General features: G+C 43.0%; 92 protein-coding genes, 23 tRNA genes, 3 rRNA genes, 11 pseudogenes and 1 riboswitch (2 of these 130 cut by a window edge). Of the genes and pseudogenes, 85 read left to right on the top strand and 44 right to left on the bottom strand.

Going from position 1 to position 115343, the window contains the following annotated elements; translation table 11 throughout:
* The 6 genes from NXM86_RS15980 to NXM86_RS15955 all read right to left on the bottom strand — a co-directional run.
* Positions 1-1281: the 5' portion of a nitrite/sulfite reductase gene (locus NXM86_RS15980; protein ID WP_498958278.1), read on the bottom strand. It extends 345 nt beyond the left edge of the window; only the first 1281 of its 1626 coding nucleotides appear in the window; it begins with the start codon at positions 1279-1281; its stop codon lies off the left edge, out of view.
* On the bottom strand, positions 1282-1887 hold the full coding sequence (cysC, locus tag NXM86_RS15975; protein WP_498958277.1) for an adenylyl-sulfate kinase: 606 nt from the start codon (positions 1885-1887) through the stop codon (positions 1282-1284).
* A gap of 13 nt (positions 1888-1900) precedes the next feature.
* A complete protein-coding gene (sat, locus tag NXM86_RS15970; RefSeq protein ID WP_498958276.1) occupies positions 1901-3061 on the bottom strand; it encodes a sulfate adenylyltransferase in 1161 nt (386 codons plus the stop codon).
* A 143-nt stretch (positions 3062-3204) separates the two neighbouring features.
* On the bottom strand, positions 3205-3912 hold the full coding sequence (locus NXM86_RS15965) for a phosphoadenylyl-sulfate reductase (RefSeq protein ID WP_012749146.1): 708 nt from the start codon (positions 3910-3912) through the stop codon (positions 3205-3207).
* Between the two features lie 126 nt (positions 3913-4038).
* Positions 4039-4149: riboswitch (SAM riboswitch) on the bottom strand.
* 152 nt (positions 4150-4301) lie between these two features.
* Complete coding sequence (locus NXM86_RS15960) at positions 4302-6047, bottom strand: PAS domain-containing sensor histidine kinase (protein ID WP_062754861.1); 1746 nt, start codon at positions 6045-6047, stop codon at positions 4302-4304.
* Between the two features lie 198 nt (positions 6048-6245).
* On the bottom strand, positions 6246-6470 hold the full coding sequence (locus NXM86_RS15955) for a DUF1128 domain-containing protein (RefSeq protein ID WP_012749148.1): 225 nt from the start codon (positions 6468-6470) through the stop codon (positions 6246-6248).
* A gap of 104 nt (positions 6471-6574) precedes the next feature.
* On the opposite strand from NXM86_RS15955, the gene NXM86_RS15950 reads away from it, so the two are divergent.
* From NXM86_RS15950 to NXM86_RS15940, 3 genes are read left to right on the top strand one after another with little or no spacing between them, the layout of a single operon-like run.
* The gene (locus NXM86_RS15950) at positions 6575-7045 is read left to right on the top strand and encodes a low molecular weight protein-tyrosine-phosphatase (protein ID WP_062754859.1); all 471 of its coding nucleotides are present in this window, start codon (positions 6575-6577) and stop codon (positions 7043-7045) included.
* Between the two features lie 16 nt (positions 7046-7061).
* A complete protein-coding gene (locus NXM86_RS15945) occupies positions 7062-7331 on the top strand; it encodes a YtxH domain-containing protein (RefSeq protein WP_498958275.1) in 270 nt (89 codons plus the stop codon).
* A gap of 17 nt (positions 7332-7348) precedes the next feature.
* Positions 7349-8182 carry a YihY/virulence factor BrkB family protein gene (locus tag NXM86_RS15940; protein ID WP_081188328.1) on the top strand — a complete coding sequence of 278 codons (834 nt, stop codon included), beginning with the start codon at positions 7349-7351 and terminating at the stop codon, positions 8180-8182.
* A 551-nt stretch (positions 8183-8733) separates the two neighbouring features.
* Here NXM86_RS15940 and NXM86_RS15935 read toward each other — a convergent pair.
* Both NXM86_RS15935 and NXM86_RS15930 read right to left on the bottom strand, forming a co-directional pair.
* On the bottom strand, positions 8734-8880 hold the full coding sequence (locus NXM86_RS15935) for a BH0509 family protein (RefSeq protein ID WP_062754855.1): 147 nt from the start codon (positions 8878-8880) through the stop codon (positions 8734-8736).
* 122 nt (positions 8881-9002) lie between these two features.
* Positions 9003-10148 carry an MFS transporter gene (locus NXM86_RS15930; protein ID WP_498958274.1) on the bottom strand — a complete coding sequence of 382 codons (1146 nt, stop codon included), beginning with the start codon at positions 10146-10148 and terminating at the stop codon, positions 9003-9005.
* 265 nt (positions 10149-10413) lie between these two features.
* Here NXM86_RS15930 and cax point away from each other — a divergent pair, with 265 nt between their 5' ends.
* Together cax and NXM86_RS15920 are read left to right on the top strand one after the other, a co-directional pair.
* Positions 10414-11466: a calcium/proton exchanger gene (cax, locus tag NXM86_RS15925; RefSeq protein WP_062754853.1), complete on the top strand. Its 1053-nt coding sequence runs from the start codon at positions 10414-10416 to the stop codon at positions 11464-11466.
* A 144-nt stretch (positions 11467-11610) separates the two neighbouring features.
* Entirely contained in the window at positions 11611-12399 is a 789-nt protein-coding gene (locus NXM86_RS15920) for a YfkD famly protein (RefSeq protein ID WP_062677529.1), read from the top strand.
* A 26-nt stretch (positions 12400-12425) separates the two neighbouring features.
* On the opposite strand, the gene yfkAB is transcribed toward NXM86_RS15920, so the two are convergent.
* The gene (gene yfkAB, locus NXM86_RS15915; RefSeq protein WP_309218766.1) at positions 12426-13550 is read right to left on the bottom strand and encodes a radical SAM/CxCxxxxC motif protein YfkAB; all 1125 of its coding nucleotides are present in this window, start codon (positions 13548-13550) and stop codon (positions 12426-12428) included.
* A gap of 344 nt (positions 13551-13894) precedes the next feature.
* Between yfkAB and NXM86_RS15910 the strand changes: the two genes are divergently transcribed.
* The 5 genes from NXM86_RS15910 (at position 13895) to NXM86_RS15890 (ending at position 19921) form a co-directional block, all read left to right on the top strand.
* A complete protein-coding gene (locus NXM86_RS15910; protein ID WP_041269570.1) occupies positions 13895-15442 on the top strand; it encodes a fumarate hydratase in 1548 nt (515 codons plus the stop codon).
* 117 nt (positions 15443-15559) lie between these two features.
* Positions 15560-16363, top strand: a complete 804-nt coding sequence (gene pdaA / locus NXM86_RS15905) for a delta-lactam-biosynthetic de-N-acetylase (protein ID WP_498958272.1) — start codon at positions 15560-15562, stop codon at positions 16361-16363.
* 67 nt (positions 16364-16430) lie between these two features.
* Complete coding sequence (locus NXM86_RS15900) at positions 16431-17297, top strand: DNA-3-methyladenine glycosylase family protein (RefSeq protein WP_062677531.1); 867 nt, start codon at positions 16431-16433, stop codon at positions 17295-17297.
* A 13-nt stretch (positions 17298-17310) separates the two neighbouring features.
* On the top strand, positions 17311-18693 hold the full coding sequence (gene rlmD / locus NXM86_RS15895; RefSeq protein WP_012749161.1) for a 23S rRNA (uracil(1939)-C(5))-methyltransferase RlmD: 1383 nt from the start codon (positions 17311-17313) through the stop codon (positions 18691-18693).
* 145 nt (positions 18694-18838) lie between these two features.
* Entirely contained in the window at positions 18839-19921 is a 1083-nt protein-coding gene (locus tag NXM86_RS15890) for an RNA-guided endonuclease InsQ/TnpB family protein (protein WP_015863580.1), read from the top strand.
* Between the two features lie 243 nt (positions 19922-20164).
* Here the strand turns inward: NXM86_RS15890 and NXM86_RS15885 are convergent, their stop codons facing one another.
* The 4 genes and pseudogenes from NXM86_RS15885 to NXM86_RS15870 form a co-directional block, all read right to left on the bottom strand.
* Complete coding sequence (locus NXM86_RS15885; protein ID WP_089096834.1) at positions 20165-20818, bottom strand: potassium channel family protein; 654 nt, start codon at positions 20816-20818, stop codon at positions 20165-20167.
* Between the two features lie 31 nt (positions 20819-20849).
* Positions 20850-22190, bottom strand: coding sequence for a TrkH family potassium uptake protein (locus NXM86_RS15880; RefSeq protein WP_012749163.1), 1341 nt, complete (start codon positions 22188-22190; stop codon positions 20850-20852).
* A 240-nt stretch (positions 22191-22430) separates the two neighbouring features.
* Positions 22431-22964: a rhomboid family intramembrane serine protease gene (locus tag NXM86_RS15875; RefSeq protein WP_133066513.1), complete on the bottom strand. Its 534-nt coding sequence runs from the start codon at positions 22962-22964 to the stop codon at positions 22431-22433.
* Between the two features lie 512 nt (positions 22965-23476).
* Positions 23477-23857: pseudogene (locus NXM86_RS15870) on the bottom strand (cation:dicarboxylate symporter family transporter); the annotation flags it as partial.
* Between NXM86_RS15870 and NXM86_RS15865 the strand changes: the two are divergent.
* Together NXM86_RS15865 and NXM86_RS15860 are read left to right on the top strand one after the other, a co-directional pair.
* Positions 23854-24261, top strand: a complete 408-nt coding sequence (locus NXM86_RS15865; RefSeq protein WP_498958271.1) for an RNA polymerase sigma factor — start codon at positions 23854-23856, stop codon at positions 24259-24261. The pseudogene NXM86_RS15870 and the gene NXM86_RS15865 sit on opposite strands and share 4 nt — an antisense overlap.
* Before the next feature lie 176 nt (positions 24262-24437).
* Positions 24438-24626 (top strand): hypothetical protein, encoded by a 189-nt coding sequence (locus NXM86_RS15860; protein ID WP_498958269.1) that lies wholly within the window; start codon positions 24438-24440, stop codon positions 24624-24626.
* Positions 24627-24690: 64 nt separating this feature from the next.
* Here the strand turns inward: NXM86_RS15860 and scpC are convergent, their stop codons facing one another.
* The gene (scpC, locus tag NXM86_RS15855; RefSeq protein WP_498958268.1) at positions 24691-26214 is read right to left on the bottom strand and encodes a succinyl-CoA:acetate CoA-transferase ScpC; all 1524 of its coding nucleotides are present in this window, start codon (positions 26212-26214) and stop codon (positions 24691-24693) included.
* Between the two features lie 306 nt (positions 26215-26520).
* A pseudogene (locus NXM86_RS15850) lies at positions 26521-27167 on the bottom strand (LytTR family DNA-binding domain-containing protein).
* 313 nt (positions 27168-27480) lie between these two features.
* On the opposite strand from NXM86_RS15850, the gene NXM86_RS15845 reads away from it, so the two are divergent.
* The gene (locus tag NXM86_RS15845) at positions 27481-27798 is read left to right on the top strand and encodes a DUF3870 domain-containing protein (RefSeq protein WP_012749167.1); all 318 of its coding nucleotides are present in this window, start codon (positions 27481-27483) and stop codon (positions 27796-27798) included.
* Positions 27799-27830: 32 nt separating this feature from the next.
* Here the strand turns inward: NXM86_RS15845 and NXM86_RS15840 are convergent, their stop codons facing one another.
* The 3 genes and pseudogenes from NXM86_RS15840 to NXM86_RS15830 form a co-directional block, all read right to left on the bottom strand.
* Positions 27831-29036, bottom strand: a complete 1206-nt coding sequence (locus NXM86_RS15840) for an acyl-CoA dehydrogenase family protein (protein ID WP_012749168.1) — start codon at positions 29034-29036, stop codon at positions 27831-27833.
* A pseudogene (locus tag NXM86_RS15835) lies at positions 29036-30198 on the bottom strand (CaiB/BaiF CoA transferase family protein). The gene NXM86_RS15840 and the pseudogene NXM86_RS15835 overlap by 1 nt, the downstream one beginning before the upstream one ends.
* A 299-nt stretch (positions 30199-30497) precedes the next feature.
* Entirely contained in the window at positions 30498-32525 is a 2028-nt protein-coding gene (locus NXM86_RS15830; RefSeq protein ID WP_498958266.1) for a penicillin-binding transpeptidase domain-containing protein, read from the bottom strand.
* 553 nt (positions 32526-33078) lie between these two features.
* On the opposite strand from NXM86_RS15830, the gene NXM86_RS15825 reads away from it, so the two are divergent.
* The 4 genes from NXM86_RS15825 to ahpF all read left to right on the top strand — a co-directional run bounded on the left by NXM86_RS15825 (position 33079) and on the right by ahpF (position 37526).
* Positions 33079-34515, top strand: a complete 1437-nt coding sequence (locus NXM86_RS15825; protein WP_012749171.1) for an NADP-dependent isocitrate dehydrogenase — start codon at positions 33079-33081, stop codon at positions 34513-34515.
* A gap of 209 nt (positions 34516-34724) precedes the next feature.
* Positions 34725-35225, top strand: coding sequence for a glycosyltransferase family 8 protein (locus NXM86_RS15820; RefSeq protein WP_211278791.1), 501 nt, complete (start codon positions 34725-34727; stop codon positions 35223-35225).
* A 195-nt stretch (positions 35226-35420) separates the two neighbouring features.
* Positions 35421-35984, top strand: a complete 564-nt coding sequence (gene ahpC, locus NXM86_RS15815) for an alkyl hydroperoxide reductase subunit C (protein ID WP_012749173.1) — start codon at positions 35421-35423, stop codon at positions 35982-35984.
* Positions 35985-35996: 12 nt separating this feature from the next.
* Positions 35997-37526, top strand: coding sequence for an alkyl hydroperoxide reductase subunit F (ahpF, locus tag NXM86_RS15810; RefSeq protein WP_062677542.1), 1530 nt, complete (start codon positions 35997-35999; stop codon positions 37524-37526).
* Positions 37527-37921: 395 nt separating this feature from the next.
* Here the strand turns inward: ahpF and NXM86_RS15805 are convergent.
* Positions 37922-38329: pseudogene (locus NXM86_RS15805) on the bottom strand (UPF0236 family transposase-like protein); the annotation flags it as partial.
* A gap of 486 nt (positions 38330-38815) precedes the next feature.
* Here NXM86_RS15805 and NXM86_RS15800 point away from each other — a divergent pair.
* A complete protein-coding gene (locus NXM86_RS15800) occupies positions 38816-39643 on the top strand; it encodes a glycosyltransferase family 8 protein (protein ID WP_012749175.1) in 828 nt (275 codons plus the stop codon).
* Between the two features lie 29 nt (positions 39644-39672).
* Here the strand turns inward: NXM86_RS15800 and NXM86_RS15795 are convergent, their stop codons facing one another.
* From NXM86_RS15795 to NXM86_RS15780, 4 genes are all read right to left on the bottom strand, one after another.
* Positions 39673-39861: a YfhD family protein gene (locus tag NXM86_RS15795; protein ID WP_498959054.1), complete on the bottom strand. Its 189-nt coding sequence runs from the start codon at positions 39859-39861 to the stop codon at positions 39673-39675.
* 88 nt (positions 39862-39949) lie between these two features.
* Positions 39950-40078: a YfhE family protein gene (locus NXM86_RS15790; RefSeq protein WP_012749177.1), complete on the bottom strand. Its 129-nt coding sequence runs from the start codon at positions 40076-40078 to the stop codon at positions 39950-39952.
* A 100-nt stretch (positions 40079-40178) separates the two neighbouring features.
* Positions 40179-40730 carry a GNAT family N-acetyltransferase gene (locus tag NXM86_RS15785; protein ID WP_012749178.1) on the bottom strand — a complete coding sequence of 184 codons (552 nt, stop codon included), beginning with the start codon at positions 40728-40730 and terminating at the stop codon, positions 40179-40181.
* A 281-nt stretch (positions 40731-41011) separates the two neighbouring features.
* Complete coding sequence (locus NXM86_RS15780) at positions 41012-41914, bottom strand: TIGR01777 family oxidoreductase (RefSeq protein WP_498958264.1); 903 nt, start codon at positions 41912-41914, stop codon at positions 41012-41014.
* A 91-nt stretch (positions 41915-42005) separates the two neighbouring features.
* On the opposite strand from NXM86_RS15780, the gene recX reads away from it, so the two are divergent.
* Positions 42006-42821 carry a recombination regulator RecX gene (gene recX / locus NXM86_RS15775; protein WP_062754827.1) on the top strand — a complete coding sequence of 272 codons (816 nt, stop codon included), beginning with the start codon at positions 42006-42008 and terminating at the stop codon, positions 42819-42821.
* On the opposite strand, the gene NXM86_RS15770 is transcribed toward recX, so the two are convergent.
* A complete protein-coding gene (locus NXM86_RS15770; protein ID WP_062754825.1) occupies positions 42818-43486 on the bottom strand; it encodes an SDR family NAD(P)-dependent oxidoreductase in 669 nt (222 codons plus the stop codon). The genes recX and NXM86_RS15770 overlap by 4 nt on opposite strands.
* 67 nt (positions 43487-43553) lie before the next feature.
* Here NXM86_RS15770 and NXM86_RS15765 point away from each other — a divergent pair, with 67 nt between their 5' ends.
* Positions 43554-43883, top strand: coding sequence for a YfhH family protein (locus NXM86_RS15765; RefSeq protein WP_498958263.1), 330 nt, complete (start codon positions 43554-43556; stop codon positions 43881-43883).
* 45 nt (positions 43884-43928) lie between these two features.
* Here NXM86_RS15765 and NXM86_RS15760 read toward each other — a convergent pair whose 3' ends face one another.
* Together NXM86_RS15760 and NXM86_RS15755 are read right to left on the bottom strand one after the other, a co-directional pair.
* Entirely contained in the window at positions 43929-44090 is a 162-nt protein-coding gene (locus tag NXM86_RS15760; RefSeq protein ID WP_012749182.1) for a YpzG family protein, read from the bottom strand.
* Between the two features lie 32 nt (positions 44091-44122).
* Positions 44123-44284 (bottom strand): small, acid-soluble spore protein K, encoded by a 162-nt coding sequence (locus NXM86_RS15755; RefSeq protein WP_012749183.1) that lies wholly within the window; start codon positions 44282-44284, stop codon positions 44123-44125.
* Positions 44285-44401: 117 nt separating this feature from the next.
* Here NXM86_RS15755 and NXM86_RS15750 point away from each other — a divergent pair, with 117 nt between their 5' ends.
* Positions 44402-44671, top strand: a complete 270-nt coding sequence (locus NXM86_RS15750; protein ID WP_041269804.1) for a YfhJ family protein — start codon at positions 44402-44404, stop codon at positions 44669-44671.
* A 37-nt stretch (positions 44672-44708) separates the two neighbouring features.
* On the opposite strand, the gene NXM86_RS15745 is transcribed toward NXM86_RS15750, so the two are convergent.
* The 3 genes from NXM86_RS15745 to fdhF all read right to left on the bottom strand — a co-directional run bounded on the left by NXM86_RS15745 (position 44709) and on the right by fdhF (position 49324).
* A complete protein-coding gene (locus NXM86_RS15745; protein ID WP_498958261.1) occupies positions 44709-45689 on the bottom strand; it encodes a metal-dependent hydrolase in 981 nt (326 codons plus the stop codon).
* Between the two features lie 187 nt (positions 45690-45876).
* Complete coding sequence (locus NXM86_RS15740) at positions 45877-46368, bottom strand: helical membrane plugin domain-containing protein (protein WP_309218774.1); 492 nt, start codon at positions 46366-46368, stop codon at positions 45877-45879.
* On the bottom strand, positions 46361-49324 hold the full coding sequence (fdhF, locus tag NXM86_RS15735) for a formate dehydrogenase subunit alpha (protein ID WP_498958260.1): 2964 nt from the start codon (positions 49322-49324) through the stop codon (positions 46361-46363). The genes NXM86_RS15740 and fdhF overlap by 8 nt, the downstream gene beginning before the upstream one ends.
* A gap of 274 nt (positions 49325-49598) precedes the next feature.
* On the opposite strand from fdhF, the gene NXM86_RS15730 reads away from it, so the two are divergent.
* From NXM86_RS15730 to mutY, 4 genes are all read left to right on the top strand, one after another.
* Positions 49599-49946, top strand: a complete 348-nt coding sequence (locus tag NXM86_RS15730; RefSeq protein ID WP_012749188.1) for a Na-translocating system protein MpsC family protein — start codon at positions 49599-49601, stop codon at positions 49944-49946.
* Between the two features lie 279 nt (positions 49947-50225).
* Positions 50226-51014, top strand: coding sequence for a formate dehydrogenase accessory sulfurtransferase FdhD (fdhD, locus tag NXM86_RS15725; protein WP_498958258.1), 789 nt, complete (start codon positions 50226-50228; stop codon positions 51012-51014).
* 16 nt (positions 51015-51030) lie between these two features.
* The gene (locus NXM86_RS15720) at positions 51031-52305 is read left to right on the top strand and encodes an L-lactate MFS transporter (RefSeq protein ID WP_328268847.1); all 1275 of its coding nucleotides are present in this window, start codon (positions 51031-51033) and stop codon (positions 52303-52305) included.
* A 144-nt stretch (positions 52306-52449) separates the two neighbouring features.
* Positions 52450-53550 (top strand): A/G-specific adenine glycosylase, encoded by a 1101-nt coding sequence (mutY, locus tag NXM86_RS15715; protein ID WP_498958257.1) that lies wholly within the window; start codon positions 52450-52452, stop codon positions 53548-53550.
* A 10-nt stretch (positions 53551-53560) separates the two neighbouring features.
* Here mutY and yfhS read toward each other — a convergent pair whose 3' ends face one another.
* The gene (gene yfhS / locus NXM86_RS15710; protein WP_012749192.1) at positions 53561-53785 is read right to left on the bottom strand and encodes a mother cell protein YfhS; all 225 of its coding nucleotides are present in this window, start codon (positions 53783-53785) and stop codon (positions 53561-53563) included.
* A 68-nt stretch (positions 53786-53853) separates the two neighbouring features.
* Between yfhS and fabL the strand changes: the two genes are divergently transcribed.
* The 10 genes and pseudogenes from fabL to nikC all read left to right on the top strand — a co-directional run bounded on the left by fabL (position 53854) and on the right by nikC (position 63865).
* Positions 53854-54603, top strand: a complete 750-nt coding sequence (fabL, locus tag NXM86_RS15705; RefSeq protein ID WP_062678461.1) for an enoyl-[acyl-carrier-protein] reductase FabL — start codon at positions 53854-53856, stop codon at positions 54601-54603.
* Between the two features lie 58 nt (positions 54604-54661).
* The gene (locus NXM86_RS15700) at positions 54662-54847 is read left to right on the top strand and encodes a gamma-type small acid-soluble spore protein (protein ID WP_012749194.1); all 186 of its coding nucleotides are present in this window, start codon (positions 54662-54664) and stop codon (positions 54845-54847) included.
* Between the two features lie 384 nt (positions 54848-55231).
* Positions 55232-55504: a YgaB family protein gene (locus tag NXM86_RS15695; protein ID WP_062678460.1), complete on the top strand. Its 273-nt coding sequence runs from the start codon at positions 55232-55234 to the stop codon at positions 55502-55504.
* Positions 55505-55585: 81 nt separating this feature from the next.
* A complete protein-coding gene (gene ntdP / locus NXM86_RS15690; protein WP_062678470.1) occupies positions 55586-56119 on the top strand; it encodes a nucleoside tri-diphosphate phosphatase in 534 nt (177 codons plus the stop codon).
* 72 nt (positions 56120-56191) lie between these two features.
* A complete protein-coding gene (locus NXM86_RS15685; RefSeq protein ID WP_081188289.1) occupies positions 56192-57946 on the top strand; it encodes an ABC transporter ATP-binding protein in 1755 nt (584 codons plus the stop codon).
* A gap of 316 nt (positions 57947-58262) precedes the next feature.
* The gene (locus NXM86_RS15680; RefSeq protein WP_498958256.1) at positions 58263-59288 is read left to right on the top strand and encodes an ABC transporter ATP-binding protein; all 1026 of its coding nucleotides are present in this window, start codon (positions 58263-58265) and stop codon (positions 59286-59288) included.
* On the top strand, positions 59254-60219 hold the full coding sequence (locus tag NXM86_RS15675) for an ABC transporter ATP-binding protein (protein ID WP_081188286.1): 966 nt from the start codon (positions 59254-59256) through the stop codon (positions 60217-60219). Before NXM86_RS15680 ends, NXM86_RS15675 begins: the two co-directional genes overlap by 35 nt.
* Before the next feature lie 49 nt (positions 60220-60268).
* Positions 60269-61876, top strand: coding sequence for an ABC transporter substrate-binding protein (locus NXM86_RS15670; protein ID WP_373467256.1), 1608 nt, complete (start codon positions 60269-60271; stop codon positions 61874-61876).
* 67 nt (positions 61877-61943) lie between these two features.
* Positions 61944-62947: pseudogene (locus tag NXM86_RS15665) on the top strand (ABC transporter permease).
* Positions 62948-62966: 19 nt separating this feature from the next.
* Positions 62967-63865, top strand: a pseudogene (gene nikC, locus NXM86_RS15660) (nickel transporter permease).
* Between the two features lie 38 nt (positions 63866-63903).
* On the opposite strand, the gene NXM86_RS15655 reads toward nikC, so the two are convergent.
* The 3 genes and pseudogenes from NXM86_RS15655 to NXM86_RS15645 form a co-directional block, all read right to left on the bottom strand.
* Positions 63904-64965, bottom strand: coding sequence for an FUSC family protein (locus NXM86_RS15655; RefSeq protein WP_498958255.1), 1062 nt, complete (start codon positions 64963-64965; stop codon positions 63904-63906).
* Between the two features lie 368 nt (positions 64966-65333).
* Positions 65334-69803 carry a glutamate synthase-related protein gene (locus NXM86_RS15650; protein ID WP_498959053.1) on the bottom strand — a complete coding sequence of 1490 codons (4470 nt, stop codon included), beginning with the start codon at positions 69801-69803 and terminating at the stop codon, positions 65334-65336.
* A gap of 252 nt (positions 69804-70055) precedes the next feature.
* Positions 70056-71350 (bottom strand): annotated as a pseudogene (locus NXM86_RS15645) (glutamate-1-semialdehyde 2,1-aminomutase).
* Between the two features lie 112 nt (positions 71351-71462).
* Between NXM86_RS15645 and NXM86_RS15640 the strand changes: the two are divergent.
* The 5 genes and pseudogenes from NXM86_RS15640 (at position 71463) to NXM86_RS15620 (ending at position 76939) form a co-directional block, all read left to right on the top strand.
* Complete coding sequence (locus tag NXM86_RS15640; protein ID WP_062754803.1) at positions 71463-72467, top strand: ABC transporter ATP-binding protein; 1005 nt, start codon at positions 71463-71465, stop codon at positions 72465-72467.
* Positions 72460-73251 carry an ABC transporter permease gene (locus tag NXM86_RS15635; protein ID WP_081188281.1) on the top strand — a complete coding sequence of 264 codons (792 nt, stop codon included), beginning with the start codon at positions 72460-72462 and terminating at the stop codon, positions 73249-73251. Before NXM86_RS15640 ends, NXM86_RS15635 begins: the two co-directional genes overlap by 8 nt.
* Positions 73252-73254: 3 nt before the next feature.
* On the top strand, positions 73255-74040 hold the full coding sequence (locus tag NXM86_RS15630; RefSeq protein ID WP_498958254.1) for an ABC transporter permease: 786 nt from the start codon (positions 73255-73257) through the stop codon (positions 74038-74040).
* Positions 74041-74317: 277 nt separating this feature from the next.
* Positions 74318-75277 (top strand): L-lactate dehydrogenase, encoded by a 960-nt coding sequence (locus NXM86_RS15625; protein WP_498958253.1) that lies wholly within the window; start codon positions 74318-74320, stop codon positions 75275-75277.
* A 37-nt stretch (positions 75278-75314) separates the two neighbouring features.
* Positions 75315-76939 (top strand): annotated as a pseudogene (locus tag NXM86_RS15620) (L-lactate permease).
* 103 nt (positions 76940-77042) lie between these two features.
* Here NXM86_RS15620 and NXM86_RS15615 read toward each other — a convergent pair.
* The 4 genes and pseudogenes from NXM86_RS15615 to NXM86_RS15600 all read right to left on the bottom strand — a co-directional run bounded on the left by NXM86_RS15615 (position 77043) and on the right by NXM86_RS15600 (position 81526).
* Positions 77043-78962, bottom strand: coding sequence for an FtsX-like permease family protein (locus tag NXM86_RS15615; protein ID WP_089096851.1), 1920 nt, complete (start codon positions 78960-78962; stop codon positions 77043-77045).
* Complete coding sequence (locus NXM86_RS15610; RefSeq protein WP_012749214.1) at positions 78934-79713, bottom strand: ABC transporter ATP-binding protein; 780 nt, start codon at positions 79711-79713, stop codon at positions 78934-78936. Before NXM86_RS15610 ends, NXM86_RS15615 begins: the two co-directional genes overlap by 29 nt.
* 94 nt (positions 79714-79807) lie before the next feature.
* Entirely contained in the window at positions 79808-80104 is a 297-nt protein-coding gene (locus NXM86_RS15605; RefSeq protein WP_498959052.1) for an ATP-binding protein, read from the bottom strand.
* Between the two features lie 724 nt (positions 80105-80828).
* Positions 80829-81526: pseudogene (locus tag NXM86_RS15600) on the bottom strand (response regulator transcription factor).
* A 125-nt stretch (positions 81527-81651) separates the two neighbouring features.
* On the opposite strand from NXM86_RS15600, the gene NXM86_RS15595 reads away from it, so the two are divergent.
* The 3 genes from NXM86_RS15595 (at position 81652) to perR (ending at position 83296) form a co-directional block, all read left to right on the top strand.
* Positions 81652-82056 (top strand): potassium channel family protein, encoded by a 405-nt coding sequence (locus NXM86_RS15595; protein ID WP_121910034.1) that lies wholly within the window; start codon positions 81652-81654, stop codon positions 82054-82056.
* 66 nt (positions 82057-82122) lie between these two features.
* Positions 82123-82593 carry a thioredoxin-dependent thiol peroxidase gene (bcp, locus tag NXM86_RS15590; RefSeq protein WP_012749218.1) on the top strand — a complete coding sequence of 157 codons (471 nt, stop codon included), beginning with the start codon at positions 82123-82125 and terminating at the stop codon, positions 82591-82593.
* Between the two features lie 250 nt (positions 82594-82843).
* Positions 82844-83296, top strand: a complete 453-nt coding sequence (perR, locus tag NXM86_RS15585) for a peroxide-responsive transcriptional repressor PerR (RefSeq protein ID WP_012749219.1) — start codon at positions 82844-82846, stop codon at positions 83294-83296.
* 27 nt (positions 83297-83323) lie between these two features.
* Here the strand turns inward: perR and NXM86_RS15580 are convergent, their stop codons facing one another.
* The gene (locus tag NXM86_RS15580) at positions 83324-83680 is read right to left on the bottom strand and encodes a YgzB family protein (protein ID WP_012749220.1); all 357 of its coding nucleotides are present in this window, start codon (positions 83678-83680) and stop codon (positions 83324-83326) included.
* A gap of 145 nt (positions 83681-83825) precedes the next feature.
* On the opposite strand from NXM86_RS15580, the pseudogene NXM86_RS15575 reads away from it, so the two are divergent.
* The 27 genes and pseudogenes from NXM86_RS15575 to NXM86_RS15445 all read left to right on the top strand — a co-directional run bounded on the left by NXM86_RS15575 (position 83826) and on the right by NXM86_RS15445 (position 94192).
* Positions 83826-84705, top strand: a pseudogene (locus NXM86_RS15575) (nucleotidyltransferase-like protein).
* Between the two features lie 641 nt (positions 84706-85346).
* Positions 85347-86904: ribosomal RNA gene (locus NXM86_RS15570) — 16S ribosomal RNA — on the top strand.
* A gap of 759 nt (positions 86905-87663) precedes the next feature.
* Positions 87664-90598 (top strand): 23S ribosomal RNA (locus NXM86_RS15565).
* Positions 90599-90879: 281 nt separating this feature from the next.
* A 5S ribosomal RNA gene (gene rrf, locus NXM86_RS15560) occupies positions 90880-90996 on the top strand.
* The 16S, 23S and 5S rRNA genes sit together here with 23 tRNA genes alongside, the layout of an rRNA operon.
* Positions 90997-91005: 9 nt before the next feature.
* A tRNA-Val gene (locus tag NXM86_RS15555) sits at positions 91006-91080 on the top strand.
* 182 nt (positions 91081-91262) lie between these two features.
* Positions 91263-91335: transfer RNA gene (locus tag NXM86_RS15550), tRNA-Thr, on the top strand.
* Positions 91336-91487: 152 nt separating this feature from the next.
* Positions 91488-91560: transfer RNA gene (locus tag NXM86_RS15545), tRNA-Lys, on the top strand.
* A 5-nt stretch (positions 91561-91565) separates the two neighbouring features.
* Positions 91566-91647 (top strand) — tRNA-Leu (locus tag NXM86_RS15540).
* Positions 91648-91659: 12 nt separating this feature from the next.
* Positions 91660-91734, top strand: a tRNA-Gly gene (locus NXM86_RS15535).
* A gap of 8 nt (positions 91735-91742) precedes the next feature.
* Positions 91743-91828: transfer RNA gene (locus NXM86_RS15530), tRNA-Leu, on the top strand.
* 3 nt (positions 91829-91831) lie between these two features.
* Positions 91832-91905 (top strand) — tRNA-Arg (locus NXM86_RS15525).
* Between the two features lie 27 nt (positions 91906-91932).
* Positions 91933-92006 (top strand) — tRNA-Pro (locus NXM86_RS15520).
* 12 nt (positions 92007-92018) lie between these two features.
* Positions 92019-92094, top strand: a tRNA-Ala gene (locus NXM86_RS15515).
* A 17-nt stretch (positions 92095-92111) separates the two neighbouring features.
* Positions 92112-92185 (top strand) — tRNA-Met (locus NXM86_RS15510).
* A gap of 7 nt (positions 92186-92192) precedes the next feature.
* Positions 92193-92269 (top strand) — tRNA-Ile (locus NXM86_RS15505).
* A gap of 16 nt (positions 92270-92285) precedes the next feature.
* A tRNA-Ser gene (locus NXM86_RS15500) sits at positions 92286-92378 on the top strand.
* 31 nt (positions 92379-92409) lie between these two features.
* Positions 92410-92486 (top strand) — tRNA-Met (locus tag NXM86_RS15495).
* Between the two features lie 5 nt (positions 92487-92491).
* Positions 92492-92567: transfer RNA gene (locus tag NXM86_RS15490), tRNA-Asp, on the top strand.
* A gap of 140 nt (positions 92568-92707) precedes the next feature.
* A tRNA-Phe gene (locus NXM86_RS15485) sits at positions 92708-92783 on the top strand.
* Positions 92784-92946: 163 nt separating this feature from the next.
* Positions 92947-93019 (top strand) — tRNA-Thr (locus tag NXM86_RS15480).
* A gap of 10 nt (positions 93020-93029) precedes the next feature.
* A tRNA-His gene (locus tag NXM86_RS15475) sits at positions 93030-93105 on the top strand.
* A gap of 6 nt (positions 93106-93111) precedes the next feature.
* A tRNA-Gly gene (locus NXM86_RS15470) sits at positions 93112-93182 on the top strand.
* 4 nt (positions 93183-93186) lie between these two features.
* Positions 93187-93263 (top strand) — tRNA-Ile (locus tag NXM86_RS15465).
* 272 nt (positions 93264-93535) lie between these two features.
* A tRNA-Asn gene (locus tag NXM86_RS15460) sits at positions 93536-93610 on the top strand.
* Between the two features lie 3 nt (positions 93611-93613).
* Positions 93614-93706 (top strand) — tRNA-Ser (locus NXM86_RS15455).
* Positions 93707-93714: 8 nt separating this feature from the next.
* Positions 93715-93786, top strand: a tRNA-Glu gene (locus tag NXM86_RS15450).
* Positions 93787-94118: 332 nt separating this feature from the next.
* Positions 94119-94192: transfer RNA gene (locus tag NXM86_RS15445), tRNA-Gly, on the top strand.
* Between the two features lie 85 nt (positions 94193-94277).
* Here NXM86_RS15445 and NXM86_RS15440 read toward each other — a convergent pair.
* Entirely contained in the window at positions 94278-94940 is a 663-nt protein-coding gene (locus NXM86_RS15440) for a B3/B4 domain-containing protein (protein ID WP_089096858.1), read from the bottom strand.
* Between the two features lie 70 nt (positions 94941-95010).
* Here NXM86_RS15440 and queG point away from each other — a divergent pair, with 70 nt between their 5' ends.
* The 7 genes from queG (at position 95011) to NXM86_RS15405 (ending at position 101893) form a co-directional block, all read left to right on the top strand.
* Entirely contained in the window at positions 95011-96180 is a 1170-nt protein-coding gene (queG, locus tag NXM86_RS15435; protein ID WP_062756312.1) for a tRNA epoxyqueuosine(34) reductase QueG, read from the top strand.
* 31 nt (positions 96181-96211) lie between these two features.
* Entirely contained in the window at positions 96212-97075 is an 864-nt protein-coding gene (locus NXM86_RS15430) for an amidase domain-containing protein (protein ID WP_498958252.1), read from the top strand.
* Positions 97076-97098: 23 nt separating this feature from the next.
* Positions 97099-97572, top strand: coding sequence for a tRNA (uridine(34)/cytosine(34)/5-carboxymethylaminomethyluridine(34)-2'-O)-methyltransferase TrmL (trmL, locus tag NXM86_RS15425; protein ID WP_012749226.1), 474 nt, complete (start codon positions 97099-97101; stop codon positions 97570-97572).
* A gap of 321 nt (positions 97573-97893) precedes the next feature.
* Positions 97894-99789, top strand: coding sequence for a PrkA family serine protein kinase (locus NXM86_RS15420; RefSeq protein ID WP_062756314.1), 1896 nt, complete (start codon positions 97894-97896; stop codon positions 99787-99789).
* A gap of 275 nt (positions 99790-100064) precedes the next feature.
* A complete protein-coding gene (gene yhbH, locus NXM86_RS15415; protein WP_012749229.1) occupies positions 100065-101222 on the top strand; it encodes a sporulation protein YhbH in 1158 nt (385 codons plus the stop codon).
* Between the two features lie 168 nt (positions 101223-101390).
* Positions 101391-101558: a hypothetical protein gene (locus NXM86_RS15410; RefSeq protein ID WP_156482456.1), complete on the top strand. Its 168-nt coding sequence runs from the start codon at positions 101391-101393 to the stop codon at positions 101556-101558.
* Complete coding sequence (locus tag NXM86_RS15405) at positions 101555-101893, top strand: TOBE domain-containing protein (protein ID WP_318281957.1); 339 nt, start codon at positions 101555-101557, stop codon at positions 101891-101893. Before NXM86_RS15410 ends, NXM86_RS15405 begins: the two co-directional genes overlap by 4 nt.
* 336 nt (positions 101894-102229) lie before the next feature.
* On the opposite strand, the gene NXM86_RS15400 is transcribed toward NXM86_RS15405, so the two are convergent.
* A complete protein-coding gene (locus NXM86_RS15400; protein WP_081189050.1) occupies positions 102230-103045 on the bottom strand; it encodes a DUF8580 domain-containing lipoprotein in 816 nt (271 codons plus the stop codon).
* A gap of 452 nt (positions 103046-103497) precedes the next feature.
* On the opposite strand from NXM86_RS15400, the gene NXM86_RS15395 reads away from it, so the two are divergent.
* Positions 103498-104475, top strand: coding sequence for a LacI family DNA-binding transcriptional regulator (locus NXM86_RS15395; protein ID WP_062756319.1), 978 nt, complete (start codon positions 103498-103500; stop codon positions 104473-104475).
* Positions 104476-104485: 10 nt separating this feature from the next.
* Here the strand turns inward: NXM86_RS15395 and NXM86_RS15390 are convergent, their stop codons facing one another.
* Together NXM86_RS15390 and NXM86_RS15385 are read right to left on the bottom strand one after the other, a co-directional pair.
* A complete protein-coding gene (locus NXM86_RS15390) occupies positions 104486-105169 on the bottom strand; it encodes a response regulator (RefSeq protein ID WP_309218790.1) in 684 nt (227 codons plus the stop codon).
* 11 nt (positions 105170-105180) lie between these two features.
* Entirely contained in the window at positions 105181-106758 is a 1578-nt protein-coding gene (locus NXM86_RS15385) for an ATP-binding protein (protein WP_062756322.1), read from the bottom strand.
* Between the two features lie 112 nt (positions 106759-106870).
* Here NXM86_RS15385 and NXM86_RS15380 point away from each other — a divergent pair, with 112 nt between their 5' ends.
* From NXM86_RS15380 to NXM86_RS15355, 6 genes are all read left to right on the top strand, one after another.
* A complete protein-coding gene (locus NXM86_RS15380; protein ID WP_062756324.1) occupies positions 106871-107902 on the top strand; it encodes a TRAP transporter substrate-binding protein in 1032 nt (343 codons plus the stop codon).
* A 157-nt stretch (positions 107903-108059) separates the two neighbouring features.
* A complete protein-coding gene (locus NXM86_RS15375) occupies positions 108060-109325 on the top strand; it encodes a dicarboxylate/amino acid:cation symporter (RefSeq protein WP_012749236.1) in 1266 nt (421 codons plus the stop codon).
* Between the two features lie 300 nt (positions 109326-109625).
* Complete coding sequence (wrbA, locus tag NXM86_RS15370) at positions 109626-110240, top strand: NAD(P)H:quinone oxidoreductase (RefSeq protein WP_062756327.1); 615 nt, start codon at positions 109626-109628, stop codon at positions 110238-110240.
* Positions 110241-110347: 107 nt separating this feature from the next.
* Positions 110348-111175: an aldo/keto reductase gene (locus NXM86_RS15365; protein ID WP_089096860.1), complete on the top strand. Its 828-nt coding sequence runs from the start codon at positions 110348-110350 to the stop codon at positions 111173-111175.
* A 194-nt stretch (positions 111176-111369) separates the two neighbouring features.
* Entirely contained in the window at positions 111370-112056 is a 687-nt protein-coding gene (locus NXM86_RS15360; protein ID WP_081189047.1) for a zinc metallopeptidase, read from the top strand.
* Between the two features lie 60 nt (positions 112057-112116).
* A complete protein-coding gene (locus tag NXM86_RS15355) occupies positions 112117-113463 on the top strand; it encodes a hemolysin family protein (protein ID WP_081189046.1) in 1347 nt (448 codons plus the stop codon).
* Between the two features lie 27 nt (positions 113464-113490).
* Here the strand turns inward: NXM86_RS15355 and NXM86_RS15350 are convergent, their stop codons facing one another.
* Positions 113491-114405, bottom strand: coding sequence for an RluA family pseudouridine synthase (locus NXM86_RS15350; protein WP_081189045.1), 915 nt, complete (start codon positions 114403-114405; stop codon positions 113491-113493).
* Positions 114406-114536: 131 nt separating this feature from the next.
* Here NXM86_RS15350 and NXM86_RS15345 point away from each other — a divergent pair, with 131 nt between their 5' ends.
* Positions 114537-114935 carry a YhcU family protein gene (locus NXM86_RS15345; protein ID WP_498958251.1) on the top strand — a complete coding sequence of 133 codons (399 nt, stop codon included), beginning with the start codon at positions 114537-114539 and terminating at the stop codon, positions 114933-114935.
* A gap of 31 nt (positions 114936-114966) precedes the next feature.
* On the opposite strand, the pseudogene NXM86_RS15340 reads toward NXM86_RS15345, so the two are convergent.
* Positions 114967-115343: pseudogene (locus NXM86_RS15340) on the bottom strand (thioredoxin family protein); it runs 99 nt beyond the window's last position.

The raw sequence follows: 115343 nt of genomic DNA, 5'->3' as shown, positions 1-115343 counted from the left end.
AACGTCCAGTTCTAAATGCTGATCTAAATATTCAGCGACGCGCCGCATCCGTTCTTTCGTCTCGACGAGCGCCAAATTGCAAAATTCAGTGCCAGTACAAGAAACAGAATAGCCGGTGAATGTGTTCGGACGGATAGAAATCCGCTCGAACACTTTTTCTTGTAATACAGCGTCAACGTATTTATCTGGAATATTTGGAATAATTATGTTTTGCGAATTGCATGTGCGGACTTCGCCGTTGCCGTATTGGCGGGCTATGCGCGCGATTTCGAATACTTCATCCGCGCTCAAGCGGCCAACTGGCACATTAAAGCCGATGAAATTTAATCCTTCTTGTTTTTGGCGATGGACACCATAGAAGTAACCAGGATTCCAGCCTTTTTGCACATCTTCCCCTTTGGATGGGAGAGGCCCCGTGAGCTCAATTAATTTTTCTTTAAATTTATCAACGCCCCAGTCAGCGACAAGGAATTTGAGACGGGCGCGATGGCGTTTTTCGCGATAACCGTAATCGCGGAAAATCGTTGTGACAGCAACAGCAACGTCTTTCACGCGATCTGGCGTTACGAACACATCTAACGTTTGGGCAAGATATGGAGCAGACGATAAACCGCCGCCGACTTTCACATGGAATCCAAGCACTTCTTTGCCGTCGATCACTTTTTTCGCCGGTGTAAACGACAAGCAATGGATTTCCGCGTTAACCGTGTTATAGACGTTGGCGCTGATTGAAATTTTATATTTGCGCGGCAAGTTGGAGAAATCTTCATTGTGTTGGAAAAATTCATATACTTCGCGGACGATTTCTCTCGTGTCGAACAGTTCGTCCGGATCGATGCCGGCAAGCGGATTGCCGACGATGTTGCGAGTGATATCGCCGCAGGCGCCGGCGGTAGATAACCCAACTCGTTTTAAACGATCAAAAATATCAGGAATTTGTTCGATTTGCAGCCAGTGGAATTGAACCGATTGGCGGGTTGTAATGTCAAACAAACCGCGTCCGTAATCACGGGCGATGCCTGCTAGCGTTTCGAGCTGCTCGTTATTCAAAATCCCGGAAGGAATGCAAACACGCATCATAAAATAGCCGTCTTCTTTAGGGCGCTGCAGGTAAAGCCCCGCCCATTTGAAAAGATCCCATTCTTCTTGCGGAATCGAAGAGAATCCATGCTTTGCGTAATAAGGAATATCTTCAAAAATTTTTAGTCCATCTTTTCTGAGTTTTTTTAATTCCGTTTTGTTTAAATTCGGGTTATTTGCCCATACTTTTTCATATGCCATTTAAAATTCCCCCTTGATAAAATTTCGATTGCGCAAGTAAGCAAGCACTTGATTGGCGCATTCATCGATCGTGTAACGATCTGTTTCAAGTATTAATTCCGGAGAAACAGGCGCTTCATACGGAGAGTCAATGCCGGTAAAATCACGAATTTCTCCATTTCTTGCTTTTTTATACAGTCCTTTTGGATCGCGTCTCTCACACTCTTCTAGCGGGCATTTCACATAAATTTCGATAAACTCATCTTTTTCTACTAAATTGCGGACAAGCTGACGATCTTGCGCGAAAGGAGAAATAAATGCCGTTAAGACGAATTGGCCGCTGTCAACAAACAGCTTGGCAACTTCACCGATGCGGCGAATATTTTCGATGCGATCTTCTACGGAGAAGCCAAGATCTTTATTTAGCCCGTGGCGAATGTTATCGCCGTCTAATACATAATTTTGAATGCCAAGGTCAAATAACTTTTTCGACACGGCATTGGCGATCGTGGATTTACCGGAGCCGGAAAGTCCGGTAAACCATAAAATCGCGCTGTGATGCCCGTTGCGCTTGCGGCGGTCTTTTTTTGTAATTGACGTTTGGTGCCAAACGATGTTCGTGCTCAAGCTTTCTCCTCCTTTAACGTGTAGATGAGGTGACAGCCTCGCGCTGCTGCAATCCTTTAATTAATACTGCCGCGACTTCCGGACGGCTGAACGTGCTTGGCGGCACTTGGCCATTGCGCAGCATTTCCCGTACTTTTGTGCCGGATAATACAACATGGTATTTCGGATCATGCGGGCATGTTTTCGTCGACGCCATTCCTTCGCATTTCGTGCAATAAAAGCTATGTTCGAAAAACAGCGGCGTAATGCCAAGTTCTTCCGGCGTAAAATTCAAGAAGATTTTTTGCGCATCATATGTGCCATAGTAATCACCGACGCCGGCATGGTCGCGGCCGACAATGAAGTGGGTGCAGCCGAAGTTTTTGCGCACCATCGCATGGAAAATCGCTTCCCGTGGCCCGGCGTAGCGCATCGCTGCCTGGAATACTCCTAAAAACACGCGGTCTTTCGGATAATAGTTTTCTAACAATACTTGATAGCTTTCCATGCGGATGTCCGCCGGGATGTCATCCGCTTTTGTTTCGCCGACGAGCGGGTTTAAAAAGAGGCCGTCGACAATTTCGAGCGCGCATTTTTGGATGTATTCATGGGCGCGATGGACAGGATTTCGCGTTTGAAAGCCGACCACCGTGTTCCAGCCAAGCTCGGCAAAACGCTTACGTGTTTCGGCCGGATCGAAGTAGAATGGAGCAAAACGCCCTTTATCAGTGCGTTTTACTAATGTAATCGGGCCGCCTACATATACATTTGGCTTTTCAAATAGTTTCCGTACGCCTGGATGTTTGAGTTCCTCTGTTTTGTAAACGAGAAGTGCTTCTTTTGTTTTATCAGGTTGATAGATTTCTTGAATATCAATGACTCCATAGACTTCTCCGTTGTAAACGAGTTTGGCCGTTTCGCCGACAGAAAGCTCTTTTGTCTTTTCTTCGGTTACAGCAAGGGTAATCGGAATGCTCCATACTGTACCGTTGGTTAAGCGCATCGTTTCAACGACAGAGTCATAATCCTCTTTTGTTAAAAATCCGGTAAGCGGGCTGTAAGCGCCTGTTCCGATCAATTCTAAATCACTTAACTCGGCATTTGTCAGCTCAATTTCTTTTGTCAGTGTATCCAATGGATAGCTAGGATTCCATCGATCGATTAATGTGCCTCCGTGTGGAATGCTTAAACTCATTGTTCATAACCTCCTAGAATCAATATTTCATATAGGAAAACTATGATTTATTGCGAAACGTCACCGCTGTTTTTGTATAATGATCGTTTTTCTTCGGCTATTGTTTTTTCAAGCTAATAATGCCAAAGGTGACAAGCCAAACCTTATGAGATGTGAAGACCGCATTCTGTTTTTCCGTGGCCGACCCATCTGCCGGAACGTAAATCATTTGGATCGAGTGCAGGGGACGTACAAGGTTCACAGCCAATGCTTGGATAGCCGCGATCGTGAAGGACATTGTACGGAAGACGACGTTTGTATACATAATTCCATACATCTTTCCATGTCCAATGAATAAGAGGGCATATTTTTATGGATTTAAATTTGTCATCTTTATTTATATATTCTACATGGCTTCGTGTTGGCGATTGTTCGCGGCGCAGTCCAGAAATCCAAGCGGTTATTCCTGTTAATGCTTCGCGAAGCGGAATGACTTTTCGCAGTTCACAACATTTATTTGGGTTGTGTTTCCATAATTCATCTCCCAACTGTTGCGCTTGTTCTTCTAGCGATAAACTTGGTTTTTTCATGACGATGCGGAGAGAAGGATATTTTTCTTTTACTTTTTCGATTGTTTTGTACGTTTCGCGAAAATGGAGCCCGGTATCGAGAAATACGATTTCCGCATCTGGCTTTACTTGCGAAATCAAATCGATTAACACGATTCCTTCAACGCCGAAGCTACAGGCGTACACAATATCGTCCTTATATTGGCGGAATGCCCAAGTGAGGACATCAAGCGCCCCTTTTGTTTCATTATCGTGAGGGAATGAAGGTTTTTCTTCGGCTTCCCATGTTTGATAAGTGAGCATCTTTCTCCCTCCTTAAAAATCAAAGAAAATAAAGTGGATTAGTCGGTTATATAGGAATAGAAAGAGAACGAACGCTTATAAAAAACGCTCTCCCATTTTGGAAAGAGCGAAGAGGCCGCATATTTCACCTTATCTTCCAAAATGGCACCCATTTTGTTGGAATTAGCACCTTACTTTTTCATGAAGCAGGTTGCCGGAGTTCATCGGGCCAGTTCCCTCCCTCACTCTCGATAAGTTTGATGTAATTGATTAAAATTTTAACATAATTCACACAAAAGTCAATCCTAGTTTTTCGATAGGAATTAATTTTTTGCTGATATAACACAGTAGAGGAATAAAGAAATCAGGAAAGAAAAGGGCGGTTTGTTGTCCGACCTTTTCCATGCATGTCAACCGGATAATAGGGAATTATGCAAAACAGAGGATGCAGAAACGCGGATCGGCAATGTTACTTCGACGGTTGTTCCTTTATTCTCTTCACTCATAATCGACATCGTTCCACCGTGGTCTTCGATAATTTTTTTACTGATCATTATTCCGAGGCCAGTACCTTTTTCTTTTGTTGTAAAGAACGGTTTTCCTATTTTTTCTAGCTGTTCTTTTGGAATTCCGCAGCCTTCGTCGATAAAGCGGATAAGAACGGAATATTCATCCTTTTTTTGTGCCTCAATAAAAATATGTCCACCGCTTTTCATCGCTTCCATTGCATTTTTTAAGAAATTAATAAATACTTGCTTTAATCCGTTTTCGTCACATTCAATGAGAGGAAGAGATGGATCAATTTTTGTAATAATTTGGATGTTATGCAAAATACCTTGTGTTTCTAATAAAGTGGTGACATGTTGAAGCAAAACACCAATATCACTTTTTGTAAATTTGGTTGCTTGTGGTTTTGCCAACACTAATAGTTCGCCTAAAATAAGTTCAATGCGCTGAATTTCTGATTCAATAATGTGAAGGTAAGGTTTTTTCTCGTCAAGTTCGAATTGCAATAGTTGTATAAATCCTTTTATGGCTGTAAGCGGATTGCGAATTTCATGGGCGATCCCAGCCGCTAGCTGGCCGGCAACTGAGAGCTTTTCCGATGTTCGAATGAATTCTTCTGTTTTTTTCAGTTCGGTAATATCGGTGAATGTCAATACCGCATCAACGACGGCTCCATTTTCCAAAACAGGCGTTACCGTATAGGAAACGGGGAAATGGGTACCATCTTTTTTCCAAAAAATATCTTCACTAATATGATATGTTTTCCCATCTTGAATGGCGAGATCAATTGGGCATTCATCAATAGAGTAAGGAGTTCCATCTTTTTTCGTATGGTGAATGATATCATGCGATGCTTTTCCAATGGCTTCTTCCGCTTTATATCCCGTCATTCGTTCTGCAGCTGGATTCCAGAAAACGATATTCCCATGTTTATCAATCCCACAAACTCCTTCAGCAATAGAATTTAATATGAGTGTATGTTTATGATATAAGTTTTCCAGCTCTTTTCGGTAGCGATTGAGTTCCGTCATATTTTGACCAATCACATAAATTCCTTTCAAGCGATTTCCATGAATTATTGGAATGGTTTTAAAATGCATGTCAATAATTTTTCCATTTTTATGCTTTACTTGTAAATCATATTCACAACTTTCTCCTTTTAATGTTCGTTCAAATTTTTTTTTTGCTTTTTCAATTTGGTCTGGGGCGATAAACTGAGTAAAATGTTTGCCAATATATTCGCTTGGTTTGTATCCAAGCATTTTTCTTACTTCAGGGTTGCCGGATATAAGTAGCCCATTTATGTCTAGCAGAAGAATCACATCAGGGTATTCGAAAAAAAGACATTTATGACATTGTTTATTTTCTTTTAATAAGCGGCTAATGATAAATGCGGACGCTGCCAAACAAAAGGCGCTGAGCACAGCAACGATGGAGCTGAACAAAAATCGAGTGAAAGAATCCGCCATATGGGGAAAATGTATTGACCAAACCACAAGGCTGATGATGCATATGATTGCTGCTGCAGAGAGCATGTAAATAGGAAATGTGTGGGCGAATAGTATTTTCAATAATATGTAAGAAACGATTACGGTAATGAAGAATAATAGAATGATAAATAACACGTAATGAATACCGCCAGAGATCATTTTTATTCTCCTCTCCCGCCTTAAAACATTAGAACTTAGACATAATTATACGAAAATAAAGATAATTTGAGTAGAACCAATAAAAAACGCTGCCCAAAGCGAAAAGGACAGCGATAGACGTTTCCGCCTTACATGGATACGTAAGTATGGCATTGTACATAATGAATCATTGAAAAACGACGTTTCCTTCAGCATTTTTTACTTTTTGCGTAAGTTTCCTAACTCCTCGGCGATGGCCTGCATCTCGCTTGGGCTAAACGTATTTTTTCTCATCACCATTTCATAAATGTCTTTTAGCTCATCATACCATTCCTCGGAGAAGTGGGATGGTTTAATCGCATCAAAATTTAATACTTTTAGCTTTTCTTTTATTTTTTCTACCATGTACGCTACGTTTTCTGCCGACTTTTTGGATAAATCCATTTTTTTGCTCCTTCCTTGTAAAGGTTACATGTATTTTAACATACAAGGGAATACATTGCGCTAATATTTTTGTATATAATGGGGTCGAAAGGAGATGTGAAACAATGGTAAAAGTATTATTTGTTTGCTTAGGGAATATTTGTCGCTCGCCGATGGCGGAAGCGATTTTTCGACATTTAGTAAAAGAGAGAGGATTGGAAGGAAAAATCATCGTTGATTCAGCGGGAACAGGGAATTGGCATGTCGGAGAACCGCCGCATGAAGGTACACAGACGATATTAAAGAAAAATAAGATCGATTTTTCAGGAATTTGCGCTCGGCAAATTTGTAAAGAAGATTTGCAGGAGTTTGATTATATTATTGCCATGGATGCGGAAAATGTTGGGAATCTGCGACGATTAGCCGGATACAATAAAACAGGATTTATCGGCCGGCTTCTTGATTTTGTTCCAAATAGCGAAATTGCTGATGTGCCAGATCCGTATTACACAGGAAACTTTTCAGAAGTATATGAGCTTATCCGAAAAGGGTGTGAACATTTATTAGAAGCAATTATAAAAGAGAAAAAACTTTAAAAAGGGGGAAAAATAAGTGAAGAAGAGAAATGTATGGAAAGGTGTGATGATCGGGGCAGCAGTAGGAGCCGCATTTTCCTTGCTGATCAAAAGGGAAGAAAAGCAAGACCGTCTTTCATTGCCGATGAAGCTGAAACAATGGCGCCAATCTGTAGAAGAGATGGCAGAAGACATGGCGTTTATTATGGAAAAAATAAAAGATATTGCAGAAAAAACACCGGAAGTTATCGAATTTATAAAAGAAGCATATAGCTGGAAAGAGGATGATTGTCCCCGAATAAAATAATGAAGGGGGAACGAGAAATGATGATTAATTTAACGTTTATTCGTGAAATGGTGCGGCGTTTTCAAAAGGATGAAATTCCCCGTCTGTCGGCGGAATTAGCTTATTATTTCCTTCTTTCCCTGTTCCCATTTCTTATTTTTTTATTTACGTTACTTGCTTATTTGCCAATTCCACATGAAGATATTCTTTCCATAATACGTCAATATGCTCCAAAAGAAGCGCTTCATTTAGTCGAGGAAAACATTCGTCGGGTGATGGACGACCAAAACTGGAAATTGTTATCGTTTAGTATTATCGTTGCGATTTGGTCAGCTTCAAATGGAATGAATGCGATTGTCCGGGCGTTTAACCGCGCTTATGATGTCGAGGAAAATCGCCCCTTTTTTATCGCTCGTGGAATGTCGGTATTGCTTACAATCGGAATGATTTTTGTGATCATCGTTGCATTGTTTTTGCCTGTATTCGGGAAAACGATTGGGCTATTTTTATTTTCTGCATTTGGTTTTTCCCAAACATTTTTAATGACTTGGAACGCGTTGCGTTGGGTCATTAGTTCATTAATTTTGTTTGTTGTGTTTACCGCATTATATTATTTCGCGCCAAATAAGAAGCTGCGTTGTGCGAATATTGTCAGCGGCGCAATCTTTGCGACGGTTGGATGGATTCTCATGTCGCTTGCTTTTTCTTACTATGTCAACAATTTTGCGAATTATACCGCCATGTACGGAAGCCTCGGTGGAATGATTATTTTAATGGTGTGGTTTTATTTATCAGGGATGATTATTGTTTTAGGAGGAGAAATGAACGCGATTTTTGATTGTGAACGGGAAGGAAGAAAACGCACGCGTTAATATGCACAAACTTCCTTTCATAAACAACAAATTCAGGGAAATAGTAACGACTGTAAGAGGTTTGTTGAAGATGAGAGGGGATTATGATGACGAAACATACGAAAAAAGACGGCGGTACAAAGCAAAAAGGAAAAAACAAACCAAAACATAAAACAAGCGGAAGCGCCAACGGCCAAAACGGATATCATTAGAAAAGCGGAGGCGGCGCGAACAGCTCTCGAAGCGAAATGTTCTTCGACTGCTGAAGTGCTTGCACTTCAAGGGAGAAGGTTATTTCGCACAAGAGAGCTAGCCGCCGAACTAGACAATAAGAAAAGCGTAAGGCCCCAATTTCGCTAAAAGCTGCCGCGTCCTGCGGGCAACGCGAAATGTCGCCATCTGGCTCCGCGACACCGCTGGAGGTACCGCGAGGATAATGCTCCAAAAACAAAAGAAAAGCCTGCAGGGATCTACGCGAAGACAATAAGCCTCTGCAGCGCCTCAACAAAGTGTTTTTATCGGTGGCGCAAAGAGATTATAAAAAAGAAAAGGACTGTCCTATGGCGGTCCTTTTATTCTGCGATTTCTTCATGATTGTAATAGTACAACTCATAAATATATTCGATTTCTGCGTCTGTCATATAAGCAAGTTGGTCTCTTGTAATTCCCCTTACTTTTTCGATAAATTCAATCATATTTTTTCGTTCTGCTCTAAGCATTTATTATCGCTCCCCTCCAGGTCGTTCTGTTTTAAAACAGAATATCGATTTCTTGCCATTATTATATAACAGAACAAAAAGAAAGGTCAACAATTTTTTGAAAATAAACACAAAAAAGAAGGTCATCCATGAGTGACCTTCTTTGTTTTATTCCATAACAGCAGCACAAAGACAAGGAAGAGAAGTGCGCTTATCGTAAAGAAAAAGTTGTGATTCGCCCCGAATTGAATCATTAAGCCGGTCATAAACGGACCGATCATGCTGCCGATGCTGTATAGCATACCACATAGTAAGTTTCCGGCTGGGAAGAGCTGTTTTGGCAGCAAATCTGCCATATACGTAATCCCGAGTGAAAACAAAGAACCGACAAACATACCGGCAATAAAGAAACAAACGGCAAGCCCGACAAGGGAGTGATGGAATAAATAAGCACTAAAAAAGCTGGCACTTCCGATCAATAAAGCAACGGAAATGACTCGTTTTCGCTGAAAACGATCACTTAATACTCCAAGAGGCAATTGAAAAATGATACCTCCAAGTGAAAAGGCTGGTAAAATAAATGCTACATGTTCTATACCAATATGTTCCCGCAAAGCGTAAACAGGGAAAATGGCATGAATCGATGCTTCCAAAAAGCCGTAAGTAAACGGAAGCAATAAAGCAACCCACGCGTATTTCCATGCATGAACGAAGCGTTGAAATGTGTGTGCCGAACCAGATTGTTCGCTTTCCTGCGGCCGTTCGTTTGGCAAGAAAAAGACGCTACACCAGCCTATAAGGCTAAGTAGCGATGATAAGAAAAACGGCAACGATTCATGGAATTGAATGAGTGACGCTAACAGCGGACCAGCTGAAAAACCGATGCCGAAAAATAGCCCGTATAGCGACAAGTTACGTCCTCGCCGTTGTGCGGGAGAAAAATCGGTAATCCATGTTTGTGTTGCGAAATGGAGCATATGGTCACCAATTCCGATGCAAAGGCGCAAGAAAAACCAAATCAAAAATGAATGAAAAGCTGAAAATAAGGCGAGCGATAATATTACAATAAAACCACCAAGGATAATCATAGGCCGGTATCCATATTTACGCAGCGGTTTTTCTAAAAATGGAGAGATCAATAGGACACCGATATACAACGCTGTGGCATGTATGCCATTTGCAGAAGAGGAAAATCCATGTTTTTCAAGCAATATAGAAAGAAGCGGCAGAAGCATCCCTTGTGATAAACCAGAAATAGCGACAATGCTGATTAAAATCCAAAAGCGCATTGCTTGATACCTCGTTTCTAAACATAACACTCGTTTAACATGGTACATAAGTGGATTGTATAAGGCAAGAAAAATAAAGGAGGGATTTTTACGTAAAGTGTTAAATACATATATTTGGGAGAATATTGAATAATAATGACGACCGTTATCCCATTGTCATACATAACATATGGTTCAAAAAATGCCGCTATTTTCTGATTGATTGTCGAACGAATATAATGAGCCGTTCTAGATAAACTGAACGAGAAAGGTGGAATTATAACGGATGAATAAAGTATTTGCGCTGATGGTATGGATCGGCGTTCCATTATCAGTAATCGGCAGTTTTCTTCATTGGCCTGTGGTCTTGATGTTTGCGGTGTATTGCTTAACGATTATTGCTTTAGCAAGCTATATGGGACGCGCTACGGAAAGTTTGGCTATTGTAGCTGGACCGCGCATAGGGGGATTGCTTAATGCTACGTTTGGCAACGCAGTAGAGCTCATTATTTCCATTTTTGCTTTAAAAGCGGGGCTCGTAGAAGTAGTGCTCGCCTCACTTACAGGTTCGGTGCTTGGCAACTTATTATTAGTGGCTGGCTTGTCTTTTTTTGTTGGCGGTCTTAAGTACAAGCGGCAGGAATTCAATGTATATGATGCCCGCCATAACGCCGGACTGCTTACGTTTGCCATTTTAGTGGCGTTTGTGATTCCTGAAGTGTTTGCGATGAACATGTCTAGTCAAGAAAAGCTATCTCTTAGTGTCGGTATTTCGATTATTATGATCCTTTTATATTTAGCGGCCTTATACTTTAAGCTTGTCACACATCGCGGGGTATATCAACAAAAGTCTGATGTAGTGGATGAACATGAAGAACCAGAATGGACAAAAGGAAAGGCGATTTTGATTCTAGCGCTAGCAACCGCGGCAGTTGCCTACATATCCGAGAGACTTGTCCATACGTTTGAAACGGTGGCGGAATCGTTCGGATGGAGCGAATTGTTTATCGGGATTATCATTGTCGCCATCGTTGGAAACGCAGCGGAGCACGCCTCTGCCGTTATTATGGCATACAAAAATAGAATGAATATCGCTGTTGAAATCGCGATTGGTTCAACGTTACAAATCGCTATGTTTGTTGCGCCTGTGCTTGTTCTTGTTTCTTTACTCTTTCCAGAAAAGATGCCGCTTGTTTTTTCGCTTCCGGAATTGATCGCAATGGCGACATCTGTATTATTGACGATTGTCATTTCTAATGATGGGGATACAAACTGGTTTGAAGGGGCGACATTGCTCGCGGCTTATACGATTATGGGAATCGGCTTTTACTTGCTTTGATCCTCATGAGTATTTTCGTTTATCCAAAAAGGCTCTGCTAATCGGCAGAGCCTTTTTGTTAATAAATTTTTTTTCTATACGGATAAACCGTATTTTTTTGAAAGAAAATAACGGTGAGAGTAGCAATGGAAAGGAGTCAGCATGATGAAAAAATGGAGTATTTGCCTTTTTATTAGTGCTTTTATGATGTATGCTACTACTTTCACCGCTGATGCGGCTTCCAAACAAGCACAGCCGAGCTCCGTAGTAGATATTACAAAAGAAAATACGTATCCAAATCCGACGCAAGATTTGCCGTATCTAGAACCAAGCAAATTTACAAAACAGCTCCTTGATTCAGCAAACGTAAAGATTGAGAATCCAGAACTGATCCGGCTTCTTAATGAATCTTCCGTTTCCAGTACGCCGTTTGCTATTGGGTACCGGGCAACGATTTATTTAGGACAATGGCCGCTTAATTATCAATCGTTAGAAACGTCAACGAATTGGGAGTATCAAAAGGTCAATACCAATTTTCTCGATAATCGTGGCGGCAATGCTCCACAAAGACTATATTACAGACAGGAAACGCAAAAGCATGTGCGCGGCGGTTTAACGGCACCAATTCCAAGCGAAGAAGCGGTGCAAAAAATGATGTTAAATGCGGCGATGAAAAAGACGAACTTGCCGTTAGCGTTTAGTACGGTTGTCGGGATTGGGACGAAAAAAGACCATCCATATCAAGTGCCTGCCAAAAAGCTTGGTTATTTGTATGCTTATGCGCCAGCCGTGAATGAAAAAGGGAAAGTTACCTATGGAGAAGTGTATGTTGTACTTAAAGGAAATAAAAAGAAAATTGTCGTGAAAAATGTAACAACACGAGGAATTGGCGCATGGATTCCTGTTCAGGACCGTCTGTATTTTTCATATGTTGTAAGCGAACAACCACGATAAAACGTCAAGGTGATAACCTTGACGTTTTATTTTTTGATTCGCGCTTTTCGTTTCGTAAAATCGATATCAGAGTAATAGGTGTTTTTAACAAGTACGTTCGGCCCAAGACATTGAACGGATGGACAATGACAAAGAAGCTGTTTTGCGATAGGGGAATTTCTCCATTTTTCGTATGCTTCTAACAGCGTATGATGACGGATGTTTCCAAGCACCGGCTCATCGCCGAAATCAGTCACAATAATATCCCCTGTAAAAATATTGACGTTTAGTCGGGAGCGCCCGTCTGGATCATTGCGGACGGTTACGTTTTTACTCGAATAAAGTCGTTTCAATAGCGCTAAATCTTCTTCGTTATCGCTGCAAGGGTAAAATGGAAGTGTTCCAAACAACATCCAAACATTTTCGTCGCGAATATCAAGAAGATGATGAATTGCCTCCCGCAATTCGTCCAAGCTCAACGTTTCCAGCGCACTTGCAAAATCACTAGGGTACATTGGATGCACTTCATGGCGTTTGCAATGCATCTCATTAACGACTTGGCGATGAATTTTTTCTAAATGTGGAACTGTCCGCTTGTTTAGCATTGTTTCTGCGGAGACGATGACTCCCGCTTTAGCCAAAGCTTTCGCGTTTTCAATCATTCGTTCAAAATATTTTTCACGCTGCGCAACGCTTGGTTTGCGCTCCATCATCGCAAATCCGCCTTCGACAAAGTCATCGATCGTTCCCCAGTTATGCGAAATATGCAACACATCTAGATATGGAATAATTTTTTCGTAACGATCTAACTCTAATGTTAAGTTTGAGTTTAGTTGTGTCCGCACTCCACGTTCATGGGCGTACTTCAATAACGGAACGACATAGTTATTTACCGATTTTAATGATAACATCGGCTCACCGCCGGTAATGCTTAATGAACGTAGATGCGGAATTTCTTCTAGACGCTGAATTAATAAATCAAGCGGCAGCGCTTCTGGGTCTTTCGTTTGCAATGTATAACCGACTGCGCAATGTTCGCAGCGCATATTGCATAATGTTGTCGTCGTAAACTCAATGTTTGTTAGTTGCAATTCCCCATATTCTTCTATATCAAGATACGCTTCCCACGGATCAAACGATGGCGCAATAGGTTTCAGTGTTAATGAATTCATATAATTCTCCTCTTTTCTTCTAAATTACAACCATCGTTCATTATGAAAAACAATTGCTGTGCTTGTCAATTGCTTTGTAATGGCAAGCAATATACTGTTTTTTCCTTTGCGATAATTATATTTGCTATAGTACGTTAATATGTTCAGACAATAGTCAATTCGATTGTCCAATTATGCCGCAAGTTGATTGAAGATGCAAACAACTGTAGATATTGAAAATAAAAATACGATGGCAACTTTTTATTTTTACACGAAAGTAGAAAAAAGGTTATAATAAATAGGAAGACAATTCTAAATAGTAATACATAGGATGAGCAAAGGGGAAGGGGCGTTGAACGTTGAACATGGAAAAATTCCAACAAAGCATGTATGAACTTATCGTGGAAACGTCCACGAAGCTGCCAAAGGATGTGCGTCGAGCGATCGCTCGGGCAAAAGCGAGAGAAAACGCGGGAACGCGGGCGGCGATGGCGCTGGCGACAATTACCGGCAACATTAAAATGGCGGAAGAAAACGTATCACCGATTTGTCAAGATACAGGATTGCCAACGTTCAAAATTAAAGTGCCTGTTGGCGCAAACCAAATAAAAATGAAAGAGGCGATTCATGCCGCAATCGTTCAGGCGACAAAAGAAGGAAAGCTTCGCCCAAACTCCGTTGATTCGTTAACAGGAAAAAATAGCGGCGATAATCTTGGCGTTGGTGTTCCTGTTATTAAATTTGAACAATGGGAAAACGATTACATTGATGTTCGCCTTATTTTAAAAGGGGGCGGCTGTGAAAATAAAAACATTCAATACAGCTTGCCATGTGAATTGGAAGGGCTTGGACGAGCCGGTCGTGATTTAGACGGCATCCGCAAATGTATTTTACATGCGGTATACCAAGCGCAAGGGCAAGGCTGCAGCGCCGGATTTATCGGCGTCGGCATCGGCGGCGACCGCGCTTCTGGCTATGAACTGGCGAAAGATCAGCTCTTCCGCTCTGTGGACGATGTTAATCCAAACGAAGATCTTCGCCGCCTAGAAGAATATATTATGGAAAATGCTAATAAACTCGGCATCGGAACGATGGGATTTGGCGGCGAATCGACATTATTAGGCTGTAAAATCGGAGTGATGCACCGCATTCCGGCAAGCTTCTTCGTTTCCGTTGCGTATAACTGCTGGGCGTTCCGCCGTCTCGGCGTGAAGATCGATCCAGAAACAGGCGAAATTACGGAATGGTTATATCAAGAAGGAGAAGACGTCGATTTTGAAAAAGAATTGGAAAAAGCGAAAACAGCCGCAACGGCAGAACTTGGCGAAGTGCGCGAAATCGTCCTCGAGCCGCCGATTACGGAAGAACAAATTCGCCAGTTGAAAGTCGGGGATGTTGTCCGCATCAATGGAGTCATTTATACTGGCCGCGACGCGATTCATAAATATTTAATGGATCATGATTCTCCTGTTGATTTAAATGGACAAATTATTTACCACTGCGGACCGGTCATGTTAAAAGATGAAAACGGCAATTGGCAAGTCAAAGCGGCCGGTCCGACAACAAGCATTCGCGAGGAGCCTTATCAAGGAGACATTATGAAAAAATTCGGTGTTCGCGCGGTCATCGGAAAAGGCGGAATGGGCGCAAAAACGCTCCAAGCCCTAAAAGAACACGGCGGCGTCTATTTGAACGCGATCGGTGGCGCGGCGCAATATTATGCAGACTGTATTAAGTCGGTAGAAGGAGTCGATTTATTGGAATTCGGCATTCCAGAAGCAATGTGGCATTTACGCGTTGAAAACTTTACCGCTGTTGTTACGATGGACGCTCACGGCAACAGCTTGCACGAAGATGTGGAAAAATCCTCACTAGAAAAACTTGCACAGTTCAAAGAGCCTGTTTTTAAATAAGGATTGATCACCGTCAGCTCAGTGCTGGCGGTGATTTTTTATGCAAAAAATGGCGCGGTTAAAGTGGCAATGGTGGAAAAAACTAATGGTTAGCAGCACGACAAGGAGGAAAGACCGATGAAAAAATGGGCGATATGGCTGTTAGTATGTGTCATCATCTTATCGTTTGTTCCTGCTTCCGCTGAAGCTGTAAGCAATAAAGCGATTCATTGGGGGGTTAAGCGAAGCGAGAACCATAAGCCTCCTTCCGCGGGAAAAGAGTTAGATCAACTGCTTGCCAAATATGATGCATTTTATTTAGGGAATCCAAACAAAAAAGAAATTTATTTAACATTTGATAATGGCTATGAAAACGGTTATACAGCGAAAATTTTAGATGTCTTAAAAGAGAAAAAAGTGCCAGCGACGTTTTTTGTGACGGGCCACTATTTAGATACCGCTCCTGATTTAGTGAAACGAATGGTGAAAGAAGGGCATATTGTCGGCAACCATTCATGGCATCATCCTGATTTAACGCAAGTGAGCAATGAACAGCTTCGGAAAGAGCTGGAATCCGTTCGTAAAAAAACGGAAGAGTTGACGGGACAAAAAGGAATGATGTATCTTCGCCCGCCACGCGGCATTTTCAGTGAAAGGACGATGGCGGTCGCCCGCGAGCTTGGTTATTACCATGTGTTTTGGTCGCTTGCGTTTGTTGATTGGCAGACGAACAATCAAAAAGGGTGGAAGTACGCATATGATAACATTATGAAACAAATTCATCCGGGCGCGGTTTTATTGCTTCATACCGTCTCGAAAGACAATGCGGATGCGCTTGCGAAAGCGATTGACGATTTGCGCAAGCAAGGCTACACGTTTAAAAGCCTCGATGATCTGATGGTCGAAAAAATGAATTTGCATCCATGGCTTTTTACCCCTTGAACGTTTGGTTCAAAGGGGTGTTTTTCGTTATAATGTGGGTATTAACGATGAAAAAAGGTGATTAGGTATGTGGCAACAGCAAATTGAGGTCGCCCCTCCGTACGATTTTTCCAAAGCGCTGAAGCGGCTTGCCCTCGATCCTCTTATATCGGTGGATATAGCGGAACAGAAGGTGGTTGTGCCGCTTTATGTTCAACAGATCCCAATCGCTGTTACGGTCGAAAGCATTGGGACAAAGGAGGAGCCGCGTTTTCTTGTTACGGCGCCATATCCTGAACGAAAAAAGAAAATCATCGAGCGGATTTCCCATCTGTTTCAATGGAATACACCGCTTGCCCCGATTCACGAACATTTTCAGCGGACCGAATTACAACCGCTTTTTACCGAATATCAAGGAATGCCGCTTATTTTAGATTTTGATCTTTATTTTTGTTTAACGAAATGCCTCATTCACCAGCAATTAAATTTAAAAGTTGCTTACCGTCTGACAGAGCGGTTTGTGAAAACGTTTGGAACACAAATCGATGGCGTTTGGTTCTACCCGCGGCCGGAAGATATTGCTTCTCTTTCCTATGATGAACTGAAGCAGCTGCAGTTAAGCGGACGAAAAGCGGAGTATATCATTGATACATCACGGCTTATTGCCGAAGGGAAGCTTTCATTAGAGGAACTTGCACACCAAAACGAGGAAGAAGTGATGGAACAATTGTTATCGATTCGCGGCATCGGTCCATGGACGGTGCAAAATTTTCTTTTATTTGGGCTTGGAAAACCAAATGTGTTTCCGAAGGCGGACATAGGGTTGCAGCGAGCGATCCAGCGGCTGCTCGGTCTTTCACAAAAGCCATCGATAAAACAAATGGAAGAGCTAAGCAAGCGCTGGGAGCCGTATTTAAGCTATGCGTCCTTATACTTATGGAGAAGCATCGAATAGAGGAGTGGAGAGCATGACGAAGCAGACCATTACCATCAAGAAAGGACAACAGTTTCCTCTGACAATTAAACGGCTCGGCATTAACGGGGAAGGAGTTGGCTATTTTAAAAAGCAAGTGGTGTTCGTCCCAGGAGCGCTTCCGGGAGAAGAAGTCGTCGTGGAGGCGACAAACATCCACCCGAAATACGCGGAGGCGAAAATTAAAAAAATTCGCAAGCGCTCCCCGTACCGTGTCACACCAAGATGCCCTGTCTACGAGCAATGCGGAGGTTGCCAGCTGCAACATCTTGATTACCAAGCGCAACTTCGCGAAAAGCGCGATATCGTTATTCAAGCGTTTGAGCGGCATTGCCGTCTTCCGATTGAAACGCTGGAGATCCGCCCGACGATCGGGATGGACGACCCATGGCATTATCGCAATAAAAGCCAGTTTCAAGTCGGCACAAAAAAAGGAGCGGTTATTGCCGGGTTGTACGGATTGAATTCTCATCGATTAATCGATATTCCCGAATGCGTCATTCAACATCCGGCAACAAACCGCGTTACCAATATCGTGAAAATGATTTTACAAGACTTGCGCATTCCGATTTACAATGAACGGGCACAAACAGGGCTTGTCCGCACGATCGTTGCAAGAGTCGGTTTCCATACGGGGGATGTTCAGCTCGTGCTTATTACCACAAAAAAAGAAATTCCGCGCAAAGAGCTGCTCATCGACGAGATAAAGCGCCGTCTTCCTGAAGTAAAGTCGATCGTGCAAAATATTAATGGACAAAAAACGTCGCTTATTTTCGGGGAAGAATCGTTCCTTTTAGAAGGAGAAGAATACATTCAAGAAGTGTTAGGGGATTTATCGTTTGAACTGTCGGCGCGCGCGTTCTTTCAGCTGAATCCGGTGCAAACGGTGAAACTGTACGACGAAGTGAAAAAGGCCGCCGCTTTAACGGGAACGGAAAAAGTCGTTGATGCTTACTGCGGCGTCGGCACGATCGGGCTTTGGCTTGCCAAAGACGCCGGCGAAATCCGTGGGATGGATACAATTCCGGAAGCAATTGAAGATGCGAAGAAAAACGCGAAAAAACACGGATTTACAAACGCGATGTACGTCACTGGCAAAGCGGAGGCATTGCTTCCAAAATGGGTGAAGGAAGGATGGAAGCCTGATGTCATCGTCGTCGACCCTCCGCGTACGGGATGTGATCAACAATTATTACAAACGATTCTCCGTGTGAAACCAAAAACCGTTGTTTACGTTTCGTGCAATCCATCCAGCCTTGCACGCGATGTTGATGTGCTGTCCGAACGCTACACGGTCGACTACATCCAGCCGGTCGATATGTTTCCGCATACGGCGCATGTGGAGTGTGTTTCACGGCTAGTGTTAAAAAATGATTGAGCGTGTTTTTACCTTTCACGAGAACATCCGCCGGAAGCCCACTGCTTTAGCTGTGGAAGGAAGGCGGGGTTTATATTTTTAGTATATATTGAATTTTTTCGTTCAATATAAGTACACTGGATTTAGAAAGGTAGGTGAATCAAGAATGCTCTGCACTCTCAAGATTAAATTAATGCCAACTCTTGAACAGTTTCATGCGCTGCTGGAAACAATGAAACGGTTTAACCAAGCATGCAACTATATTAGCGAGATTGCTTTTCGCTCCAGAACCTTTTCCAAAACGAAAATCCAGCGGCTTTGCTACTATGACGTCAGGGAAAAATTTGGCCTCTCTGCCCAAATGACCGTTCGTGCCATCGGCAAAGTGTCGGAAAGCTATCGTTTGGATAAAAAAACCTTGCATAACTTTAAAGAAACCGGTGCCATCGTGTATGATGAAAGAATCCTGTCCTTTAAAGGGTTAGAGTATGCTTCCATCCTTACCTTGCAAGGAAGAATGGAAATCCCTATGGTCATTAGCCGCTACCATCAAGGTTTGCTGTGCGGCAACCGTGTTCGGGGTCAAGCCGATTTAGTCCTTCAAAACGGTATTTTTTATTTACTGCTCGTGGTGGACGTTCCCGAAGGCCAGCCCAATTCCGAAAACGGATTTATCGGTGTGGATCTTGGCATCATTAATATCGCCGTCGATAGCACCGGTGAGGTATTTTCCGGCTCGAAGGTCAACGGGCTGCGCCGCCGCCATGCGAAACTTCGCGCCAAACTCCAAAAGAAAGGCACCAAGTCAGCGAAACGCCTGCTTAAAAAGCGTTCCAAGAAGGAAAAACTATTTGCCCGTGATGTGAACCACTGCATTAGCAAGAAGATTGTTGAAAAGGCAAAGGCACTCGGATGCGGCATTGCCCTTGAAGATTTAAAGGGCATCCGCCAACGCACCGAGAAAACGGTTAAAAAGCAACAGCGTCGTCAACACTCTTCTTGGTCTTTTTATCAGTTGAGAAAGTTTATTGAGTATAAAGCGGCGATCGCTGGCGTGCCGGTGGTATTGGTTCATCCAAAAAATACTTCCCGCACCTGTCCGGTTTGCGGACATGTGGCCAAAGAAAACAGACCGTCAAGGGATCAGTTTTGTTGTCGAGCTTGTGGGTACGCTGCCCCTGCCGACAACGTGGCTGCGGAAAACATCCGCAGGGCTGCTGTCAACCAGCCGAACGCGGCAGCCAATTAGGCTAGCTGCAAGCCCACGGCTTTAGCCGTTGGGTAGTTGACATTAATTTCGGTAACGGCTTAAAGAAAACGGAGCTCCTTGTGGAAGGAGCCCTGATGTATTGCCTTCTTTGTTGAATTCGATAAAATAGATCGACTTTCCGGTATTTTGATCCAAGAGCGAGTCCCCGATAAAATCCATCAAGCCACCCGTTTTTTTTACGCCTGCCATTTGATCCTTCAACCACTTTACTAAAAACCGTTTTTAGTTAAACTTTTCAAACCGGTCCAAATCTTTATTTTCCCCGATCACGACTAATATATCTCCTTCTTTAATGATTCGATCAGGCGAAGGGGAAATGCTTACTTTTCCATCGCTGATAATAGCGATGACCGTTATATTAAACCTTGCCCTGAGATTTAATTCTCTTAAATTTTTTTCGATCATTGACGGGGGGACTTTTACTTCTTTTATACTATAATCTTTCGCGAGTTCAATATAGTCAAGCACGTTCGGTGACATGAGCTGGGTTGCAACCCGCTCTCCCATATCCCGTTCCGGAAATACAACCCAATCTGCCCCCACTTTATATAAGACTTGACCGTGCCGTTTATTAATGGCTTTTGCCACAACTTTCTTGACCTCTAATTCTTTAAGGATTAACACCGTTAAAATACTTGCTTGAATATCATCACCAATCGCTACGATGACAGCGTCAAAATTTCGAATGCCGACACTCTTTAATGCTTCTTCATCTGTTGAGTCAGCGACAACCGCATATGTAACATGATCTTTATATTCTTCAATTCGTTCTTCATTTCGATCAATGGCCAAAACTTCATTTCCAGCCTGGTGCAAGGTCGTAGCCAGACTAGAACCGAATCTTCCTAATCCGATCACAGCATATTGTCCTTTCATGTTCTTTCGTCCCCCTTTATGATATAAATTACTATCCGATCATAATCTTTCCCTTTGGAAATTTAAATGGATCCGGTTTTCGATGTAAAGTAACGGCATAAGCGATCGTTAAAGGGCCTACCCTTCCTGCAAACATGGTTAATATAATAAGAATTTTTCCGACAGGAGATAATTCGGGCGTTAACCCCATCGATAACCCTACTGTAGCAAATGCCGACGTTGCCTCAAACAAAATCATCAAAAAGTCTTTATTCGGTTCAGTTATCGTTAGAAGCATCGTTATCATCATGACAACAAATAAGCCGCTTACTGTTACGGTCAGAGCTTTATAAATCGTGTCATACAATATACGGTTTCGGAAAAAAATTACATCTTCTTTGCCCTTTATATTTGACCAAACCGCGCCTAACAGAGTAGCAAAGGTCGTCGTTTTAATCCCCCCGCCTGTTGATCCAGGAGATGCTCCTATAAACATTAAAAAGATGATGAGAAAGAGAGTCGGCTGCGTTAAATCCGGGATATTCAGTGTATTCGAACCAGCCGTTCTCGGTGTAACCGCTTGGTATAAGGATGCTAAAAATTTTCCTAATGGTGATAATGGCTGCAATGTTTTCGGATTATGATATTCCAAAATAAAAATAAGAATAGTTCCAAAAACAACCAAGATCGAACTCATAACAAACACGATTTTTGTATGTAAAGAAAAACGGCGCGTCTGACGGTACTCATATACTTCATTCATAACAATAAAACCAATGCCGCCCAGTGTAATGAGAGTACATACGACGAGAGTCACCAGCGGATCATCCACGTAGCCGGTCAAGCTTCTGAAATCACCCATTAAGTCAAATCCCGCGTTATTAAAGTTTGAGATGGCATGGAAAAAGCCAAAATAAATTGCTTTAGGCAACGGCATATCAAAGGAAAAACGAATCGCAAGCAAAATACCGCCAATCAGCTCGATAACGGCAGTAAAAATCAATATTCTTTTCACTAGCCGAACAACGCCATCAATTGACAAATTATTTAATGATTCTTTTATTAATAACCTTTCTTTTAATGAAATTCTTTTACCTAAGATCAAAGCAAAAAGGGTGGCAAAGGCCATAAATCCTAATCCGCCAATTTGAATCAGTGCTAGAATGACTAATTGCCCAAATAATGTAAACGTCGTACCAGTATCCACAACGACCAAGCCAGTTACACAAGTAGCAGAAGTAGCCGTAAATAAAGCATCTAACCACGGAAGCCCCTTCCCATCTACTGTTGCTGCAGGTAAAGTTAAAAGAAATGCACCAATAAGAATAATGAAACTAAACCCTAATACCAATATTTTAGGTGGATCTAAATAAAACATTCTTTTTTTATTCATGTTCTTCTTCCTTACTCCATTAATTTTTTATTTTTTGAAATAAATGGTTATCATACCAAATATCACTCATTTAATAGTAGTATGTCTGATAAAGATTGGATATATTCTGATAAATTCACTACCACATCTTTTTATTATATTGCAGTAAGCGCTGCGATATCAAAAATTGTGACCCGATCCTTCAGTAACCTCCTAAAGAATCAAGCCAATCATGTGTTCTCTTTTAATGAAATATAAACGTTATCCACTAATGCTAAATTCCAAATTCTTTTGTTTCTTAAATACAAAAGGAGATAAAAGAATTCCTCCAACAAATCCACCTATATGACCTGAAATACTTATTCCAGGAATCAAAAAAGTCATGATAAAACCCATTACAGTAAACGTAATAATAAACCTCTTATCGTATGTAGGAAATTTATTACGATGTTTAAGAACTAAAAATATATACATTCCCAATAATCCATAGCCGGGCCCAGAAGAACCTGCTAATGGAATAGGATAATCAGAAAAGAAATGAATTATTATAGATGCAAAAACACTCATATATACATAATTCAAAAGAAATTTTATGCTACCTAAAATACGTTCAAGAGGACGAGAGAATATTAGAATAAAAGGCATGTTTAAAAAGAAATGAGCATAACTCATATGACCAAATGCATAAGTTAATAACCGCCATATCTGTCCTCTATTAATCAGTTGTTTATCATATCCCCCTAATTGAGCAATTGTATTGATATTATACCCTCCCATGAATGTAGTAATAATCATCAGAATGGTGCAGATTCCCACAATTAGGGTGGTAACTGGATATCGTCTTATAAAGGTAGGAAAATCTTCTGTTATTCTGAACAACCTCTCACCAGCTTTCTGAATGCTTTGTTATAAATTATAATCCTTTTTTAAATGTCAATACTACATATAACTGCCTTTTACTACAACAAAAAGATCCTAACTTCCTTCATAAACTAAATCCACTCGTCAACCACTCATACCTCACTTTGCAGAACCACAGATTATGTAAGAAATTCTATTCTTCCCTATAATCTGTCGTGCCATGACATGTTTCAGTTTCGCTGCAAACCGTTACAGAAGTGCAACAAGCCATTATTATTATAAAACGGCATGAGTTCTGCTGAATACTGAACCCATACCGTAATTCTTTTACACATATCTGTTTGACAGATGCCAGTTCACCATATTTCGGCCTTCTTCTTTCATTTACCGAGCAAGTGCAGCTGGCAGTTTTGACGTGGTGGGAAAGCGAGAAACATATCCAAGCCTTATGCTTCTAGTTTTTGCGTTTCTCCGTTATAGATATTTAAATTCAATTCTTTAGTGATGCGGCTGGTGACTACACCGGCAGTCATGCTTCCGCTGACGTTTAGGGCAGTTCTTCCCATGTCAATCAACGGCTCTACGGAAATGAGCAATCCTGCTAATGCTACTGGTAGATTCATAGTCGACAGCACTAAAATCGCCGCAAACGTAGCCCCACCGCCAACACCTGCAACCCCAAACGAACTGATGGTGACGACTAGAATAAGCGTCAAAATAAAGGAAAGAGAAGTTGGATCGATGTTGACGGTTGGCGCGATCATCACTGCAAGCATGGCAGGATAAATGCCGGCACAGCCATTTTGCCCAATTGACAGCCCAAATGAGCAAAAGCAGGGCAAACGCCGCGGATGCGGTGCAAGAAACGTTTATCCGTGTGTATGATCATATTGACCGCTTCGACCCGGCCAAAGCGTATAAGCCTTGGTTTTACCGGATTTTGCTTAATGAATGCAATCGGCTGATGAAAAAGCAAGCAAAAATCGTGGCAATGAGCGATTATATAGATGATCATGCGCGCATGGCTAATGTAGATCAGCATGCTCACGGGGAAAGCGGTCGGCAATGGAATGATGAAGTAGCAAAGTATTATCTTGTCGATAACGGCCAGGGAGGAACGTTCGTCATCGAGCAGCATTACTTTGTCGAGGCGAGCGAAGGACACGGAGCTAGATTTGACAACATGCTAAAGCAGTTTCAGGTGACGAAAGAGCCCGATAAACAACAATAACAATAGACTACTATAGCATTTGATGTTTGATGGGAGGGTATCCTGATAAAGGTTACCCCGCTTTTAAAGAGATTGCTTTTTTGTTCCACTATCCCCTACATTAAGCCGCACTTTTTTTCATCCAGTAAATGGAGTTGTTATCAATAAGTGTTAAAATAAAAGCAGGAGGTGATAAAATGGGATGGATTATACTAATCGTTGGACTGCTTCTCTTGGGAGGCATTATCGATTTTATTGCAAAAAAAAGAAATATGAAAATAGACCCCGAAGAGGGGGCAAAGAATGCTTCAGATTCGGAGAGAATTTATGTAGAAACTTATATGCACAATACTAAACAGAATCATGAGAACAATCCTTTTTTATAGGATATGCGCGGTTTGATAAAAGAGGGGGTATCTTCGTGAAGATTCCCCCTCTTTTAATATTTTGTCATTGAGTTTGCAGTTGATATTTCGGTTCTAACATTGTTCCGTGTTTTTCATAATTGATATGCCATGAGAACGCTTTTTCCAAGACGTGCGGTGTTTGGCCTCCGCGCTTAAGCGCTTCCTTGAAGTATTCGCGCAACTGCGGACGGTAATCCGGGTGTGCGCAATTTTCAATGATAAGAGGTGCGCGTTCGATTGGCGCCAACCCACGAAGATCGGCATAACCATATTCTGTGATAATCACATCCACGTCATGTTCGGTATGGTCAACGTGCGATACGAATGGAACGATGCTTGAAATAGCTCCATTTTTTGCAATGGATTTTGTCACGAAGATCGTAAGGCGTGCATTGCGGGCAAAGTCGCCTGAACCACCGATGCCATTCATCATGTTTGTGCCGCGAACATGTGTAGAATTAATATTTCCGTATATATCTGCTTCCAAGGCTGTATTGATGGAAATGAGTCCGAGACGGCGAACGATTTCCGGATGATTAGAAATTTCTTGAGGACGAAGGATCAGCTTGTCTCGGTAAGCATCTAAATTGGAATACACTTGTTTCATTTTGTTTTGAGACAAAGTAATAGAGCAGCCGGAAGCGAACCGGACTTTTCCAGCATCGATGAGGTCAAACATGGCATCTTGAAGAACTTCTGAATAAACTTCCAAATTAGAAAATTCAGAATCCAATAAACCGTAAAGGACAGCGTTCGCAACAGAACCAATGCCTGCCTGAATCGGCGCTAAATTTTCAGAAAGTCGGCCTGCTGCGACTTCCTTTCGTAGAAAATTGATTAAATGATTCGCTATAGCAGCTGTTTCCGCATCTGGAGGCACAATCGTGGATGGGGAATCAAGTTGGTTTGTCAAAACAATTCCAATAATTTTATCTTCATCTACTGGAATACCAATTGTTCCGATTCGATCGTCTACTTTTGTTAAAGGGATCGGTTCGCGTTTTCCTTGGTTGCCGACTTCGTAAATGTCATGAAGTCCTTTTAGTTCTTTTGGTTGGGCTGTGTTCAATTCGATAATAACGTGTCGGGCTTTTTTCACAAAGATCGAAGAATTTCCTACGGAAGTAGACGGGATGATCATTCCGTCTTCAGTTATCGAAACCGCTTCCACAATTGCGAAATCGATAGGATTTAATACGTCTGAACGCACTAATTCTGCGGTATGTGATAAATGTTGATCAATAAACAAGATTTCCCCTTGGTTAATTTTTTTGCGCATAACAGAATCAGCCTGAAACGGAAGCCGTTTATTGATAATTCCTGCTTCTGCCATCATTTTATCAATGTCTGAGCCTAGTGAGGCGCCTGTATATACATTTACTTTTAAAGGTTGTTGTTTTGCTTTTTCAATCAGTGCAAAAGGAACTGCCTTGGCATCGCCCGCGCGGGTAAATCCGCTCAAACCGAGCGTCATACCGTCTTTAATCCATGAAGCTGCTGTTTCTGCTGTTACAATTCGGCTCCTTAAACGAGAATTACCGATTAATTCGAAAATTTGTTTATCCAATGCTGCTCACCTCTTATTTTATTTTTTAAAATATTCTAGCTATTTAGTTATGAAAAATCATTCAAAAGTGAATAAAAGGGCTTTCTTTGCAACTAAAAAAGAATTTTTAATACATAAAGGAGAAAAAATAGAAAACCACTCCGGATTGAAAGGGGATAAGAAAGGAAAATCATTACCAAATAGTAATGGAAAAACGTGCTGTTTCCATAAATAAAGAGCTCACTTTCCATGAGCTCTTTAGAGAGATTGGCAAAAGGAAGGGAGCTGTATAGCGGAAGAAACTGTTTTGATGTGCAGTTACACACATTAAAAGCAGAGCAGCTTCCGAAAATGGCTTGCATATGTTTGGCTCACGGGTACTCTTGAGCCGTCTTTCATCACCAATAAAAAAGTAGAATGCGAATCTGGATGAATTTCTATAATGTGATGAATGTTAACGATATAGGATCGATGACACCGAACAAATATATCATCAGGAAGGGAAAATTCCAGTTCGGTTAAGTTGTATTTATGGTAGCCTTCCGCATAAGTCGATTTTACGAATGTTTTACGATTTTGGGCTTCTAAATAGATCACGTTCTCGAAAGGAACAGGCAGCCAACGATCCATCACTCGGATCGTTAAATACGGCATTGTAAGCAGCGGCTTTCTTGGCAATATGGCGGTAACGCAGCCTTTCGGGTTGCCATCATCTAAAATTGGGACCGATATCCCGAAATAAGGTACGCCAAAAACACGGCTATCTTTTTGCTCTGCGATTTTCCGTTGAACGGTCAAGGCTTTGTAAGTGACCGATTCCGGTTTGATTTTGTCTCCGGACGAATTTTTAAATCAATTTGTTTGCTTGGTTGGTAATAAATATAGCGCTTATCATCCGAAATCACGAAAGAAGCTTCTTTAGGAAATAATTCATTCATCACTTTTACAATCGAGGAAACAGTAAATCGGTCCATGTTACCACCCCTAGTGAACGATCTGCCACTTTACTTCGTTTGAAGCGGGGTTTCTGACGACTTGTATGTTTTTGCTAAAGGATGGAGACATACAAGCCCCCCGTTGCGTTTACTTTCCATCCGAGGCGTTCGTTTGAGCACATTATAGCATTATTGTTGCACGTCCATAAAGAGCGGATAAGAAAATCGATAGATGATGACAACAGTGCAAGCAAATTTATGATCAAAAAATTTTGTCGATATATTTAAAAAATTATGATTAATGTTGTTTTATAATCTTATAGTAGACATCTTTACGTAAGGGGAGAGGAAGATGAACACGCAATTTATTGCAGGACACGCACGGCTGCCGGCGGGAATGGCGGCAAAAAGCGTATATGATACGCTGACGATTACGGCGGAAATTGATAAAAAGTACGGGGTGATTGTCGACGCTTCGTGTACGCTGGCAACAGAACATGGGCGCGATTATGTTGCACGCCTGCTTAAAGGCCATTCGCTAAGGGACGGGATTGATTCCATTTTAGAGCAGCTGAATGAAGGGTATTTAGGAAAGGCGAATTCGGCGTTGTGTGCGGCGCTAAAAGATTTATACAAGCAATATTGCAAAATGCAGGAAAATACACAGTAAAAAGCCCTCGTACAAGCGAGGGCCTTTTTATGTTAAAGTTTCACCGAATCCGGATTCCAAGGCGGAAGCATTTTGCGCAGCGGTTTATCCTGACGGTAGCCAAGCACATATTCCGCTTGCATAATCGTATGGATTTCCCGCGTTCCTTCATAGATGACCGGCGCTTTTGAATTTCGAAGGTAGCGTTCGACAGGGTATTCGTTGGAGTAGCCGTACGCGCCGTGAATTTGGACGGCATCGTCGGCTGCTTGATTAGCGAAGTCGCACGCAATCCACTTTGCGAGTGATGCTTCTCTTGTTGTACGGCGGCCTTGATTTTTCAAAAACCCTACTTTATAGACGAGCAAACGGCTAATTTGCAATCCTGCTTCCATTCTGGCGATCATTTGCTGCACAAGCTGATGTCTCCCGATTTCTTTGCCGAACGTTTTGCGCTCATGGCAATATTTTACGCTCGCTTCGAGACACGCCATAATAAGCCCGACCGCTCCGGCAGCAACCGTGAATCTTCCGTTGTCTAGCGCAGACATGGCGATTTTAAATCCTTCTCCTTCTTCGCCAAGTAGGTTTTCTTTCGGGACGCGGACGTTGTCAAAGAACAGCTCACCTGTGTTGCCGGCGCGGATGCCTAGTTTTCCTTTAATCGCTTTTGATGAAAAGCCAGGCATTGTCCGTTCGACAATAAAAGCGGAGATGCCTCGGTGTTTTTTCGATTTATCGGTGTAGGCAAATACGATAAAGTGATCGGCGATGTCACAAAGGGAAATCCATGTTTTTTGCCCGTTTAAAATGTAGTAGTCCCCATCGCGAACAGCTGTTGTGGAAATGCTGGCAACATCCGATCCAGCGTTTGGCTCCGTCAGGCCGAAAGCGCCAATTTTTTCGCCTTTTGCTTGCGGAACGAGATATTTTTGTTTTTGTTCTTCTGTGCCCCATTGCAACAAGGTTAAGCTATTTAATCCTGTGTGTACGGAGACGGCAGTGCGAAACGCGGTATCACCGCGTTCTAACTCCTCACAGACGATTGCAAGCGAGTTGTAGTCCATGCCCATTCCGCCGTATTCTTCCGGAATGCATACGCCCATTAAGTTTAACTCCGCAAGCCGTTTGAAAATATTCGGATCAAAATATCCCCGTTCATCCCATTCTTTGATGTACGGCATAATTTCTTTATCGACAAATTTGCGCACGGTGCTGCGAAGCATTTCTTGTTCCGGAGTAAAATCGAAATTCATCATCATACATCCTCCCCCGTTTCATTCATGATTTCTCTTATAATTTCGTCGTTATGCTCTCCGGCAAGCGGAGGCGGCAGACGGTACGATATTTTTGTATCGGATAGTTTGAGCGGGCTTCCGACAAGCTGCAGAGACCCCACCTTTTCATGCTTCATCGTAATGATCATGTCGCGGGCTAGCGTCTGTGGGTGCTGGAACAATTGTTCAAGATTTTGCACCGGGCCGCACGGTATACCTTTTTCGGCAAGCAGGCGCTGCCACTCTGCCCGCGTCCGTTTTTTCACTTCTTCATTAATGCGTCTGTTGAGTTCTTCGCGGAAGGCAACACGGCTTGGATTCGTTTGAAAGCGTGGATCTGTTCCTATTGTCGGGTCGGAAAGAAGCCCGCAAAACGCCTGAAATTGCCGATCGTTCCCAACGGCGATTACAATCGGCCCGTCGCTTGCTTCGTACGTTGAATACGGAACAATGTTCGGATGTTCGTTTCCTAAAGGCGTTGGTACGTTGCCAGACATTAAATAGTTAGCCGCAACGTTGACGAGCGCGCTGATCGCCGAGTCGAATAACGAAAGGTCAATTTTTTGCCCGCGTCCTGTTTTTTCACGGGCGAGGAGAGCCGCTTGAATAGCGATTGCCGCATACAAACCGGTAAAGACATCGGTAATGGCTACTCCGACTTTAAGCGGTCCTGATGATGCGGTGCCATTAATGCTCATCCATCCGCTCATCGCTTGGATAATATAATCATATCCAGGTAAATGACGGTACGGGCCTGTCTCTCCAAATCCGGTAATCGAGCAATAGATGAGTCGCGAGTTGATGGATGAGAGATGGTCGTAATCAAGTCCTAATTTTTCCATTGTTCCTGTTTTGAAATTATGAATGACAACGTCTGCTGTTTTGGCAAGATGACGAATGATGTTTTTTCCTTTTCTTCTTTCAAATTAACAGTAATGCTTCGTTTGTTGCGGTTGACCGCAGTGTAATAGGCGCTCATTCCGTTTTGAAAGGGAGGGCCCCAAAATCTTGTATCATCCGATCCGCCCGGTGCTTCGACTTTAATCACATCAGCGCCAAGATCGCCTAAAATCATCGTGGCGTAGGGTCCTGCGAGGACACGCGTCATATCTAAAATGCGGACGCCGTCTAACGCTCCTGGCATTCGTCCACCTCCTATACGAGCGAATAAAAAAGCCGGCTCCTTTTCTTCGTGAAGAAAGGAACCGGCTTTCACGACCTGAGGGAGCATTTCGGCAAAGAAATGCTGGTCAGACCGAAACAGTTCTTTATTATGAAGCAGTATAAAATTGTCGAGTCCTTGTCGTGCTAATACCGCCTGTGTAGCGTCAGCCGCGAAACCGACGGGAGACGGCTTGTTAAGTTTTATTATAAATAATAAATTTATAATTGTAAATAGTCAAAAAATTATCCAGAATAAAGGGAGCTCGTGATGGAACTCCGTTAATGTGATTTTACCGTTTGAAAAATGTTTTTCACGATATTTACAACGTATTTGCTGCCATGATCATTTTGTACATCCTCTATTAACATGGCAATGAGAAGGTCAGGATGATCGGCATTGTATGCGACAAACAGCCCATTTTCTTTTCCTTTTTCTCCTTTTTTATCTTTCAATTCAGCGGTCCCGGTTTTTCCTGCTAATATAATATCTTTCATATAAGCGCCATGTGCGGTTCCATTTGGATTGGCCACTATTTGTTTTAGCCCTTCTGCGATGATGTTCGCAGTTTTTGCCGAAATGATCTGTTGTTTCCAAACGGTTTTTTGTTGTCCTTTTTCTAAAATTGGTTGTAATAAATCACCATTGTTTACAAACGGTGTGTATGCAGCGGCAAGATGAAGAATGCTCATCTGCATTTGTCCTTGGCCATAGGCGGTATCCGCCAGTTGTGGACCTGTCTTCAGCTCGCCTGTATTCGATATTTGCGAAGATGGAATCGGGTATGGAAACGGCAATTTTTCGCCAAATCCGAATGAGTGCAACCCTTCTTTCAATTTATTCGGTCCGAGATCCAGACCGACCATGGCGAAATAAATATTATCGGAATAAATGAGCGCATTTTGGAGGTTGACGTTTTGTAAACGATCGCTTACTCTTGTCACAAAGTAATTTCCCCATGATCCGTCTTTCGGTTGCCATTTTTTTTCGACAATCGTTTTCGTTTGTTCAGGAGTAATGATGCCTTTTTCAAGGCCGATTGCACCGATAATAGGTTTGATGGCTGACCCAGGCGCATAGGTGGCGGCAAAACGATTAATTAACGGTTTTAGCGGATTATTTTCTAATTTTTTGTATTCCTCTGCTGAAATTCCGAGTACAAACTCGTTTGGATTGAACGAAGGGGAGCTGACTAAGGCGAGAATTTCGCCGGTCAACGGGTGAATGGCAGCGGCGGTTCCAGCTCTTCTTTTCATATTTTCATAAATCGTTTTTTGCAGTTTGGCATCGATCGTAAGAGTAATTGTTTCTCCATTTTTTGGTTTAGATTCAGCGACCGTCACTGTCGAACCATCTTTTTTTTCGATATAGATTTTAGCGCCGTCTTGTCCTTTGAGACGCTCTTCAAACAGTTCCTCGAGCCCGCGTTTTCCTATGCGGTCGGATGGCGAATATCCTTTGTTTTTTAATTTGCTTAGTTCTTCATCTGTAATATTGCCGATATATCCAACCAGATGGGCAGCGGCCTCCGCGAATGGATATTCCCTTTCTGCTACCTCTTTTACTGCTACAGCTTGGATGTTGAGGGCGCTTTCTAATAGCGCTGTTTCCGATTTTGCCACTTTTTGAATTGGAACAAAATAATCAGGCTGTACCCAAGCGGCGTTTAATTTTTCGTTAATGTATTCGACAGGGATATGGAGCAGCTCGGCAAGCTGTTTTTTAATGGATTCCTCGTTTTCGCCCATTTTCCCAGGAACAATGCCGATTTCGTAGGCGGCTCCGTTCATCGCGAGCGGCAGCCCGTTGCGGTCGTATATTTCCCCGCGTTTTCCGGCGGTAATGGCAATACGAACTTTATCCCCCTTTTGTAATTGCGGAAAAATATATGTCGTATCCCATTGAACATACCATTGCTCGTCATCGTGTTGTTTTTCTTTGACAAGCAATGCTTCATGCTCAAACTGGATCGGGCCGGCAATTGTGTTCATTTTTACGGAAAAAGGGAGTTTGATTTGTTCTTTCTTATCGTCCTCTTTTTTTTCTTCTGCTGGCAATGGTTTTACCGATAAATTAGTTGCTTCGATATCCTTATAAATCTTTTTGTAGCGATTTACAAAATCTTCTTTTGATATGTTTTGTTTTGCTTGTTTAGATAGCATCGCATACATGTCTTCAAATTGTTGGTTTGTCCACAATTTCGTATATTTTTGCAATGCATCATGCGGTGAAGGTTTTTCACTGCAGGAAGATAATAAAATGGAACTAATCATGATGATGAAAAATGACACCATTCCTCTTTTGATCATTCATTTTCCCCCAATCGTGTTTAAATCATATAATATTTGCCGCTGAAGCAGTTTACATATTGGAAGTTAACGGTATTTATATTAACTATAGCATAAAAGGTAATGAATAACAGTGAATGGGAAAGAAATGATCGTGGAGAAATAAAAAATATGGATACTAGAAAAATGGTAAAATTATATTTGTATGCAATAAAAAATTTACTGATATTATGCCGGTTGCTTGAATGTGAATCGTTATACATGGCCACATCTTCACATTATTATGTAAAAATGCGATGGTCTGTTGCTTTGTTTATGAGATGGCTAATAGGTCAATATTTGTGTATAGGAAAAAATTTAAATTTTTTAAGGAAATTTTAATAATATTTTGTTATTATCATATATGGCATGATGATACTGGCCATTACCGTTGGATACATAAGCATGAGAGATGAAAAGATAGTACTGAAATAATATAGCTGTGGGATGGAGAGTGATCTTCCGCTGCTGCGTAGTAGTGGATTATTATAGATCACATTTATATAACAACATAGACAACAAAGGGAGGATTCAGATGAGCAAAACACCGATTACAGTTGCGTACGGAGATGGTATCGGTCCTGAAATTATGGATGCGACGCTAAAAATTTTAGATGCTGCTGGCGCACAATTAGATATTGAAACGATTGAAATCGGCGAAAAAGTGTATCTTCGCGGCGGAACGACTGGTCTAGAGGAGAGTGCATGGGATTCGTTAAGAAGAACGAAAGTATTTTTAAAAGCACCGATTACGACACCGCAAGGCGGAGGGTATAAAAGCTTAAACGTAACGATTCGCAAGGCGCTTGGTCTTTACGCAAATGTCCGGCCGGCTGTAGCGTATTATCCGTTTGTCGAAACGAAACATCCAAATATGGATGTCGTTATTATTCGTGAAAATGAAGAAGACTTGTACGCCGGCATCGAGCATCGCCAAACGGAACAAGTATATCAATGCTTGAAATTGATTACCCAGCCTGGCTCGGAAAAAGTGATCCGCTATGCGTTCGAATATGCGCGTAGCTACGGACGCAAAAAAGTGACCTGTTTTGTGAAAGACAACATTATGAAACTGACAGACGGCATTTTCCACCGCATGTTTGACGAAATCGGCAAAGAGTATCCGGATATTGAAAAAGAAACATGGATTGTCGATATCGGCGCGGCAAAACTAGCGAATAGCCCAGAAGAATTTGATGTCATTGTCATGCCAAACTTATACGGCGATATTATGTCCGATATTGCGGCGCAAATTTCTGGTTCTGTCGGGCTTGGAGGTTCGGCGAACATCGGTGATCAATGTGCGATGTTTGAAGCGGTTCACGGATCGGCGCCGCCGCTTGCCGGGAAAAACCTTGCCAATCCATCCGGATTGCTTTTAGCAGCGGTGATGATGCTGCAGCATATCGGCCAGCCGGAAGTAGCGTCGCGCGTGCATAACGCTTGGTTAAAAACCATTGAAGATGGCATCCATACGTTTGACATTTACCGCGAAGGAATCAGCAAACAGCAAGTGGGAACAAAAGAGTTTGCCCAGGCGGTCATCGACCGTCTTGGCCAGCTTCCGGAAAAACTTTCTCCAGTTTCTTATAAAGAAGCGCCAAAGCTTCACGCGGTGCTAAAACCGCGGCAAAAACAAAAGAAAGAATTATTTGGCGTGGACATTTTCCTTGACTGGGATAAAGGGACGGCGGAAGAACTCGGCAAAGCGTTGGAGCAATTTAAAGTAGGCAATCTCAAGCTTCGGGTTATTACAAACCGCGGAGTGAAGGTATATCCAGGAGGGCTTCTGGAAACGTTCTGCACCGACCATTGGCGCTGCCGTTTCCACGCAGAACCTGGCGAAACAATCGAACATCGGCAGATTGTCGAATTATACAACCAACTTGTTGCGGCTGGATTTGATTGCATTAAAACAGAAAATCTTTACTTATTTGACGGTGAGCCAGGGTTTGCGGCCGTTCACGGATAATCCAAAACAGCAGCGTTTCGCTGCTGTTTTTATTTTTGCATAAGATTGAAAAATGAAACTTTCTAGGGGAAAATTCGCATGGACATATATGTTGAGAACGTGATGAAAATTTATATATAATGTAAGGGAATAGTATGACTATACGGTAGGGACAAGGAAGCGATTGCTTATGTTTCATCGAACTATATTCCGACGTTTAAAAGTGTTAAATGAACTCGCTGTTTTGCAACAATCATAAACCATTTTCGTTCTATATTATATTCGCGTATTCCCGAGATGGAAATCGAGTCATTAAACGATTTGCAGAACAACGAGGCCATCGACTGACTCCGATTTATGTCGATCCTCAATTATTTGCCGATGCTCCTGTATTTTGTCATTACACTTCAGAAATGTATTATCGGCTTGCTGCTCATCAGTTTTTGCCCCAAGAATTGGACCGCGCTTTATATCTTGATCCAGACATTGTTGCGATTAATCCGATCGATGATTTGTATGATATGGATTTTGAAGGAAATATGTTTATTGCCGCGGAGCATACCCATTCCACGAAAGTAGCGAATTTATTTAACAAGCTGAGGCTGAAAACCCCGAATGCAAAAGGATACTTTAACACTGGTGTCATGCTGATGAACTTGCCGTTAATAAGAAAAGAAGTACGGTTAGAGGATATTTACCAGTTTATTCGTGATAGGCGCCTGCCATACTAAGAAGGGACGCGGATCACAAAGAAGCATTCCATATGGAGATTGCACTCAACCAAAATAAAAAAATTAAATCATATCTATTGACAAATAGATACTACTACATGATAATAAATATAGAATTAAAATTATTATAATTTAATTAATGATTTAATTAGGCTATTGATCATTCCAACACTATTTTCAGGAGGTAGATGAAAGATGTCTCTAATTGGAAAAAAAGTACAACCATTCCGTGCAAAAGCGTATCATAATGGGAAGTTTATTGAAGTTACGGAACAAGACTTTCAAGGCAAATGGAGTGTAGTTTGCTTCTATCCAGCTGACTTTACATTCGTATGTCCTACGGAGCTTGAAGATTTGCAAAATAACTACGCGACTTTAAAAGAGCTTGGCGTTGAAGTGTATTCTGTTTCAACAGATACACATTTTACACATAAAGCATGGCACGATACGTCTCCAACAATCAGCAAAATCGAGTACATTATGATCGGCGACCCTTCTCAAAAGTTATGTCGCATGTTTGATGTGCTTGATGAAGAGGAAGGTCTTGCACAGCGCGGTACGTTCATCATCGATCCAGACGGTGTCATCCAAGCGGTGGAAATTAATGCTGACGGTATCGGCCGTGATGCAAGCACGCTTATTAACAAAATTAAAGCGGCACAATACGTCCGCAACCATCCAGGCGAAGTTTGTCCAGCGAAATGGCAAGAAGGGGCTGAAACGCTTAAACCGAGCCTTGATCTTGTAGGGAAAATTTAAGGAGGTAACACCATGATATTGGATGCCGAGATAAAAGCGCAATTAGCCCAATATCTACAATTGATGGAAAATGACATTGTTCTAAAAGTGAGCGCGGGAGACGATCAAGTTTCCCGCGATATGCTTGCTTTAGTCGATGAATTGGCCGCAATGTCACCAAAAATTAAAGTAGAGAAAACGCAGTTGCAAAGAACGCCAAGCTTTAGTGTTAATCGTATCGGCGAAGATACTGGTATAACATTCGCTGGTGTTCCTTTAGGGCATGAGTTTACCTCCTTAGTGCTTGCTCTGCTTCAAGTAAGCGGAAGACCGCCAAAGGTTGATCAGAACGTGATTGACCGAATTAAAAGCATAAAAGGCACCTATCACTTCGAAACTTACGTGAGTTTGACATGCCATAATTGTCCTGAGGTGGTTCAAGCGTTGAACTTGATGAGCGTCCTGAACACGGGCATTTCGCATACGATGATCGATGGCGCAGCCTTTAAGGAAGAAGCGGAAAGAAAAGGAATTATGGCAGTTCCAACAGTATTCCTAAATGGAGAGCTCTTTGGTAGCGGCCGGATGTCGTTGGAGGAAATTTTGGCGAAGATGGGGAATACTTTGGACGCATCACATTTCGCTGAAAAAGAACCATTTGATGTACTGGTTGTCGGTGGGGGACCAGCCGGAGCAGCTGCAGCGATTTATGCGGCGCGTAAAGGCGTTCGTACAGGCATTGTTGCGGAACGTTTTGGCGGTCAAATATTGGATACATTAGGCATTGAAAACTTTATCAGTGTGAAATATACGGAAGGCCCTAAGCTTGCAGCAAGCCTTGAAGAGCATGTCAAACAGTACGATATTGATATTATGAATTTACAGCGTGCCAAACGCTTGGAAAAGAAAGATCTTATTGAAATCGAACTTGAAAATGGCGCCGTGTTAAAAAGCAAGACGGTTATTATCGCAACAGGGGCTCGCTGGCGCAACCTTGGCGTACCAGGCGAGGCGGAGTTTAAGAACAAAGGGGTCGCATACTGCCCACATTGCGATGGTCCGTTGTTTGAAGGAAAACATGTTGCGGTCATTGGTGGCGGCAATTCCGGTATTGAGGCAGCCATTGATCTTGCAGGCATTGCAAAGCATGTCACCGTTCTTGAGTTTATGCCGGAGCTGAAAGCCGATGCTGTTTTACAAGAGCGCCTTTATAGCCTGCCTAACGTAACGGTTTTAAAGAACGTGCAAACAAAAGAAATTACCGGTACGGACAAAGTAAATGGCATCACTTATATCGACCGGGCGACCGGAGAGGAACATCATATTGAATTGCAAGGGGTATTTGTTCAGATCGGCTTAGTGCCAAATACGGACTGGTTAGATGGAACGATTGAACGCAATCGCTTCGGCGAAATTATCGTCGATAAGCATGGCGCTACGAACATCCCTGGAGTGTTTGCTGCAGGTGACTGCACGGATAGCGCGTATAAGCAGATCATTATTTCAATGGGGTCAGGCGCTACCGCAGCCTTAAGTGCATTTGATTACCTTATTCGAAATTAAGTTTCTTTGATCGCTGAAATTTGTAAAACAGAGAGCCGTAGGGTGGCTCTTTGTTTGTTTTTCAAGAGGTTGGCATGCTTTTTTTCGAATGTAGACGAGCATATCGCATTTGTCGGAAGAACTGTTTATCGATGCAGCGGTTGGGAATCGACCTATCGTTTTATTGTCTAAAACGATGATACGGTTGAGTCAAGATTTTGTGGGAGATTTTTTTGAGGTTTTGATTTTTTAGGTATATTTTGTAATCGTTTTCTGATTCTCTTATCCTGTTTGTGTGTGCTTCCCTACTTGTTCAAATTCCTTTCAATGCTTGTAGCGCTTGATAAATTGGTGCTTTTGATGAATGTTGGGATATTGAATTCCTGCGTAATTCAGCTGCTGGCTTCCCGTTTCAGGCTCATCACCGGATACCCGACCATCTGAGCAAGCGTACGAGCCGCTTTGCGATAGGAAGAGCACTCCACCGCCAATCCCACCGCCGTTTCTTCTAGACAAGGGCTGATTGACTGCGATCCATCAAACGCTAAAAAGGAATCAAGCAAAAACGTGTAACGGTTTTGTTCCCGGTCTAAATAGTAGTTCCGCTCAAAGGTGACTTCGCCAAACAGGGTTTGAATCGTGGTGCGTCGTTTGTCTTTCAAGTGGTATCGGCGCTTGTCTCGATTCTCTGCCAATTGCCGGTCGATGTCCTCCAACAGAGCCGTAAACAGCTCGGCGAAGGCGTTTTGCAAGGCTCGAAACAAATCAAGTTCGATCTCTTTCCATGACAACGAATTTGTGGTAAGATGTTGTTGAATATTCATGGGACTCTCTCCTCCTGTTTGATAGTGTGGTCAATGAATATCTTACCAGGGAGAGAGTCCTTTTTTTCATGTTTCCTGCTTGGGATCCTACCGCGCTTCGCTTGGTGGCCCCGATGAGGGGGATTGCGAACCTACGTTCCCAACCCCCTCATCGGGGAATTCTAAGAATTTCTCCACAAACATTTTACTCACACCTTCATGATAAAGAAATTGAACGATTAAGAAACAGCGGAAATAGATTATTAAGCAGTATGGGAATTTGAATAACAAAAAGCGTCTTGAACCGGGCGCACAGGGCGCTAAGCATCAGTAAGGTGTTTGCCCATGAAAGTCTTGTGGAACTAGAGTCAGTGTCCATGTGAAGGTATGGAAGAAGCTCTATAGTACACAAGAACCCCGTGGCTTTAGCCATCGGGAGGTTCAGTCATACTATATAATGTAAGGGAATAGTATAACTATACGGTAAGGACAAGGAAGTGATTGCTTATGTTTCATGTACTGGTGACGTTAAATTCGAACTATATTCCGCCATTAAAAGTATTAATGAACTCGCTGTTTTGCAACAATCATAAACCATTTTCGTTCTACCTATTATATTCGCGTATTCCCGAGATGGAAATCGAGTCATTGAAACGGTTTGTAGAACAACAAGGCCATCGACTGATTCCGATTTATGTCGATCCTCAATTATTTGCCGATGCTCCTGTATTTCGTCATTATACTTCGGAAATGTATTATCGGCTTGCTGCTCATCAGTTTTTGCCCCAAGAATTGGACCGTGTTTTATATCTTGATCCAGATATTGTTGCGATTAATCCGATCGATGATTTTTATAATATGGATTTTGAAGGAAATATGTTTATTGCCGCGGAGCATACCCATTCGACAAAAGTAGCGAATTTATTTAACAAGCTGAGGCTGAAAACCCCGAATGCAAGAGGCTACTTTAACACTGGTGTCATGCTGATGAACTTGCCGCTAATGAGAAAAGAAGTGCGGTTAGAGGATATTTACCAGTTTATTCGTGATAATCGGTTTAAGCTTGTGCTTCCGGATCAAGATGTGCTAAACGCTTTATATTGGGACAAAATTAAGCCAGTGGATTGTTATCGTTATAATTACGATGCGCGATATTACGATATGATTCAGTTATTGCCAAATCCAAAGCATGATTTACATTGGATTCAGAAAAATACAGTGTTTATTCATTATTGTGGCAAAGATAAACCGTGGAAGGAAAATTATAAAGGGGAGCTTGGATTTTTTTATAAGCAGTACAGCGATATTCTAGAATTTGAAGAGGAAAAAGCCTAAAGGCAGCTTATTTGCGCTGCCTTTAGGCTCTATTTTTTGCGTGCTTTGCTTTGGCGAATGCCAGATGCTTGAGCGCGCGCTTCTGCTTCTAGGTCTTCGTAATCCGCAAATTCGCGAGAATATTCAACATCTAGTCCGTCGGATTTCAGTTGTTTTGGTACTTGTGGAAGAGTTGCTTTGTTTTTATCACGCGTTTTTTGTCCGCGAGATCGACCCATCATCAATTCCTCCTAAGCAATAATGTGAATCGGACGATTCACTACTTAGGATGGCATTTGCTCGATAAAGTATAAATAACAATGTTTTCTAATGTTTCGCTTTTTTTGCTGTATAGCCGCCTGCTTGGTCGGCTAATTTAAAGTCGCGGGAATACGTTATTTCTTGTGCACGCGTTAACGTCCTTTTCGTTTTTTCTTGTCTTCGTTTTTCCACCATTTATTGCCCCTCACTTTTATCAAGATTTATTTTTAGTTTTTCCACTGTTTGTTCGTTTTATGCATGAATAATAGAAAAAGGGCTGTTATACACAGCCCTGTTACGCTTCTTTGCGTTGTTCTTGTTCGATTTGAGAAGGATGGCGAAGGGTATATAATGTATAGTTATCTTTTGTAATTTCGTATAAATTATATACATCAGCTCCGATTTGTTCCAGCAAACTTTTTCTTGTCTCATTCGCTGGGGTAACATACGGTAATTTTTCTGCCGCTTTGATGGAGCGGATGTTCACTTTGCGAATGCGCATAAATACAGTTTCAATGGAAAGCTCGTAAAATAATTCGTGGAAAAATGCTTCTTTCGCACGTTGGTTATATCCTTGGCCATGATATGGCTTTCCAAGCCATGTGCCCAAAAATCCAGCGTTATTTTGTATGTCAAATAGGCTGATTGTGCCGATTGGATTTCCCCATTCATCTAAAATCGTGCGGGAAATGAGTTCACCGCGTTCTTCCGCTTCGATCATTTGTTTCGTCATAAATAAAAATTCTTCGTACGAGCTTGCTTTTTGGCGCACGAAAGGGAAGACGTCCGGGTGCACCATCAGCTCGTAGAGTGCATGACAATCTTGCAGCTCCCGTTTTTTTAACATACTTTTCCCTCCTTATATCGAGGGCAGTTTACTTGTGGGCGAAACCACCCTCGAAATTTTTTAATATATTCATCAAAAAATTCCGGGGTGGGAATCGAACCCACTAGAACCAGCGATATCCGCTGGTGGCGCACCATTTGCCTTCCCTTTTGTTGCGTCGTTATCTGATTGTCGGCAATGAGTAGCACAGGTCTTTATCATCATACACGATGATCAAGAAAAAAGAAATAGGTTTTTTGTTAAATTTTTTTATATATTTGTTGATTTTTCGATAACGAATGTCATGTGGCTAGTAAATCGGCTAAACTTTTTTCCAGCGTAGGGAAGGAAAAGACAAACCCAGCTTCCATCAGTTTTTTCGGAATGACTTGCTGTCCTTCGGTCACAAGCATGCTCATTTCACCAAGGAGGGCGCGCAGCATCGCACTTGGCACGCGAAGCCAATGAGGGCGGTGAAGTATACGGGCGACCGTTTCGCCGAACTGTCCCATACGGACGGGAGATGGAGAAGTGATATTAACCGGTCCTGCTAGCTGCTTATGATCAATAATATATGCAAGTGCACGTACTACATCGTTAATGTGAATCCAGGAGATCCATTGCTGTCCCGAGCCGATTGGACCGCCAATCCAGAAACGGTACGGTAAGACGATTTTCGGCAACGCCCCGCCGTTTTTGCCAAGAACGACACCAAATCGTGCCATTACTGTACGAACCCCTAACGACTCTGCTTGTTTCGCTTCTTTTTCCCATTTTGCTACGGTTTGTGCCAGAAAATCGTTGCCAATCATTGAACTTTCTTCGGTAAAAGAATCGGTAAGCGAAGTGCCGTAAATGCCGATGGCGCTCGCGTTAATAAATACGCGAGGAGGGGATGGCAATGATTTGATCAGCTCAATCATCCATTGGGTCGTGGAGACACGGCTATGGACAATGCGTTCTTTCTGCTTTTTTGTCCATCTTCTGCGGTTAATCGGTTCGCCGGCTAAATTAATCACGGCGTCAAAGGCAGGAAAGTTTGTTGCGGGACGACTTTCAGGCGTGAATAAAACATAGCGGATATTAGAAGAGGAAGATAATTTAGGACGTCGCGTCAATATATAAATGGTATGGCCTTGTGACGCAAGGTGGTTCGAAAGCGCTTTTCCGATAAATCCAGTTCCGCCGGCAATGGCGATATTCATATCCTTCCCTCCTAGTCTGTCGTAGTGAATTATTTCGCTTTTCGTGTACCGGATTCCTTCTGTATGTTACGATAAAAATGGAGGGAAAGTCATGGGGATCATTACAAATATAGCCGTTCAGCCAAACAGCCGTGAACGTTTTCGCGTCACGATCCAAAAAGAAAATGGAGAAATAGATGTGATTACCGTTGATCAAGACGTGCTGCTTCAATTCCGCCTGAAAAAAGGAATGGAAATTGATGGGAATGCCTTACAAGAAATAGTATATGCGGATCAAGTCAAAAAAACGTATAATCAGGCTTTATATTTTTTATCGCACCGCATGCGGTCTGAACGTGAGGTGACCGATCATCTGAGAAAAAAAGGCGCATCTGACGATGTGATTGCAGAGGTGCTCGATAAGCTGCGACAGAACAAATACGTTGATGACCGTGAATTCGCCTTCGCTTATGTGCGCACGCAAAAGCAAACAACGGCAAAAGGGCCATATGTCATCCGTAAAGAATTGGAAAAGCTCGGGGTTGCGGAAGAATGGATTGAACAAAGCTTGGCTATTTACTCCTTTGATGAGCAAGTGGAAACGGCAAAATCGCTTTATGAAAAAGCAAAAAAACAGCGGGCAAAACAGTCTTTGCGGCAATGGAAATATCAGATCGAGCAGCTTTTATATCGAAAAGGATTTCCGCACGAAGTCATCGATCAGGTGCTGTTGTCAGAACAGGACGAAAAGGAGGAACAGGAGTGGGAAGCTTTGGAGTATCAAGGAAGAAAAGCGCATCGGCGCTATGAAAAATATGATAGTCCGATGTATGAGCAAAAAATGAAGCAGGCTTTGTACCGGAAAGGCTTCCCACTGGAGATGATCGAGCAATTTTTGAGCAAATTAAAGGAGGAGCAGGAACATTAAGATAAAATAATTTCGTTTTGCCCGTGTTCTAAAGAGATAATTTGTTTTGCTATTTCTTTTGGGGAACGAAGCCGCGAACGATCTTTTATATGATCGGTTCCATGCCAAAATGGGGTGTCCATGCCTCCCATGTACACAGCGGTAACCGAAATATTTGTGCCTTCCAGCTCTTTCGTTAAGCTTTCGCTAAAGCCGCGAATCGCGAATTTTGTCGCGACATAGACGGATTCATTCACTTTGCCGCGTAAGCCGGCAGTCGAAATAATATTGATAATTTTTGCTTTCGGCATTGCCAGAAAATGCGGCAAAAATGCTTTCGTCATATAAATGGTCCCATTGATGTTCGTTTGAATCATATCGTCAATTTGCTGCGCGGAAAGCGAAGAAAGCGGACCGAAATGGCCGATGCCAGCATTATTCACAAGACACGTAACATGGTGGTGTTTCGCAATCATATCGACTGTGTCAACGACATCTTCGTAACGGCGGATATCAAGGGAATAGGCAAACGCTTTTCCTCCTAGATGCTCGATTTCCTGCACTACGTCTAAAAGAGGGGAGATCCGTCTGCCGAGGGCGATGATGGTATGGCCTTGACTAGCATATTGCAATGCCAATTCTTTTCCTAACCCTGTGCCGGCCCCGGTAATAGCAATAACATCCATTGTCTGTCTCTCCATTCTGTTGGATTGTCTTTTTTATCATATAATAAAATCAAAGGGGGAACAAACGATGAAAGCGCCAGGAGAACAAAAGCGTTATAGTGAAATGACGGAACAAGAGTTGCATCAGGAAATCGCGGCATTAACGGAAAAAGCGCGCAAAGCAGAACGGATGGGCATGATAAATGAATACGCCGTATATGAAAGAAAAATCGCGATGGCAAAAGCGTATTTGCTTGACCCAAATGATTTTCAGCCGGGCGAAATATACGAGATCGAGGGAGATCCGGGAGAATATTTTAAAGTACGCTATTTGAAAGGAGTATTTGCTTGGGGCTATCGGTTAAAGGGAAACGGGGAGGAAGAAGCATTGCCGATTTCGTTGTTGCGAAAGCCGTAATTATAGTAAAGAGAACCTAGAGAAGATTCTCTAGGTTCGATTTTGTTACGATTGTTTCCGCGTTTGACGCTCAAGGATAATTAAGTTAAGTGTTTGTTGAGTTTCTCCGTTGACTTGTGCATGGGCATGTTTTGGATTTGCCCATGGCTGCTGGAAAGGATTGGAGTATAAGTTATCATAAAATTTTTTGTGCGAATGGCGACCCATTGTCTCACACCTCTCAAAATAAGAGAAAGTTTTTAAAAATTGTCATCGCGTTTACCGGAAGCGTGCATGCGTTCTTGCGGATGGGTGTTAGTCGTGCCGTTTGCCCGTTTTGAAGCATATTCCGCTTTCGCTCGTGGTTCACCTTCGAATTTATTATTGTTTTGGTTTGGGAAGTTGCGTTCTTTATTCCGCATCGCACATTCCCTCCTTTGCAATTGCTCGTGTTGATGGCCAACACGTATTTTTATTATGAGGATATTTTGCTCTCTTATGTGTTCAAATTGTTGGGATAAGAGGTGGAAAAAATGACGATGAATGAATATTTTGAACGGCTGACGAACTATTTGTTGGAGAAAAATCCGTCGCTTGCTTATGCCCAAGCAAGAACGTGGGTCGAATTGCTATGGGAAGATTTCGAAACGACATATGCCCGCGCTGGATACGAATATAGAGGAAAAGAGCTGACAGAAAAAGTAGTGCGTCAATGGATTGACCGGTATGGAGCGACATTACATGAATTTCAAACGACAAATCCGAAATATCAACATTTGCTAAATCGCAATGATTATTTAAAACATTGAAAATAGGCGGTTGTTTCAAAACGACCGCCTATTTTTATCAGTTTGGAATGAGGTCCAGTTTTTTTCGCAATTTCCCTTCGCTGAAAATCCAGCCGGTATACGAACTGACAATATTTAAATTGCGATCTAATTGCACTACGGCGACGAATGGATAATAGCCTTTGCTGCGATAGCGCAAGTCCGTAAATCTCACTTCATAATGATCGTTATATTCATGAAGTTCCCATCGGTAGACGGGGGAAAAGGACAAAAAAGCAGCAACGTTTTCATCCTTTTTCGCTGCTTCGATGACGGGATCGTCAGGAAGCGGACATTTTTCAAATTGGTCCAATATATAGATGTACCCGTTTTTGGCCCTCGCGACATAAAAGTAGTCTTTTGCCGTAATCGCCAAATGCCACTCGCGGAAGCGGAACGTCGGAACGGTAATAATCTGTTCGACATCGGCAATTTCAGCACGGATGGCTTGTTTAATCGCTGCCTGCTGGCGTAATCGTATTATATAATAAGCGGCGATGACACCGTAAATCGCTAGAAACGTATAGCCGGGATGAAGGCCAAGAAACAACAGACCAACCCCGATGACATGCAGGGCAAAAATAATTGGATCGAATGTATTGATCACACCAAGCGCAATCCACTTTTTTGTAAACGGCCGCAGCGCTTGCGTGCCGTAAGCGTTAAAAATATCGACAAATACGTGAACTGCGACAGAAATGAACGTCCATAGCCATAAGTGAAATACATTGACGTATGAATAAAAGCAAACGATAATGCCTGTAATGAATAACGACCATAGCCATACGGCAGGAATCGAATGGGTAATTCCGCGATGATTGCGGATATATTTTGCGTTGTTTTGTAATTTTAAAATCGTATCAATATCCGGCGCTTGGGAGCCGGCTAATGTTCCGATAAGCACAGCATGAGACAAAAAAGGGTCTTGAGCGACAGTGGGGTCCAATGTGGCAATACTGCCTAGCGCTACCCCCATAAGAATGTGTGTGCCTGTATCCAAGCGAAATAAGCCTCCTTTGCTAGTTTCGTTCATTAGTATATCCAGTCCGTTTTCGATCATTGGACGAGTAAGCACATAAAAACAAGGATGTATTGCCAGTGTAGCACATTTCGAATGCATTGGCGAGGGAAGGGAATACTAAAGCCATCTTTCCTGTTTAGGAAAGATGGCTGAAAAAGGCGAATGTTTAGCTTTTATCATCATCCAGACGTTTTCCAAATTCTTTTAGAGAGGAAAGAATAAAGCGGATGGCGCGGTTAATGTCAGGATCATTCACTGCTTTTAAAAGATCGAAAATGCCGATTTTTTTATCTTTTTCTTTTGTTTGCTTATATGCTTCGGCAATGCTTGAAGCGGTGCTTTCCAATAACTTATCGGTTAATTGCGGATCTAGATTGGCAAGCAGCTGTGCCATCCCGATCACATGATTAATCGCCGTTGTCACCGGTTTGCGATTTGCTTGGCCGATGACGATTTTCACGATATCTTCCTTTGCTTTAAGCATCGCATTTGCCGCTTCGAGTATGCCGCTTTTATGCAGTTCTTCTATAATAGAAAGCAGTTCAGTGACCGCTTCTTCTTTTTCCGTCAATGAAGTTTTTAGTTCTTCTATTGTTTTCTCACGTTTTTCTTCTTCGGTAATGTTTTGTTTTTGAATGGTTGTAATTGGTTTAGCCACGCGGCTGTGCCTCCTTCCATTCATCCGTTAAAGGAACGTAATCCGGACGCTTCCATTTTCGATCGACTTCGACGCCTCTTTTTGGATTCCGCTTTTTAAATCGCGGATTGGTGCGCGGGAGCGGAGATTCTCCGTCGACTTCCAACACTTGCATGCGCACTCTTGCTTGTTTAAACGCCGGTGTATTCGTGCGATGGTCAGTGGCAGGACCGGTAAGTATGTTAATGGCGCTTTCGTTTGTTGCCGAGTGCATTGGCAAGAATAATTCTTTTCCTTTGACACGGTCAGTGACGAGCACGCGCACTTTTACTCTGCCGAATGGTGATTCTAAACGAACGAGCGAGCCGTCTTTGATGCCGCGTTCTTTCGCTAATTCCGGAGATACTTCAACGAATATTTCAGGGAATTTTCTTTGAATGCCTTCTGATTTGTATGTTAAGTTTCCTTCATGGAAATGTTCGAGCAATCGTCCGTTGTTCACAAGCAAATCGTATTCTTCCGGATATTCTGCCGGCTGTACCCAGTCGGCGAGTGCAAAGCGCGCTTTTCCATCCGGGAAGTTGAAGCGTTCTTTATAAAGAATCGGCGTATCTGCACCGTCGTAGCTGCCCCAGCAAAGGCTTTTCCAGCCTTCCAAGTTTTCGTAATGCGCTTGTGAAAAAAGCGGAGCAAGACTTGCGATTTCGTCCATAATTTCTTTCGGTCCGGCGTAGTTCCAATCAGCACCCATCCGTTTGGCGATTTCTTGAATGATCCACCAGTCCGGTTTTGAATCGCCGAGCGGTTCAAGCGCTTGGTAAAAACGTTGAATGCGCCGCTCTGTGTTGGTAAACGTTCCTTCTTTTTCTAAGCTTGGAGCTGCTGGCAAAACAACGTCAGCAAATTGCGCTGTTTTCGATAAGAAAATGTCCTGTACTACCAAGAAGTCTAACTCTGATAGCACTTTTTGGACATGATTGGCGTTGCAGTCCACAAGTGCCATATCTTCGCCGACGATATACATTGCCTTTAATTTTCCTTGTTCGGCTGCTTCGATCATTTGGATGTTATCAAGACCAGGTTTTCCATCGATGCGGACGCCGTACGCTTTTTCAAATTTTGCCCGCGCGATATCATCCGTAATATGCTGGTATCCTGGAAGCCAGGAAGGAAGGGACCCCATATCACAAGCACCTTGCACGTTGTTATGGCCGCGGAGCGGGAACGCTCCAGCGCCTGGGCGTCCATAGTTGCCTGTTGCGAGCAATAAGTTCGAGATGGCCGCTGATGTATCGCTTCCTCCCGTGTTTTGCGTAACGCCCATTCCCCAGAGGATACATGTTCCATCTGCTTTGTGGATCATTTCAGCGATGCGGATTAAGTCTGCTTTCGCAATGCCTGTTACTTCTTCCGCGTAATCGAGCGTATATTTTTCGAGCACTTCTTTGAATTCATCGAAGAAATGAACGCGTTCGCGAATGAACGCTTCGTCATGCCAGCCTTGGTCAATGATATATTTCGTGACGGCCATCAACCATACTTGATCCGTTCCCTGTTTTGGTCGGATAAATAAATCGGCGCGTTCCGCCATTTCATTTTTGCGCAAGTCAGCAACAATTAATTTTTGACCAAATAGTTTATGCGCGCGTTTGACGCGAGTCGCCAAAACAGGGTGTCCTTCCGCCGGGTTAGCGCCGATGATAATGACAAGCCCAGCTGATGCGATATCGTGAATCGTTCCGGAATCGCCGCCCATTCCTACCGTGCGGAACAATCCGTCGGTTGCCGGCGATTGGCAATAGCGCGAACAGTTGTCGACGTTGTTCGTTTCAAATACTTGCCGAGCCAATTTTTGCATTAAATAGTTTTCTTCATTGGATATTTTCGACGACGAAATAAAGCCGATGGCATTGCCGCCATATTTTTGCTTAATTTCGCCAAGTTTTTCCGCAACAAGCGAAAGCGCTTCTTCCCATGTTGATTCGACAAACACGTCGCCTTTGCGGATCAGCGGTTTGGTCAGGCGTTCTTCGCTGTTGACGAAATCCCAGCCGAATTTTCCTTTTACACATGTGGAAATTGCATTGACCGGTGCCTCGGAGACAGGCTGGATTTTTAAAATTTTCCGTCCTTTTGTCCATACTTCAAACGAACAGCCGACACCGCAGAACGTACAAACTGTTTTTGTTTTTTTGATGCGCTGTTTGCGCATCGCCGCTTCGATTTCCGAAATGGCAAAAATACTGCTGTAGCCAGGTTCGACTTCTTTTACAAAATTGATCATCGGATTTAAAATTTCTTTATCTAAACCGGTCATAAAGCCGGCTTCGCCTAACATCGATTTTTCCATTAATGCATTGCATGGGCAAACGGTAACGCATTGTCCGCAGCTGACACAGGAAGATTCGTTAATCGGAACGCCGTTATCCCAAATGACACGAGGACGTTCCGCTTCCCAGTCGATCGATAGCGTTTCGTTTACTTGTAAGTTTTGGCATACTTCTACGCATTGCCCGCAGGCGATACATTGATTTGGATCATAGCGGTAGAATGGATGGGACATGTCCACTTCCGATGGATCTACTTTTGGGCGGTATGGATACGATTGATGCTCGATTCCCATCATTTCCGCCGTATTGTGCAATTTACAATTTCCGTTATTGTTGTCGCAGACAGTACAGTATAATAGATGGTTTTCTAAAATGCGGTCCATCGCTTCTTTTTGCGCTACTTTCGCCCGTTCGGAAGAAAGTTCGATGTTCATGCCGTCTTTAGCGGGAGTAGCACAGGCGCGCACTAATTTTCCGTCTGCTTCAACAATACAGGTGTCGCATGTTTGAATGGCTCCCAGTTCAGGAGTATAGCAAACTTGCGGATGGGGAATGTTGTTTTCATTAATGACTTCCAAAATCGTCGTTCCTTGTTTTGCGCTGTAATCGCTTCCGTTTATTGTAATCGTTATCAATTGTTCGCTCATGCTTAAACCTCCTCCACAGTAAAATAAAAACTCCACCATGAATGAAGATGGTCTTCAGTCATGGTGGAGTAGTTTTTTAGCATGACGATACTAAAATAACCAATCCATATCCAAATAGACTAGTAGAAAAATAACAAGGGAAACCTTATTATTTTTCCACTATGTTTATGTCTATTTTGATTTTTTTTATTATAATTATATTACTGAATTGTTCGTAAAACAACCTGTAAAGACATCGTTTTTCGCAAATTTATGGTTGGAAAGGGGCTTTTCAATGTCCAAAAAGGAAGCGACATTCAACGATTTAGTGCGGAAAGTTCGCAAGCAACTGTTTGGAAAGGGGCCGGAACGGATTAAAACATATTTTATCGACAATCTGGCCATCACGATCTTGCAAGGAAATTTAACGCCGACAGAAAAATTTATCGCAAGGTCGCCAGAAGGAAAGGAAATGGTTCATGCAGCCCGTACTCGCATGATTCAAGAAGTATATGCGCAAAAAGTGCCGGAAGGTCTTGAGGAACTGGCAGGATCCAAACTTTTATATTTATTTAGCGATATTAAAGTAGAAGACGATATTGCTGTTTCTGTATTTATATTTGAAAAGCCGATAGAAAAATAATATGTCGAAATATTCTGTATTGTTTTTGAATGCGTTTTCATGATATGCTAAAAGCAGATTAACATGATGAGTATGGTAGGAAGCTTAGCTATACAATGGCGAAAGAGCGATTGGTAGTTAAGTTTCCGCTTGTAGCGTGACGAGAGCGTTGGTTTTGTCACAGGAGCTCTGTGCTGAAACTACCGCCACTTTTCTATGTGCGCGAAGGATAGTATGCCTTCGTCATAGAAAATGTGGCGGTTTTCTTTTTGTGAAATCCGGAAACGGGGGGTGGGGTCGATGGAGTCATTCGTGACTCGTAAGCAAAAAATTGTAAAGTATCATAATGATCATTTTGAAGAGCTAGATGATGAGGTTGCGGTGGAGTTTCCGCTTACGATTGTCGTTGACGGGCAAGAATTCGCAACAATGGTATGCACTCCGACCCATTTGGAAGAATTGGTCATCGGTTTTTTAGCTTCGGAAGGACTGATTCGTTCCAGCAAGGAAATAAAGGCAATATCCGTGGATGAACATCGCGGATTTGCCTATGTTGAGCTTGTCACGAAACAGTCTATTCAAAAAGAGTTTTATGCAAGACGGTTTATCGGCTCTTGCTGTGGAAAAAGCAGACAATTTTATTTTTACAACGATATGAAAACTGCCAAAACGGTTGTGCACAGAACGAACGTTCATGTTGACCAATGTTTTCGTCTTATGCGGCTGTTGCAAGAGAGATCCACCGATTTTCAAGCGACTGGCGGCATTCATAACGCAGCGCTTTGTACGCCAAACGAACTAGTCATCGTTCGCTCTGATATTGGCAGGCATAATGCGTTGGACAAAATTTACGGATATTGCTTGCAGCACGATTTGCAGTTATCGGACAAATTAATCGCGTTCAGCGGAAGAGTATCATCGGAAGTATTGCTGAAAGTTTCCAAAATGGGAATAGGCATTATTTTATCGAAATCCGCGCCAACGACATTGGCGCTCGAATTAGCGAACGATTTAGGCATTACGGTTGTAGGGTTTATTCGCGGACAAACGTTTAATGTGTATACGCATGTCGATCAAATAACCGAATAAAAAGGGGGACTAACAAATGAAAAATCGTTGGTTCATCGCTTTATCGGCAGTAGGAATTCATATTTGCATCGGTTCTGTTTATGCATGGAGTAATTTTACGAACCCATTAAAACAAATGTTTGGGTGGTCGGATCAAGAAGTTGCGCTAACATTTAGCATTGCCATTTTGTTTTTAGGTTTATCAGCGGCATTCCTTGGTCACTTTGTCGAAAAACACGGTCCTAGAAAAGCAGGATTACTTGCTGCAACGTTCTTTGGGATCGGCATTGCTGGTTCCGGATTTGCGGTTGTTTTGGAATCGAAGTATTTGCTTTACCTATTCTATGGGGTGTTAGGCGGAATTGGTCTTGGAGTAGGATATATTACACCTGTTTCCACACTTGTGAAATGGTTCCCAGATCGTCGTGGTTTTGCTACGGGGCTTGCGATTATGGGATTCGGATTTGCCGCCGCTATTTCAAGTCCTGTGATGAACAGTTTGATCGGTTCGGTTGGCGTTAGTAACACGTTTTATATTTTAGGCGCTGTTTACTTTTTGATTATGGCTTTATCTTCTCTTTACTTAGAGAAGCCGCCTGAAGGTTGGATGCCAGAAGGCTTTAAAGAAAAAGTGAAGGCTGGAAAAGCAAAACCATCGATGGATTTATCACAATTGACCGCAAATGAAGCAATTAAAACAAGACGTTTTTGGTATTTATGGATGATGTTGTTTATCAATGTAACATGCGGCATTGCTATCTTAGCTGTGGCAAAGCCGCTTGCCATGGAAAGTATCGGTATTGACCAAGCTGCGGCTGCGGCATTGGTTGGCGCCATTGGAGTATTTAACGGCTTAGGACGTATCGGCTGGGCATCTGCCTCTGATTACATCGGAAGACCAAATACCTATACAGCGTTCTTCGTTTTACAAATTATTATCTTCTTTTTCTTGCCGGACGTTTCGGTCAAGTGGTTGTTTATGGGAATGTTGATTATCGTGTACACTTGCTACGGCGGAGGATTTTCATGCATTCCTGCGTATATCGGAGACTTGTTTGGTACAAAGCAATTAGGTGCCATTCATGGTTACATTTTGACCGCTTGGGCAGCCGCAGGACTTGTAGGCCCGCTATTTGCCGCTTACATCAAGGATACTACCGGTTCTTATGAAGGCAGCTTAACCTTCTTCGCAGGACTATTTGTTATCGCTTTGGCTGCTTCTCTGCTGGTGCGCATTGATATCCGTCAATTACGAGAGAAAAATGCTCAATCTATATATCCGTCAATTACAGAAGAAAAAAGTACAATCTAATAAACAAGCCTTCTTCTGGTGAATTGTTTAAGAATAGCGAAAAAAGAAGAGGCACCATTCAAGCCCTCCTTGTACTGCGGCAAGCAGCATCATTTGTTATAATAAACATGCTAGATGGAATAAAAGCAGCATGGAGGAGACAAGGTGAAGACACGAACGTTGCTGGATGGCTTTGACGTCGAACAATTTCAGTTAGATTTAATCGGCTGGTTTGAAAAAGAACAGCGCGATTTGCCGTGGCGCAAAGATAATGACCCGTATAAAGTATGGGTGTCGGAAATTATGCTTCAGCAAACAAAAGTAGACACCGTTATTCCGTATTTTAATAAGTTTATCGAGCAATTTCCGACACTGGAGGCGCTTGCGGAAGCGGACGAAGAAGAGGTGCTGAAAGCGTGGGAAGGACTCGGTTACTATTCGCGCATTCGTAATTTGCATGCGGCAGTAAAAGAAGTGAAAGAACAATATGGCGGGAAAATTCCCAACAACCGAGAACAGTTTTCCAAATTAAAAGGGGTTGGGCCATATACGACAGGAGCGGTATTAAGCATCGCCTATGGCATTCCGGAACCTGCCGTCGACGGCAATGTGATGCGGGTATTATCACGGATTTTTCTTGTCTGGGAAGATATCGCCAAAACAGGAACGAGAAAGTTATTCGAAGCGATTGTCCGGCAAATTATTTCACGCGAAAACCCTTCGTACTTCAACCAGGCGTTGATGGAGTTAGGAGCGCTTATTTGTACACCGCGTAATCCAGCTTGTCTCCTTTGCCCGGTACAAGCGCATTGCCGGGCGCTGCAAGAAGGGGTACAGACGGAGCTTCCGGTAAAAACGAAAAAAACGAGTGTTAAACAAGTGGCGATTGCAGCTGCGGTGCTGAAAGATGAACATGGCAAAGTACTGATCCATAAGCGGGACAGCGATGGATTGCTTGCGAATTTATGGGAATTTCCGAACTGCGAAGTAGCCCATTCACGGGAAAATCCGGAAAGACAGTTGGAAAAGTTTTTGAAGGAAGAATACGGGGCAATAGTCCAGCTTGAGAAACCTTTTGCGGTTTTAGAACATGTGTTTTCTCACTTAGTTTGGAATATTACCGTTTATGACGGCAAACTAGTTAATGGTTTTACGGAAACAGAACAGCTGAAACTTGTTGATGAGCGAGAAATCAGTTTATACGCCTTTCCTGCTTCCCATCAACGAATTTGGAGAGAGTATAAAGAGAAAAAAACAGGTGGATAATCCACCTGTTTCAGTCATACGATTGTCTCGTTCCTTGTGTATAGGTAGCTTCGCTTTTTCTGAGTCCACCGCGAGCTTCGATTTCTTCGATGATTTCGCGGTGGATCGTTTGTCCTTCTGCGTTTAAATAAGGAGCAATTTGCTGAAACGAATGGTGGAAAAAAGCGAGTTCGCTGTCTTTCCATTCTGATTTTGGGATCATCGAAAGTTCGGTCATATCGCGGCCAACGTACATGATGGATGCCTCCTTTTTTTCTAGTTTAAAAAAGTACTCATTCATTTATACATAAAGGGGAGAAAAACATGAGTGAAAAAGTTGCGGTAGTCACAGGAAGCAGCCGTGGAATCGGCAAAGCGATTGCCCTTCGTCTTGCAAAAGAAGGATACGATATTGTCGTTAACTACGCACGCAGTAAAGAAGCGGCGTTACAAACGGCGCAGGAAATCGAAGCGCTGGGGCGAAAAGCGCTTGTCGTGAAAGCGAATGTCGGTGATGTCGAAAAAATTAAAGCGATGTTCGCGCAAGTGGATGAAGCGTTTGGACGTGTGGATGTCCTTATTAACAACGCCGCTTCAGGCGTGCTGCGGCCGGCGATGGAGCTTGCGGAATCGCATTGGGATTGGACGATGGATATTAACAGCAAAGCGCTGTTATTTTGCGCGCAAGAAGCGGCAAAACGAATGGAAAAAGTCGGCGGCGGAAAAATCGTAAGCATTAGCTCGCTCGGCTCCATCCGTTATTTAGAAAATTATACGGCTGTCGGTGTTTCCAAAGCTGCGGTTGAATCATTAACGCGCTATTTAGCTGTCGAATTAGCGCCGAAAAATATTTCTGTCAATGCCGTATCAGGTGGTGCGGTCGACACAGACGCATTAAAACATTTTCCAAATCGGGAAGAACTGCTAGCCGATGCAGTAGCAAAAACTCCTGCCGGTCGAATGGTAAAACCTGAAGATATTGTCAACGCGGTAATGTTTTTATTGTCCGACCAAGCAGAAATGATCCGCGGTCAAACGATTATCGTTGATGGTGGAAGATCTTTACTTTTGTAATTTGGATGGATAAAACGATCACCTCCTGGGCACATTAAGTGACGTGGAGGTGATAACAATGGCAAAACAACAACCAAACAAAACAGCTGCAGGCACTAACATTCAAGAAGTAAGACAACAAAACGCACAATCTGCACAAGCAGGTCAATTCGGCACTGAATTTGCTGCAGAAACTAATGTGCAACAAGTAAAACAACAAAACGCGCAAGCAGAAGCTCGCAAAGCGCAAAATTCAAGCAAATAACATAGAAAAGTGGAGGCGAGCCGTTTAACCGCGACGGGCAAATGTTCTTCGCCCGCAGGGGTGTTTGTCACCCCAAGGGAGAAGGTTATTTGTCCCGCTAGCTGCACCTGCGGTTACTCGGCGCATGTCAGCGAAGATGCAAATTCAAGTAGCTGACAGGTTGCGAGCCGAAGCTAGACAGCTAAAAAAGCGGGGGCGGTATAGCCAGTTCTTAGAGAATCGTTTCCCATTGGTCGATTGGGAAAATGATTTCTCAGAAAAGAGCTAGCTGCCTCCATTTTTTATCGACAAAAGCTATCATAACTTTACATATATAGTCAAAGGAAATTTTCCTCTCTTCCCGAATGTAATAAACATAACCGGAAGGGAAGGGAGAGAACGAACGTGGAACTGTTTGAACGTTTAGTGAATGAGCAACTAAAAACGATGGATCGGCTTTTATTTTTACAGTCGGAAATCGAGCGCTGCCAAGAAATTGAAAAACAATTAATCGAGCTGCAACAAGAAGCGAAACTCCAATCCATTCAAGAGGAAATCCAACAAATGAAACGACAGTTAAGAGAGATTCAACAAACGTTTGAAAAGCAAACGGAAGAAGTCATTCTCACATATCAAAACCAGTATCGCCGTACGTGCGAGCCATCTTCAACGCGTTAAGATGGCTCTCTTTTGTTTTCATTTGTATCTTCAATCGTTATAATAAAAAAGAGAAGTTCCCATAGGAAAGTAGGGAGAATGATGTCTGGATATCCTGCAGAAGGAGAAATTATTCAAATTCATAGTTATAAACATAACGGTTTGATTCATCGAGTATGGGAAGAATCGATCGTGCTAAAAGGAACGTCTACGTGTATTATCGGAGCGAATGATAAAACGATGGTGACGGAAGCAGACGGCCGGACATGGGTGACGCGCGAACCGGCAATTTGTTTTTTTCATGCGAAACATTGGTTTAACATTATTGGTATGATTCGGGAAGAGGGAATTTATTATTATTGCAATTTGAGTTCACCGTTTGTATGGGATGAGGAAGCGCTAAAATATATCGATTATGATTTGGATATTAAAGTATTTCCCGATATGACATATATTCTTCTCGACGAAGATGAATATGAACGGCATCGCAAAGAAATGAATTATCCAGATGTGATCGATCGAATTTTAAAAAATAATGTGAAAAAGCTGATCAGTTGGATTCATGAACGAAAAGGTCCGTTTGCGCCAGATTTTATTGACACGTGGTATGAAAAGTTTCGTTCATATCGAAAGTGAATGAAGGGGGAAAGCGAAAAAGCCTGTTCGTTGCCGCAAACAGGTTTTCTGCTTTTTAAAGGGGATATGTTTTTGGCAATTATTCGCCGCTATATGCAATTTGTGCGTCCATATAAATGGTATATTATTGCAACGATGATCATCGGAATTATTAAGTTTGCGATTCCGCTTCTCATTCCGTTGTTATTAAAATATGTCGTTGATGAAATTATCGCAAATACGAAGTTGCCGATGTCCGTCAAGACAGAGCGTCTTTGGTGGGCTATCGCTGTGATGTTAGTGATTTTTGTCCTTATTCGCCCGATTGTCGAATATTATCGGCAATATTTTGCGCAGTGGACGGCAAGCAAAGTGCTCTATGACATTCGCAATCGATTATTTACACATATGCAAAAATTAAGCTTTACGTATTACTCTAACCATCGCACAGGGGAAATTATTTCGCGTGTGATTAACGATGTCGAGCAAACGAAAGATTTTATTATTACAGGACTGATGAATCTTTGGCTAGATATGACCACGATTATTATTGCACTTATTATTATGATGAAGATGGATATTAAATTAACGCTTGTTTCCATTAGTACGCTGCCGCTTTATGCATTTTCCGTAAAATACTTTTTCGGGCGTTTGCGGCAACGGACGAGAATGCGTTCCCAAGCGCTGGCGGAACTGCAAGCATACTTGCACGAACGAGTACAAGGAATGCCGGTGATTAAAAGTCTTGCGATCGAAGAAGAGGAACAGAAACGTTTTTCCGAACAAAACAACAATTTTTTAACAAAGGCGCTTATGCATACGAGCTGGAATGCAAAATCGTTCTCTGTTGTGAATACAGTGACAGATATTGCTCCCATCATTGTGATTGGCTATGCCGGCTATCAAGTATTGCTTGGTCATATTACCGTCGGAACATTGGTTGCTTTCGTCGGTTATATTGATCGGCTTTATAGCCCGCTGCGCCGCCTTGTGAACTCGTCAACGACATTAACGCAGTCGTTCGCCTCGATGGATCGAATGTTTGAGTTTTTGGATGAGACATATGATATTGTGGATGCGCCAAATGCGATGGACTGCAAGGAAGTAAAAGGGGACATCGTATTTGAAAACGTAACTTTTGCTTATAATAAAAACGAACCGCCTGTACTTCGAGATATTTCGTTTTCCGTAAAAGCGGGTGAAACGATCGCTCTTGTCGGCATGAGCGGGGGAGGAAAATCTACATTAGTAAGCCTTATTCCACGGTTTTATGACGTCACAAAAGGACGCATCTTATTAGACGGCATAGATATTCGCGACATACGCGTCCGCAGTCTGCGCGATCAAATCGGGATGGTGTTCCAAGATAGTTTTTTATTTAGCGATTCGGTGAAAGAAAATATTTTGCTCGGAAAACCAGGTGCGACAGACGAAGAAGTGATTGCCGCCGCAAAAGCGGCCAACGCTCACGATTTTATTATGAATTTGCCGGACGGATATGATACGAAGGTCGGAGAACGCGGCATTAAATTATCCGGCGGGCAAAAACAGCGAATCGCCATCGCCCGTGTCTTTTTGAAAAATCCTCCGCTTCTTATTTTTGACGAAGCAACATCAGCGCTTGATCTAGAAAGCGAGCATTACATTCAAGAGGCAATGGAACGGCTCGCGAAAAATCGGACTACGTTTATCGTTGCCCATCGCCTGTCAACGATTACTCATGCGGACCGGATTTTTCTTATCGAAGATGGAAAGATTGTTGAAAGCGGCACACATGATGAATTAATGGCCAGAAAAGGACAATATTATCACTTATTTACGATTCAACAATTGAATTACACGGAGTGAAAAAATGTTTATATTATCGAAAAATAAGAGTTAGAAACGGTCTTGCAAAGTTGCTAAGGCCGTTTTTTATTTAGATAATATGAACCTCTCCCTCCTTTTCTTTGTTTATTAGTAGGAAAAATATTATTGTTTAGTAAATTAAAGGAAAAACAGTTTTACATGCTGTAAGACTGTTTTTTATTATTATTTTGTCTGTTTAGATAATTTTAATTTTTTGTAAATATTATATTGTCTTATCGAAATTTTCGTGGCATAATTTTGATTAAAATTAATAAATAAAATATTCTATCAATTCCGTTAGAAGAGAGGTGAAATAATGGAAGATGTACGAGTGCTGGAAGTAAAAGGATTGAAAACATCTTTTTTTACGGATGAAGGAGAAATTCCTGCCGTTGATGGCGTTGATTTTTACATAAACGAAGGGGAAATTTTAGGAGTCGTCGGAGAATCAGGATGTGGAAAAAGCGTCACCTCGCTGTCGATTATGGGCTTATTGCCGAAAGGGGTCGGGCGCATCGTTGATGGCGACATTATCTTCAAAGGTGAAAATCTCGTTCATGCAACGGAAAAGCGGATGAAGCAAATTCGCGGCAATGAAATCGCGATGATTTTCCAAGAACCGATGACCTCATTAAATCCGCTATTTACGATTGGAGACCAGCTAATTGAGGCGATTCGCATACATACGAAAATGAGTAAGAAAGAAGCGAAAGCAAGAGCCGTCGAGATGTTAAAGCTGGTTGGCTTGCCGCGCGCAGAACAGATTGTCGATGAATATCCGCATCAGCTCTCTGGCGGGATGCGCCAGCGTGTGATGATTGCGATGGCGATGGTATGCAATCCATCATTATTAATTGCTGATGAGCCAACAACGGCGCTCGATGTGACGATTCAGGCGCAAATTTTAGAGTTAATGAAGGAACTGAATAAAAACTTTCGCACATCGATTATGATGATTACGCACGATTTAGGGGTAGTCGCTGAGGTATGTGAACGCGTGATCGTCATGTATTCAGGAAAAATTGTGGAAGAAGGCGATGTACGAACGATTTTTAAAAACCCAAAACATCCTTACACGATCGGTCTCATTCAATCGGTGCCGGATATTCGGACAAAAAAGGAACGATTATATTCCATTCCGGGAAATGTGCCAAAACCAGGATCGGTTCGGCAAGGATGCCGTTTTGCCGCAAGGTGCGAATATGCGTTTGACCGCTGTTTCCACGAAGATCCAGAATTATATGAAGCGGGAGAACGAGGGCATCGTGTTCGCTGTTTTTTGCCGCTCGGAGAGGAGGAACGAAATCGTGAGCGAACCGCTGTTGCAAGTGAAAGGTCTTAAAAAATATTTTCCGATTACAGGAGGAGTATTTGGAAAAAAAATCGGTGAAGTGAAAGCGGTCGATGATGTCACATTTACCGTTTACAAAGGAGAAACGCTCGGCATCGTCGGGGAAAGCGGCTGCGGCAAATCAACGACCGGCCGGATGCTTCTTCGCTTAATTGAGCCGACAGAAGGTTCGATTGTATTCGAAGGAAAAGAAGTGACAAAGCTATCTAAATCGGAATTACGGAAAATGCGGCGCGATATGCAAATGATTTTCCAAGATCCTTTTGCATCACTGAATCCGCGCCATACGGTTGAAAAAATATTGGAAGAGCCGCTCGTGGTCCATGGAATAGGATCGAAAGAGGAAAGAAAAAAGCGCGTGCAAGAGATGCTCGAAATCGTCGGGCTTGGACGTTATCACGCGAAGCGGTATCCACATCAATTTAGCGGCGGACAGCGGCAGCGTATCGGTATTGCAAGGGCGTTAATGACCAACCCGAAGCTCATTATCGCCGATGAGCCAGTATCGGCGCTTGACGTGTCGATTCAAGCGCAAGTGTTGAATTTGCTAGAAGACTTACAAAAAGAATTTGGACTTACCTATATTTTTATTGCCCATGATTTAGGGGTTGTCCGTCATATTAGCGACCGCGTTGGCGTAATGTATTTAGGTCGTCTAGTCGAATTGGCCGATAGCGATCAATTATATGAATCGCCAAAACATCCGTATACGAAAGCGCTGCTTTCCGCTGTTCCGATTCCAGATCCCGAATATAAAAAGGAAAGCCAGCTGTTATCAGGCGATTTGCCAAATCCCGCAAATCCGCCGCAAGGGTGTGCATTTCATACGCGCTGCAACGCTTGCATGGACATTTGCAAGCAAAAGCGGCCGGAGATGAAAGAAGTAGAAAAAGGCCATTACGTTGCTTGCCATCTTTATTAGTCATTGGCAAGCAACGAAATGATAAAAATGAAATCTAAAGGGGGAACTTATGGTGAGGAAAAAAATATGGATAACATTGCTTGCATTGATGCTTGTATTGTCCATGGCACTAGTTGGCTGTGGAAAATCAGAAAAGACAAGCAGCGGTGAAAAAGGCAAATCATCATCTCAAGACACGCTCGTATATGGACGCGGCGGTGATTCCGTCTCGCTCGATCCAGCTACGGTCACCGATGGCGAATCGTTAAAAGTGACGAAAAACATTTTCGATACACTGCTAGATTATAACGATGGCGATACAACGGTAAAACCGGCGTTAGCGACAAAATGGACGATTTCCGATGATGGATTGACGTACACATTTGAGCTCCGCAAAGGCGTGAAGTTCCATGATGGAACGGATTTCAACGCGGAAGCAGTCGTATTTAACTTCGAGCGTTGGGCGAACGGCAACGCCGAAAAATTCCCGTATTACGGCTCGATGTTTGGCGGCTATAAAAACGATGAAAGCCATGTCATCAAAGAAGTAAAAGCAGTGGACGATTACACGGTTCAATTTGTGTTGAAACGTCCGCAGGCTCCGTTTTTGAAAAACATCGCAATGCCGCCGTTTGCGATTGCCAGCCCGGCAGCGATTAAAAAATCTGGAGACAAATTTGGCGAAAATCCGGTTGGAACTGGTCCATTCGTCTTTAAAGAATGGAAACGAAACGAGCGCATTGTCCTTGAAAAAAATAAAGATTATTGGGAAAAAGGCTATCCAAAGCTTAATCAATTAATCTTTGTTTCGATTCCGGATAACTCTGCTCGCCTAAATGCGCTATTAAAAGGCGAAATTGATTTAATGGAAGATTTGAATCCGAACGATTTGAAACAAATTGAAGGAAATAAAGATTTGCAAGTTTTTAAACGTCCATCGATGAATGTTGGTTACGTCGGATTGACGACGACGAGAGGACCGTTGAAAAACAAATTAGTCCGTCAAGCATTGAACTATGCGGTGGACAAAAAAGCGATCATTGACGCATTTTATGCCGGCCAGGCGGAACCGGCGAAAAACCCGATGCCGCCGAGCATTCCTGGATATAACGATGAAATTCAAGATTATCCGTTTGATTTGAACAAGGCGAAAGAATTACTTGCAAAAGCAGGCTATCCGAACGGTTTTGAAATGGAATTATGGGCAATGCCAGTGCCTCGTCCATATATGCCGGATGGCAAAAAAATAGCGGAAGCACTTCAAGAAAATTTCGCGAAAATTGGTGTAAAAGCGAAAATTGTTACGTATGAATGGGCAACGTATTTAGAAAAAGCAGCAAAAGGGGAAGCAGATGCGTTCTTGCTTGGTTGGACAGGAGATAACGGTGACGCGGACAACTTCTTGTACGCGCTGCTCGACAAGGACAGCATCGGCAGCAACAACTATACGTATTACTCAAATGACGAGCTTCATAAAATTCTAGTCGAAGCGCAAACGATCAGCGATGAAAATAAACGGAATGACCTTTACAAAAAAGCGCAAGAAATTATCAAAGAGGATGCACCATGGATTCCGCTCGTCCACTCGACGCCACTGCTTGCAGGGAAAGCAAACATTAAAGGCTATAACCCGCATCCGACCGGTTCGGATAAATTTACAAAAGTTGAATTCGAATAACAACGTGTGGAGGGGGAGGAGTGCATCCTTCCCTCTTTTTTCATGATCGGTGAAAGGAGTGACAGAAGTGCTTTCTTATACAGTAAGAAGAATATTAATGGTCATTCCTGTATTATTAGGGATGTCTCTTGTCGTTTTTTTCATGATTCGCGCGATTCCGGGCAACCCTGCTCAAGTCATTTTAGGGCAAAAGGCAACGAAAGAAGCGGTTGCCGCATTAACCCATGAGCTCGGATTAGATCAGCCGTGGTATGTTCAGTACATCAAATATTTAGGCGGATTGCTGAGAGGAGATTTAGGAGAATCCATTCGAACAGGAGCGGCCATATCAGAAGAAATTTGGCCATATTTAGCGGCGACCTTAGAACTTTCATTAGCGGCAATGATCATCGCCGTTGTGATCGGGGTGAATGCAGGAATCATTAGTGCTTGGTTTCAAAATTCGTGGTTTGACTACATCGCGATGGTATTAGCTTTAATTGGTGTCTCCATGCCGATTTTCTGGCTTGGGCTGATGGAACAATGGGTGTTTGCGATTCAATTAGATTGGCTGCCGACATCGGGACGCGAAGAAGTACGAAATCCAATTGAACCGATTACCCATTTATATTAATTGATACGCTCCTAGCAGGGAATACTGAGCAATTTATGCAAGTCGTGCAGCACTTAATTTTGCCAAGCGTAGCGCTAGCGACGATTCCGATGGCGATCATTGCCCGGATTACGCGTTCAAGCATGCTCGAAGTGATGAAATCCGATTATATTCGTACGGCAAGAGCAAAAGGATTAAGCATGTTTTGGGTCGTGTACAAGCATTCGTTAAAAAATGCCATTATTCCTGTATTGACGGTAATAGGTTTACAGACAGGCTTATTGCTAGGTGGCGCGATTTTAACGGAAACGATTTTCAGCTGGCCAGGCATCGGCCGCTACATTTACGATGCGATTGGATACCGTGACTATCCGGTTATTCAATCTGGGATTTTAGTAATCGCAACGATTTTTATTTTCATTAATTTAATTGTAGACCTTCTATATGCAGCGATTGATCCGCGCATTAAATATAACTAATTAAAGGGGGAAAGCGGATATGGCGGAACTAGCCCGTAATCAAACGCCGATTCACGCTGTGGAAGAAAAGGAAGAATCTGCTTCCCTGTGGAAAGAAGGATGGCGCAGATTTCGGAAAAATAAAATGGCCCTTGTCGGATTGGGAATTGTTGTCTTTTTTATCTTGCTGGCGATTTTTGCTCCACTGCTTGCGCCTTATGACTTTAAAGAACAAAATTTAGCAGAGCGGCTGCAGCCGCCTTCATCCAAACATTTATTTGGAACAGACGATTTTGGCAGAGATATTTTCTCACGTGTCATTTACGGGCAAGAATCTCGCTATGGGTCGGATTTTTCTCCGTGCTCGGCTCCGTTATTGTCGGCTCGATGCTTGGCATTATTGCAGGATATTACGGGCGCTGGATTGATGGAATTATTTCGCGCTTGTTTGATATTATGCTTGCGTTTCCAAGTATTTTGCTTGCCATTGGGATTGTCGCGGTGCTTGGACCTTCCTTGCAAAATGCGCTGATTGCGATTGCGGTGATTAATATCCCGAACTTCGGACGATTGATTCGCTCGCGTGTATTAAGCATTAAACAAGAAGAATACGTGATGGCGGCAAAAGCAATTGGGATGAGCGATATGCGCATTTTGTTCCATCATATTTTGCCAAACAGTATGGCACCGATTATCGTGCAAGGCACACTGGCGATTGCTACTGCGATTATCGAAGCGGCCGCCCTCGGATTTCTCGGATTGGGGGCACAGCCTCCGAATCCAGAATGGGGGAAAATGTTAGCGGATTCGAAAGACTTTTTGACACAAGCACCATGGACGATGATTTTTCCAGGGCTTGCGATTATGTTAACCGTGCTTGGTTTTAACTTGATGGGCGACGGATTGCGCGATGCGTTGGATCCGCGCATGAAAAACTAATAAAAGAAGGCTATCTCTTTTAGCGGAGATAGCCTTTTTTAGTGACTAGCTAAATTTTTTACTAAGGCAGCATCATGATGATAATGTTGGAAGCTGTCAATCAATTTATCAAGATGTTCTAATTGTTCGCTATAATCGATAATCGCTCCTATTAATGAAAAGAGGTAATATTCGTTTTTTTGCTGGTGATGTGCGTAAAATGCTTCAATTAAACGTGTTCTTTCTTGATAGGTTTCCATCGCTGTTTCTGTACGAGGATGACATTTTGTTTTACCAATAAACTTTAGCAATATTTGTTCATGGTAATGAAGCAGACTGTCTAGTTGTGAGCGGATGGCTTGCTGCAACTCAAGCGGCATGTGGTACAACTCGTTTTCAAAACGATGAAGAATTTTTAATGTATCGAGCGCTCTGTTTGCGACTACGATCATTTGCCGATATAGCACAAGTTTTCGTGATTTTTGAAAACGATTTTTTCGCGAGTACGTGCGCTCTTCTTTATACATTAAGTAAAGATGCTCGAGTTTTGTCATATCTTCTTTCATTTTTTCAATGTCTTCTTTTAAAATATGGTGCTCGGACGCATGCCTTATATGGATGCGAATCCATTTTAAAATATTTTCCGTGTTTTCATTAATTTGTGCATATAGCCTTTTTTCATATTTTGGAGGAAGAAAAATTAAGTTGACGATAAAGGCAGCGAATACCCCGAGCATAATGGTGGAAAACCGGATAACGGCAAATTTGATAAACTCTCTGTCAGTATATTCCATAATCGCGATAACGGTAACTAATGCTACCGATATCGTTGACTCGAGGCGCATTTTTAAGCAAAGAGCGATAACGATCATGAGCGTAAGGCCGATAATGAACGGGTCACGTCCGAACAAAAGAACAGCAATAATGGCAAATGCAGCGCCAATGATATTGGCTTGGACTTGTTCAATCAATGATAAATAGGAACGGTAAATCGTCGGCTGCATTGCAAAAACTGCGGAAATTCCCGCAAATACAGGAGAGGGAAAGTGTAATAGGGATGCTAGAAAAAGCGCTAATGTAACGGCGATTCCCGTTTTGAAAATGCGGGCACCGAGCTTCATTGTATGTTCAAACCTTTCCTCCTTAGTTCTTATAAACAATTTAGTACTATACACGCTTTTATATATGATATCAAGTGGAAAATATACATGAAATGTTTTTTAAATGACGAAGGGAAACGTATGATGCTTGCTAACTGGGTGTTTAAAATCTCCTCTGTGCAAATAGAGGTGCGAAAAAACAAATGAAAAGATAAAAGGCTACATATACAGTTTAGCATGTATAAACACAGGTGGTAAAAAAATAGATATGACGATTTTCGGTCTAGGTGATTATATGAGGCGGTTAATAACAAAATTCCTGTTCAAAAAGTTACCGAGTATGTCAGAATAAAAAGGAGTATCCCGCTAGTTGTGGGATACTCTTTTCATCATTCTGTTGAAACGGAAGGATCGGCTTGTTCTTTTGTCGGAATCACCTGGAAGAAATGGTTTTCCGGTTTTTCAAGAAGCGGCTGTAATGATTGCGATTCTTCGTGCTGACCGTGTTCTTTTAATAGTTCAATGTATTTCGATAACAATTCTTGTACATCCGATTTTCCACGTTCGTTCAGTGGCTCGAGGCGTACTTGCGCTCCTTTTGCGATGCGGCGTTCCAATGCCGCCTTTGTTAACCCCATTTCCGGTTGGTGGCGCAAGTAGACGACTCCACCTGTCATTCCGGCGCAAATCCATGGACCTGGGTCGCCAAGAACAATGCCGCGTCCATTTGTCATATATTCGAAGGCAAATCCTTTAATGTTCGCACGTGTGCCGATATTTCCATGTTCTTTTTCCGGAATTGGCGTTGTCACTTGGCCGCCGATGATCATATCCGCACCAGACAGACGAATGCCAGCGCGTGCGTCCGCGTTTCCTTGCACGATGAACAAACCTTTTTGCGCCCCGTATCCGAAGCCTTTGCCAACGGAGCCGTTATAAAATTTTCCGTCTTTTCCCTTTGCTTTCAAAATGAAAATGCTGCCGCCAAATGCGGTTTTTCCAACGCCGTCCTGTCCGCCGCCGTCGACATGGATATGGATGCCGTGAGTGTTGTAAGCGCCGAGCCCGTTTCCAGGAATCGAGCCGTTTTTGTAGCGCAATGTGACATCTGGCAACTTTTTGTACGATCCGTCGAGACGACCGCGCACGCGGTGGCAAGAAACACGGCTGCCGAGAACGCGCTGTTCGGACGTGACGGTCGTAAATTCACGGGAACGATGCAAATCTTCCACATAGTAATCGAGATATTCCGCCCCAGCAGCAACGAGCAATGATGGTTCCTCTGCGCTTGCCGCTGCTTCTTTTTGCGCCATTTGCTCCACTTCAAGCACTTCAAGCAAGTTTGATAGATTCAATTGCTCTAGTCCTCTTGTTTGCTCTAATAAGTCAGAGCGGCCGACGATATCTTGCAGGCGAGTAAATCCAAGAGAAGCTGTTAATGCTTTTAATTCGTTTCCAAACGAGGTGAATAAGTTGACTAATCCTTGCACTGCCGTCTCGAATTGCCGCGGAACAAAACGGCGCAATCCGTGTTCTTTTGCTTGCGCAACCGATTCGATTTGAGTGGCGATTCCGACATGGCACGTATCTAAATGACAGCCGCGGCACGTCGTACAGCCGATCGCAATCATCGATAGCGTACCAAAGCCGATGCGGTTGGCCCCCAGCAACATCACTTTGAGAACGTCAAGTGCGCTTTTAATGCCGCCGTCCGCCCAAATTTCGACTTTGTTTCGCAAACCGGCTTCAAGAAGGGCGTTATGAGCGGCCTTTACCCCGATTTCCACCGGAAGGCCGACATGTTGCAGCGCATGGATGCGCGCCGCTCCGGTTCCGCCATCGAAACCGCTTAGTGTAATAATGTCCGCTCCCGCTTTGGCGATGCCGACTGCAATCGTCCCGATGTTTGGCACGACCGGCACTTTGACGGCGACTTTTGCTTTGTCGTTTGCCGTTTTTAATTCAGCGATCATTTGTGCCAAGTCTTCAATCGAATAAATATCATGGTTATTCGATGGAGAAATTAAGTCCGAACCGATGGTTGCGTTACGCGCTTCGGCGATTTTTGCCGTTACTTTTGACCCCGGCAAGTGGCCTCCTTCACCTGGTTTTGCTCCTTGGCCGATTTTAATTTCCAATAGATTCGAAGAGTTTAACAGTTCCGCGTTCACTCCAAAACGGCCTGATGCAATCTGCTGGCCGCGAGTACGCGGGTATTTGCCGAGCATATCTTTAATTTCGCCGCCTTCGCCGTTTAAGCTGACCATGTTCAAGCGGTCTGCCGCTTCCGCATAAGCGCGGAACGCCACTTCGTTTTGCGAACCGAACGACATCGAAGCAATGACGAACGGCAGGCTATGTTCGCCGACGCTAATATCGACTTTTTCGACAGGAACTTGTTTTTCCGTTTTCTTTATATCTAACAAATGGCGAATCGTTGTCGGTGTTTCGGTTTCGAGCTCGTTCATTTTTTCTCGATAGTTATCATATGATCCTGTTTGGGCGACCTCTCCAATCGCCTTCCAAATGCGAGGGAAGAGGTGGTACGTTTTTCCCGGCTTGGCGTTTTCGTTGGCGTAGTCTTCGGCACGGGCGATTGCGTCTTGTTTCAGTGCTTCGAAATCGTATTTCAACGAGTCAGAGCCAAAGAAGTTGACAATGTTTAATACATCGGCGATTTCATCATGCAGGCCAATCGATGAGAAGAGGCGGCTGTATCCGCGCAATTCGTGAATGCCAATCGTTGAAATCACTTTTTCTAATCCTTTATTGAGCGCTTTAAATAGGTTGGCAACAGGTGCAGTCGACTCTTCCGACGCAACCGTCGCAAACATGAGATAAGGGCTGATCGCGTTTGCTCCTAATCCATAGGCGACGACAAAATCATGAAGGGAGCGAATCGCGCCGGAACGAAGCAAAATGGAACAATCGCGGCGCAAGTCTTGTTTTGTTAACGATTGATCGATGGCCGATGTGATGAGCAACGGGTCAATCCATAAGTTTCCGTTTTGATGTGCTTCTGCATCATCAATGACGAGCAAGGTCTTGCCGGAACGAACCGCTTCACATGCTTCGTTAGAAAGACGCTCTAGCGCCTGCGGAATGGTTTCTTCCGCCGTAAATGTCGCCGACAGGATGTGCGCTAATTGTTTTTCTCGGAACGAATGAACAATTTGGTCGTACGAAGGATGATGTAATTCTGTCGCGCAGTCGTTTCCGATTTTTCCTTCGATGAGAATCGGCGAGCTGAGCTCGATAACATATGACGTTTCTGTTTTATCTACAAGAGATGGCCGTTTTCCAATGACAGTTCTTGTTGAAAAATGTTCCATTTCACGGTCGCGGTCAATGGCTGGATTGGTGACGACGGCGACGCTTTCTTTAATGAAATCTGCGAGATTTTTCCGATTCGGATTAATAGCCGCAAGCGGCGCGTCATGACCTAACGAGCGAATCGGCTCCGCACCTTTTTCCGCCATTTGTTCTAAAAGTTGAATATGTTCTCTGTCCCAGCCGAACGCGGCATATTGACCGTTATGCACTTTTGTCGGCACAAAAGTAAATACGTGATTTTCCAGTTTCGGAACATCGAGACGTTTTCGGAAGTTAGTAATGTCAAACCGTTTCGAAAAACGGGCATATACTTCTTCCTGAAACTGTTCGTATTCCAACACTTGAATGACGCCGCCGAACCATGTTAAGCCAATTTTTTCCCCTGGTGCGAGCGGCTTTGGTTCTCCCGTATATTCGCTTGCCGGAATGATTCCTGGTTCTGACGCAAAAACAAATCGTTTTTCCGTTTCTAATTTCCAAAGTGGGCGTAATCCGAGCGCGTCGACGCTGAAGACCGCTTCGTCCTCGTAGCGGGAGATAATTGCTGCCGGCCCTTGGGCGAAATGCCCCCATGATTCACGGATGTACGTATACAAGTCTTGGAGGTGCTCTGGATACGCTTTAATTTCATTCACGATAGGCGGGAACAATATATCCATCGCTTCAAATAAGCTATAATCATAACGGCAGATAAGCGTTTCCAACGTACGGCTTAAATCTTGGGAGTCACTGCCGTCATTTGTCAATGGGACACCAATCATCACTGCTTCGTCACGCAGCTTTGCAATTGTGTTGATTTCGCCGTTATGAGCTAACACGCTAAACGGTTGGACACGAAAAAAGTTAGAAAGTGTATTCGTCGAGTAACGGTTATGTCCTAACGTCATGGTCGATGCGATAAACGGATGTGCCAAGTCATGATAGTATTTTGGCAAAATATCTCCGGCTCCCATCACTTTATACACAACGTGAAAATTGTTTAAAGAGGCAACATGAACATTTTCATCTTTCTCGATTTCAATCATTAGATCAAATAATCGTTTTGTAAGCTGCGCATTGTCGCTTGGCAATAAGGCGACTTGCCAAAATACCGGTTCTTGCCGAAGCGCGATTGGGCCTAACGCACTGGAGGAGGTCACACGGTCAGATTCAAAAATCAATAAGAAACCTGTTTTTTTGAATAACTGTTTGATCTTCGTTTTTATATGGTCTACATCAGCAGAACGATCGATGAAAAGATGGCCGACGGTAAAACTTTCGTCGTTTGCTATTTCTGGATTTTGACCGACGTTTGCGAGTTTTTCCATCCAAAGTTTTCTTGGAATATCCATATGAATGCCGACGCCGTCTCCCTCGCCATTAATAAATCCGGCGCGGTGATTCATTTTGACAAGCGCGTCAATACATGTCATAATGTTTTCTCGGGTTGGAATACGTTGTTTTTCGATAGCGGCGACAATGCCGCAAGCATCATGTTCTACTTGATGAAAGTTTTTAAAATGGTTAGGGTTCCAACGTTGTCTCATAACGTAAGCGGCGCTAAAGCGGGAACGTTCCTGCTTTTCGCCATTCACCTCCCGTGTTGAATAAACATAAGCGGCAATTTTGATCTTAATTTTCAGAATTTATAACCTATAATATCATGATTGCATATCCAAATCAATTATTTATTCATTTTCTTGGATAATTATATTCATCATATTTTATGTTTTTTGCAAACGTTTTCGACAACTTAACAATAATCCCAGGAGGGGATTCCTCCTGGGATTATTGCATAATTATTCATTTTTTAATTGTTTAAATGCATTTTCCACCGCTTTGAGCGTATATTCCACGTCTTCTTCGGTATGAGCAAGCGTAACAAACCATGCTTCATATTTGGAAGGAGCGAGGTTGATGCCTTGCTTTAACATAAGCTTAAAGAACTTCGCAAACATTTCTCCATCGCTTCGTTGGGCTTGTTCATAGTTTTCGACTTTTTCTGTTGTGAAGTAGACGGTGAATGCACCTTTCAAACGATTGATTGTTATAGGAATGCCGTATTTGTTTGCGTGAAGAAGTATGCCTTCTTCCAGCATCGCGCCGAGCTTGTCAAGATATTCGTACACGCCGTCTTGCTTGAGCACTTCAAGACAGGCGATACCGGCAAGAATCGACGCTGGGTTTCCTGCCATCGTTCCTGCTTGGTATGCCGGACCGAGCGGCGCGACTTGTTCCATAATGTCTTGGCGGCCACCATATGCACCGATTGGCAGACCGCCGCCAATAATTTTTCCAAGCGCGGTTAAATCCGGTTCGATCCCTAATAAATTTTGCGCCCCGCCGTACATAAAGCGGAATGCGGTAATCACTTCATCGTAAATGACGAGGGCTCCCGCTTGATGGGCAATTTCATTGATTGCCTCTAAAAAGCCTGGTTTTGGTGTAACGATCCCGAAGTTTCCGACGATTGGTTCCACAAGCACAGCGGCAACTTGGTCTCCCATACGTCCATCGCTTGTTTAAACGAGTCGACATCATTGTACGGCACAGTGATTACTTCTTGGGCGATGCTTTTTGGCACACCTGCGGAATCTGGAGTTCCTAACGTTGATGGACCGGAGCCGGCAGCGACAAGGACAAGATCGGAATGTCCGTGATAACAGCCGGCAAATTTGACAATTTTATCACGGCCCGTATAAGCGCGCGCCACGCGAATCGTGGTCATGACCGCTTCCGTTCCTGAATTGACAAAACGCACTTTTTCTAAAGACGGAATCGCTTCTTTTAACATTTTTGCAAAGGTAATTTCATGCGGCGTGGGTGTGCCGTAAAGGACGCCAGTTTCTGCGGCGCGCTGAATCGCTTTTGTAATGTGTGGATGGGCATGGCCAGCTATAATTGGTCCGTATGCCGCCAAATAGTCGATATATTTATTGCCGTCAACGTCCCAAAAATAAGCGCCTTGCGCGCGTTCCATGACGACCGGCGCTCCGCCGCCGACCGCTTTATATGAGCGGGACGGGCTGTTGACGCCGCCGACGATATGCTGCAATGCTTCTTGATAAAGCTGTTCTGATTTCGTAAATTGCATCGTTCAAATCCTCCTATTATTTCATTGCCGATTTTTATTTTAACATAAAGCATACCATTTGTTTCGGGATGTGACTTCAGATAAACTATTGCCTATGTGGAGGGAGTGTAACATGAACGTCATTGAAGTAGAAAACTTAAGAAAAGAATTTAAATCGTATTCAAGTCGCTCTGGCTTATTCGGAGCGTTTCGCGATTTATTTACACGAAATTATAAAATCATTCGCGCTGTCAACGACATTTCGTTTACTGTAAAGCAAGGTGAAATGGTCGGCTATATTGGGGAAAATGGTGCGGGGAAATCGACAACGATTAAAATGCTGACGGGAATTTTGACGCCGACATCCGGTAAAGTGCTCGTCAACGGCATGAATCCGCATAAAGAGAGGGAAGCGTTCGTTCGAACCATCGGCGTTGTGTTCGGGCAGCGCTCCCAACTTTGGTGGGATATCGCCGTCCAAGAGTCATTTCGACTGTTGAAAAAAGTGTACCGTGTATCGGATCAAGACTACAAAGAACATATGGAACATGTCATTGAAACGCTCGATATCGGTCCTCTGTTGGACAAGCCGGTTCGCAAGCTGTCGCTTGGACAGCGGATGCGCTGTGAGCTGGCCGCTGCGCTTATTCATAACCCGCCGCTTTTATTTTTAGATGAACCGACGATTGGCTTGGATGTGCTTGTAAAACTGAAAATCCGTCAGTTTTTAAAAGAAATTAATGAGAAATACAACACAACCATTTTATTAACGACCCATGATATTTCCGACATCGAAGCGTTATGCGAACGCGTCATTATGTTGGATGAAGGAAAAATCATTTACGATGGCTCACTGCAAAAGCTAAAAGAGAATTGGGGAGAAGGGAAACAAATTCAATTTACGTTCGCAAGCGAAATTACGTTAGATGCTTTAAAGGAATTGACCGATGGTTTGCAAGTAACATGGAAAAAAGGGGAGCAAGCAAACGTCTGGACAGCAAATATAGCGCCATCGCTTCTGCCTGAAGTCATTAGCCGCGTTGTTTCCCGCTATTCGATTCAAGATATGAACATTAATGAAATTTCTACGGAAGAAATTATCCGCAACATCTATGAAGAAGGTGTTGTGCATGGATAAATATATCGAAATGATTCGCATCCGCTTTTTAATGATGCTTGCTTACCGGACGAATTATTACACAGGTATTCTCATTTATGCTATTAACATCGCGGCGTACTATTTTCTTTGGTCGGCGATTTATGGCGGCAAATCGGCGATGCAAGGCATGTCGATGGAGCAAATGACAACGTATGTTGCCATTTCATGGATGGCGCGGGCGTTTTATTTCAATAATATCGACCGTGAAATCGCCATGGAGATTAGAGAAGGAAGAGTGGCGACAGAGCTTATTCGTCCTTACAGTTATCTTGGAATGAAAACGATGCAAGGATTAGGGGAAGGAATCTTTCGTTTGTTGTTTCTTTCGCTTCCGGGAATTTTTTTTGTCGCTTTATTTTTGCCCCTCCGTTTTCCAACCGATGTTCATACATGGATGTTTTTCACATTGTCGATTATGTTTAGTTTTATTATTAATTCGGAGTTGAATTTGCTTGCAGGCATTGTCACGTTTTTTACCCTTAACAATGAAGGGTTATTGCGTGCAAAGCGGTTTGTGGTCGACTTGTTTTCCGGACTTATTTTGCCAATCAGCTTTTATCCGGATTGGGCGCAAGCGGCAATGAAATACTTTCCATTTCAAGGAATTAGCTATATTCCAAGCATGATTGTGACAGAAAGCTTTCAAGGGCAAGAAATCATCCGCGGCCTTTTGTTTCAGTTTGCATGGTGCGTGCTGTTGCTCATCCCGATTCAGCTATTGTGGCGAGCGGCGAAAAAACAGCTTGTCATTCAAGGAGGGTGAGTCGTGTTTTACGTATCGATCTTTTTTCAGTATATGGCGCAATACATGAAAACAAAGTTGCAATATCGCGCTGATTTGCTTGTCGAGTTCATTTCTGATTTGATGTCGCAGGCGGTCAATCTTGTTTTTCTTCTTGTTGTGTTTGGACATACGACGTTATTGCACGGCTGGACGCGCGAGGAAATTTTGTTTATTTACGGCTTTTTCTTAGTGCCATATGCGGTGTTCGGAGCGTTTTTTAACATTTGGGATTTTAACGAGCGCTATATTGTGCGTGGAGAAATGGACCGTGTGTTGACGCGTCCGGTTCACAGCTTATTTCAAATTATTCTCGAACGCATGGAGTTAGAGTCGCTTCTTGGCGGAGTGACAGGCATGATCATTATGGTGTATGCAGGTGCGCGCTTGCATCTTTCGTTGCATTGGTATGATATTTTTATGTTTATTTTGCTTGTACTAGGTGGGGCGCTTATTTACGCGGGAGTATTTGTGTCATTGGCGACGATTAGTTTTTGGGCCGATGCTCGTACATCGATTATTCCGATGATGTACAACATCAGCAACTATGGGCGCTATCCGATTGATATTTACCACCGCATCATCCGCTATATTTTAACGTGGATTCTGCCGTTTGCGTTCGTTGGCGTGTATCCGGCGTCTTATTTTCTCGGCAAAAAAGAGTGGTACGGATATGCGTTTTTTACTCCAGTCATGGGAATCATCTTTTTTACGATTGCCGTGTTTTTGTGGAACGCAGGGGTAAAACGATATCGAGGTGCAGGGAATTAAAAAGAGGGAGAATCCGAAAGGAAGTAAAAATTCCTTAAAGGGGTTGCCCTCTTATTTTTTTTATGAAAATGAGTATATACAGACCATTTTTTTCGTTTATTGGATTGCTTGCAGGAACTGAATGTAGTGATACAAAAATACTGTTGTGCGGCCAAAATGTTAACAAAAAAGACAAATTTCTCTTACTAGTTGATACTTGATAAAGTTTGTGAAACAATGCACAATATATTTGTGAATAATTTCACAAACTAATTTTGGGAAAGGATGACAGACAACTATGAAAAGACAATGCATGAATCGAGTGGCACTTATAGGAACAGGATTCGTTGGGGCCAGCTATGCATTTGCCCTTATGAATCAAGGAATCGCGGATGAATTAGTGTTGATTGATGTGAATAAAGAGAAGGCAGCGGGCGACGTGATGGACTTAAATCATGGAAAAGTATTCGCGCCGAAGCCAATGAATATATGGCATGGAGATTATCAAGATTGCCGAGATGCCGATTTGGTGGTTATTTGTGCAGGTGCTAACCAAAAGCCAGGGGAAACAAGGCTCGATCTTGTTGACAAAAACATGAATATCTTTAAAACGATTGTCGATTCTGTGATGAGATCAGGGTTTGATGGAATCTTTCTTGTCGCGACGAATCCAGTAGATATCTTAACGTATGCTACTTGGAAATTCAGCGGGTTACCGAAAGAACGGGTGATAGGCTCGGGAACGATTCTGGATACGGCAAGATTCCGCTTTTTGCTAAGCGAATACTTTCAAGTAGCTCCGACTAATGTACACGCGTATATTATCGGAGAGCATGGGGATACAGAATTGCCTGTTTGGAGCCATGCGGAAATTGGAAGTGTTCCAATCGAACAAATATTGTCGCAAAACGATCGCTATAGAAAAGAGGATTTAGAAAATATCTTCGTCAATGTTCGTGATGCGGCATATCAAGTTATTGAGAAAAAAGGCGCAACTTATTACGGCATTGCGATGGGACTCGTCCGCATTACACGTGCTATTTTGCACAATGAAAATGCTATTTTAACCGTTTCTGCTTATCTAGATGGTCAATATAATGAGCAAAACGTTTATATTGGTGTACCTGCTATTATCAACCGAAACGGTATTCGCGAGGTAATGGAATTGAAGTTAAATGAAACAGAACAACAGCAATTTCATCATAGCGTAACTGTATTAAAAGACATTCTTTCACGTTATTTTAATGATGTAAAGTAATAAAATACTGACTTAGAATAATAACAAGGTGAGCAACATGTGGATACAACATTACAATTCTTTCGATAATACGTATCTTTCTGCACTCATTGCGGCGCTTCCAATTGTTTTATTTTTATCATGTTTAACCGTGTTTAAAATGAAGGGAATAAAAGCCGCTTTTCTCACTCTTTGTTTTGGATTAGTGACAGCTGTTTTGTTTTTTCATATGCCGATTTCAAAGGCGATTGCTGCTTCCATCTATGGAATCGCAAACGGTTTATGGCCTATTGGCTATATTGTGATCATGGCTGTCTGGCTATATAAAATCGCTGTGAAAACAGGGAAGTTTGATATGATCCGTGGGAGTATCGCAAACATTTCTGAGGATCAGCGGCTTCAATTGTTGCTCATCGGTTTTAGTTTTAACGCATTTTTAGAAGGAGCTGCGGGATTCGGCGTTCCGATTGCCATTTCGGCTGCTTTACTTTCGGAATTAGGATTTCATCCATTAAAAGCCGCCGCTCTTTGTTTAATTGCCAATGCTGCATCTGGCGCGTTTGGAGCGATTGGGATTCCGGTTATTGTCGGAGCACAAATGGGAGATTTAACTCCGATTGAGCTATCTCGTACACTTGCTTGGATTTTGCCATTGATCACGTTTTTCGTTCCGTTCTTATTAGTGTTTATTTTAGATAAATGGAAAGGCGTTAAAGAAACATTGCCTGCTCTTTTAGTGGTAAGCGGAAGTTATACCATTGTGCAAACATTGACAATCATTGTGCTCGGTCCGGAATTGGCCAACATTTTAGCGGCGCTTGTCAGTATGGGGGCATTAACTATTTTCTTAAGAAAATGGCAGCCGTCACATATATATCGAGTAAATCAGGATGAAGAAGCTGTAGAAAAATCTAAATACAGTTTGAAAGAAATCATCAGTGCGTGGTCTCCTTTTTATATTTTAACGTTAATCGTTATTATCTGGAGTCTGCCGGGTTTTAAAGCACTGTTTGCTGAAGGTGGAGCGCTGCATAAAACTACGCTTTTGTTTAAAGTGCCATTTTGCATGGGGAAGTCGTAAAAACTCCTCCGGTGGCACCGGCACAGGCTGCATTAGATGCTATATTTAAGCTGGATCTTGTATCCGCAACAGGTACAGCGATTTTATTAGCGGTGCTGTTGACAGTGATGTTCAGCAAAAATATTACGTTCGCTGAGGGAATACAAAGTTTAAAAGAAACATGTAAAGAACTTTCGATTCCTGTATTGACTATTTGTTTTATCATGGGGTTTGCCAACTTAGCCAACTATGCGGGTTTATCCTCTACGATTGGTTTGGCATTAGCGAAGACAGGGGATGTATTTCCGTTCGTTTCCCCGTTATTAGGATGGCTCGGTGTGTTTATTACAGGATCTGTCGTAAGCAACAATGCTTTATTTGGCCATTTACAAGTGGTTACAGGAACGCAAATAGGGACAAGCTCTTCGTTATTGCTTGCTGCCAATACTAGCGGGGGAGTGATGGGAAAACTCATCTCTCCGCAATCCATCGCCATTGCAACTGCTGCAGTGCAAGAAACTGGAAGAGAATCTAACTTGTTTAAAATGACGATTTATTATAGCTTGATCCTGCTGTTGTTTGTGGGAGTATGGACATACGTTCTTTCGATCATAGGAATGTAGATAATTATAGCTTGTTATTAAGTTAAGCACGGTGTATAGATAAAAAAGATATATTCTGCGGCCTTTTTCCGAATCTATGTACTGGGAAAAGGCCGCATTTAATTTACATTACTTGCTCCACCTTTTTCGTGTAAAGCGAACGAATCAAGAAATAGTAACCAAGTTGAACAACGAAAAAGATGATAATGACAAGCGCGCTCGTTTTGACGACGGAGCCGGAGACCATGTTTTGCAGCATTTTAAAGGCAAAGCCGGCATGGACGGTGGCAACGACAAACGGAATGAAAAAGAGAATCCCTACTTGCTTTGCCGCAATTTGCTTCATTTCTTTCCATGTCAAACCGAGTTTGGATAGCGCTTCGTATTGCTTGCTGTCCTGTTCCAAATCGTTATAAAGCTTAAAATATAAAATGCTGTCAGCAGCTAAAAAGAAGAGGACACTGACGAAAAAACCAATAAAGAGCATTAAGGAGAAAACTTGTTTCATTCGGTTAAAGAATTCTAAACGATTGGTCAAATCGACATCATCTTTTTGAATCAAGCGGTTCAGTTTTTTGATTACTGATGTTTTTACTTCCCAATTTTTATATGATATACCAGCATAATATTGAATCGTTTCTTCTGCCGCGAGACGATGAAATTTATCATATAAATGATCAGGAACAACTAACATATATCCGATAACCCCCGAAGGATTGATGACTGGCTGGGGAATCGATTTAGCCAATGGAACCACCATCGTCTCATTACTATTTTTTATGGCAATCGCAATTTGTTTTCCTTTAATAGGTTCGTACCCTTGGTCAGGGGTAGGTTGCATATAGGCAGCTGTATTTGCTGGTAGCGATATATGCGGCTGACCAGCCAAATCCGCGAATCGATTGTAATCTGTTACACGCATAAGAACAAGATGTTGCATTACATGATCGTTAGGTTTCTTTGGATTATACGCCCGGATGAAAGCGGCCTTATGACTAGTGAAAGAAATATGCTCATCATGTAAAGCATTTTTTAGTATTTGCAATTTGTTTTCGAAAGCTTTTGGCTCTTTTTTTGATATAAGGGCAATCGCGTGCGGGAACCGCGCTTCTGCTTCTGCTTTTTTGCCAAAATAAAGGTTGGCAAGCACCCCGGTAGAAGTAAAGGTCACCGCCGTTAAAATCGTCACCATGCTTAAAATTCTCGCGTTATCTTTCAGTTTATATGTTAGTTCTGCGGCGGTAATTAAGTTTGTGCCGCGATAATAGGAGTGCTTTTGCTTTTTATAGTATCGCAAAAGCCCAATGCTCGATTGCGTATATAGAAAGTACGTTCCAATAATGACGAGCAGTAGAATTGGAAGGACGCGTTTCATCATTTGCATGATGTTGGAGGTATAGGCTAAATAGTATCCAATCGCCAAGCAGATAACCGCAAGCATCGAAAGCCAGAGCGAGTAGACAGGCGGTTTTTTCGGCTTTTTCGCCGACATTAATAAATCAATAATTTGCGAAGAACGGATCGTGATGAGCGTCATGATCGTAATTGCCTCAAATGTCACCAGAAACACGATGGCGGTAGTGGCGACCGCTTTCCAAGCAATATAGTAAGATAGCGGCGATGGCAAGTCTAACATAACAGAAAACATCATGAAAAAGATTTTTGTCAATAAGGCGCCAAACACCATTCCTGTTGCAATCGAAAGAAGGGCGATAATTGAGTTTTCGATTACGATTAATTTATTCAGCTGGCCGCGCGTAATACCGAGCAACGTCAGCAAGCCAAAATCTTTTTTACGCAATTTTAAAAACGAGCTTGTCGAATAAAAAATGAAAAATACAGAAAAAAGAAAGACGATGACCTCAGCGGCAAAGATTCCTCTTCTTACTGAGGGACGAATCGTTCCATTCACTACATCAGGATGAAAAATAAATGCAGCGTACATAAAAAAGACAGTGACGGCGAAAGTGCTGCTCAAAAAGTAGGCGGCATATCGGCTAAAGTTACGTCTCACATTATGAAGGGCGAATTGTCGAAATGTCATTGACGTTCCCTCCTAATAGTGACAGCATGTCCAGAATATCTTGAAAAAACGCCTGACGGTTATGTCCTCTGCGTATCTCTGTGAACCATTTGCCGTCTTTGATGAAAATAATGCGCTCACAATAGCTCGCTGCAAAAGGATCATGCGTAACCATCATGATGGAAACGTTCTTTTCCTGATGCAATGCTGTTAATGTTTCCATCACATCTTTTGAAGATTTTGAGTCCAGATTCCCGGTCGGCTCATCGGCAAAAATGAGCAGCGGTTCATGAATAATCGCCCGTGCAATTGCAGCGCGCTGCTGCTGTCCGCCTGAGACTTCATATGTCCGCTTATCGAGAATCCCTTCAATACCTAAAGTGGAAGCCACTGTTTGCAATCGTTGTTCCATTTCTTTAACGGGAATTTTGTCCAATGTGAGTGGAAGAATGATATTTTCTCCGATGGTTAACGTGTCTAGCAAGTTGAAGTCTTGGAATACAAAGCCGAGTTTTCGTCTGCGAAACAAAGCAAGCTCTTTTTTCGAAAGCTGCGATAGATTTTTCCCCTCTACCAACACTTCTCCCGTAGTCGGCTGGTCGATGGTTGCCAAAATATTAAGCAAGGTTGTTTTTCCGCTTCCGGATGGCCCCATGACTCCGACAAATTCCCCTTTTTCAATCGATAAACTGAAATTATCTAACGCCCGGTGCGCGGCCGATTGGCTAGAACGATATATTTTCGTAATCGAGTTTGCTTGCAGGATCGTCATAAAAAAAATCCTCCCTTATGTTCTTCTACTGTCGATTATACGGAGGGAGAACATGTGAACATATCGATTTTTCTTACAATGTCTGCTTGTTTTCTTACATTTTTGTCACATTGTAAAAAGTGATCGTGACGGTTGTTCCTTTTCCTTCTTCAGCAGAAATGGTAATTCCGTGGCCAAGATGGTCAACAATTTGTTTGACAAGGTATAACCCCATTCCAGTGGATTCGCGAAACCTACGCCCATTCATACCAGTGAAAAAAGGTTCAAATACGCGTCCGATATCTTGTTTTGGAATGCCGACTCCAAAATCTTGAACGGACAAAAACACTTCGTTTTCACGTTGAACAGCAGAAAGCACGATTTGGTTGCTGACGTTTTTTGAATATTTGATGGCATTGATGACGATTTGGCTAAGAGCGAACTGAAACCATTTTGATCCGTTTCTACGAAAATCGTTTCGGGAATTTCCACGATGGGGTGAATGCGATTGCGAATAAAAGAGCGTTTGTAATGTTGAATGACATGGTTGACCATTGTTTTTAGCGGCAGCCGCTTTACATGAAAATCATGAGAAAAACGTTTTATTCGTTCCGAATACAGGGCCAGCTCCAATCCATGTTGCAGTCGTTCGAGTTCTTCGCGCATGCTATTCACAAATTCTCGGTCGAATTGGTCTTGAATGTCAAAGTTTTGCAAAAGTAAATCCATGACAGAAACCGGTGTTTTCATCTGATGTACCCATTGGTTCATAAATAATGATGCATCGTCCATTTCTTTATGCAATGCTTGCAGTTCTTTTGTGTAATAACGATACTGCGAGTGGAGGAGTTTTTGAAAAGCATGCAGTAACGGAGACCCGCTAAAAGGGTGAGTGCTCATGTCTAACTGCCGCAAGTTGGACGATAAAAAACGATATGCATGGGATTGCCGCCAATAACGCCATGTTAAAAACATCACGATGCACACAAGGCTGATAACAAAAAGATAAACAAACATGCCAAAAGATGGATGGAAAGATTGTTCGAGCATATATAAATACACAATCGATAACAAAAGTACAGCATGAAGAAGATGAAAGACGGTCAGCGGGATATGCTCGCGCAAAAACAATTTCATTATGAATCCCTCCATGTCTCGACCAATTTATAACCGACACCGCGAACCGTTTCAATTGCTTGTTCGATTCCAATTTGCTGCAGTTTTTGCGAACGCGTGTAATATTGACGGATAGTGTATTATCATCGACAAATTCCGTATCATCCCACAATGACTCGAGTAGTTCTTCGCGAGATACAATTTTTCCAGATTTTTTCGCCAATCGTTCTAATAAAGTAAACTCCTTTTTTGTAAGCTCGATCGTTTTCTCTTTCCATTGAACCATATGTCGATCATATAACAGGTACAATCCTGATACTTCATATACATGGGGCTCTGCAGGAGCGGCGTAAGGACCGTATGTTCGCCGCAGTAAACTTTTGATTTTTGCCATGACCAGATCGAAATTAAATGGCTTGGTAATATAATCATCCCCACCGTTTTCAATGGCCATAATTTGGTTCATTTCATGACTGCGTGCGGAGATAAAAATAATGGGGCAAAGGGAAATCGTGCGGATTTGCCGACACCAATAAAAACCGTCAAATCGAGGCAGATTAATGTCGAGCAGTACAAGATGAGGGCGACATTTTATAAATTCCTTTTTTATGTCGTCAAACTGTTCTGCAATATGTGCGCGATATTCATATTTCTCAATATGATTTTTCAGCATGGAAGCGATTTTATCATCATCTTCGACAATCAAAATCGTATGCATTTTTTTCTCCCTCTCCATATCTTTCTTCCCGTACCATATTTTATTATATCGAATCCACTTATATAATGAATAATCAACTTTCTGTCTTCGTATATATGGTTATGGACAAGTATGAGGTGAGGGCGATGGAGTACGCGTTCGTTGGAATTGTAGCGACGGTGTTGATTGGAAGCATTACGTCTATTTGGACGACAAGTGTAAAAGCAACTCGTCGCATTTCCTTAGAAAATTTATTTGTCCTTATTCAATGGTATATCACGATGATGCTAGGTTTTGGGCTTATATATATGGTGCTTCAGATGAATGGGCATCACGTGTTTACCCCGTCTGCGAATAGAACGGCTAATGAATGTTTTTCTATACTTCAAGATAGTCTTTATTTAAGCGGGATCACGTTATTGTCAGTTGGATATGGGGACGTTACACCAATGGGGATTGGAAGATGGATTGCCATCATTGAAGCTTTATTGGGTTATATTATGCCTGCTGTACTTGTTGCTCGAACAATGCTTGACTGGGATGAGCGGTAATCGTTGCAATTTATTGTATCTTTCGCTACCCTAAAAACGAAAGAATAAGACAGTGGAGGGAAAACGATGTCTTTGCAAATCGGGCAACTAGCACCGGATTTCACATTGCCGGCAAGCAATGGGGAAATAGTTTCCCTTTCTGATTTTCGCGGGAAACATGTCGTATTATATTTTTATCCGAAAGATATGACGCCAGGATGTACGACAGAAGCGTGTGATTTTCGCGATCATTATGAAAAGTTTACAGAGACAAATACAGTTATTTTAGGAGTAAGTACGGATTCTGTAGAGCGCCATAAAAAATTTATTGAGAAATATCAATTGCCTTTTTTATTGCTCTCCGATGAAGAACATAAAGTAGCAGAAATGTATGGTGTTTGGAAGTTAAAGAAAAATTTTGGGAAAGAATATATGGGGATCGAGCGCTCGACGTTTGTGATTGATCGGGACGGAAGATTGGTAAAGGAATGGAGAGGAGTTAAAGTAAAAGGACATGTAGAAGAAGCGTTAGAATATATTTTAGAAAATTTAACGTAATTTTCCTTATATCTAGGTAAAAGTCCATGCGAAAAAGCCGATAATGCGTATGATGGATAGTAACCTCCTCAAATGAATGAAAGAGCGATATTGGTGCGGAACAACCTTCCGCACATTTTTTTTGCTAAAAAATGTGGCAAGTTCATATATTAATGATACGAATATTGACAAATAGCATAAAATACTTGTAGACTAATTATAAAAATTATAAAATAATAATTCTTTTTATTTTTTAAAGGAAGCGAGGTGCATGACGGTGTCTGATAATCAGCAGTTAAAAGAAGCGCTTGATACGTTAAAGCAGACGGGAATACGCATCACTCCGCAACGTCATGCGATATTGGAATATTTAATTAATTCGATGTCACACCCGACAGCAGATGAAATATATAAAGCGCTGGAAGGAAAATTTCCAAACATGAGCGTAGCAACCGTCTATAACAATTTGCGCGTTTTTAAAGAGGTCGGATTAGTGAAAGAGTTAACATATGGTGATGCATCAAGCCGCTTTGATTTTGTTACATCCAATCATTACCACGTTATTTGCGAACAATGTGGCAAGATTGTCGATTTTCACTATCCAGCATTAGATGAGGTAGAAGAGCTTGCTGCTCATATAACAGGGTTTAAAGTAGATCATCACCGTATGGAAATTTACGGAACATGTCCTGACTGTCAAGAAAAGACACGCCAACAACATTAAAAAGCTGATAGCGGGGTGGGAATGCTATCAGCTTTTTCTCTTTTTTCGGTTATATTTTTCGTCAAACTCTTTTCCTTCTAACTCTGGATCTAATGTCAACGGCTCATTGCAAAACATACATAAATCTACCTTGCCAAGCATTTTTGTTATTTTGCCACAAGATGGACATACGACTTTCACTGCTCTTGTTGATAATGTTCCAATCCAAAAATAAACAACGGTGCTTGCGATGATGAAAAGAAGGCCTAAAATCATAAACAGTGTCATAACAAAAGGAGATGTACGGAAAAATATCCCTATATACATAACAATAAAGCCGACAAAAATTAAGCTCAAGGCAAATGTGCGAATTTTGTTGATTTTGCTCGAATATTTGATACCCATTTATTGTCCCTCCTATACATAACACTATATCATAAAGTGGTGAAAAATGTGTCGCTATCTTCGGGAAGTTTAGAAACGACAAAGAGGATTTTTTGTTTTTTTGTCGAATAACCATGACATCATGAAGGAGATGGAGGAAACGATAATGGAGGATTTAATTCGTCCCATCTACCAAGAATGGGCCAGTCATCGTAATACATTAGGGATTTTGATGATTGAAAAGAAAGCGAACAATTCTGCTGTGACAGACACCTTTCATATCGTTTTATTGGTAGTTACTACTAATATGGCTCCGCCTATATTTGTGAAACATTATGTATCAGGAGAAGAAAAAGCGGCGTTATATGTGGTCGATGAAACAAAATTAAATGAATGGCTTCTTCTTGGTTCCCATCGAAAGATTATTGATTGGATATTCAATGGGAAAATTTTATTTGACCGTAATGATTATATATATCAGCTCCGAAATCGTATGAAAGAATTCCCCGGAAGAGATGCGGCAATTAAAAATGGGGATAGAATTTGCCAAATTAATTCGCAGATATATGGACGGAAAGGCATTTTTTGAGGCAGATCAACTGTTGGATGCGTATAATCATGTTATTCATGCATTGCATCATCTAGCGCGATTAGCTGTCATCGAACAAGGATTTTATCCCGAAGTCACTGTATGGAACCAAATAAAACAAATGGATGCGCAAATTTATAAGTTGTATGAAGAACTTGTCAGCAGTGAGGAGCCGTTGCAGAAACGGCTGGAGCTTTTATTTTTGACAAGTGAATTTTTAATCCATTCGCGAATCCCATCAGGAGCTGCCCATTTGTTTAAAGTTTTAAGGGAAAAAGAGGGAGCATGGAGCATTGCGGAAATTATGCAGCATCCAGAGCTTTCATCGTATTCCGTAGATCTTATCATCATGCTGGAATATTTAGTAGAGAAAAAGGTCTTGTTTGTAGAAGAAGTGCCAACAAAAAGTCGCCATATATATCATCGTTACTATTCATTGCAAAATAAAGAACAGTAGTAGAATTTTTGTTTTATCGCACCTGCGATTTTATTTTGTCTGTTTGTTCGGGCTGCGCTTTTATTTTTTAGAATATAGCAATTCTGTTTGTAACATTTTCCCGAGAATCCTCCTTTCCTCTCGAAGTAAAGGAAGGTGAGGGATCGGGAGTTTTTTAATTCCTAAAAATATCTACTTGTGTAAGCAAGAAGTAGTAGAACGGTTCGCCCGCCCCATCGGTGTGGTGTCGACGTTGCTTACAGAATCTATCGAGAAGGCTTCCAATGTAGGTGGAAGGAGATTGCCTTCTTCTATGCAGAAGCTTTGTCGATGGAGGCGGTAAAAAACTCCCATCTCTTCATGGAGTGAAGGTGGGAGAGGTCTTCATGGAGTTTATTTCCTAAAAAAAATACAAAAATGTTATTGACTTGTTAAAAAAGAGATGATATATTATGAAACGTCGTCGCAACCAAGAAAGTTGCGAAACGATGTTAGCAAAAAAAAACTTGACAATAAAAAATGAAAGTGTTAATATAAAAAAGTCGCTTTAAGAAAACAAATGTTCTTTGAAAACTGAACAAAACGAAGCGTCCACAACGAAAAGCGAAGGCGGCTTGACACCTTCGGTGTCAGTGCCGAATTAAATAAGCCAATCAACTTTCTTTTTGGAGAGTTTGATCCTGGCTCAGGACGAACGCTGGCGGCGTGCCTAATACATGCAAGTCGAGCGGACCGAACGGAAGCTTGCTTCTGTTCGGTTAGCGGCGGACGGGTGAGTAACACGTGGGTAACCTGCCCGTAAGACCGGGATAACTCCGGGAAACCGGGGCTAATACCGGATAACACCGAAGACCGCATGGTCTTTGGTTGAAAGGTGGCTTTTGCTACCACTTACGGATGGGCCCGCGGCGCATTAGCTAGTTGGTGAGGTAACGGCTCACCAAGGCGACGATGCGTAGCCGGCCTGAGAGGGTGACCGGCCACACTGGGACTGAGACACGGCCCAGACTCCTACGGGAGGCAGCAGTAGGGAATCTTCCGCAATGGACGAAAGTCTGACGGAGCGACGCCGCGTGAGCGAAGAAGGTCTTCGGATCGTAAAGCTCTGTTGTTAGGGAAGAAGAAGTACCGTTCGAATAGGGCGGTACGGTGACGGTACCTAACGAGAAAGCCCCGGCTAACTACGTGCCAGCAGCCGCGGTAATACGTAGGGGGCGAGCGTTGTCCGGAATTATTGGGCGTAAAGCGCGCGCAGGCGGTCCCTTAAGTCTGATGTGAAAGCCCACGGCTCAACCGTGGAGGGTCATTGGAAACTGGGGGGCTTGAGTGCAGAAGAGGAGAGCGGAATTCCACGTGTAGCGGTGAAATGCGTAGAGATGTGGAGGAACACCAGTGGCGAAGGCGGCTCTCTGGTCTGTAACTGACGCTGAGGCGCGAAAGCGTGGGGAGCAAACAGGATTAGATACCCTGGTAGTCCACGCCGTAAACGATGAGTGCTAAGTGTTAGAGGGGTTAAACCCTTTAGTGCTGTAGCTAACGCGTTAAGCACTCCGCCTGGGGAGTACGGCCGCAAGGCTGAAACTCAAAGGAATTGACGGGGGCCCGCACAAGCGGTGGAGCATGTGGTTTAATTCGAAGCAACGCGAAGAACCTTACCAGGTCTTGACATCCCCTGACAACCCTGGAGACAGGGCGTTCCCCCTTCGGGGGGGACAGGGTGACAGGTGGTGCATGGTTGTCGTCAGCTCGTGTCGTGAGATGTTGGGTTAAGTCCCGCAACGAGCGCAACCCTCGCCCCTAGTTGCCAGCATTCAGTTGGGCACTCTAGGGGGACTGCCGGTGACAAACCGGAGGAAGGTGGGGATGACGTCAAATCATCATGCCCCTTATGACCTGGGCTACACACGTGCTACAATGGGCGGTACAAAGGGCTGCGAACCCGCGAGGGGGAGCGAATCCCAAAAAGCCGCTCTCAGTTCGGATTGCAGGCTGCAACTCGCCTGCATGAAGCCGGAATCGCTAGTAATCGCGGATCAGCATGCCGCGGTGAATACGTTCCCGGGCCTTGTACACACCGCCCGTCACACCACGAGAGCTTGCAACACCCGAAGTCGGTGAGGTAACCCGTAAGGGAGCCAGCCGCCGAAGGTGGGGCAAGTGATTGGGGTGAAGTCGTAACAAGGTAGCCGTACCGGAAGGTGCGGCTGGATCACCTCCTTTCTAAGGATGATACGAAAAGCGAAGGCGACTGGTTAGCCCCGACAGGCGCTGGAGGGCTCGCGAGGAGGCTGTTGCCGCCGCAGCGAGACCGAAGCGGCCCGAGGGGCTAGGAGCCGAAGCTAGACAGTACGAAAAGCGGAAGCGCCGCGATCAGCTCTCGAAGCCAAATGTTCTTCACCCGCAGAAGTGCTTGCACTTCGAGGGGGAAGGTTATTTGGCACAAGAGAGCTAGGCGCTGGAGCTAGACAGCAGAAAGGCGAAGGACGCTTCGGGTTTGTTCAGTTTTGAGGGAACATGTTTATGTTTTCTTCAATCAATCCGTTTTGCGCCTGCGTCTACCAGCGGATTCAAGGAAGCTGGATTCCTCGGCGCAAGGCAGCAGAGAAGTTGATTCAAGGCAGTAGCCTTGTTCAGTTTTGAGGGAGCATTTTACTCCTTCAAGTGTTTTGTGTCTGCGTCTGCTAGTGAATTCGAGGAAGCAGGATTCCTCGACACAAGGCTGCAAGGAAGCATACTCAAGTAGTCGCCTTGCGCCTGCGTCTATGAGCGGATGCAGGAAATAAGTTGGTTCCTTGAAAACTAGATAACCGAGAAGAAAAGCGGAGGCGCCGCGGTTAGCCCCGATAGGCGCTGGAGGGCCTGCGAGGAGGCTATTGCCGCCACGGCAGGACCGAAGCGACCGTGAGGGGCTAGGCGCCGAAGCTAGACAGTGGAAGAAGCCGAGAAGCGAAGGCGGCAAGCATGAAGCTGTTTTCGCATGGTTAAGTTAGAAAGGGCGCACGGTGGATGCCTTGGCACTAGGAGCCGATGAAGGACGGGGCAAACGCCGAAACGCTTCGGGGAGCTGTAAGCAAGCGTTGATCCGGAGATGTCCGAATGGGGAAACCCACTGCCCGTAATGGGGCAGTATCCATACCTGAATCCATAGGGTATGGAGGGCACACCCGGGGAACTGAAACATCTAAGTACCCGGAGGAGAAGAAAGCAACCGCGATTCCCTGAGTAGCGGCGAGCGAAACGGGAACAGCCCAAACCAAGAGGCTTGCCTCTTGGGGTTGTAGGACCACTCACATGGGAGTTACAAAGGAACGGGGTAGACGAAGCGGTCTGGAAAGGCCCGCCAGAGAAGGTGACAGCCCTGTAGTCGAAACTTCGTTCCCTCCCGAGTGGATCCTGAGTACGGCGGGACACGGGGAATCCCGTCGGAAGCAGGGAGGACCATCTCCCAAGGCTAAATACTCCCTAGTGACCGATAGTGAACCAGTACCGTGAGGGAAAGGTGAAAAGCACCCCGGAAGGGGAGTGAAAGAGAACCTGAAACCGTGTGCCTACAAGTAGTCAGAGCCCGTTTATGGGTGATGGCGTGCCTTTTGTAGAATGAACCGGCGAGTTACGATGACGTGCGAGGTTAAGTCGAAGAGACGGAGCCGCAGCGAAAGCGAGTCTGAATAGGGCGTTAAGTACGTCGTCGTAGACCCGAAACCAGGTGATCTACCCATGTCCAGGGTGAAGGTAGGGTAACACCTACTGGAGGCCCGAACCCACGTACGTTGAAAAGTGCGGGGATGAGGTGTGGGTAGGGGTGAAATGCCAATCGAACCTGGAGATAGCTGGTTCTCCCCGAAATAGCTTTAGGGCTAGCCTCAAGGGAAGAGTCTTGGAGGTAGAGCACTGATTGAGCTAGGGGCCCTCATCGGGTTACCGAACTCAGTCAAACTCCGAATGCCAACGACTTATCCTTGGGAGTCAGACTACGAGTGATAAGATCCGTGGTCGAGAGGGAAACAGCCCAGACCACCAGCTAAGGTCCCAAAGTGCACGTTAAGTGGAAAAGGATGTGGAGTTGCCCAGACAACCAGGATGTTGGCTTAGAAGCAGCCATCATTTAAAGAGTGCGTAATAGCTCACTGGTCGAGTGACTCTGCGCCGAAAATGTACCGGGGCTAAACGTGCCACCGAAGCTGTGGGATGACCGTTGGTCATCGGTAGGGGAGCGTTCTAAGCGCGCCGAAGCGGGACCGGAAGGACTCGTGGAGCGCTTAGAAGTGAGAATGCCGGTGTGAGTAGCGAAAACAGAGGTGAGAATCCTCTGCACCGAAAGCCTAAGGTTTCCTGAGGAAGGTTCGTCCGCTCAGGGTTAGTCGGGACCTAAGCCGAGGCCGAAAGGCGTAGGTGATGGGCAACAGGTTGAGATTCCTGTACCACCTCCTCACCGTTTGAGCAATGGGGGGACGCAGGAAGGTAGGGCGAGCAGGCTGCTGGAAATAGCCTGTCCAAGCGGTTAGGCTGCCAGATAGGCAAATCCGTCTGGCGCAAAGGCTGAGCCGTGATGGCGAAGGGACCATCGGTCCCGAAGTCCCCGATCCTACACTGCCAAGAAAAGCCTCTAGCGAGGTGAGAGGTGCCCGTACCGCAAACCGACACAGGTAGGCGAGGAGAGAATCCTAAGGTGCGCGGGAGAACTCTCGTTAAGGAACTCGGCAAAATGACCCCGTAACTTCGGGAGAAGGGGTGCTCTCTTGGGTGATGAGCCCGAGAGAGCCGCAGTGAAAAGGCCCAAGCGACTGTTTACCAAAAACACAGGTCTCTGCGAAGCCGAAAGGCGAAGTATAGGGGCTGACACCTGCCCGGTGCTGGAAGGTTAAGGGGAGCGCTTAAGCCGCAAGGCTGAAGGTGCGAACCGAAGCCCCAGTAAACGGCGGCCGTAACTATAACGGTCCTAAGGTAGCGAAATTCCTTGTCGGGTAAGTTCCGACCCGCACGAAAGGTGTAACGACTTGGGCACTGTCTCAACGAGAGACCCGGTGAAATCATATACCTGTGAAGATGCAGGTTACCCGCGACAGGACGGAAAGACCCCGTGGAGCTTTACTGCAGCCTGATATGGAATTTTGGTATCGCTTGTACAGGATAGGTGGGAGCCTGAGAAGCCGGAGCGCCAGCTTCGGTGGAGGCGCCGGTGGGATACCACCCTGGCGGTATTGAAATTCTAACCCGCACCCCTTATCGGGGTGGGAGACAGTGTCAGGTGGGCAGTTTGACTGGGGCGGTCGCCTCCCAAAAGGTAACGGAGGCGCCCAAAGGTTCCCTCAGAATGGTTGGAAATCATTCGTAGAGTGCAAAGGCACAAGGGAGCTTGACTGCGAGACGGACAGGTCGAGCAGGGACGAAAGTCGGGCTTAGTGATCCGGTGGTTCCGTATGGAAGGGCCATCGCTCAACGGATAAAAGCTACCCCGGGGATAACAGGCTGATCTCCCCCAAGAGTCCACATCGACGGGGAGGTTTGGCACCTCGATGTCGGCTCATCGCATCCTGGGGCTGTAGTCGGTCCCAAGGGTTGGGCTGTTCGCCCATTAAAGCGGTACGCGAGCTGGGTTCAGAACGTCGTGAGACAGTTCGGTCCCTATCCGTCGCGGGCGCAGGAAATTTGAGAGGAGCTGTCCTTAGTACGAGAGGACCGGGATGGACGCACCGCTGGTGTACCAGTTGTCCCGCCAGGGGCACCGCTGGGTAGCTATGTGCGGAAGGGATAAGCGCTGAAAGCATCTAAGCGTGAAGCCCCCCTCAAGATGAGATTTCCCATCGCGTCAAGCGAGTAAGATCCCTCGAAGATGACGAGGTCGATAGGTCCGAGGTGGAAGCGTGGCGACACGTGGAGCTGACGGATACTAATCGATCGAGGACTTAACCAAGCGGAAAAGCGTAGGCGAGCGCTTAGCGCCAAAAGGAAAATGTTCTTCCGACGAGACATGCTTGCATGTCGACGGAGGAAGGTTATTTTCCGCAAGGCGCTGCGAGCCGGAGCTAGACAAAGTGAAAAGCGGAGGACGCTAGGAGCTAGACAACGGAAAAGCATAGGCCGCCTATGCAAAACGGCTTCTTCCAAACAGACGGTTATCTAGTTTTGAAGGAATGAATTACCCATCTTGACAAGACTATCTATTTATATATAATAAAACTTGTCCATTACTTGCCTAGTGACAATAGCGGAGAGGAAACACCCGTTCCCATCCCGAACACGGAAGTTAAGCTCTCCAGCGCCGATGGTAGTTGGGGCCAGCGCCCCTGCAAGAGTAGGTCGTCGCTAGGCAATTCATACGGAGGATTAGCTCAGCTGGGAGAGCACTTGCCTTACAAGCAAGGGTCGGCGGTTCGATCCCGTCATCCTCCACCATGATAATATATATGAAGTGTGATTTTCCTTACATTCATGCCGGCTTAGCTCAATTGGTAGAGACGAGCCTAAGCTTCCGTGAATTCACTGCGAGTTGTCCCGACGCATATCACTTCGCTGAATAAGTGAGAAGAGGAAGGGACACAAAAAATTAAACGTATATGTCAATACTTCTTTCTTATGCCGGCTTAGCTCAATTGGTAGAGCAACTGACTTGTAATCAGTAGGTTGCGGGTTCAAGTCCTGCAGCCGGCACTGTAATAGTATGAGCCATTAGCTCAGTAGGGGAGCAACAAGCCTAAGCTCCTATGAATCCGCTACGAGTTGCCTCGACGAATCCTGCTTCTTTGAATTCACTAGTAGAGGAAGAGGCAACGAGAAACAACGAGTGTCTTTATTTACCACACGAGCCATTAGCTCAGTAGGTAGAGCATCTGACTTTTAATCAGAGGGTCGGAGGTTCGAATCCTCCATGGCTCACTTTTGCGGGTGTGGCGGAATTGGCAGACGCACCAGACTTAGGATCTGGCGCCTTACGGCGTGGGGGTTCAAGTCCCTCCACCCGCATCTTATAAGCGTGCGGAAGTAGTTCAGTGGTAGAACACCACCTTGCCAAGGTGGGGGTCGCGGGTTCGAACCCCGTCTTCCGCTCCATTAATGCCGCCGGGGTGGCGGAATTGGCAGACGCACAGGACTTAAAATCCTGGGGTAGGTAACTACCGTGCCGGTTCGAGTCCGGCCCTCGGCATATGCGCTCGTAGCTCAATTGGATAGAGCATCTGACTACGGATCAGAAGGTTAGGGGTTCGAATCCTCTCGAGCGCGTTAATCTTTTAATGAATATGTAGGAAGCGGGAAGTAGCTCAGCTTGGTAGAGCACATGGTTTGGGACCATGGGGTCGCAGGTTCGAATCCTGTCTTCCCGATTTAGAAAATATGGGGCCTTAGCTCAGCTGGGAGAGCGCCTGCTTTGCACGCAGGAGGTCATCGGTTCGATCCCGATAGGCTCCACCAGTAATAATAAAGAATTTGGCGGCGTAGCTCAGCTGGCTAGAGCGTACGGTTCATACCCGTGAGGTCGGGGGTTCGATCCCCTCCGCCGCCATTGAAATGGACCTTTAGCTCAGCTGGTTAGAGCAGACGGCTCATAACCGTCCGGTCGTAGGTTCGAATCCTACAAGGTCCACCATGTTCTTTAATATGATGGAGGAGTACCCAAGTCTGGCTGAAGGGGTCGGTCTTGAAAACCGAGAGGCGCCGCAAGGCGCGCGGGGGTTCGAATCCCTCCTCCTCCGCCATACATCGTTACTCGTTACTATAGTATATCGCCGCGGGGTGGAGCAGTCCGGTAGCTCGTCGGGCTCATAACCCGAAGGTCGCAGGTTCAAATCCTGCCCCCGCAACCAATATTGGTCCCGTAGTGTAGTGGTTAACATGCCTGCCTGTCACGCAGGAGATCGCGGGTTCGAGTCCCGTCGGGACCGCCACAATGAACTAAGTATATGGATCGGTAACGATGAATGATACTTCCATGAATATGCTGCGAGTTGTCCTGACGCATCTAACATTGCTGAATAATCTAGAAGAGGAAAGGACAAGACAACACAGAATATTAAGATAATAAAATGGCTCGGTAGCTCAGTCGGTAGAGCAAAGGACTGAAAATCCTTGTGTCGGCGGTTCGATTCCGTCCCGAGCCACCACTCACTCTTAAGTTTTTCTGTCTGATGTGCCGGCTTAGCTCAATTGGGGAGCAACGAGCCTAAGCTTCCATGAACTCGCTCCGAGTTGCCTCGACGCATCCAGCATCTTTGAGTTCGCTAGTAGAGGAAGAGGCAATGAAAATAATTTAGACAAATTTCATATGCCGGCTTAGCTCAATTGGTAGAGCAACTGACTTGTAATCAGTAGGTTGCGGGTTCAAGTCCTGCAGCCGGCATCAGATTGTGGCGACTATGGCGAAGTGGTTAACGCACCAGATTGTGGCTCTGGCATGCGTGGGTTCGATTCCCACTAGTCGCCCCATGTTATGCGGGTGTAGTTTAGTGGTAAAACCTCAGCCTTCCAAGCTGATGTCGTGGGTTCGATTCCCATCACCCGCTTCTTGGGCCTATAGCTCAGCTGGTTAGAGCGCACGCCTGATAAGCGTGAGGTCGGTGGTTCAAGTCCACTTAGGCCCACCATATTGCATATTATCTGATAGTGAGTTAAACTAATATTAGACTTGCTTTATTCCGCAATAGCTCAGCGACAAGCACTACATCGATGAGTTCACTGCGAGTTGCCTCGACGCATCCATCATCTTTGAGTTTGCTAGCAGAGGAAGAGGCAACGAAAACCAAATGAAAACTAGAAGGTTTGTATCTTTTGTCCCGACGCATCTTGCTTCTGTGAATTAGCTAGAAGAGGAAGGGATAAAGATAATTTCGTATATGATTAATGCCATTCTCTTTATTCCGCAATAGCTCAGCGGTAGAGCAACCGGCTGTTAACCGGTAGGTCGTAGGTTCGAATCCTACTTGCGGAGCCATACGGAGAAGTACCCAAGTGGCTGAAGGGGACGGTTTGCTAAACCGTTAGGTCGCAATTTTGCGGCGCGCGGGTTCAAATCCCGCCTTCTCCGCCATTCAATGTGGCCCGTTGGTCAAGTGGTTAAGACACCGCCCTTTCACGGCGGTAACACGGGTTCGAATCCCGTACGGGTCATAAAAGCACCAGTTACGCTGGTGCTTTTGTTCTTTCCATAAAACGAAATTTGTCGAATTTTTTCGTTTTATAGTTGCAATCTAATACATCCTCTGTTATAATCAATACCGTTAACTTAATGTTGTTCATGATAAATGCGGTTTTGTATTCGGAGAATGTATACGCGGGTGTAGTTTAGTGGTAAAACCTCAGCCACGAGCAATACATCATCGAATTTGCTTCGAGTTGATTGCGGGTTGCCTCGATGCATCCATCATCTTTGAGTTTGCTAGCAGAGGAAGAGGCATGACAACTGCGCGTTGTATACAGATTTAAAGAATAAAAAATAATATGCGGGTGTAGTTTAGTGGTAAAACCTCAGCCTTCCAAGCTGATGTCGTGGGTTCGATTCCCATCACCCGCTCCATCGCAAATAATGGTTATGGGGACAACGCAGTGTTTCGTTTCTTCAAAGAACGAGGCATTGCGTTTTTTATTTTTTATGTAATTTTTTACACAAGTTGAAAGACAGCATCACCTCCATGAATTTGCAAGAACATCTTTTGCATGGACTGCAACAGTTTTTCACATTGTTCTTGTTTCATAGATGGCAGTAAATAAACAATTTGAACGGCGTTTTTCGTTTCTTTTGTAACAGCTGTTCGTTGGGAATCAACAATCGGACTGCCAAATGGCCCGTGAACATCCTTTGATACGAGCTTATGAGAAAAGTTGACAGTGCGCCCGTTGATAGCGATATACTCGTCTTGGTCTGTTCCAATATCAATGGTAATCGGTCCTTCCAATTTATCTAAATCATAAATGCCAATTGGAATTTTATAATAAAGTGAAAAGAAATTGTTCACGTCGGCTGCGGAGTGGATAGTTGGGATAAAGTTTTTCTTTTGAATACGTCGATATAAGCTTTCCGACGAAGGACGATATCTGCTCGGGTCTGTTCCGATCGTTTTAAATGCCCTGCGCCATTCCGCCAGTTCAGGAATATCTGCAATCGCTGTTTCCTGCAAATCAAAGTAAATGGATTCTTGAAATAATTGGAGTCTTCCTTTTAACATTTGCGGAGAATCATCAACAACGATATGATTATAAAGTATAATCCCTACTTTAAATTGAGGTATCATTTGTTTTATTGTTTCCGCGACAACTACGTCCATCTGCTTTCACCTCGAAATTTTTTCTTTATTGTAACATAGATTCCGAATTTTAGCGAAAGGAGGGATAACGATGGATGTGGCGGCTCTAAAACAAGAGATTATTGAATATAGCAAAACGATTGGTATTGATAAAATTGGATTTGCTAGTGCTGATCCGTTTGTCGAGTTAAAAGAGCGGCTTCGTCGCCAACAAGAGTTAGGATATCAATCAGGATTCGAAGAGCCGGATATTGAAAAGAGAACCAATCCTTCCCTGCTTTTGCCAGAAGCAAAGTCTATTATTGCGATTGCCTTAGCATATCCGTCCAAAATGAAAAATGCTCCGCGTGGTACAAAAACAGAAAGACGAGGAATTTTTTGCAGGGCATCATGGGGAAAGGATTATCATTACATTTTGCGGGAACGTCTTGAAAAATTAGAAGCATTTATTTTAGAGAGAGTTCCTCAGGCTAGAGTAAAATCGATGGTAGACACGGGAGAACTGGCTGACCGTGCTGTTGCGGAACGGGCTGGAATTGGTTGGAGCGGAAAAAATTGTTCTATTATTACTCCAGAGTTTGGTTCTTATGTTTATTTAGGAGAGATGATTACCAATATTCCGTTTCCACCTGATGAACCGATTGAAAGCCGCTGTGGAACGTGTACGAAGTGTATCGATGCTTGCCCGACGGGAGCGCTCGTGCAGGGAGGACAATTGAATGCACAGAGATGCCTTTCATTTCTGACACAAACGAAAGGTTTTTTAGCTGATGAATTTCGTGATAAAATTGGAAATCGATTATATGGATGTGATACGTGCCAAATGGTTTGCCCTGAAAATAAAGGAAAAGACTTTCATCTCCATCCAGAGATGGAGCCGGACCCTGAAGTGGTAAAACCAAAATTAATTCCGCTTTTGCATATAAGCAATCGAGAATTTAAGGAAAAATTCGGTTCGATTGCTGGGGCTTGGCGAGGGAAAAAGCCGATTCAGCGAAATGCCATTTTGGCTTTAGCGCATTATAAAGATCAAACAGCTATTCCGGATTTACTAAAACTATTAAAAGAAGATAGCCGTCCGGTTATTCGCGGAACAGCGGCGTGGGCGCTTGGAAAAATTGGTGATACACGCGTTATTTCCGATTTAGAGGAAGCAAGCAAAACGGAAAAAGACCCGGAAGTTCTTGCGGAAATCGAAAAGGGACTACAATTATTGCGGTCAAATGAGGAAAAGGGAAAAAATCGCTCACCTGTCACATAAGTTAATAGCAAAAAAGAAAGCGGTGAGCGATGTGAAAAAACAGCTGCAATATTTATTAGAAAAAAGAGCTCAATTTTTTGTGTCTAAAGACGAACGCAATGTAGAAGAAGCAGTGGAAAGGAAGCAGCGGCTATTCGAGAAACGCGGCGCAGAAATTGTCCGCTGTTCCATTAATAGCCAAATTGTAAGCAAGCATGTAATGGAAACTGGGGGGAAGCTTGCTTATTTAGCTCATTATCAATTTTTAATAAAGCATGGCAGCAAGATGTACGTTGAGGAACAAGTGGAGGAAAGAAGAGCGTATTTTGAACGTGGAGAGTTAGTGAAAGATGAAAAAATAATTGTGAGCGAGGAAATGGTCCCGCCTCGTTTAGAACGTGAGATGTTAGTGGATGAAAGAATTTCTATAAAATATGATCGAGCAAAGGCGGTGCGTTATGCTGAAACGTGGTGGAACAGCTACAATCCCGCGTTTCCACGGTTTAAGGTAGATTGCACGAATTTTATTTCCCAATGTTTATACGCAGGTGGAGCCCCGATGACAGGGTATCCGAATCGCGCAAAGGGATGGTGGTGCAAAAACAACAATTGGAGCTATAGTTGGGCGGTGGCACATTCTTTCCGTTGGTACTTGAGCGGAGCGCGTGTTGGATTACAAGCGGTTGAAGTATCATCGCCAGAACAATTGATGGCTGGAGATGTGATTTGTTACGACTTTGAAGGGGACGGTCGTTTTAATCACTCAACGATTGTTGTAGCGAAGGATGCGAACGGAATGCCGTTAGTGAACGCTCATACAACAAATAGCCGCATGCGCTATTGGTCATATGAAGATTCCACGGCGTATACACCTAATATTCGCTATAAGTTTTTTCATATCATTGATCGAAAATAACAATATAGTTTGAGGTGATCGATATGCCACTACATGTAGTACTATATCAACCGGAAATTCCAGCAAATACGGGGAATATTGCACGTACGTGTGCAGCAACAGATACAGCGCTTCATTTGATTCGTCCGCTCGGTTTTTCGACCGATGATAAAATGTTAAAACGCGCCGGTCTTGACTATTGGCCATATGTAAATATTTCTTATTATGATTCATTGGAAGAGTTATTTGAGCGGTATCCAAACGGAGAATTTTACTTTATCACTAAATTTGGAAAAAAATACTATGATTCTTTCGACTTTAGTGATATGGAAAAAGATCATTTTTTTGTGTTTGGACGTGAAACGACGGGATTGCCAAAAGATTTGCTTGAAGCGAATATGGATCGCTGTCTGCGCATTCCGATGAACGATAAAGTCCGTTCCTTAAATTTATCCAATACTGCAGCTATTTTAGTCTATGAAGCGTTGCGTCAGCAAAAATTTAACGGTTTATTTTAAATAAAAAACGACCTTCTGAAAAGGAGGTCGTTTTTTATGCATTAATTTTTTACACCTGGTTTATCTTCGTAGCCAGCTGTAAAGATCGCGGTTAAAAAAGCGATGATCACGCCTAATACAAGCAATGTACGCATCGCGATTCCTCCTTCACGAAATGGTTGCTTCATCTCCTTCATTATAGCGAATATGACAAGCGTTGTGAATGGCAAGTATGGGCCGTGGCAGTCAGACAAAATTTTTTTTGCGATGAATGATTCGGGACATCCTTGCATACATTGTAATAATCTTGTTGTTAAGACATCAAGGATAAGGAGGTCCTTTATGGATATTTTAAAGAAAATCGAACAATATCGGGAAGAAGAGGAACGGTTAAAATGGGAAGGTACGTTTGCAGAGTATTTAGAGATTTTAAAAGAAAAGCCATGGGTTGCTCAGTCCGCTCATTCACGCGTTTATAATATGATTAAAGATGCTGGAGTCGAAGTAGTAAATGGAAGAAAACGATATAAGTTTTTCAGCCATCAGCTATTTGGATTAGAGGAGGCGCTGGAACGTCTAGTAGAAGAATATTTTCATCCAGCGGCAAAGCGGCTTGATGTGCGCAAACGTATTTTGTTGTTGATGGGTCCTGTTGGTGGCGGAAAATCAACACTTGTTACATTGCTAAAACGGGGGTTAGAGGAGTATTCGAAGACAGAACGCGGCGCAGTGTATGCGATTAAAGGATGCCCGATGCATGAAGATCCGCTTCATTTAATCCCACCTCATTTGCGCGATGATTTTTATAAAGAGTATGGCATCCGCATTGAAGGAGAACTTTCGCCGCTGAACATGATGAGATTGGAAAAAGAATATGGCGGGCGTATTGAAGATGTAATGGTAGAGAGAATTTTCTTCTCGGAAAATAAACGGGTCGGCATTGGAACGTTCAGTCCGTCTGATCCAAAATCTCAGGATATTGCTGATCTCACGGGAAGTATCGACTTTTCAACCATCGCTGAATATGGTTCAGAATCAGATCCACGCGCCTATCGATTTGATGGTGAGTTAAACAAGGCGAACCGAGGAATTATGGAATTCCAGGAAATGTTAAAATGTGATGAAAAGTTTCTATGGCATTTGCTTTCTTTAACGCAAGAAGGAAATTTCAAAGCGGGGCGATTCGCGCTCATTAGCGCTGATGAGCTAATTATCGCCCATACGAACGAAACGGAATATCGTTCATTTATCGCGAACAAAAAGAATGAAGCGCTCCACTCGCGGATTATCGTCATGCCAATTCCATACAATTTGCGTGTGTCGGAAGAGGAGCGTATTTATGAAAAAATGATTCGGGAAAGTGATGTAGCTGATGTTCATATTGCTCCGCATACGCTTCGAATTGCCGCAATGTTTACGATTTTAACGAGATTGAAAGAATCGAAACGGCCGGATGTCGATTTAATTAAAAAAATGCGACTCTACGATGGCGAAATGGTCGAAGGATTTAATGAAGTAGATGTAGAGGAATTGAAAAAAGAACATCCGGATGAAGGAATGAGCGGCATCGATCCTCGTTACGTCATTAACCGAATTTCTTCGTGCATTATTCGCAAAGAAGTTCCATCGATTAACGCGCTAGATGTATTGCGATCCTTAAAAGAGGGGCTTGATCAGCATCCGTCTATTTCCAAAGAAGATAAAGAGCGGTATTTAAACTTTATTTCGCTTGTCCGGAAAGAATACGATGAAATCGCCAAGCAAGAAGTACAAAAGGCGTTTGTCTACTCCTATGAGGAGTCGGCGAAAACGTTGATGGACAATTATTTAGACAATGTAGAAGCGTACTGCAATAAAACGAAGCTGCGCGATCCGTTGACAGGAGAGGAAATGAATCCAGACGAAAAACTCATGCGCTCGATCGAAGAGCAAATCGGCATTTCGGAAAACGCGAAAAAGGCATTTCGTGAAGAAATTTTAATTCGTATTTCCGCCTATGCCCGAAAAGGACAGAGGTTTGATTACAACTCACATGAGCGGTTGCGGGAGGCGATTCAGAAGAAACTATTCGCTGACTTGAAAGACATTGTAAAAATCACCACTTCATCGAAAACGCCGGATGAGCAGCAATTAAAGAAAATTAATGAAGTAGTGGCACGCTTGATCGATGAATATGGCTATAATTCTACGTCAGCAAACGAATTGCTTCGCTATGTCGGCAGCTTATTAAATCGTTAGCATGCCTAATGTTAGGCATGCTTTTTTACTCAAATAGCAGTCTGGTGATGTATCAAAAAAGAAAAAGCTTATATTCTTTGTTTTGTACTTTTTTAGGCTTGTCCAACAAAAATTTACATGTTCATTTTCGTAATAATTTGTCAATTATTTCGTTTTTTTGCATAGGATAGAGTAAACAAACCGTCATTTATTCATTATGTTTGTTATGACGCCAACATAAATATATGCTTCAAGATAAAAAAGTGTGAAAACATTTTAAATGAGGAGGGGAAAAAATGAAAGGAAACTTTGTTATATCGAAAGAAGACTGGTCCCTCCATCGGAAAGGACATGACGATCAAAAACGACATGAAGAAAAAGTAAAAGAAGCAATTAAAAACAATTTGCCAGATTTAATTACAGAAGAAAGCATCATTATGTCAAACGGACGTGACGTCATTAAAATTCCGATCCGTTCTTTGGATGAATATAAAATTCGTTATAATTATGAGAAAAACAAACATGTTGGTCAAGGGAACGGAGACAGTCAAGTTGGCGATGTTGTTGCAAGAGATGGATCAGGGGAGGGACAAGGGCCTGGAACAGGGCAAGGAGCCGGCGACTTGCCCGGGCAAGATTATTATGAAGCGGAAGTTTCGCTAATGGAATTGGAAGAAGCGTTATTCAGCCAATTGGAGCTGCCGAATTTACAAAGAAAAGAAGCGGACCAAAACGTTGTAGAACATATTGAATTTAATGATATTCGCCGTACTGGTTTAACGGGGAATATCGATAAAAAAAGAACGATGCTCGCGGCATTTAAGAGAAATGCGATGAATGGCAATCCAAGTTTTTATCCGATTTATCGTGAAGATTTAAGATATAGAACATGGAATGAAGTGGTAAAGCCAGATTCGAAAGCAGTTGTTCTTGCGATGATGGATACAAGCGGCTCAATGGGATTGTGGGAAAAATATATGGCACGCAGTTTCTTCTTTTGGATGACCCGCTTTTTACGTACAAAATATGAAACGGTGGAAATCGCATTTATCGCCCATCATACAGAAGCAAAAGTGGTTACCGAAGATGAATTTTTCACAAAAGGAGAAAGCGGAGGCACGATCTGTTCTTCCGCCTATCGAAAAGCGTTGGAGCTCATTGAAACGAAATACTCGCCATCGCGTTATAATATTTATCCGTTCCACTTTTCGGATGGAGATAACTTGACATCAGATAACGCCCGTTGTGTCAAACTTGTTCAAGAACTAATGAAAGTGTCCAACATGTTTGGATATGGAGAAGTAAATCAGTATAACCGCCACTCGACGCTAATGTCTGCTTACAAAAACATCAAAGATGAAAAATTCCGTTATTATATCCTCAAACAAAAATCAGATGTATTCCATGCGATGAAAACATTTTTCCGGAAAGAAGAAAATAAGGCATTCGTATGAATCTCCTGCAATAGCGCAGGAGATTTTTATTTATTTTACAAAAAGTATAAATTTTACAGAAGCAAAAACCCTATTTTACAGCTTATTTACAAACATCCTCCATGATGAAAGTAATCAAGCTGTCTTGCAAAGCAGGGGGGATAGCGGTTTCAACGGGAAGCATTTTTTATGGAAAGAAGCAAAAGCAAGGAGGTGCATCGTGTGACAAACGTGGAGTTTGTTCGTGTTTGCAAGTCCTATGACGGAAAAAAATATGTCATTCACGACTTAAATGCTTCCATTGAATCAGGAGAATTTTTTGTGCTAGTTGGGCCTTCGAGATGTTTGAAGCGATGACGATGGCAGATCGAATGATGGTTTTGCACGAGGGAATATCGCAACAAATCGGTGTGCCGCTGGATGTGTACAATCATCCGAATAATACTTTTGTTGCTTCGTTTATCGGTTCTCCTCCGATGAATTTAGTAGAGGCAAAAGTATCAGAAAACACATTGTTTCTCAACTATGAACGGGCAATACGATTTTCAAATAGCAGTTTGTTGCTGCCGAAACAAGTGATTGTCGGCGTTCGCCCCGAACATATTCATCTCGTTCCATCTCAAGATGAATATTTTATTGCTACTGTTGCGAATGTAGAAGTATTAGGTGCTGAAACACTTGTGACGTTTTAACTAACAAAACATACACATTGGATTGCCAGATGAAACGGACAGTGGAATATTCAGGTCGGCGAGCGGATTCCGTTGGTTATTGATGAAGCAAATAGCGCATTTTTTGATGTTCATGGCTTCAGGCTTCCATATTCTATTTCTTCTCATACGATGAGCGGGAAGGAAAAACGATGAGCGTATTTCCTTCGTCTAAGACCGAGCCTTGGGCGAGTAGTTTTTGTCACTGCATCGATCCTAATCAACCTATCTACAATTTTTCGATTTGTTGGGCTGGCATAAGAAAAGGTCTCGTTTGGCATGCAAACGAGACCAAATTTTCTTTTTGAAATAGATGATCTAATTGGACGAGCTGACAGATTCATTTGGGTTCGCCGCTTCTTTGTCTTGCTTGGCTGAATCTGTTTTTCGTATTGTTTCTATCATTGCTAAAGCAGGCGCAAGTTCTTCCTTATCTTTTGGCGTTTGAATCATTACAAGCATAGGAACAGGGCTGCTTGTAGCGATGACATGAACCGTCATATTTTCCGATTGTGCGGTATACCAAGCGGCTCCTTTCAATGATTCTGGCAGATTTGCGCTGTCCTGGCGAGCGGCATCGGAAGACACTGCTTGTGCGTGTTCTTCCGCTAGTTTCACATAATCTATTTTATTCCCTTCTTCATGAAGAAGGCGGATTCTGACAAAGCTGTTATCTCGCAGCAACAAGTCAGAATGCGGCTCTTCAGCTTCAAGCTCCCATCCTTTTAGTACATATAAGGAAAAACCTTGGTTGTCGCTTGTTTTTAAAGAAGCAGTTTCTTTCACTTCTTTTCCATCGACCATATAAGATAATTGCATTTCGGAAGGGCGCGCTTCTTCTTGTTGTTTGTTTTCTTCTGCATTAGTTTGCTGTTTATTTTCTTCTGTATTACTTTGTTGTTTGTTTTCTTCATTAGTGGCACCGCCATTTTCAGAGGCGCTGTTTTCGTTTTTAGAAGAAGATTGTGATGTCTCTGATTTCCCTGTGTTGTCCGATTGCGTCGTTTCCGTTTGGGTTGTGTCCTTATTAGAAGGATTCGGTTGTTTTACTTCATTTGTTTCTTTCGTTCCACAACCTGAAACAAGCGCGATCGCCATGATGGCAGTTATAAACGGTTTCCAAGTGAATTGCATCCATCATTCCTCCTTAATTTATCTATCACTTATTATATCAGTCGAAACATGAAGGAGGAATGTTACGATGGAAGTATTTTTGTTACAATAGTTATAATTAGTAGCGTACGTACGTTTTTGGCATGCAGTCATTTTTTGCAACCGCTGCATAAGCATATTGCAAAAGCCTCCATCATTCCTGTTTTTATTTCATCGGTCCGCCATCGTTTTTCGCGAAGTTCCACCGTCACATGAATAATGTTTTGAATGGATCGTTATTATTATAATATTCTCGCTTTGCTTGGGGATTGGCTTTTAAAGCTATATGGGCTCCAAGCCATTCAACCGCACATAGAAACAAAATCAACAATATTCCGCTTATCATCGATTCTTCCTCCTTTATGTTGTTTAAGAGTACAATAATGTATGAAACGCGTTTCAATGCAATAGTTTTTTGAAAAAAGGTGAAGAGGATGGCAAATATCCGGGAAATTGCAAAAGAAGCAGGAGTTTCGGTTGCGACGGTTTCACGAGTATTAAACGGATACCCATACGTGAAGGAAGAAAAGCGAAATGCAGTATGGGAAGCGGTAGAGAAATTGAATTATACAAAAAATATTAATGCGGTTCATCTAGCGAAAGGGAAAACGTCGATTGTCGGAGTCATTCTTCCATATGTGAATCATCCGTATTTCGCTACAGTATTGGAAGGAATATCAAAAGAAGCGCTTCGTCATCGGTATCACCTTTTGTTATTTCAAACGAATTACGATGTGGAAAAGGAATTAGAGGCGCTTGAGATGATGCGGATGAAACAAGTCGATGGGCTTATTATTTGTTCACATGTGGCAGACTGGAGCGTCATTGAGGAATATAAGAAAGATGGACCGATCGTATTATGCGAAGACGTCCAAGATCAAGATTTTTTATCCGTCTATATTGACCATTACGAGGCGTTTACGAAGGCTTTGAGCTATTTGATTCAAAAGGGGCATCGGCATATCGGCTATTGTATCGGAAGAACGACAGGAGCAAATAGCAAGGCGCGGGAAGCGGCATATTATGATACGTTGCGGCAAATTGGCGTTGAGCCGCGAAAAGAGTGGATTTTTGATCGTTGTTTATACATGGAAGACGGAAAGCGGGTGATCCGTCAATGGATGGAGCTGTCCGAAAAGCCGAGCGCTTTGCTTGTATCAAGCGATCAAGTGGCGGCGGGCATCGTGTTGTGGGGAAAAAAAGAAGGGGTAAACGTCCCCGATGACCTTGCGATTGTTAGTTTTGATAATCATCCGATTTCAGAACCGCTGCAAATTACGACGATGGAGCTGCCGCTTGCGCTGATGGGAACGAAGGCCTTTCGTCTCATTTATCATTACATCGAAACGGGGAATATCGTGAAGAAAAAGGAAAAACTGCCTATTCGTTTTATGGAACGCTCATCGGTATAAAAACATGGCATTATATGTGTTTCATCATATATCGGTTTACTGGGCGTCCAATTCCGCCATATTGAACATCGAGAGTGACTACCCCTTTCTTTTCTAAGTATTCTAAATAGCGGCGGGCAGTTACCCGGGCGATGCCGACTCCTTCGGCGACTTCCTCGGCGGAAACTGGTTCTGTTTGTTTTCGGAGATAACGAGCGATTTTTTGCAATGTGACTTCGTTTAATCCTTTTGGCAGCCCACTGCGAGGCTCGAACGTTTGGGATTCTGTTGTCTGTAAAAGAGCGTCTAGCTCTTTCTGTGTTAACGATTCTTTTTCATTCAGTGCTTGACGAAATGAATGGTAATTTTCTAACGCTTGTTTGAGACGCTCGAATTTAAATGGTTTCATAATATAATCGAAAGCACCGTTTTGCAACACGCGGCGTACAGTATCGATATCACTTGCTGCGGTGATGGCGATGACATCTACTTCATATCCTTCGGAACGAATTTCTTTCAATGTTTCAAGACCATCCTTGTGAGGCATGTAAATGTCGATAATCACTAAATCAGGATGAAGTTTGCGGATTAGCTGTATCCCTTCCACGCCATTTGCAGCGACGCCAATAACGGTAAATCCTTTCACTTGTTCGATAAATTGGCGATTTACTTCCTGCACCATCGGATCATCTTCAATAAGCAATACGCGGTACATCTTTTTCCTCCTTACATGTCAAAGGTAATTGTAAATATCGTTCCTTTTCCTTTTTCTGACTGCACATCAATATGCCCTTTCCCTTTTTCGACAATATGTTTCACTAAATATAAACCGATGCCGCGCCCGTTTTCGCTTTTGGTTGAAAATCCTTCCTCGAAAATACGGTCGAGATGTTTTTCATCAATACCTTGGCCGTTATCTTCCACCGAGAGAGAACAAATTTCCTCATTTTGTTCAATGCTTACATATATTTCTTTTTCCCGGTCCGTAATGCCTTGAAAGGAATCAAACGCGTTTTCAATCAAGTTTCCAAGAATAATGACAAAATCATGATGGTCTAGTGCAGGTGGAAAAGCATGCAGACGGCTATGGCGGTCGATGATGACGCGAATGCCTAATTCCTTGCCGCGGCGGATTTTGCTAAGTAAAAGCCCGGAAATGCTTTCATCTTTAATATGCTTGCTTAAAAACCTAGTCAGTTCCTCCTGCTCTTCTGTCACTTGAAATACGTATTCGAGCGCCTTCTCCAAATGTCCTAATTGAATGAGTCCGGCGATCGTATGAAGTTTATTCATATACTCATGATTTTGCACGCGCAGAGCACTGACAAACGCTTTCACACCTGTCAACTCTTCGGCAAGCTTCTTCACCTCGGTACGATCTTGGAAAATAGCGATGGCACCAACGGTTTTGCCGTTCACTCTAATTGGAATGCGATTGCTCCAAATCGTTAAGTTTCCTATTTGTAATTCTTTGTTATAAATAGGCTGATCAATTTCTAATATTTCAGGTAGACGTGTGTCCGGAATAATAGCCCGAATTGGTTTACCGATAACGTCTCCTTTGACGCCAAACATTCGTTTAGCCCGATCATTAAAAATCGTAATGTTTTCATTACTATCGATTGCAATGACCCCTTCATGCATGGCGTTAAAGGCTTCTGTCCGTTCAACAAGCAGCTTGGCAATTTCATGCGGCTCCAAATGAAACATTTGTCGCTTAATATGAGAAGCAAGCAGCCAAGCACCGATCCCGCCAATGAGCAAAGAAAGAATGATAGTAATCGAAATTTCTTCTTTTAAAGCATCAATCACTTCGAAAAAAGTCGGTAATCGATATGCCGCAATGACGACGCCGATTTGTTGATGATCTTTATTCATAATTGGGACGAACGCACGAATGACCGTGCCGATTTCACCGCGTGCTTTTGATGTGTAAGTATGTTCGGCAAAGGCAGGCCCTTCATCAGCGCCGCGGGAAACACGTCCGATCATGGATGGGACGGGATGGGAAAGGCGAACTTTATTCATGTCAAGAACAACAACGTAGTCGGCATTATGAATAATGCGAACACGCTCCACAATGATATTGATGGAAGATCGTTCTTCTTTTGTTCCGACAATATGTGATTTGATTTCAGGAAGCTCTGATACCGTCCGTGCTGTCAACAATGCCCGCTGTCGTAATTCCTCTTCTTTTGTATGAAAAAAGTCGCCGATGACAAACATTCCGCTTAACAATAAGGAAAAGCTAACAATAAAGGAAATTAGGATCGTGATTTTCCAGCGGATGGATAGCCGATTCATCACAATGAATACCTCGTCTTTATGGAAAATAATATAATTTGTAATTATTTTAACATTTTTCGGCAATATGATAAAATTTGATTAAAAAGCTTAATCATAAACGGTGTGGAATATGAAAAAGCAATGGTGGGTGGCGTCTCTTGTTTTGCTTGTCTGTTTAGGATACTTATTAAAACAGCATTTTCGCAATGAAAATATGGTGTATGATGATGAACAACAAGGGTTAAAAAAGCAAATTGTCATTTATTTTAGCCATGTAGTAGCGGAAAATACGCCAAAAGGATTAGCGGCGCAAAAATTTGCGGATCTTGTAGAGAAAAAAACAAATGGCCGTGTAAAAGTAGAAGTATTTCCGAATGGATCTTTATATTCCGATGGTGAGGAAATGGATGCTCTATTGCGCGGCGATGTGCAAATGATTGCTCCATCGTTTTCCAAAGTGACGGAGTTGATTCCGGAATGGCAAGTATTGGATTTGCCGTTTTTATTTCAAGATTATCACGATGTGGAGCGGGCATTTACAGGGGATGTGGGTGAACATCTTTTGGCGATGTTGGATCAAAAAGGGATTAAGGGATTGGCTTTATGGGGCAACGGTTTTAAACAAATGATGAGCACGGCTAGGCCGCTGGTCCGTCCTGATGATTTTCGCGGATTGCGCTTTCGTATTATGCCAAGCGAAGTGATTGAAAAGCAAATTCGTTTGCTCGAAGGCGAACCGATTGTTGTTTCATTTGATCATGTATACCGCTCTTTAGAAAGGCATGAATTTGATGGACAGGAAAATACGATTTCTAACATTTATTCGAAGGGTTTTTACAAATTTCAGCCATATATAACGATTAGCAATCATGGGTATCTCGGCTATGCCGTGATGATGAATAAATCGTTTTGGGAAAGTTTGCCGAAAGATATTCAGCAAAAAATAACAGAAGCGATTCAGGAAACAACGAAATGGAATTTACAACAATCGAAAAAACAAAACGAACAGGAATTAGAAAAAATAAAACAAAACAAAAGTATTCATATTTATGAACTGTCTGAAGAAGAAAAAAAGAGATGGGAACGGAAGTTTGCGCCTTTGTATGATCAATTTACAAAAGAGTTTGGCGACAAGCTGCTTCGCGAAATTAAACAGAGATAAAGAGGAAGGCGGCCTTATTAAGAAAGGCCGCTCTTTTTTACGACCAAAAAGACCAAAAAGATCATTATCACCATAATATTTTTATTTTCTGAACTTTACTTTAACATTAGAATTGCAAAATGAAAGCGTTGTCAAGATACGAAAGGAGAGGGGAGAAATGCGGGGTAAGTTTAAAAACTTAACCGTACAAGTAATTATTGGAATTATACTGGGGATTATCGTTGGTTTTTTATTCCCTGAATTTGGATCAAAATTAAAAGTGCTTGCAGATGCATTTATTAAGCTAATTAAAATGGTCATTGCGCCGATTATTTTCTTCACGGTCGCAATTGGAATCGGCAGCATGGGGGATTTGAAAAAGGTTGGCCGCATCGGTGGAAAAGCGCTTATTTACTTTGAAATTATTACTACGTTCGCTTTAGCAATCGGAATTATTGTGGTTAATTTGATCAAACCTGGGGTAGGGTTTAATACTGATGCCGTAAAAGGCGGCGATGTATCACAGTATACGAAGCAAGCAGAAGAAGTGAATCATGGCGTCATTGAGTTTTTGCTTGGCATCATCCCGGATAACGTTGTTGGGGCGCTAGCAAAAGGCGAATTATTGCCGATTTTATTCTTTGCCGTATTATTCGGCCTTGCCGCGGCGGGGTTAGGAGAAAAAGCCAAACCGGTTATTACCTTATTTGAGCGTTTGGCGGACATTTTCTTCGGTGTTGTTAATATGATCATGAAAGTATCGCCAATTGCAGCGTTCGGTGCGATGGCGTATACGATTGGCACATTTGGAATCGGTTCATTGCTTTCGCTTGGAAAATTAATGGCTTCTGTGTATATTACGATGGCGCTATTTATTATTGTCGTACTCGGACTTATCGCGAAGTTTTACGGGTTTAATATTTTTAAATTTATTGCTTATATCAAAGAGGAAATTTTACTTGTGCTTGGCACATCTTCTTCTGAATCGGCATTGCCAAAACTGATGGAGCGCCTTGAAAAATACGGGTGTTCGAAGCCAGTTGTTGGGCTTGTTGTGCCGACAGGATATTCCTTTAACCTCGATGGAACATCTATTTATCTTTCGATGGCGGCGATTTTTATCGCCCAAGCTTACGGTATCGATTTAAGCATTTGGCAAGAGCTTACGTTGCTCGGAATTTTAATGTTAACGTCAAAAGGTGCAGCAGGGGTCACAGGTTCCGGATTTATTACACTTGCGGCGACTTTGGCAGCGTTCCCGATGATTCCAGTAGAAGGAATCGCGTTATTGCTTGGCGTAGACCGCTTTATGTCGGAAGCGCGTGCCATTACAAACTTAATTGGCAATGCTGTAGCGACTGTTGTTGTTTCTAAGATGGAAAATGAATTTCATCCTTCTGAAGAACAACATGCAGAGAGAACGAAGATGGTTGTTGCAAAGTAAACTTTAGCAATTCGACATCACCTATGCTTTTCTGCCAGTTCGATGCAACATATGAAGGCAGGCAAATTTTTGCCGCTTATGGCAGAAAAGCATTTTTTATTTTAAAAATTTGACAATAAATCTAATTTTTTATATCATAAATCTTGAATTCAAGATTTATGAATTCAGTGTTTATAACGATCTTGCAAGAATAATGAATGGCATGCAAAAAAATGGAGAAATTACAGTTGGGAAGTCCGGCAAGGCCGTGAAACACTCATTTTTTCCACGAAAAAATTCGTGTAAAGGGGAGAATAGACGATGGAAAATGTAAAATTAGCCATTATTTATTACAGCTCAACAGGTACGAACTATCAATTGGCAAAATGGGCGGAAGAAGCGGCGAAGGAAGCAGGGGCAGAAGTAAAAGTAGTAAAAGTTCCTGAACTCGCTCCAAAAGAAGCAATTGAATCGAATCCAGCGTGGAAAGCTCATGCGGAAGCAACGAAAGATGTCCCAACAGCTACGTTAGCGGACTTAGAATGGGCGGATGCGATTATTTTCAGCGTGCCGACTCGCTTTGGCAATATTCCTTCGCAATTAAAGCAATTTTTAGATACAACCGGCGGATTATGGGCACAAGGAAAGCTTGCCAATAAAGTTGTCAGCGCCATGGCATCTGCAGGAAATGCTCATGGCGGCCAAGAACAAACCATTTTACAACTATATACAACAATGTACCACTGGGGTGCGATCGTAGTAGCGCCTGGATATACGGATCAATCTGCTTTTGTTGCAGGAGGAAATCCATACGGAACGAGTGTGACAGTCGATCAAAACGGAAAAATAGTAGAAAATGCGGAAGCTGCTGTGAAACATCAAGCGCGCCGTACCGTTCAAGTTGCGCAATGGATAAAAAATGGAATGCGACAATAAGATGAGGGTTTTTACCCTCATTTTTTTATGCATTATATTTTGCTTTTTTTATGTACGAAAAGATAATAAAATAAAAGTAAGCAAATTTTCGAAAAGGGAGAGAAAATATGAAACACTTACAAGATCGAGTTACGTTACATAATGGTGTACAAATGCCGTGGATCGGACTTGGGGTTTATAAAGTGAAGAATGGAGAAGAAGTCATTAACGCGGTGCGCACCGCTCTAGAAATTGGCTACCGCCATATAGACACTGCGGCATATTATGAAAACGAAGAAGGTGTCGGAAAAGCGATACGTGAATCAGGCATTCCGCGCGAAGAAATATTTATTACGACAAAAGTGTGGAACTCTGATCAAGGATACGAAACAACATTGAAAGCATTTGAAACGAGCCTGCAAAAGTTAGGTCTGGAATATGTTGATTTATATTTAGTGCATTGGCCGGTAAAAGGAAAATATAAAGAAACGTATAAAGCGTTGGAGAAGCTATATAAAGATGGGCGTGTCCGGGCAATTGGCGTAAGCAACTTCCAAATTCATCATTTAGAAGATTTAATGGCTGATTGCGAAATTAAACCGATGGTAAATCAGGTGGAATATCATCCTCGCTTGACGCAAAAAGAACTCCATGCTTTCTGCAAACAACACGGCATTCAGCTTGAAGCATGGTCGCCGCTGATGAGAGGAGAAATTTTGCAAGAACCGACGCTTGTGGAAATTGGTGAAAAATATGGGAAAACTCCAGCACAAGTCGTCCTTCGTTGGGATTTGCAAAACGAAGTTGTCACGATTCCAAAATCCGTAACGCCACAACGCATTAAGGAAAACGCGAATGTTTTTGATTTTGAGCTAACGGCAGAGGAAATGGCAAAGATTGATGCGCTTAATTTGAACAAGCGAATCGGACCAGATCCGGATAACTTCGATTTTTAATTATGATGCGAGAAAAAGGGGTTTTTCCGTTGTGGAGAAGCCTCTTTTTTGCAAAAACGAATTTTGTGGCGTATTCAATTTTTCTTGTTAGCCATTCATAAATTGTATGATTTGACGTATGAAAGATCGTTAAAGTACAATAAATATTAGTATACACATTTACATGTGATACAAAAATAACGGAGGGGGCTGCAATGCTATTCCATCCGATGGATTTTCTCATTCTCATTGCCTTTGGCATTTCGCTATGGGCGCAATTTAAAGTATCAAGCAATTTCAACACTTGGTCTCAAGTTCCTGCTTCTTCCGGATTAACAGGCGCGGAAGTTGCACGCATGATTTTGGACCGCAACGGTCTTTATGATGTGCCTGTCGAAGTGGTGCCAGGAAGATTAACGGACCATTATGATCCGATTTCGCGCACTGTTCGTTTATCGGAACCGGTATATTACGGCCGTTCGATCGCTTCCATATCGGTTGCCGCGCACGAAGTCGGGCATGCTGTACAACATCAACAATCATATGGTGCGTTAGTACTTCGGCATCGCATGTTTCCAATTGTAAACTTTACATCAGGAGCGGCGCCATTTTTATTGTTGGCGGGATTTTTGTTCCAACAGCTTTCGCTAATTGGATTAGGCATTATTTTCTTTTCATTTGCCGTCGCTTTCCAACTCATTACGTTGCCGGTAGAGTTTAACGCAAGCTCGCGGGCGAAAAAATTTATGTTAGCGGAAGGTATTATTTATCCGGATGAAAAGCGCGGCGTCAACAAAGTATTGGGAGCGGCCGCATTGACATATGTGGCAGCAACGCTCATTTCGGTTTTAGAATTGTTAAAATACGTGTTAATTTTTACGCAAAATAACAATGAAGAATAAGGATATAAACCTGTCTGTAGGAGGTGTGATCCGGGCGCGTTATCCGCGTCCGGAAACCAATTGGACATAGTCAACTTGTTAGTGGTAGCATTGCTTATTGCATGTACCGCTTTTTTCGTAGCTTCGGAATTTGCGATTGTCAAAGTTCGCAGCTCGCGCATTGACCAATTAGTTAGCGAAGGAAATAAACGGGCGATTGCTGCCAAAAAGGTGATCTCCAACCTTGATGGCTATTTGTCGGCGAACCAATTAGGCATTACGATTACATCGCTAGGGCTTGGTTGGCTCGGTGAACCGACGGTGGAGCGGATATTAACACCGCTTTTTGAACGCATCCATTTATCGGAGTCGATTTCGCACGTTTTATCCTTCGTTATTGCCTTTTCGACGATTACGTTTCTTCACGTCGTTGTCGGAGAGCTGGCTCCCAAGACGTTTGCGATCCATAAAGCGGAGGCGATTACACTGTTTACAGCTCAACCGCTTATTTTATTTTATAAAGTGATGTATCCGTTTATTTGGATGCTCAACAATTCCGCGCGCCTCGTCGCCAGAATGTTTGGGTTAAAGCCAGCGGCAGAACATGAAATTGCCCATTCCGAAGAAGAGCTACGTCTCATTTTATCAGAAAGCTACAAAAGCGGAGAGATTAACCAATCAGAATATCGATATGTGAACAATATTTTTCGATTTGACGATCGGGTTGCAAAAGAAATTATGGTACCGCGCAAAGAAATTGTTGCGCTCGATATTAATCGAAGCGTGAAAGAGAATTTGGAAATTATTAAAGAGGAAAAATATACTCGTTATCCAGTTATTGATGGCGATAAAGATCACGTTCTTGGACTTATTAATGTGAAAGAAGTGTTTACCGATCTTGTGACAAATCCATCCGAAGAAAAACAAATGGAAGATTATATCCGCCCAATCATTCAAGTGATTGAATCAATCGCGATCCATGATTTGCTTGTGAAAATGCAGAAAGAACGCATCCACATGGCCATTTTAGTCGATGAATATGGCGGTACGTCGGGACTTGTTACTGTCGAGGATATTTTAGAAGAAATTGTTGGAGAAATTCAAGATGAATTTGATGTAGATGAAATTCCGTTGATCCAAAAAATTGATGAAACACGTACGATTATCGACGGGAAAGTGCTGATTAGCGAAGTAAATGATTTGTTTGGCCTCTCCATTGATGATGAGGATGTCGATACGATTGGAGGATGGATTTTAACGAAGCATTATGATATTAAAGTAGGCGATAGCGTCGAAATCGATAATTACTTGTTTACGGTGAAGGAGATGGATGGTCACCACGTGAAGACGCTAGAAGTCGTGAAGCAGGAAAAAGAAGAGAGAGAAGCAGATAATGAACTCGGTGAAAAAGAGGAATTGCATTTATGAGGCAGACGTTTATAGGACGTCTGCCTTTTATGGTGGATCCATGTAAAACCGAGCGATATCAACAGGAAAATCATCAACGTGAGCGATGCATGAAATCATTTCGTTCGTAAAAGGATGCAAAAATGATAGTTTAACGGCGTGAAGTGCTTGTCGATGAAATGTGTCTTTTCCGCCATAAAGAACATCTCCGACTAACGGATGACCGATGTAACTCATATGGACGCGGATTTGATGAGTGCGCCCGGTATCGAGGGAAAGCTCTACGAGCGATGTTTGTTCATCGGGAAACGTATGTAAGACGCGGTAGTGTGTTACCGCTTTTGCACCCGTTTTCGAAACTCTTCGCCTCGTTGGATGATGGCGATCGCGTCCAATCGGTGCAGAAATCGTTCCTGATTTATTTTTTAGGATGCCATGGACGAGCGCTACATACGTCCGTTTGATGAGCCGTTTTTCCAACATCCGATCAAGCGTGGCTCCTGCAAGCGTATGTTTGGCAAACAAAATCGTTCCCGATGTGTCACGATCAAGCCGGTGAATATGCCGTACTTTCGTCAAAATCCCTTGTGATTGTAAATAAAAAGCGACCGCGTTCGCTAAAGTCCCTATTTGAGAAGGTTCAGAAGGATGGATATCGATTCCAGCACCTTTATTAATAATAAGGAGATGCTCGTCCTCCCATAAAACGGAAAGCTCTCGATATTCAGGAATAATGATGGAGGGTTCAGGTTTATAAAGGTGCAACTGCAGGCGGTCTTTTTCTTTTAATGGCGTTTGCCATGATGCTTCTTTTCCGTTGAGCTTGATTCCTTTTTCCATTCGCAGCTGATGAGCTAACTTTTTAGAGGCGCACCATACTTCTTTTAGCAACGATTCAATCGTACGTCCTTCCCAAAAAGAAGGAATGACGCATTCAAGCCAGTCTCCTTTTTTGGACCACATCATTATTTCACTCCAAAATTTCAAAACAGTGGAAACACTTTCTATCCCTATGCGTACATAAGGTATGATACACTTATAGTATCGTTTTGCTAATAGTAGCGCAAGCGTTATCTAAAAAGGTGGTAAGAAACATGGAAATGGTTTGTGCATCAACGAAAGAACAAGAGGAATATATCAATTATTTAGTAAATTATTTTTACACAAACATTTTTCCGTATTATTTCGATGACGAGCAAATTCAGGCGTTTGAAAACTTACAAATCCTTTCATTAAAGGGAGAATATGTTACATACAATGGGACAATGAAAGAAGCATTTCAAATTATTTCATCACTTCAATCATTAATTACTGTGATTGAGTATGTAGGAAAAAGCGGAGATTGTAAGCGGTATCGCGATCTATTTGAGCGGAACATCGAATTACTTAGGCGATACGGTATTGCGTTTCCGTTTACGATTGAGCAGTTTATGAACAAGCGTCATTACCCATGCAGTATGTATTTGCCTTCACAAAGCGATTGGTTAATGTAAGATGGAGCTCGTCCATCACAGGGCGAGCTCCTTATTTATTGCTATGTTGAATCGAAGAAAACCAGTCCCGAAAAACTGCTTCGTCATGGTAGCCATCGATTCGTTTTACTTCTTTTCCGTTTTCATAATGGATAAGGGTTGGTGTTCCTTCAATATGATACTTGTCCCATCCGTCTTTGAATTCAAGCAGGTTAAACATTTTTAAGTCAATCCCCATTTGCTTTGCCAAAGGAACGATAATAGGTGTTGTTTTTTGGCAGTGAGGACAATCCGGACTGTAAAAATAGACGGTGACGGTTTCTTTATTTTTAATTTCTGCTCCAGTTCATCGGGTAAAATGATGTTTTGATAATTTGGGTCATCCAGCTGCGCAACAGTTGCAGGGTCAAGTTCTTCTTTATGATAAGG

It is taken from the genome of Geobacillus sp. CX412 (genome assembly GCF_027942335.1).
GTDB classification, from domain to species: Bacteria; Bacillota; Bacilli; order Bacillales; family Anoxybacillaceae; genus Parageobacillus_B; species Parageobacillus_B toebii.
The sequence above is the reverse complement of the archived record's forward strand: the minus strand, read 5'-3'. Positions and strand labels throughout refer to the sequence as shown.

Excerpts from the sequence above, each read along its gene's own strand:
- sat (WP_498958276.1), bottom strand. The coding sequence starts at position 3,061 with ATGAGTTTAAGCATTCCACACGGAGGCACATTAATCGATCGATGGAAT.
- NXM86_RS15965 (WP_012749146.1), bottom strand. The coding sequence starts at position 3,912 with ATGCTCACTTATCAAACATGGGAAGCCGAAGAAAAACCTTCATTCCCT.
- NXM86_RS15960 (WP_062754861.1), bottom strand. The coding sequence starts at position 6,047 with ATGATCTCTGGCGGTATTCATTACGTGTTATTTATCATTCTATTATTC.
- NXM86_RS15955 (WP_012749148.1), bottom strand. The coding sequence starts at position 6,470 with ATGGATTTATCCAAAAAGTCGGCAGAAAACGTAGCGTACATGGTAGAA.
- NXM86_RS15950 (WP_062754859.1), top strand. The coding sequence starts at position 6,575 with ATGGTAAAAGTATTATTTGTTTGCTTAGGGAATATTTGTCGCTCGCCG.
- NXM86_RS15940 (WP_081188328.1), top strand. The coding sequence starts at position 7,349 with ATGATGATTAATTTAACGTTTATTCGTGAAATGGTGCGGCGTTTTCAA.
- NXM86_RS15935 (WP_062754855.1), bottom strand. The coding sequence starts at position 8,880 with ATGCTTAGAGCAGAACGAAAAAATATGATTGAATTTATCGAAAAAGTA.
- NXM86_RS15930 (WP_498958274.1), bottom strand. The coding sequence starts at position 10,148 with ATGCGCTTTTGGATTTTAATCAGCATTGTCGCTATTTCTGGTTTATCA.
- cax (WP_062754853.1), top strand. The coding sequence starts at position 10,414 with ATGAATAAAGTATTTGCGCTGATGGTATGGATCGGCGTTCCATTATCA.
- NXM86_RS15920 (WP_062677529.1), top strand. The coding sequence starts at position 11,611 with ATGAAAAAATGGAGTATTTGCCTTTTTATTAGTGCTTTTATGATGTAT.
- yfkAB (WP_309218766.1), bottom strand. The coding sequence starts at position 13,550 with ATGAATTCATTAACACTGAAACCTATTGCGCCATCGTTTGATCCGTGG.
- NXM86_RS15910 (WP_041269570.1), top strand. The coding sequence starts at position 13,895 with ATGGAAAAATTCCAACAAAGCATGTATGAACTTATCGTGGAAACGTCC.
- pdaA (WP_498958272.1), top strand. The coding sequence starts at position 15,560 with ATGAAAAAATGGGCGATATGGCTGTTAGTATGTGTCATCATCTTATCG.
- NXM86_RS15900 (WP_062677531.1), top strand. The coding sequence starts at position 16,431 with ATGTGGCAACAGCAAATTGAGGTCGCCCCTCCGTACGATTTTTCCAAA.
- rlmD (WP_012749161.1), top strand. The coding sequence starts at position 17,311 with ATGACGAAGCAGACCATTACCATCAAGAAAGGACAACAGTTTCCTCTG.
- NXM86_RS15890 (WP_015863580.1), top strand. The coding sequence starts at position 18,839 with ATGCTCTGCACTCTCAAGATTAAATTAATGCCAACTCTTGAACAGTTT.
- NXM86_RS15885 (WP_089096834.1), bottom strand. The coding sequence starts at position 20,818 with ATGAAAGGACAATATGCTGTGATCGGATTAGGAAGATTCGGTTCTAGT.
- NXM86_RS15880 (WP_012749163.1), bottom strand. The coding sequence starts at position 22,190 with ATGAATAAAAAAAGAATGTTTTATTTAGATCCACCTAAAATATTGGTA.
- NXM86_RS15875 (WP_133066513.1), bottom strand. The coding sequence starts at position 22,964 with ATGATTATTACTACATTCATGGGAGGGTATAATATCAATACAATTGCT.
- NXM86_RS15865 (WP_498958271.1), top strand. The coding sequence starts at position 23,854 with ATGAGCAAAAGCAGGGCAAACGCCGCGGATGCGGTGCAAGAAACGTTT.
- NXM86_RS15860 (WP_498958269.1), top strand. The coding sequence starts at position 24,438 with ATGGGATGGATTATACTAATCGTTGGACTGCTTCTCTTGGGAGGCATT.
- NXM86_RS15845 (WP_012749167.1), top strand. The coding sequence starts at position 27,481 with ATGAACACGCAATTTATTGCAGGACACGCACGGCTGCCGGCGGGAATG.
- NXM86_RS15840 (WP_012749168.1), bottom strand. The coding sequence starts at position 29,036 with ATGATGAATTTCGATTTTACTCCGGAACAAGAAATGCTTCGCAGCACC.
- NXM86_RS15830 (WP_498958266.1), bottom strand. The coding sequence starts at position 32,525 with ATGATCAAAAGAGGAATGGTGTCATTTTTCATCATCATGATTAGTTCC.
- NXM86_RS15825 (WP_012749171.1), top strand. The coding sequence starts at position 33,079 with ATGAGCAAAACACCGATTACAGTTGCGTACGGAGATGGTATCGGTCCT.
- NXM86_RS15820 (WP_211278791.1), top strand. The coding sequence starts at position 34,725 with ATGAACTCGCTGTTTTGCAACAATCATAAACCATTTTCGTTCTATATT.
- ahpC (WP_012749173.1), top strand. The coding sequence starts at position 35,421 with ATGTCTCTAATTGGAAAAAAAGTACAACCATTCCGTGCAAAAGCGTAT.
- ahpF (WP_062677542.1), top strand. The coding sequence starts at position 35,997 with ATGATATTGGATGCCGAGATAAAAGCGCAATTAGCCCAATATCTACAA.
- NXM86_RS15800 (WP_012749175.1), top strand. The coding sequence starts at position 38,816 with ATGTTTCATGTACTGGTGACGTTAAATTCGAACTATATTCCGCCATTA.
- NXM86_RS15795 (WP_498959054.1), bottom strand. The coding sequence starts at position 39,861 with ATGGGTCGATCTCGCGGACAAAAAACGCGTGATAAAAACAAAGCAACT.
- NXM86_RS15790 (WP_012749177.1), bottom strand. The coding sequence starts at position 40,078 with ATGGTGGAAAAACGAAGACAAGAAAAAACGAAAAGGACGTTAACGCGT.
- NXM86_RS15785 (WP_012749178.1), bottom strand. The coding sequence starts at position 40,730 with ATGTTAAAAAAACGGGAGCTGCAAGATTGTCATGCACTCTACGAGCTG.
- NXM86_RS15780 (WP_498958264.1), bottom strand. The coding sequence starts at position 41,914 with ATGAATATCGCCATTGCCGGCGGAACTGGATTTATCGGAAAAGCGCTT.
- recX (WP_062754827.1), top strand. The coding sequence starts at position 42,006 with ATGGGGATCATTACAAATATAGCCGTTCAGCCAAACAGCCGTGAACGT.
- NXM86_RS15770 (WP_062754825.1), bottom strand. The coding sequence starts at position 43,486 with ATGGATGTTATTGCTATTACCGGGGCCGGCACAGGGTTAGGAAAAGAA.
- NXM86_RS15765 (WP_498958263.1), top strand. The coding sequence starts at position 43,554 with ATGAAAGCGCCAGGAGAACAAAAGCGTTATAGTGAAATGACGGAACAA.
- NXM86_RS15760 (WP_012749182.1), bottom strand. The coding sequence starts at position 44,090 with ATGGGTCGCCATTCGCACAAAAAATTTTATGATAACTTATACTCCAAT.
- NXM86_RS15755 (WP_012749183.1), bottom strand. The coding sequence starts at position 44,284 with ATGCGGAATAAAGAACGCAACTTCCCAAACCAAAACAATAATAAATTC.
- NXM86_RS15750 (WP_041269804.1), top strand. The coding sequence starts at position 44,402 with ATGAATGAATATTTTGAACGGCTGACGAACTATTTGTTGGAGAAAAAT.
- fdhF (WP_498958260.1), bottom strand. The coding sequence starts at position 49,324 with ATGAGCGAACAATTGATAACGATTACAATAAACGGAAGCGATTACAGC.
- NXM86_RS15730 (WP_012749188.1), top strand. The coding sequence starts at position 49,599 with ATGTCCAAAAAGGAAGCGACATTCAACGATTTAGTGCGGAAAGTTCGC.
- fdhD (WP_498958258.1), top strand. The coding sequence starts at position 50,226 with ATGGAGTCATTCGTGACTCGTAAGCAAAAAATTGTAAAGTATCATAAT.
- NXM86_RS15720 (WP_328268847.1), top strand. The coding sequence starts at position 51,031 with ATGAAAAATCGTTGGTTCATCGCTTTATCGGCAGTAGGAATTCATATT.
- yfhS (WP_012749192.1), bottom strand. The coding sequence starts at position 53,785 with ATGTACGTTGGCCGCGATATGACCGAACTTTCGATGATCCCAAAATCA.
- fabL (WP_062678461.1), top strand. The coding sequence starts at position 53,854 with ATGAGTGAAAAAGTTGCGGTAGTCACAGGAAGCAGCCGTGGAATCGGC.
- NXM86_RS15700 (WP_012749194.1), top strand. The coding sequence starts at position 54,662 with ATGGCAAAACAACAACCAAACAAAACAGCTGCAGGCACTAACATTCAA.
- ntdP (WP_062678470.1), top strand. The coding sequence starts at position 55,586 with ATGTCTGGATATCCTGCAGAAGGAGAAATTATTCAAATTCATAGTTAT.
- NXM86_RS15680 (WP_498958256.1), top strand. The coding sequence starts at position 58,263 with ATGGAAGATGTACGAGTGCTGGAAGTAAAAGGATTGAAAACATCTTTT.
- NXM86_RS15670 (WP_373467256.1), top strand. The coding sequence starts at position 60,269 with ATGGTGAGGAAAAAAATATGGATAACATTGCTTGCATTGATGCTTGTA.
- NXM86_RS15655 (WP_498958255.1), bottom strand. The coding sequence starts at position 64,965 with ATGAAGCTCGGTGCCCGCATTTTCAAAACGGGAATCGCCGTTACATTA.
- NXM86_RS15650 (WP_498959053.1), bottom strand. The coding sequence starts at position 69,803 with ATGAGACAACGTTGGAACCCTAACCATTTTAAAAACTTTCATCAAGTA.
- NXM86_RS15640 (WP_062754803.1), top strand. The coding sequence starts at position 71,463 with ATGAACGTCATTGAAGTAGAAAACTTAAGAAAAGAATTTAAATCGTAT.
- NXM86_RS15635 (WP_081188281.1), top strand. The coding sequence starts at position 72,460 with ATGGATAAATATATCGAAATGATTCGCATCCGCTTTTTAATGATGCTT.
- NXM86_RS15625 (WP_498958253.1), top strand. The coding sequence starts at position 74,318 with ATGAAAAGACAATGCATGAATCGAGTGGCACTTATAGGAACAGGATTC.
- NXM86_RS15615 (WP_089096851.1), bottom strand. The coding sequence starts at position 78,962 with ATGACATTTCGACAATTCGCCCTTCATAATGTGAGACGTAACTTTAGC.
- NXM86_RS15610 (WP_012749214.1), bottom strand. The coding sequence starts at position 79,713 with ATGACGATCCTGCAAGCAAACTCGATTACGAAAATATATCGTTCTAGC.
- NXM86_RS15595 (WP_121910034.1), top strand. The coding sequence starts at position 81,652 with ATGGAGTACGCGTTCGTTGGAATTGTAGCGACGGTGTTGATTGGAAGC.
- bcp (WP_012749218.1), top strand. The coding sequence starts at position 82,123 with ATGTCTTTGCAAATCGGGCAACTAGCACCGGATTTCACATTGCCGGCA.
- perR (WP_012749219.1), top strand. The coding sequence starts at position 82,844 with ATGACGGTGTCTGATAATCAGCAGTTAAAAGAAGCGCTTGATACGTTA.
- NXM86_RS15580 (WP_012749220.1), bottom strand. The coding sequence starts at position 83,680 with ATGGGTATCAAATATTCGAGCAAAATCAACAAAATTCGCACATTTGCC.
- NXM86_RS15440 (WP_089096858.1), bottom strand. The coding sequence starts at position 94,940 with ATGGACGTAGTTGTCGCGGAAACAATAAAACAAATGATACCTCAATTT.
- queG (WP_062756312.1), top strand. The coding sequence starts at position 95,011 with ATGGATGTGGCGGCTCTAAAACAAGAGATTATTGAATATAGCAAAACG.
- trmL (WP_012749226.1), top strand. The coding sequence starts at position 97,099 with ATGCCACTACATGTAGTACTATATCAACCGGAAATTCCAGCAAATACG.
- NXM86_RS15420 (WP_062756314.1), top strand. The coding sequence starts at position 97,894 with ATGGATATTTTAAAGAAAATCGAACAATATCGGGAAGAAGAGGAACGG.
- yhbH (WP_012749229.1), top strand. The coding sequence starts at position 100,065 with ATGAAAGGAAACTTTGTTATATCGAAAGAAGACTGGTCCCTCCATCGG.
- NXM86_RS15410 (WP_156482456.1), top strand. The coding sequence starts at position 101,391 with ATGGAAAGAAGCAAAAGCAAGGAGGTGCATCGTGTGACAAACGTGGAG.
- NXM86_RS15405 (WP_318281957.1), top strand. The coding sequence starts at position 101,555 with ATGACGATGGCAGATCGAATGATGGTTTTGCACGAGGGAATATCGCAA.
- NXM86_RS15400 (WP_081189050.1), bottom strand. The coding sequence starts at position 103,045 with ATGCAATTCACTTGGAAACCGTTTATAACTGCCATCATGGCGATCGCG.
- NXM86_RS15395 (WP_062756319.1), top strand. The coding sequence starts at position 103,498 with ATGGCAAATATCCGGGAAATTGCAAAAGAAGCAGGAGTTTCGGTTGCG.
- NXM86_RS15390 (WP_309218790.1), bottom strand. The coding sequence starts at position 105,169 with ATGTACCGCGTATTGCTTATTGAAGATGATCCGATGGTGCAGGAAGTA.
- NXM86_RS15385 (WP_062756322.1), bottom strand. The coding sequence starts at position 106,758 with ATGAATCGGCTATCCATCCGCTGGAAAATCACGATCCTAATTTCCTTT.
- NXM86_RS15380 (WP_062756324.1), top strand. The coding sequence starts at position 106,871 with ATGAAAAAGCAATGGTGGGTGGCGTCTCTTGTTTTGCTTGTCTGTTTA.
- NXM86_RS15375 (WP_012749236.1), top strand. The coding sequence starts at position 108,060 with ATGCGGGGTAAGTTTAAAAACTTAACCGTACAAGTAATTATTGGAATT.
- wrbA (WP_062756327.1), top strand. The coding sequence starts at position 109,626 with ATGGAAAATGTAAAATTAGCCATTATTTATTACAGCTCAACAGGTACG.
- NXM86_RS15365 (WP_089096860.1), top strand. The coding sequence starts at position 110,348 with ATGAAACACTTACAAGATCGAGTTACGTTACATAATGGTGTACAAATG.
- NXM86_RS15360 (WP_081189047.1), top strand. The coding sequence starts at position 111,370 with ATGCTATTCCATCCGATGGATTTTCTCATTCTCATTGCCTTTGGCATT.
- NXM86_RS15350 (WP_081189045.1), bottom strand. The coding sequence starts at position 114,405 with ATGTGGTCCAAAAAAGGAGACTGGCTTGAATGCGTCATTCCTTCTTTT.
- NXM86_RS15345 (WP_498958251.1), top strand. The coding sequence starts at position 114,537 with ATGGAAATGGTTTGTGCATCAACGAAAGAACAAGAGGAATATATCAAT.